Below are 90,588 nucleotides of genomic sequence, written 5' to 3'. Positions count from 1 at the left end.
CTCCCCAGGCCAGCCAAGAGGCCAGCACGCAACAGCGGCCCCATACACCCGTTCACGAACACGGCACAGAGCCCTCGTCAGGCACCACGGCTCAACGCGCGCGCGGGCGACGACCGGCCAGCCCTCAGGCCGGGCGGCGCGCCCGCAGCGCCGCGGCGAGGGTCCCGTCGTCGAGCACGTCCAGCGCCCCGCCCATGGGCACGCCCTGGGCGAGCCGGGTGACGGGCACCTCCAGCGGGCGCAGCCGGTCGGCGAGGTAGTGGCCGGTGGTCGCGCCCTCCACGGTGGCGGGGAGAGCCAGGATCACCTCCTGCACCTCGCCCGAGGCCACGCGCTCGACCAGCGGGGCGATGGAGAGATCCTCCGGCCCGACGCCGCCGAGGGCGGAGAGCGTGCCGCCGAGCACATGGTAGAGGCCGCGATGCGCGCCCCCGCGCTCCAGCGCCCAGAGATCCGACACCCCCTCCACCACGCAGACGAGCCCGCGCTCCCGCCGGGGGTCGCGGCAGACATGGCAGGGGTCCGTGGCGTCGAGATTGCCGCAGACGCGGCAGGGGCCCACCGCCTCGGCGGCGGCGTCCAGCGCGCGGGACAGCGGCAGCATCAGGCGCTGCGGCTCTTGCAGCATCTTCAGCGCGGCGCGGCGCGCGGAGCGGCGGCCAAGGCCGGGGATGCGCGCCAGCAGCACCACGAGCTGCTCCACCGGATCGTTCGGCGGGACGGGATCGCGGCGCGCGCCCGGCAGGTCGGAAGGGTCGAAGGGCATGCCTCTCATATAGGAAGGACGCCCTTCGGCCGCATCAGAAAGGCAGCTTGAAGCCGCCGAGGCCCCCGCCGCCCATGCCCGGGATGTTCAGGCCGGAGGTGGCCTTGGACATCTCCTCGGACATCATCGCCTCCACCTTCGCCTTGGCGTCGGCATGGGCGGCCACGATCAGGTCCTCCAGCACCTCGCGCTCATCGGCGACCATGAGGGAGGGGTCGATGACGAGGCCCTTGAGGTCGCCCTTGCCGCTCAGCGTCACGCGGACCATGCCGGCGCCGGCCTGGCCTTCCATGGTGGCGGCCTCCAGCTTCGCCTGCATCTCCTGCATCTTGGACTGCATCTGCTGCGCCTGCTTCAGCATGTTGCCCAGGTTCTTCATCGGCGTTCCTTGCGTCTGCTCAGGGGTGCGGGGGATGGCCCAGGCGCTACGGCCTGTCCATCCCCGCGGGCTCGGCGTCCAGCGGCGCGAAGCCGGGACCGTCGTCGTCGAGGGGGGTGAAGCCGTCGCCCTCCACCGGCTCACCGTCAATCATCGCCTCGGGGGGCATCGCCTCGGGCGGGGGCAGGCCGTAGGCGTCGAGCGAGGCGTCGCGCACCTCGCGGATCTGGGCGCCGGGGAAGGCCTCCATCACCGCGAGCACGAGGGGGTGGCTGCGCGCCACCTCCAGCCGCGCGACGGCCGCCGTGCGCCCCTGCTCGGCGAGCGTCGGCTCGCCCCCGGCATTGGAGAGGGAGACGGTCCAGCGCGCGCCCGTCACCTCCTGCAGCAGGGCGGTGAGCTGCCCGGCGAGGTCGCGCGGGGCGTCGGGCCGCGTCCGCAGCTCGATCCGCCCGCCCTCGGGGCGCGCCTCGAAGCGCACGAGATGGACGCTGTGGACGAGATGCGCGTGCAGGAAGGGCTTCCGGCCGGAGGCGAGGGCAACCACCTCGCGGAAGGTCGCGGGCATCGGGGCGGGCGCGACCTCGGCCTCGGTCACGGTCTCAGGCGCGACGGCCGCCGCCGGGGCGGCCACCGCCCGCATCGGGGCACCGCCCGCCACCGCGCGCAGCCCGCCGCCCGGGGCGGTGGGACCGCCCGAGGCGGTGGGACCGCCCGGGGCGCCAGGGCCGCCCGAGAGCGAGGCGCCGCCCACCGCATCGGCCATCGCGCCAGCCGGCACGCCCGCGCCGCCACCGGATGCGCCACCACCGGGCCCGCCATTCGGCACGCCACCGCCCCGGCCCGCCGGGGCAGGAGCGCCGGAGAGGCGCCGCACGATCTCGCCCGGGGTGGGCATGTCGGCGAGATGGGCGAGGCGGATGAGCACCATCTCCGCCGCCGCGCGCCGGTCCGGGCTCTCCGCCACCTCGTTGATGCCGCGCAGCAGCACCTGCCAGGCGCGGCCGAGAACGGGGATGGTCAGCGTCTCGGCAAGGGCGCCGCCGCGGGTCCGCTCGGCCTCGGGGATGGAGGGGTCGTGCCGCAGCGCGGGCACGGCGCGGAAGCGGGTGAGGGTGTGGGTCAGCTCCGCCATGTCGGCCAGCACCACGCCGGGATCGGCGCCGCGCTCATGCGCCCGGTCCATCGCCGCCAGCACGGCGGGCAGGTCGCCGCGCATCGCCGCCTCCATGAGGTCGAGCACGAGGGCGCGGTCGGCGAGGCCGAGCATGTCCCGCACCTGCTCCGCCGAGACGCCCCCACTCTCGCCGGGCATGGCGATGGCCTGGTCGAGGAGCGAGAGCCCGTCGCGCACGGAGCCGTCGGCGGCGCGGGCGATCATCGCCAGCGCCTCCGGCTCGATGAGGGCGCCCTCCTTATCCGCGATGCCCGCGAAATGGGCGCGGAGCGTCTCCTGCGGCACGCGCTTGAGGTCGAAGCGCTGGCAGCGGGAGAGGATGGTGGCCGGGACCTTCCGGATCTCGGTGGTGGCGAAGAGGAACTTCACCTGGGGCGGCGGCTCCTCCAGCGTCTTCAGCAGGGCGTTGAAGGCCGCCCCCGAGAGCATGTGGACCTCGTCCAGGATATAGACCTTGAAGCGCCCCTGGCTCGGCCGGAAGCGCACGGCCTCCCGGATCTCGCGGACATTGTCCACGCTGTTGTTCGAGGCGGCGTCCAGCTCCATCACGTCGGGGTGCCGGTCGGCCAGGATGGCGCGGCATTCCGGGCAGACGCCGCAGGGATCGGCGGTCGGCCCGCCCGTGCCGTCCGGCCCGATGCAGTTCAGCGCGCGGGCGATGATGCGGGCGGTGGTCGTCTTCCCCACGCCGCGCACGCCCGTCAGCATGAAGGCGTGGGCCACGCGGTTCTGGGCGAAGGCGTTCCGCAGGGTGCGGACCAGCGCCTCCTGCCCGATCAGGTCGTTGAAATCCTGCGGCCGGTACTTCCGCGCCAGCACGCGATAGGGATGCGCGGGCGCCGCCTCCGCCGGGGTGGCGGGCCGCGCGGGGCCCGGCACGGTGGAGACGGGCGCGGCCGCCGGCGGCGGCGCAGCCGCCGGAGGGGGCGAGGGGTCGCCGAACAGGCCCGGCCCCTCCATCGGGGGCTCGGGCAGGTCGTCCTGCGTGTCGGGCGAGAGGTCGGTGTCGCTGGTCATCCGGGCCGCATGATACGCGGCCTCTGCCGCGACCCGCGGCATGGGCCGTCGGGCATCAATGGAAGAGGGGTGGAAGACCGGACCGCGACCCGGGCGGAAACCCGCCTCGGCTGCTTCCTTCCGGACCTGACCGGGTCGACAGGGCGCCCGTCCGCGACCGGCCTTCCGCGGCGGAATATGGGGGGTGGCGGGCCCAGAGTCCACGGGGTGTTCCACGGGGGTGTCCCCGGGAGTGTCCCCGGGCGGGTGGCCATGCGGGGTGCCCACCGGCTGCCCCGCCCCGGGCGGGGGGTTGCCCCGCCACGGGCGGGCGGTTGCCCCGCCCCCACCCGCATGCGAGTTTCCGCCCACCCATGCTCTCCATCCCAGCCAGCCGCCCCAACGCCTATACAGGCAGCCCGCTAGACCGCGTCTCGGACCGGCGGGACGACGAGGCCTTCGTCGCCACCGCCCTCGCCGCGCCGGACAGCCTCGTCGTCCCGGTCTGGCGGTCGAGAAGCCTCCTGCGCGGGGTCGAATCCGGCGCCCCGGAAGCGGTGATGCTGACGCGGGAGGCGGCCGAATCCGTCCTCATGGCCGGCGGCCCCTGGGCGCTGCTCGGGCTGCGGGAGGGTACGCCGGTCTTCGCCGTGGACCTCAGCGCCGCCGAGGACCCCCTCCCCCTGCTGCCCCAGGGCTTCGGCGAGTTCCACGACCTCCGCGCCGTGGCCGGGCTGCTGCCGCCAGGGGAAGCCTCGCTCCTCGCCCATGCCCGCGGCCTCATGCACTGGCGCGTCCGGCACCGCTTCTGCGGCGTCTGCGGCGGCGCCTGCGAGCCGCGCTCGGCCGGCAACGCGATGGCCTGCACGGCCTGCGGCGCCCAGCACTTCCCGCGCACCGACCCCGCCGTGATCATGCTGGTGGTGGACGGGGACCGCTGCCTCCTCGGCCACTCCACCCGCTTCCCGAACTCGACGATGTACTCGACGCTCGCGGGCTTCGTGGAGCCGGGCGAGAGCCTGGAGGAGGCCGTGCGGCGCGAGGTGCTGGAGGAGACGGGCGTGCGCGTCGGCGCCGCCTACTACCACTCCTCCCAGCCCTGGCCCTTCCCCGCCTCCATCATGCTCGGCTTCCATGCCGAGGCGCTGAGCCGGGAGATCACGGTGGACCCGGCCGAGCTGCGCGACGCCCGCTGGTTCACCCGCGACGAGATCCGCCACCCCGAGAGCGCCGGCTTCTCCCTGCCGCGGGTCGATTCCATCGCCCGCCGCCTGATCGAGGACTGGCTGGAAGCGACCCCATGATCCGCGCCCTGCCCGCCCTGCTCCTCCTCGCCGCCTGCGCCGCGAACGACCCCCTGCCCCGCGCTGACAACCCCGCCGAGGCCGAGTGCCGCCGCGAGGCCCAGAACGCCCCCGGCGCGAAGGACGCCTTCCAGCGCCTGCAGATCCAGAATCCTACCGCCCGCGAGCGCGTGCTGGCCGAGGCCGCCGCCGCCGAGCGCGGGGCCTATCTCCGCTGCATGCGCGCCAAGGGCTTGGCCGCGCCGGGCGGGGTGGAGCCGGTGCGCCGGCCGCAGTAGCGGCCGGGCAAGAGGAGCATCGTCAGGGTGCGCCAGTCTCGGCTGCGGCCGGCGCATGCCCCTGCCGCCCCAGCCGGGAGGAGAGCCGGCGCGTCGGCTCCTCAACGAACCGGTGGAGGAGGAGCGCAGCCCCGAAAGACCAAGCCACCGCAGCGGTGAAGAGAGCGAGCGGTGACAGCCCGTAGCGCGACAGCACGATCATGATCGCGTAGCCCGAGACGCCGTGAACGACGTAGAGCGAGTAGGAGATGGAGGCGAGCCGCGTGGGCCATGTCCAGGCCGGAATCCGGGCGCGGAGCAGGAAGGCGGCGGTGAAGAGGGCGGCCATGATCAGATAGGACGGCACCTGCGCCGCCATGCTGCCCCGCGGCCACCAGACCAGCAGGATACTGAAGGCCAGGAGCAGGACGGGCACCAGCAGCAGCGCGGGGCGACGCCAGCGCACATCCTGCTCGGCAAGGTGCAGCACGGTGCCGACGCTCATGAACAGGATCATGGGTGCGGCGATGGCAAGGCCGGTGAAGAGACCGAAAAAGGGCGATACGGGTTGCGTGGTCCAGCCCGGAAAAAGGGTGAGTACCGCGCCAGCCAGCCCCATGACGGCCGGGATGGCCAGCACGCCGGCGGAGCGTGCGAGCAGTGCCGGTGCTGCGAGAGCCGCGAGCAGGTAGAAAGCCATTTCGATGTCGAGCGTCCAGAGAATGCCGTCGAGGCTGGGTGACCAGACGAGCAGGTGCAGGCCCGGCATCAGATTGAAGGCCACCTCGACGGCGGAGCGCGGAAAATGGCCGCCCATCAATGACTGAGCGGCGACCAGCACGGAGAGCTGTATGGAGAAGCCCACCCAGTACGTCGGGAGCAGGCGCAGCAGGCGCGCCAGCGCAAAGGAGCCCCGGGTCCGCCCTCGCAGGCTGTAAGGGATGACGTAGCCGCTGATGAGGAAGAACAGGGCGACGCCTGCAGACCCAAACTGGAAGGTGCCGCTGACGAGTGGGACGAGAAAACCGGTACTCTCGGGCGGCACGGAGAAGGCAGGCGGCAGCCCCGTTATCTCGGCCACCACGGGATGAGCATGCCAGAAGATGCCGGCATGGTGGGAGAGCAGAACGAGCAGCGCCGCAATGCCGCGCAGCTGGTCGGCGAAGGCGACCCGGTGCCCGCGTTCCGCCACGGCGATCAGCGCGTCGGCCTCGGCGTCTCGCCGGCGTAGTCGTAGAAGCCGCGCCCGGTCTTGCGCCCGAGCCAGCCAGCCTCGACATGCTTCACCAGCAGCGGGCAGGGGCGGTACTTGCTGTCGCCCATCCCCTCGTGCAGCACGCGCATGATGGCGAGGCAGGTGTCCAGACCGATGAAGTCCGCCAGTTCCAGCGGCCCCATCGGCTGGTTCGTGCCGAGCTTCATCCCGAGGTCGATCGAGGCCACGTCGCCCACGCCCTCGTGCAGCGCGTAGACGGCCTCGTTGATCATCGGCATCAGGATGCGGTTCACGATGAAGCCGGGGAAGTCCTCGCTCGTCGCCGTGGTCTTGCCCATGCGCCGCGCCAGCGCCTCGGTCGCCTGATAGGTCGGCTCGTCCGTCGCGATGCCGCGGATCACCTCCACGAGCTTCATCACCGGCACGGGGTTCATGAAGTGCATGCCGATGACCTGCGCGGGCCGGTCGGTGGCCGCGGCCAGCCGCGTGATGGGGATCGACGAGGTGTTGCTCGCGAGGATCGCCGAGGGCTTCAGATGCGGGCAGAGCGCGCGGAAGATGGAGGTCTTGAGGTCCTCCCGCTCGGTCGCCGCCTCGATGACGATGTCGGCCTCGCCGAGCATCGCCATCTCGGTGCCGGTGGCGATGCGCGCCAGCGCCGCGTCGCGGTCCCCGGCCGTGAGCGCGCCCTTGGAGACCTGGCGCTCCATGTTCCTCGCGATCGTGGCGCGCGCCTTGTCCAGCGCGCCCGCGTTCACGTCGATCATGGTGACGGGCAGGCCGGCCGCGGCCGCGACATGCGCGATGCCGTTGCCCATCTGCCCCGCGCCGATGACGCCGACGGACTGAATGGCCGGCGCCAAGGCCACCGTTCCCGCGCCCTCGGGCGCGAGGCTCACTTGTTCAGCTCCGCCTCGATCTCCGGGATGATCTTGAAGATGTCGCCGACCAGGCCGTAGTCGGCCACCTGGAAGATCGGCGCCTCCTCGTCCTTGTTGACGGCCACGATCACCTTGCTGTCCTTCATGCCCGCGAGGTGCTGGATGGCACCCGAGATGCCGAAGGCGATGTAGAGCTCGGGCGCCACGATCTTGCCGGTCTGCCCGACCTGCTGGTCGTTCGGCGCGTAGCCCGCATCCACCGCGGCGCGCGAGGCGCCGACGGCCGCGCCGAGCTTGTCGGCGATCCCCTCCAGCAGGTGGAAATTCTCGGCCGAGCCCATGGCGCGCCCGCCGGAGACGACGATGCGCGCCGCCGTCAGCTCCGGCCGCTCGCTCTTGACCAGCTCCGCGCCGACGAAGGTGGAGACGCCGGGATCGGCCGCCGCCTGCGCGGCCTCCACCGCCGCCGAGCCGCCCTCGGCCGCCACGGGGTCGAAGGAAGCGGCGCGCACCGTGATCACCTTCACCGCGTCCGAGGACTGCACGGTGGCCAGCGCGTTGCCCGCATAGATCGGGCGCACGAAGGTGTCGGCGTCCACCACGCCCGAGATGTCGCTGATCGGCTGCACGTCGAGCAGCGCGGCGACCCGCGGCATCACGTTCTTGCCCAGCGCCGAGCCCGGGGCGAGCAGGTGGGTGTAGTTGCCGGCGAGCGACTGGATGAGGGCGGCGGCGGGCTCGGCCAGCAGGTGCTCGGCCGGGGCGTGCAGCACCTTGGCCACGCCCCCGAGCTTCGCGCCGGACGCCGCGACGGCCTCCGGCCCGATCACCAGCAGGTGCACCTCGCCGAGCTTCCCGGCGGCGGCCACCGCCGAGCGGGTGGGCTGGTTGATGGCGGCGCCGTCATGGTCGGCGAGGACGAGGACGGTCATCTCAGATCACCTTCGCTTCGGTGCGCAGCTTCGAAACCAGCTCGGCGGCCGAGCCCACCTTCACCCCGGCCTGGCGCTTGGGCGGCTCCTCGACCTTGATGACCTTCAGCCGCGGCGTCGTGTCCACGCCGAGATCGGCGGGCTTGACCGTCTCGATCGGCTTCTTGCGGGCCTTCATGATGTTCGGGAGGCTGGCATAGCGCGGCTCGTTCAGGCGGAGGTCGGTGGTCACCACCGCCGGCAGCACCAGCCGCACGGTCTCCACGCCGCCATCCACCTCGCGCGTGACGTTCGCCGCGCCGTCCGCGATCTCCACCTTGTTGGCGAAGGTGCCCTGGCCCCAGCCGAGGAGGGCTGCGAGCATCTGACCGGTGGCGTTCATGTCGTCGTCGATGGCCTGCTTGCCCATGATGACGAGCTGCGGCCCTTCCTTGGCCACGATCGCCTTCAGGATCTTGGCCACCGCGATCGGCTCGACCACCCCCTCGGCCTCGACCAGGATGCCGCGGTCGGCGCCCATGGCGAGCGCGGTGCGGATCTGCTCCTGCGCCTGGGACGGGCCGATGGAGACGGCGACCACCTCGGTGGCCACCCCCTTCTCCTTCAGCCGCACGGCCTCCTCGACGGCGATCTCGTCGAAGGGGTTCATGGACATCTTCACGTTCGCGGTCTCAACGCCCGTGCCGTCCGGGCGAACCCGGACCTTCACGTTGTAGTCCACCACGCGCTTGACGGGGACGAGGAGCTTCATGCCGGACGACAGTCCTCTGCGGGTCCGGCACCCCCGGGGGCGGGGGCCGGAGCGTTGCGGGACCGATGAGGCCCCGTAGAGACGGGCGCGCGGCCTGCACCGGGCCTCGCATCCGCGGAATCAAGCGGGGTCTATACGTCTCGCCCCCGGGCGCGGCAAGCCGCGGTAGGGGCGGCTTTCGGCCCCGGGAAACGCCGCAATCGGGCGGCACAACGAGAGGCGGTGCGCGCTCATCACAGGCTCGTGACAGGCTACTCCGCCGGCGCGGGCCACGCAGCCCCGGACGGATGCTGCGCGGCCCTCGGCCGGTCGCGGACGCGGAGCGCGGGTCCTGGCCGCGTGTGACGCAGCGACTTTCAGCCGAACGGATCGCGCAGCCTTCAACTGGACACGTCGCGCAGGTCTCAGCCGAACGCGCCGCGCGGCCTTCAGCCGACCGCGTCGCGCGGCTAACCGCGCGAGACGTAGAGCAGCAGCGCGAAGAGGACGAGGGTGACGCCCTGGATCGTCACGCGCCAGCGCATCAGCGCGTTGGCGCGGTGCGTGTCCTCGCTGCCCCGCACCATCCCCGCCATGCCGACGAAGAGCGTGGCCAGGGTGGCGAACATGCCGATGACGACGAGGATGGTGAGGAGGGTGACCATGGCCGGCTCCGTCTGGGGTGGGCTGCATCTGGGGTGCGGTCCACGGGGCGCAACGCCCCGGCACCGGCCCGGTTGGTGAAACGCGTCTAGCCCCCGCGGCGGCGCCCCTTGGCGGGCACCTCCGGCACCGGCTCGGGCGCGGACATCTTCCGCACCACCGTCAGCAGCGCCGCCTTGGTCGGGAAGTCGAGGGCGCGGTAGGCGCGCAGCAGGGCCTCCTCGTCGCCCGCCAGCAGGCCGAGGCTGCCCTGCTCCTCCTCCAGCACCTCCTGGGGCGGGGCGACATCCGGGTCCAGCCCGACGAGCCAGGAGACGGAGGTGCCGAGCACCTCGGCCAGCCGCACGAGGCGGGCGCCGCGCGGCACGGGGGCCGTGCCCTCGCGCAGGCGCGGCAGCAGGTCGGGCGGCAGGCCGGCCTGCTTGAAGGCCTCCTCGGGCGAGAGGTCGAGCCGCTCCAGCCTGGACTCGATCAGCTCCACCATCGGCGGGGGGTCGTTATCCGTCACGCGCTCACCCGGCGGGCAGGGCCCGCGCCGTGGCCGCGGCCTGGCCGAGATCCTCGACGAAGCGGTCGTACTCCCGCGCCTTCGCCGCGGGGTCGGGCAGGCGCAGGAGGTAGGAGGGGTGGACGGTGGGATAGAAGGGATGCCCCTCGGGGTCCCGCAGCAGCGATCCCCGCAGCTTCGTCACCGGCATGGCGCGGCCGGAGACGGCGCGGAGCGCGGTGGCCCCCAGCGTCACGATCAGCCGCGGCTGCACGAGCCCGATCTCGCGCCCCAGGAAGGGGCGGTAGAAGGCGATGTCCCCCGCATCCGGCGACTGGTGCAGCCGCCGCTTGCCCGTGGGGGTGAACTTGAAGTGCTTCACCGCATTGGTGACGTAGGCCTCCTCCCGCGCCACCCCCGCCTCCTCCAGCGCCCGGTTCCACAGCCGCCCGGCGGGGCCGACGAAGGGGCGGCCCGCGATGTCCTCCTCGTCCCCCGGCTGCTCGCCGATGAACATCAGCAGCGGCTCGCGGGGCCCCTCGCCCATCACGGGCTGGGTGGCGTTGGCCACCCAGGGCGGCAGGTCGTTGCGCGCCAGCAGGTCGCGCCGCAGCGCGGCCTGGCCTTCGGCGAAATCCGCGGCGTCGGGGGCGAAGAGGTCGGCGGGCATGCCCTCCTGAACGCCCGGGGCCACGGGCGGATGCGCGGGACCGTGGAGGGACCCGTGGAAGGGCAGGTGGACGGGCCGCTGGCGGCGCGGCGCGGCGGGCGTCGCCCCGCGCGCCACCATCTCCGCCACCCGCGCCGGCGCCTCGGCCATCAGCCGCGGGATGTCCCGGGCCTCCGGCAGGTTGCGCCAGAACTTCTTCGGCATCTCCGCCCGCATCGCCTCGGGCTTCAGCCGGGCAGGGTTGAAGATGGAGGCGAAATAGGCCCGCCACAGGGTCTCCGCCGCGTCCTCGGCCGGCGCATCGGTGCGGCGCCCGCCGGGGCCGAAGCGCAGCGCCGCCCCGTCCCAATGGGCGGAGAGGCCGGGGGTGAGGATGGACCAGCGCAGGCTCGCGAAGCGGCGGACGAAGAAGTCGGCCTCCGCGCGCAGGATGTGGTGGTCCGGCTCGTACCAGGCGACGAAGCGGGAGGCGGGCGGGGGCGGCACAGGGGTTCCCGCCCCGGCCTCCACGGCCACGGCCCCGTCCGGCACCAGGGGACCGGGCGGCGGCACGGGATCGCCCGGCAATCCGGGATCGCGTGGCGATCCGGGATCGCGTGGCGATCCGGGATCGCGTGGCGATCCGGGATCGCCCAGCGAGCCGTCACCGTCCAGCACCCCGAGGTCGCGCAGCGGGGCGGCCCCTGCCACCCCTGCCCGGCGCGACACTTCCGGCAGCGGCGCGGCGAGGGCCCCGCCCTCCACCGGAACCTCCCGGAAGCGGACGAAGGCGTGCATCTTGTGCGCGTCCCGCCGCACCGCCCGGGCCATGGCGAGCGCCCGCGCCACCTCGGGATCCGCCGCGTCCTCCAGCAGCCCGCGCTCCGATTGCAGCCGGTGCAGCAGGCGGTGCAGGAGGGCGAAGCGCTCGGGATCGCGGTGCTGCGCCACGCGCGCCGCGAGGGCGGGGAAGTCGCGCGGCGCGCGCGGGGGCGGCGCGTCCCCGGGCGGGACCGGCGGCGGCCCGCCGCCGAAGAGGGGAGCGGGATCGCCCAGGACGCGCCAGGAGACCCCCTCCGGGGCCACCCCGGCCATCACCAGCGCCCGGGCGGCGTCGCGCCAGCCCTCGAAGTCGTCCGGCGCGGCGAGGACCACCTCGCAGCCCGTCATGCTCCCTCCCCCGGCGCGGGGCGAGGGCCCCTCCCCAAGGGGTCTTGATGAGGATCGCGGCAAGGCCGGGTTGCGGTCCCCCGCGCCCTGCGCCGACAACACGGGCGCCCCCGGGCCGGGGCGGTGCGCCGCCAGGGCCCGGGGCCGGTCAGGGGAGACATCAGACCCATGCGAAACATCCACGGCGCCGCCCTCGCGGCCCTGCCCATCGTCGCGCTTCTCGCCGCGGCGCCGGGCGCCCGAGCCCAGGTGACGCCCAGTCAGACGACGCCCAGTCAGACGACGCCAAGCCAGGCCTCGCCAGGCCAGGCGGCGCCCACTGCCGTGTCCACCACAGCGGACCTCGCGGCGATCTGCCTGCCCGGCACCACCGGCGTGCAGCGGCTGGAAGCCATCGCCTACTGCCAGGGCTACGTGACGGCCATCGGCCACTACCACGCGATGCTGCATCCCGCGGGCGGGCGCGTGCCGCCGCTCTTCTGCCCGCCCAGCCCGGCGCCGAGCGTGGCGCAATCGGCCATCGCCTTCGCGAACTGGGCGAAGGGGAACCCGCAATACGGGAGTGAGCCCGCGGCCGACGGCCTGCTCCGCTGGGCCCAGGCCACCTATCCCTGCCCCGCCCAGCCCGCGGCGCGCGGCGCCCGCACTTCCCGCTGAGATGAGGACGACCATGACCCTTCGCGCCGCCCGCCTCTCCCTTCCCCTGCTCGCCGCCCTGTCCCTCGGCGCCTGCGCCGACGCGACCCGCAGCGAGCGCAACCTCGGCGTCGGCGCCCTCGGCGGCGCGGCGCTCGGCGGCCTCGCCGGCTCCTTCTCCGGCAATGCCGGATGGGGCGCGCTGCTCGGCGGCGGCGTCGGCGCGGGCGCGGGCTATCTCTACGAGCAGTCCCAGCGGGCGCAGGACCGCGCCTACCTCCAGGGCCGCGAGGACGGCCGGCGCGTCCGCCGCCGCTACTAGAGCAAACCCCGAACGGGCCGCGTCACCGGAAGGGGAGATTTGCTCGCTCGACAGAGGTCTGGAGCGTTTTCCGTGAGCCAAGGCGAACGGAAAACGCTCCAGCCCCGGCGGAACGGGGCGCGGGCCCGGCGGCCCGTGCCCCCCTCTCGCGGCACCGCCCCTCACGCGGCGCCGAAGAGCGGCAGTTGCACCGGGCGGGAGGGCAGGCCGAGGGGCAGCAGCCCCGCCCGCTCCGCCAGCCCTCCTTCCGGCAGCAGCAGCCCGCGCAGGTCGGCGCGGTCGAGCAGCCCGGCGCGGGGGCGGTGGTCGGCGGCCGTGATGAAGGGCGCGACCTTCCTCAGATTCACCCGGAGGCGGGCGAGGTCGGCCATGCGGAACGACCGCACGCGACGGGCCGACAGGATCTTCTCCACCGTCTTCGCGCCGAGGCCGGGTACGCGCAGCAGCGCCTCGCGATCCACCCGGTTCACGTCCAGCGGGAAGATCCAGCGGTTCTTCAGCGCCCAGGCGAGCTTGGGGTCCAGCTCCAGGTCGAGCATCCCGCCCTCCCCGCCCGAGATCACCTCGGCGGCGCTGAAGCCGTAGAAGCGCAGCAGCCAGTCCGCCTGGTAGAGCCGGTGCTCCCGCACCAGCGGCGGGGCCACGGGCGGCAGGATGGCGGCGGCGTCGGGGATGGGCGAGTAGGCGGAGAAGTAGACGCGCCTGAGGCGGTAGGAGCCGTAGAGCGTCGCGCTCGTGTTCAGCACGGTCTCGTCGGTCGAGGCATCGGCGCCGACGATCATCTGGGTGGACTGCCCGGCGGGCGCGAAGCGGGGGGCCGCGGCGCGCGGGCCGCCCGACATCGCCACCCTCACCTTCGCCGCCTCCGCCCGCGCCTCCTTCGCCTCCTCGATGCGCGAGCGCAGCCCGGCCATGGCGACCCGGATGCGCGCCCCGTCCTTCTCCGGCGCGAGCGCCTTCAGGCTCTCGGCCGCCGGCAGCTCCACGTTGATCGAGAGGCGGTCGGCGTGGCGCCCGGCCTCGGCCAGCAGGGCGGGGTCGGCGTCGGGGATGGTCTTGAGGTGGATGTAGCCGCGGAAGCCGTGCGTCTCCCGCAGCTCCCGCGCCACGCGGACGAGCTGCTCCATCGTGTAGTCGGGGGAGCGGATGATGCCGGAGGAGAGGAACAGCCCCTCGATGTAGTTCCGGCGGTAGAAGTCGAGCGTGAGGTTCACGATCTCCCGCACGGAGAAGCGCGCCCGCCGCACGTTGGAGGAGGCGCGGTTGATGCAGTAGGCGCAGTCGAAGACGCAGGCATTCGTCAGCAGCACCTTCAGCAGCGAGATGCAGCGGCCGTCCGGCGCGTAGGCGTGGCAGATCCCCATGCCCTCGGTGCTGCCGAGCCCGCCCTCCCGGCTGTCCCGCTTCTCCGTGCCGGAGGAGGCGCAGGAGGCGTCGTACTTCGCCGCATCGGCCAGGATCTCGAGCTTCTCGCGCAGCTCCACGTCACGCCTCCGGATGGTTCCGGGATATGGGGTCATCCCGGCCCGCGGGCAAGCACGAAAGGGGAACGAACGGGGCCGCGGAACCCGCCCCGGGCTTGGGGAATCACCCCCGCGGCGCTATGTGCTGCGACGCATCACCAGCCGAGCCGAGGTCCATGCCCGACAACACCTATCCCCAGCTCCACTTCATCTGGGGCGGCATCTTCACCGACGCCTCCTTCTCCGAGCTGGAGCCCGGCACGGAGGAGAGCTACGGCCCCTATCACGACGTGAAGACGGCCGACCGCGTGTGGAACGAGAAGGCGCGCCGCAACATCGACATCGCGAACCACCGCCTCTTCGTCCTCTCCGTCCCGCGCCCGGGCGGCCGGCTGGGCTGAGGGAACAGGCGGGGGCCTCAGGCGCCGAGCAGGCGCTCGATCTCCCCCGCCAGCTTCTCCGGCGCGGTGGCCGGCGCGTAGCGCGCCACCACCCGCCCCTCGCGGTCCACGAGGAACTTGGTGAAGTTCCACTTCACCGCCTCCGTCCCGAGCGCGCCCGGCGCCGCCTTCTTCAGCAGCCGGAACACCGGCTCCGCCCCGGCCCCGTTCACCTCCACCTTGGCGAAGACGGGGAAGGTGACGTCGTATTTCGTGGTGCAGAAGTTGGCGATCTCCGCCGCGTCGCCCGGCTCCTGCTTGCCGAACTGGTTGCAGGGAAAGGCCAGCACCTCGAAGCCGCGCGGCCCGAAGCGCCGCCGCAGGGCCTCCAGCCCCTCGTATTGCGGGGTGAAGCCGCAGCGGCTGGCCGTGTTGACGACCAGCAGCACCTTGCCACGGTAATCCGAGAGCGGCTGCGCCCCGCCCCCGGGGAGCGGCGCCGAGAGGTCCAGCAGCCCGCTCATTCCGCCGGCTCCAGCCGCAGCACCCGGCCGCGATCCTCGTCCGTCAGGACGTAGAGCAGCCCGTCCGGCCCGCCGAGCACCTGCCGGAAGCGCGTGCGCCCCCAGAGAAGCCGTTCCTCCCCCAGGATGCGGTCCCCCTCCATCGTCAGCCGCACCAGCCCGGGGGGCCGAAGCGCCGCGAGGAAGAGGTTCCCCTTCCAGCCGGGAAAGGCATCGCCGGTGAGGAAGTTCCCGCCCGACGGACTCACCGCCGGGGTCCAGTGGCGCAGCGGCTCCTCGATCCCCGGCGCGCTCGCCTTGCCCGTGCCGATCGCGCTGCCGTCGTAATCCGTGCCGTAGGAGACGAGGGGCCAGCCGTAATTCGCGCCGGCGCGCAGGAGGTTCACCTCGTCGCCGCCGCGCGCGCCGAACTCGATCTCGATCAGCGAGCCCGTGGCGGGGTTCACCGCCAGCCCCTGGGGGTTGCGATGGCCATAGGAGAAGATTTCCGGCCGCGCGCCCGTGCGCCCGAGGAAGGGGTTGCCCTCCGCCGGCCGTCCGTCCCGCTCCAGCCGCAGCACCTTGCCCGCGAGGTCGCCCAGGCGCTGCGCCCGCTCCTTGTCGTTGTAGCGGTCGCCGGTGGAGAGAAAGAGCTTGCCGTCCCGCCCGAAGGCGATGCGGCAGCCGAAGTGGTTCCGTCCGGAGGACTGGGCCGGCGCCGCGTCCAGCAGCGCCCGCGTGCCCTCCAGCCGGGTGGCATCGGCCGAGAGGGTCGCGCGCGACAGCCGCGTCAACGCCCCGCCGCCGGCGGGGGCGGAGTGGCAGAGATAGACCTCGCGCGTGGCGGCGAAGTCAGGGGCCAGCGCCACGTCCAGCAGCCCGCCCTGGCCGGCGGCCACAACCTCCGGCACGCCGGGCAGCGGGGGCGAGACCGCCCCGTCCCGCCCGACGATCCGCAGCCGCCCGGGCCGCTCCGTCACCAGCAGCCGCCCGTCCGGCAGGAAGGCGGCGCCCCAGGGACGGTCGAGCCCGGTGGCGAAGTCCCGCACGCGGAAGGCGGCGCGCTCGCTCCGCACCACCTCCTGCGAGGCGACGGGAGCGGCACAGGCGGCCAGCCCCCACCCCAGGAGGAGGGCGAGGGAGCGCGCGCCGGCCAAGCGGCTCAGGCCCCGAGCGCCTGGTCCACCCAGGCCCGGAGCTGGCCGCGGGGCATGGCGCCCACCTTCATGTCCACGGGCTTGCCGTCCTTGAACAGGATCATGGTGGGGATGCCGCGCACGGCGTACTGGTTCGGCGTCATCGGGTTCTCGTCGATGTTCACCTTCGCGACCGTCAGCTTGCCCGCATAATCCTTGCCGATCTCGTCGAGGATCGGGCCCACCATGCGGCAGGGGCCGCACCACTCCGCCCAGAAGTCCACCAGCACGGGGCCGGGGGCCTGGAGCACGTCCGTCTGGAAGGTCTCGTCGCTGACGGCCTTGGTGTTCTCGCTCATCTCGTCCTGCGTCCCGTGAATGGGGGTGTCGCGGGGGAAGGTCGGCATGCTCGGGGCCGCGGTCAAGGCGGGGCCATCGCGGAGCACGGGGCGGGCAGGGCACGCAGGGAGGGTGTCTCAATTACATGACTGGAGATCGAGTTTTCTGAATTCTTATATAATGTTAACATCACAACCTATTCACCAATCGCGTCTCCAAATTGGGAAATAATGGCGGCATTAGCCTGGGAAGAAGAAAGACCGGGCTTGTTCATATCGAGCGGGTTGTAGGTCCGGAGGAGTTGGGATGGTCGGGACACAACCGGACGGCACGATGGAGAGGCTGCGCGGCCTCTTCGACGCGCTCGAGAGCCATGGGGACGCCCTCGCCGTCATCGACGAGACCGGCCGCCCCTGGTCCCATGCCGAATTCGCCGCCCTGGCCGATGCGGAATGCGCGGCCCTGCCCCGGCAGCGCTGCCTCGTCGCCCTTCGGGCGGCGAACGGGCTGGGGGCGCTGGCCGCCTATGTCGGCGCGCTGCGCGGGGGCCATGCCGTGCTCCTCCTCGGCGAGGCCGAGGAGAACTCCCCCCTGCTCGCGCGCTTCCGGCCGGACTTCCTGCATGCGGGAGAGGGCTGGCGCGCCCTGGCCGGCGGCGTCCCGGCGGGCGGGCTGCATCCCGACCTCTCCGTCCTGCTCGCCACCTCCGGCTCCACGGGCGAGCCGAAGCTCGTCCGCCTCTCCGTGGAGAATGTCCGCTCCAACGCGCTCGCCATCGCGGAATACCTGGAGCTCGCCCCGGGCGAGCGGGCCATCACCACCCTGCCCTTCCACTATTCCTACGGCATGTCCGTCATCAACTCGCACCTCGCGACGGGGCACGCGCTGATCCTGAACGAGGATTCCGTCGCCGAGCCCGCCTTCTGGGCCTGCTTCGAGGCGCATGGGGCGACGAGCTTCGCCGGCGTGCCCCACAGCTTTGCCCTGCTGGAGCGCTCGGGCTTCCTCTCCCGCCCCGCGCCGCCCTCGCTGCGCTACTTCACCCAGGCCGGCGGGCGGCTGCCGGAGGAGCGGGTGCTGCGCTTCGCCGATTTCGCCGAAGGCGAGGGGCGCCGCTTCTACGTCATGTACGGCCAGACCGAGGCCGCCCCGCGCATCGCCTATGTCCCGCCCGCCCTGCTCCGCCAGCATCCCGGCGCGATCGGCCTGCCCGTGCCGGGCGGGCGGATCACCCTGCTGGACGAGCGCGGCCGGCGCATCGAGGCGCCGGGGGTGGAGGGGGAACTCGTCTATTCCGGCCCGAACGTGATGATGGGCTACGCCACCCAGCGGGAGGACCTCGCCCGCGGCGCGGAGCTGACGGAGCTGCGCACGGGGGACCTCGCCGTGCTCGGCACGGAGGGGCTCTTCACCATCACCGGGCGCAAGAGCCGCTTCATCAAGCCCTTCGGCCTCCGCATCGGGCTGGACGATGTCGAGGCCCTGCTGCGCGCGGCCGGGATCGAGGCCGCGGCCACGGGCAATGACGACGGGCTGCAGATCGCCGTCGTCGCCCCCGCACGGACGGAGGCGGTGCTGGAGGCCGTGCTCGGCCGCTATCCCGTCTCCCCCGCGAGCGTGCGGGTGCTCCAGCTCTCCGAGCTGCCGCGCCTCGCCTCGGGCAAGATCGACTATGCCGGGCTGCGCGGCAGCTTCGCCGCCACCGATACCGGCCTGCCCGCCGGCCACCTCTCCCTGCAGGACGCCTTCGCCGAGCTGCTCGGCCAGCCCGGCCTCAAGGCGGAGGATTCCTTCTCCTCGGCGGGCGGCGACTCCCTCAACTTCATCAACGCCTCCCTCCTGGTGGAGGAGCGGCTGGGCTTCGTGCCCGAGGGATGGGAGCGGATGAGCCTGGGCGAGCTCTCCGCCATCCCGCCCCGCATGCCCGAGGCGAGGCCGGCCGGCCAGTCCCGCCTGTTCTTCCTCGACCAGGCGCGGACGGGGCTGATGCTGCTCGGCATCCCCTACCATGCCGCCCTGGCCTATATGGACTACCCCTGGATCGTGAAGGCGGGCCCGGTCTCCACCCCCCTCACCCTCTTCGCGGAGGTCCTCAACACCTTCCGCATGCCCGGCTTCTTCGTGCTGGCCGGCTTCTTCGCGATGATGTTCATCGACCGCGAGAGGCCGGGGCCGTGGTGGCGCAACCGCGCGATCCAGCTCGGCATCCCGCTGGCCGCCACGATGCTGCTGCTCAACCCCCTCATCATGCTGGCCCACGCGCTCAACATGGGCGCCGACGACCAGGTGATGGCGAACTGGCTGGCCCAGCTAGCCCGGCCGGGCGAGCACTGGATCGTGCATGTCTGGTTCCTCGTCTTCCTCATCGCCTATTACGGCGCCTTCGCCTGGGCCTGCAGCCTGTGGCGGCGGCGGTCGATCATGCGGGACGCGGCCTCGGCGGCCGACATCATCCTGTCGAGCGGGGCGAGCTTCACCCTCACCACCATGGCGGCCGGCCTCGTCACCGTGCTCGGCGTGGCGGTTCTGAAGGCCCTCGGCCTCACCTTCATCCTCTGGGACTCACTCTATCTCAGCGAGATGGTCTCCCTCTTTCCCGCCTTCGCAATGGGCTGCCTCCTGGCCGCGCGGCGGGACCTGATCGGGCGCTTCGCCTCGGCGGACCTGTGGACCGTGGCGGTGGCCCTGGCCTCCACGGCGGTGCTGGTGGCGATCCGCTACCGGGAGGAGACGCTCTTCCGCGCGCTGAGCTTCTTCCTCTCCCCCATGGCGGGCCTCTTCTGGGCGCGGATCGTGCTCTACGTGGCGCTGCGCTGGTTCGACCGCTCGACGCGCTGGGGCCGCCGGCTCGTGGACGCCTCGATGACGATCTACCTCGTCCACCTCGTCTTCGTGGTGTTCCTCGGCGCGGGCTTCGCCCGGCTGGACCTGCCCGTCCTGCTCGAATTCGCGATCATCGTCCCCGCCACCCTCGCCCTGTCGCTCGGCTTCCACGCGGTCGTCTCCCGCAACCCGGTGACGATGCTGCTCTTCACCGGCGTCGCGCGGGGCCGCCGCGGCCCGGCCGCCCCGGTGCGGGACGGGGCAGGTTCCCTCCCCGTCCTCAAGGCCTGAGGACGGGCGGAAAGGCCGAGAGGCAGAGGGCCGTCCCGTCGGGGGCGGCCCTTTTCTTTCGCCGCCACGCCGGGTGGGTGCCGCCACCGGGCACCCGCCCCCTTCCGCGGAACCGGGATGGCGCAGCCGCCTGACCTCTCGTGGCGAACTCGTGGGCCGCGGGCGTGGCAGGGGCAGGGAGGGGCCCGCCCCGCGCCGCCAGGAATCGGCGCGCCTTCCTCGCCAACCCCCTCCCGGCGTCCCGGCACCGGGCGGACCTTCACCCTCCCGCGCCGGGGGCCCGCGCCGGGGGCGCTCAACGAAAAAGGGCCGCCCCGAACGGGACGGCCCTCTCTCTCTTTCTCCTGGCCCTTGCGGGCCGGGAGGATCACTCGTCCGAGGACAGGTTCCGGCGGCGGATGGCCGCGCCGAGGATGTCGCCCAGCGAGGCGCCGCTGTCGGAGGTGCCGAACTCCTTCACCGCCTCGCGCTCCTCCTCGATCTCCTTGCCCTTGATCGTCAGGGCCAGGCGGCGGGCGGCGCGGTCCACGGCCGTCACCTTCGCATCGACCTTCTCGCCGATCGCGAACTTCTCGGGCCGCTGGTCGTTGCGGTCGCGGGCCAGCTCGGCGCGGCGGATGAAGCCGGTGAGGACCTCATCGACCTTCACCTCGATGCCGTTGGCCTCGACCTTCGTCACGACGCAGGTCACGACCTCGCCCTTGCGGACGCGATCCAGCACCTCGGCGGCCGGGTCGGCCTCGAGCTGCTTGATGCCGAGGGAGATGCGCTCCTTCTCGATATCGATGTCGAGCACCTTGGCCTTGACGGTGTCGCCCTTGTTGTAGTTCGCCATCGCCTGCTCCGGCGACAGGTCCCACGACAGGTCGGACATGTGGACCATGCCGTCGATCTCCGGGGCCAGGCCCACGAAGAGACCGAACTCGGTGATGTTGCGGATCTCGCCCTCGACGATCGTGCCGGGCGGGTTCTGCTCCATGAAGACCTCCCAGGGATTGCCCTGGGCCTGCTTCAGGCCGAGCGAGATGCGGCGCTTCGGCTCGTCCACGTCGAGGATCACCACCTCCACTTCCTGCGAAGTGGCGACGATCTTGCCAGGATGGACGTTCTTCTTCGTCCAGGACATCTCGCTCACATGGACGAGGCCCTCGACGCCCGGCTCCAGCTCCACGAAGGCGCCGTAGTCGGTGATGTTCGTCACGCGGCCGGAGAACTTGCCCTGCACGGGGTACTTGGCGGCCACGCCCTCCCACGGATCGGCCATCAGCTGCTTCATGCCGAGGCTGATGCGCTGGGTCTCCGGGTTGAAGCGGATCACCTGCACCTTCACGGGCTGGCCGATGGTCAGGGCCTCGCTCGGGTGGTTGATGCGGCGCCAGGCGATGTCGGTCACGTGCAGCAGGCCATCGACGCCGCCGAGGTCCACGAAGGCGCCGTAGTCGGTGATGTTCTTCACCACGCCGTCGAGCACCATGCCTTCCTTGAGGCCCTGGATCAGCTCGGAGCGCTGCTCGGCGCGCGTCTCCTCGAGAACGGCGCGGCGCGACACCACGATGTTCCCGCGGGCGCGGTCCATCTTCAGGATCTGGAAGGGCTGGGGCGAGCCCATCAGCGGCCCGACATCGCGCACGGGGCGGATATCGACCTGGGAGCCGGGAAGGAAGGCCACCGCGCCGCCGAGGTCGACGGTGAAGCCGCCCTTCACGCGGCCGAAGATCACGCCGTTGACGCGGACGCCGGCCTGGAACTGCTTCTCCAGGTTGGTCCAGGCCTCCTCGCGGCGGGCCTTCTCGCGCGAGAGCACGATGGAGCCGTCACGGTCCTCGTAGCGCTCGACGAAGAGCTCGATCAGGTCGCCCGGCTTCACCTCGGGCTTCTGGCCCTGGGGAGCGAACTCGCGAAGCGGCACGCGCCCCTCGCTCTTGAGGCCGACATCGACGACCGCGACGTCGTCGTCGATGCGGATCACCTTGCCCGTGACGACCGAGCCGGCGAAGCCGGTGTCGGCGCCCAGCGTGGCGTCGAGGAGGGAGGCGAAGTCCTCGCCGGCGGCAGCGCCGCGGTCGAGGGTGGTGGCAGAAGCCATGTAGCGATGTGTTCCTGAGAGGCGGCGCGAAGGGCACCGCCGGGGGTCTGCGCCCCATCCGCCGGGCCGCCCCCTCTTCCGAGGTGTCCTGGCTGGCCGGGATGGCACGTCTTGCCCGGGATGCCCGGGCCCATGGGGGATGCACCCCTGATACGGGTGCGCGGCCGGGAGCAGAACCCCCGGCCGCGAGGGTGCTTTTATCCCGGGGAGGCGGGAAATCGCAAGGGCCGCGTGGGCCCGGGGGCGCCAGGGCCGCGGCGCGCCCCGGCGGCCACGATCGCCCGCGCGCCCGCCCGCGCGCCCGACGGAACCTGGGATGCTGAGGCCGGGGAGGCCCCCGGGCTCACTCCGCCGGGGCTCGATGGAGCATGCGGGACAGACCGGGCGACCTGTCCAGGGCACGGCGGGTCGCGACCTGGGCGACGGCGAGCAGGGCGATGGAGGAGAGGAAGACGGCTTCGAACATGGGTTGGATCCTCACTGTTGATCCTCCCCAATCCCGTCCGGACAGGTTGTGCTGCACTGCAGCATGACAAGGCACGAAAGCGCGACCGGGCGCGGCTCCCCGCTCCATGCCCGGCGCCTCATGCCGGTAACGTGCGTCCAACATGCGCCCGCGCTGGCCCGGCGCGTGCTAGGTTGATCGATGTTCCAGACGTCACAGGCCGCCATACCGATCCTCCACTGGCTGCGCGCCGCGAAGCGTGCCTTCGCCGTGAACACGCTGCCGGTGCTCGGCCTGCTGGGCGGTGCGCTCGCGGTGCTCATCCTCGCTGGCCTGATGACGCCGTGACCGAGGCAGGCAAGATCATCCTCGCCGCGCCGCGCTCGGGCCAGGGCTGCGTGCTGTTCGAGGTCGAGAACCAGGGCGAGGCCGTCGCGTGCTCGGTCTCCCGGGCGGCCATCCAGGATGCGAGCGGGTGCCGGACGGGTCTCCCCGGCGCGCTGCTGGCACAGTTCGTCCATATGCAGGACCGGATCATGCTCGCCGCCCTCCAGAAGCTCCGCTCCCGCTCGGCCGTGACCGGGGTGCTCCACATCTGGTCCAGCGACCTGGAGGAGGAGCCGATGGCGCCCGTCCAGGCCGCGGCCCCAGGGGTTCCGTCCTGAACCATGGCGCATGACGCAGCGAGCCGGGCGGCGGACGCCATCCTCGACGTGCTCTCCGGGCCGCTCGACGAGTGCCGCCACGCCCTGCACGAGGGGAATCCCGAGCGGGCCAACCTCGCCCTGAGCCTCGTGGCGGACCAGCTCCGGCGCATCCGCAGGGACCTGCGGGAGGAAGGCCACCCGGCCGAGGAAAGCCCCGGGGACCTGCCGGGCTAGAGGGGGCGGGCAGGCCCTAGAGCCGATCCCGTTCCGGTGGGATCACCGGGATGGGTGAATCGGCTTTTCAGACAACATGCTAGAGCGGTTGCCGTGAGCCACGGCGAACGGAAACCGCTCTAGACCCCCAGCTTCGCCTGCACGAGCGTCATCGCCTCCCCGAAGGCCGCCTCCGCGTCCAGCGCCGTCGTGTCCAGCAGGGCCGCGTCCTCGGCCGGGCGCATGGGGGCCACGTCGCGGGCGGCGTCGCGGGCGTCGCGCACGGCCATCTCGGCCGCCACCTCCTCCAGCGGGATCGCCTCGCCGCGCGCCTGCCGCTCCAGCCAGCGGCGGCGGGCGCGGGCCTCGGGCGAGGCGGTGACGAAGAGCTTCACCCGGGCATCGGGGCAGACCACCGTGCCGATGTCGCGCCCGTCCATCACTCCGCCGTGGCGGGCGGCGAAGCCGCGCTGGAAGTCGAGCAGCGCCGCGCGCACGGCGGGCTGGGCGGCCACCTGGCTCGCGCCCTGGTCCACATCGGGGCCGCGGAGGTCGGTGCGCTCCAGGTCGGCGGGGGTGAGGGCGCGGGCGGCGGCCTCGGCGGCGGCGGGGTCGGTCGGCAGGCCGCCCTCCAGCAGCACGCGGCGGGCGACGGCGCGGTAGAGCAGGCCGGTGTCGAGATAGGGCAGGCCCAGCTCGGCCGCGAGGCGCCGGGCCAGCGTGCCCTTGCCCGCGGCCGCCGGCCCGTCCACCGCGATGACGACGGGCTCGGTCAGCCCCTCGGGTGGGGTGGCTCCGGGGGCGCTCTCGCTCATGCCCTACTCCCTCAACCCTGACGGCGGCGCGGCGATGGCCGGCCCGCCGGCCAGCCCGTTCATCAGGCCGGTGAAGCCGGGGAAGGAGGTGTCGATGAAGCCGGTGTCGTCAACTGCCACCGGCCGCGTCGAGGCCAGCCCCATCACCAGGGCCGACATGGCGATGCGGTGGTCCATATGGGTCTCCACCGTCCCGCCGCCGGGGGCGGGGGCGCCGTCGCGCGCGATGATGAGGTCGTCGCCCTCCACCTCCGCCCGCACGCCGTTCGCGGCGAGCAGGGCGACGGTCGCGGCCAGCCGGTCGCTCTCCTTCACCCGCAACTCCGCCAGGCCCCGGAAGCGGCTGGTCCCGCGCGCGAAGGCGGCGGCCACCGCCAGCACGGGATACTCGTCGATCATGGAGGGCGCGCGTGAGGCCGGCACGTCCACCCCTCGCAGGGCGGAGAAGCTGGCCGTGAGGTCCCCCACGGGCTCCCCGCCCTCCACCCGCGCATTCGTGACGGAGAGGCCGCCCCCCATCTCGCGCAGCGTGTCGAACAGCCCGGTGCGGAGGGGGTTCAGCCCGACGCCCGCCACCGTCACCTCCGATCCCGGCACGAGGAGGGCGGCCACGAGCGGGAAGGCGGCCGAGGACGGGTCGGCGGGCACGGCCACGGGGGCGGCGCGCAGCTCCGGCTGCCCCTCCAGCTCGATCACCCGGCGGTTGCCCTCTGCCGCCACGCGCACGGTCGCGCCGAAATGGCGCAGCATGTTCTCCGTGTGGTCGCGGGTCGCCTCGCGCTCGGTCACCCGCGTGGTGCCGCGGGCGCAGAGCCCGGCCAGCAGCAGGGCCGACTTCACCTGGGCGGAGGGCACGGGAACCTCGTAGTCGAGCGGCATGGGCTCGGCCGCCCCCTCCACCGCCAGCGGCAGGCGCCCGCCCGCGCGGCCGGTGAAGCGCGCGCCGGTCGCCAGCAGCGGCTCCGTCACCCGCCGCATCGGGCGGCGCCGGAGGGAGGCGTCGCCCGTCAGCACGGCGAAGAGGGGGTGCCCGGCCAGGAGGCCGCAGATCAGCCGCGCGGCGGTGCCGGAATTGCCCATGTCCAGCACGTCGGCCGGCTCGACCAGCCCGCCCACGCCGCGGCCCGCGACGCGCCAGTGGCCCTCCCCCAGCCGCTCCACCTCGGCGCCGAGCGCCCGCATGGCGGCGGCGGTGCGGAGCACGTCCTCCCCCTCCAGCAGCCCCGTGATCTCGGTGGTGCCGACCGCGAGCGCCCCGAACATCAGCGCGCGGTGGGAGACGGACTTGTCGCCGGGAACGCCGATCCGCCCCTTCAGGCCCCGGCCCGGCGCGGCGGAGCGCATGGGGGCCGGCGCGGGCGCCGCGCCCGGATGGGGCGCCGTCGGCGCGGGGAGATGGGGCATCGGCAGCCCTTGCGTCAGGAAAGAGGTGCCGCGGCGTTTGACACGCCCCGCCCCCCATGGCAATCGGCGCCGCCCTTTCGCACACCCCCGGTCCGCGGCCCGCCCGGACCCCTTCGAGGCTTCCCTGATGGCCCTTGCCGAACTCGGCCTCAAGCGGACCTGCGTCGCCTGCGGTGCCCGCTTCTACGACCTGACCAAGAACCCTGCCGTCTGCCCGAAATGCGGCACCGAGCAGCCCGCCGAGCAGCCCCGCGCCCGCCGCGCGGCCGCCCCGCTGCCGGAGGAGAAGGTCCGCAAGCGCCCCGCCGCGGTGGAGGGCGCCGACACGGATGAGGTTGAGGTGGACGACGCCGACGCCGACGTGGCGGAGGACACGGACGACCTGGACGAGGACGAGGATCTCGGCGAGGAGATCGGCGTCGAGACCGGGGAAGACGAGGAGAGCTGAGGCCCTCTCCCGCGCCACGCGCGGCGCGGGTTGCCCCGGGGGAGGCGACGCCTCCCCCTGCCCCTCCACCGGGGAGCCTGGAGGCTCCCCGGACCCCACCATCTGTTCGGCGGTTACGCTGGCAGCGCGCCTGAGGTCCGTGATCTCAGGCGACTGTCACCGCAGCCCGTGCTGCCCAGAGTCTACCCTTCGATCATCGTATCCGCGGCAGCCCCGACGCGGGGTCCGGGGAGCCCGCTGGCTCCCCGGTGTAGGGGGGTCAGGGGGAGGCAACGCCTCACCCCTGGGGCCGCCGCCGCCCCCGCGCCCGGTGCCACAGGGCGAGCGCCGCGTCATAGGGCAGCGCGGGCATCTCCCGCAGCCGCCAGCGCCACTCGGCGAAGCCGGGCCCGGCATGGGCCGCGCGCCCGCGCCCGAGCCGCAGCCCCATGAGCCGCAGCAGCAGCCCGCAGCGCGGCAGGTGGTAGCCCGAGGAGACCGGGTGGACCCGCCCCTCCCATCCCCGCAGCAGCGCGGCCACGGCGCGGGCGGAGGAGAGGGTGTCGGTGCCCGTCGGCTCCTCCAGGATGCGGTCGGGATCGATCCCCCAGTCCCGCAGCAGCTTCGCCATCACGGCCGATTCCGCCGGCCCGTGCCTTCCCTCCCCGCCCGTGGGCACGAAGAGCGCGTTCCCGCCCAGCATCTCCCCCAGCTCCACCGCGGCCGTCACGCGCCGGCGCATCGTCTCGCTCGGGCGGCTGTCCGGGCGCACGGCGGCGCCGAAGATGACGATGGCCGGGCGGGACGGGGGGCGGGAGGCGCCGCTCATCGGGCGCGGGGAGCGGAGAGGAGGAGGCGGTTCACCGGCTCCATCGCCGCGCGCAGCGCCGCCATGTCCCGCGCCACGGCGGCGGGGGCGGCCCCGCCCTCCTCCACCGCCCGCGCGATCTCGGCGAGCGTCCGCACCCCGTCGATGCGGGTGAGGATGGCGGCGGCGAGCGGCGGCACGGGCACCGCGATCCTCAGCCCGTCATAGGTGATCGGCAGGCTGCCGCCCCGGATGCCCTTCGCCCAGGTCGCGCCGTCGCCCCCGCGCAGCACGGGCACGGCGTCCGGGTCCTCCCAGTCGGCGCGCGGGGCGGGCTCCTCCGCGCGGGAGAGATAGGCGATGTGGATGCCCATGTTCCCCGCCAGCGCCTCGGCCAGGGCGGCGCGCTCGACCATGCCCATGGCGGCCGTGCGCGCGCGCAGCCGGGGGTCGGGCAGCAGGGGGTCGGGGTCGTAGCGCACGGGCTCGACGAGAAGGGTGATCCGCATCCCGGCATCCCGCACCAGCGCGTCGAGCTGCGGCACGGTGAAGGAGACGTCGCGCGGGTTCAGCAGGAGGTCGTAGAGGCCGGGATCGCCGCCCCCCTGCGGCAGGGGAAGGTGGTCGGTGATCCAGGGGTTCTTCCGCAGCCAGGCGGTCTCGGGCAGGTGGCGCATCACGCGCTTGGCCAGGTCCACCCGCGCGGCCGGCGGCTCCTCCACCGGGGCGATCAGCCGCAGCGCGTCCTGCAGCATGTAGACGCCCGTCCGCCCGTGCGGGGCATAGACCATGATCCCCATGCCGCCCCCCGGCGCCAGCACGGAGGAGAGGCTCCGCAGCCCGGCCAGCGGGTCCGGCAGGTGGTGCAGCACGCCGCAGCAATCGACGTAGTCGAACTTCCCGATCTCCGGGAGGTCGAGGATCGAGCCCTCGACGAAGCGGATGTTCCCCAGTCCCCGCGCCGCCGCCCGCGCCTCGGCCACGCGGCGCGCGGCGCCGGAGCGGTCCAGCCAGACCACCTCGCCCGGCCGCCCGGCCCACGCCAACTGCTGGGCGAGCATGATCGCCCCGTCCCCCGTGCCGCCCCCGGCCACCAGCGCGCGCAGCGGCTCCGAGGCCGGGCGCCTCGCCCCGAAGACCCAGTGGTCCACCTCCAGCAGGTGCGAGGGGCTGCCCACCACCAGCCGCTTCGCCTCGTCCCGCGGGTCGCGGGCGGGATAGGGAAGCGCCTCGTACTGGGCGGCGAGCTGGGCGTCGGTCGCGTCGGACATGGGCGGGGGAATAGGGGGAGCGGGCGGTGAGCGGAAGCGGGCATCGCCGCCTTCCCCGCGCGCCGCGTGCCGCGCCCGGCGCGCGGCCCCCTCATAGGCTGGTGCGGGCAACGCCGCGGCGTGACAGACGCTCAGCCCTTCGCGGCCCGGCAGCGCCGGCCGGGGCGCAGCAGGGGAAGCCCATGACCCTTTTCAGCTACCACGTCTCGCACGAGCAGTTCTCCCCGCGCGACCTCCTCTCCCTCGTCCGGGAGGCCGAGGCCGCCGGCTTCGACGCCGCCTTCTCCTCCGACCACCTCCAGCCCTGGTCCCCCTCCCAGGGGCAGTCCGGCTTCGCCTGGGCCTGGCTCGGCGCCGCCATGGCGAGCGCGGCGCGGCTGCGCTTCGGCGCCATCAGCGTGCCCGGCGGCTGGCGCTACAGCCCGGCGGTGCTGGCGCAGGCCGTCGCCACGCTTGGGCAGATGTTCCCGGGCCGCCTGCCCTGGATCGCCCTCGGCAGCGGCCAGGCGATGAACGAGGCCGTGACGGGCGGGCCCTGGCCCGAGAAGGAGGAGCGCAACGCCCGGCTGCGCGAGGGGGCCGAGATCATGCGCGCCCTGCTGGCGGGGGAGACGGTCACGCATCATGGCCGGGTGAGCGTGGTGAACGCCCGCATCTGGTCGCGCCCGGAACAGCCCACCCGCCTCGTCGGCGCCGCGACGAGCGAGAGGACGGCGGAATGGCTCGGAAGCTGGGCGGACGGCTTGCTCACCGTCGGCACCGATCCCGGGACGCTCGCGCGCACGGTCGAGGCCTTCCGGCGCGGCGGCGGCGAGGGGAAGCCGATCTACCTCAAGGCCGACCTGTGCCTCGCGCGCACGGAGGAGGAGGCGCTGCGTCAGGCCCATGAGGGCTGGCGCTTCAACCTTCTCGGCGGCGACGTGAACTGGGAACTGCGCACCCCCGCGCAGTTCGAGGCCGCCGCCCGCTTCGTCAGGCCGGAGGACATGCGCGGGGCCGTGCTCGTCTCGGCCGACCCGGCGGAGGTGGCGGACCGGATTGCCGCCCTCGCCGCGCTCGGCTTCGAGAGCATCGACCTGCATCAGGTCGGCGGCGACCAGCGCGCCTTCATCGCGGCCTGCGGGGAGCGCGTCCTGCCGCAACTCCGGGGTTGAGGCGCCCGCCGGCGGGGCGGGCAGCGGCCCCGCCCCGAACCGACGGCACCGGTCCGGGGAGAAGCCGCCCGGCGATGGCCGGGCCAGCCCCCACTCCGCCCCGCGCTCCCCGCCTCAGCCCCCGTCCTTGCCCGGCGCGATCGGCAGGCAGATGCGGCATTCCAGGCCCTCGGGGCGAAAGTCGAGCTTCACCGTGCCGCCGAAGTCATGCGTCAGCCCCCGCTCCAGCAGCCGCGAGCCGAAGCCCCGGCTCGCGGGCGGCGCCACGGGCGGCCCGCCGCTCTCGCGCCAGCCGATCTCCACGAGCCGGGTGCCGCTCCTGCCCCGCCGCAGGCTCCACTCGACCTCCACCCGTCCCTCCGCCACGGAGAGGGCGCCGTACTTGGCGGCGTTGGTGGCCAGCTCGTGGAAGGCGAGGCCGAGGATCTCCACCGCATGCGCCGGCAGCCGCACGGGCGGGCCGCCCAGCCGCGCCCGGTCGCCATCGACATAGGGCGACAGCGCCCGCTCCACGACATCGGCCAGCGCCGCGCCTTCCCACCCGCCGCGCAGCAGCAGGTCGTGGGAGCGCGCGAGGCAGATCAGCCGGTCGGTGAAGGCCGCCTGGACGCCGGGCGGCACGCCGGCGCGGTGCAGCGTCTGGAGGGCGACCGCCTGGGCCGTGGCGAGGGTGTTCTTCACCCGGTGGCCCATCTCGGCCAGCAGCAACGCCCGGCGCTCCTCCTCGGCGCGGGCCTCGGTGTTGTCCCGCATGATGTTGAGGAAGCCCGCCGGCTGCCCCTCCTCGTCCAGCAGCGGCAGCATCGCCCCGCTGGCCCAGAAGCGGCTGCCGTCGCGCCGGAGGTGCCAGCGCTCGTTGGGCGCGCGGCCATTCTCCAGGGCGAGGCACAGCTCCTGCACGAACACGCCCCTGTCCCGGTCCTCGGCGGGGAAGAACACCTCGCCCGAGCGGCCCAGGATCTCGGCATCGCCGTAGCCGAGGATGGCGCGGGCGCCCTCGTTCCAGCCGGTGATCCTGCCCTCGAGGTTGAGGGGGATGATGGCGTGGTCCGTGGCGCTGTCCATCACGCGCCGGAGCCGCTCGGCCTCGGCCCGCAGCGCCCCGTTCTCCGCCTCCAGCTCCGCGATCCGCCGCTCCGCGCCGGTCGGACCGCAGCCCTCCGCCGCGCCGTCCGGCCGCGCCATGGGGGGTCCGGGGCGGTCCGGGAAGTCGGTGCTGTCGCCACCCTGTCCAGGGCGGCACCGGGCCTCGGATGACATGGCCGCTTCCTGACCTCTCGGTGAAAGCAGGCCTTCTGGCCGAGGCCGCCCGGCCATGCTGTCGGGTCCCGTACAGGCGGGTGGCGGCCGCGCGCCTCCCCGCATCACCGGCATGCACGATGTCGTGTTGTACGCGCGCTCGCGCGGCCCCAGATGATGCATATCGCCCGCCGCGGTTTTCGGCGCGGGCGGCTGAGAGATCCTTGTGCTCCCGCCGACATCATGTCCGGGAGCCTTCCTTGGCCTATCCGCAATCCGCCATCACGGCGCCGCGCAACCGCCTGCTCGCCGCCCTGCCGCCCGAGGACCTTGCCCACCTCCGGCCGCAGCTCGAGCCGTTCGACTTTCCGGTGCGCCAGATCCTCCAGGCGCCGGACGAGCCGATCACGGCCGTCTACTTCCCCGAGACCGGCTGGGTCTCGATGCTGGCCCTCCTCGCTGACGGACGATCGGCGGAGGTCGGGGTGGTCGGCAGCGAGGGCATGGTCGGCCTGCCGCTCCTGCTCGGCAGCGACACCAGCAGCGTGGAGGCCATGGTCCAGTGCCCCGGCACGGTGCTGAAGCTGGAGGCGGGCGCGTTCCGGCGTGCCCTGGACGAGATCCCGGCCCTCAGGACGCTCCTGCTCCGCTACACCCTGGCCTTCCAGCAGCAGGTGGCTCAGACGGCGGCCTGCAACGGCAATCACGCGCTGGACCAGCGCCTCGCGCGCTGGCTGCTGATCGCGCATGACCGGGCGGAGGGCGACGAGTTCCCGATGACCCAGGAATTCCTGGCCATGATGCTCTGCGTCCACCGCCCCGGAGTGACCCTCGCGGCGCGGCTGTTCCAGCAGGCCGGGCTCATCCGCTACGGCCAGGGCCAGATGAGGATCATGGACCGCGAGGGGCTCGAGGGGGCGGCCTGCGAGTGCTACGGCACCGTCCGCCACCAGTTCGAGAAGCTGCTCGGGGCCCCGCGGGGGTAGAAGGGCGCGCCCGGGCCGCGCCCGGGCGGGCTCACCCCGGGAACTTCACCCCGGGTGCTCACCCGGGGACTTCACCCCGGGGTGCTCACCCTGGCGGGGCGAGCTTGTCCTGCGTCCTCGTCTCGAAGTCGCCTGCCTCATGCCGCTCGTGGAGCTGGCTCGCGGGGTCGCCGGAGACGCGGTTGACCATGCGCCCGCGCTTCACCGCGGGCCGCGCGTATACCGCATCGGCCCAGCGCTGCACGTTCCTGTAATCCTGCACCGAGAGGAACTCGGCGGCGTCGTAGAGCCAGCCCTTGGCCAGCCCGCCGTACCAGGGCCAGATCGCCATGTCCGCGATCGTGTAGTCCGGCCCCGCCACGTACTCGCTCTCCCCCAGGCGCTTGTCGAGCACGTCGAGCAGGCGCTTCGTCTCCATGGCGAAGCGGTCGATCGCGTACTCGATCTTCGTCGGCGCGTAGGCGTAGAAATGGCCGAAGCCGCCGCCGAGATAGGGCGCGCTGCCCATCTGCCAGAACAGCCAGGACAGGCACTCGGCCCGCGCCGCGCCGCCGGCGGGCAGGAAGGCGCCGAACTTCTCCGCGAGATAGGTGAGGATCGCGCCGGATTCGAAGACGCGCACGGGCTCCGCCCCGCTGCGGTCCACCAGCGCGGGGATCTTCGAGTTCGGGTTCGCCGCGACGAAGCCGCTGCCGAACTGGTCCCCCTCGCCGATGCGGATGAGCCAGGCGTCGTACTCCGCCCCCGCATGGCCGAGGGCGAGCAGCTCCTCCAGCAGGATCGTCACCTTCTGCCCGTTGGGCGTGGCGAGGGAGTAGAGCTGGAGCGGGTGCCGCCCGACCGGCAGCTCCTTCTCATGCGTGGGGCCGGAGACCGGGCGGTTGATGCTGGCGAAGCGTCCGCCGCTCTCCTTGTTCGGGGTCCAGACCTTCGGCGGCGTGTAGGCGGGCGCGTCGGCCATTGCTGATCCTTCCGGGCTGCGGTCCGGTCCGCGGCGGGCGGCCCGGGATAAGGGGGCGGAGCCTAGAGGAGGCGGCCGGGGCTGGGGAGGGCGCCCCCCATCAGACCGGCGCGAGCCGCGCGGCCGCGCGTCACCCGCCGGCCATGGCGACCGGCGGCGCCCCATCGGGCGGAGGGGAAAGGGCGAGGCCGAGCCGCGCCGCCATGGCCTCGCGGCTGGGCGGGGCCAGCAGGTCGGCCAGGCTGCGGGCGTCGAGCACGGCCATGAAGGCGCCCAGCGCCTCGCCCAGCAGGGATTGCAGCCGGCAGGCATCGATCAGCGCGCAGCCCCCGCCCTCGCCCGGCGGCTGGAAGCAGGCGACGAGGGCCATGTCCTCTTCGGCGTAGCGCACGACATCGCCCACCCGGATCTCCTCGGGCGGCCGGGCGAGGCGGAGCCCGCCCCCCTTCCCGCGCGTCGTCTCCACGAAGCCGCCGCGGCCGAGATTGTGCACCACCTTCACCAGGTGGTTCTCCGAGATGCGGTGCGCCTCGGCGATCTCCCGGATGGAGACGCGGCGTTCCCGGCGCAGGCCGAGATAGATCAGGGCGCGCAGGGCGTAGTCGGTGTGGAGGGTGAGGCGCATGGAAAAGATGTAGATCGTTTACATCTTCGCGCCAGGGCTTCATAAGGTGTCTCGTTCGTACACCTACAGAGGCAAAGAATGCCCCGCCAGCTCAGCGACCACACGATCTCGGTGGTGAAGGCCACGGTCCCGGCCCTGGAGGCCCACGGCCTCGACATCACCCGCCGCATGTACGAGCGCATGTTCCGGAACGAGTCGATCCGGGACCTGTTCAACCAGTCCCATCACGGCGAGACCGGCTCCCAGCCCAAGGCCCTGGCCGGCGCCGTGCTCGCCTATGCCCGGAACATCGACAATCTCGGCGTGCTCTCCGCTGCGGTGGAGCGGATCGCGCAGAAGCATGTCGGGCTGAACATCCTGCCCGAGCACTACCCCTACGTGGCCGAGGCCCTGCTCGGCGCCATCGAGGACGTGCTGGGCGAGGCGGCGACGCCCGAGATCCTGGCGGCCTGGGGAGAGGCCTACTGGTTCCTCGCGGACGTGCTGATCGGGCGTGAACAGCAGATCTACGCCGAGCACGCCACCGCCCCCGGCGGCTGGAGCGGCTGGCGGGACTTCACCGTCACGGAGAAGAAGGCCGAGAGCGGGATCATCACCTCCTTCACCCTCGCCCCGGCCGATGGCGGCGCCGTGCTGCGGCACCGGCCCGGCCAGTACCTGACCTTCTGGCTGGAAATCCCGGGCCGCCCGCCGCTGAAGCGGAACTACAGCATCTCCTCCGCGCCGGATGACGCGCATTACCGGATCACCGTGAAGCGCGAGCCGCAGGGCATCGCCTCGAACTGGCTGCACGATGCCGTCGGGCCGGGCGCCCGGCTGAAGGTCGCCGCGCCGGCGGGCGAGTTCTTCCTGCCCGACCGCCCCGAGGGCCCGGTCGTGCTGCTCAGCGGCGGGGTGGGCCAGACGCCGCTGGTGAGCATGATGCACGCCATCGCCGCCCGCCCCGGCGCGACCGCGCAGTTCGTCCACGGCACCCTCTCCGGCGCCACCCACGCGCTGGGGGCGGAGGCGCGCGACCTGGCCGCGGCCTCGGGCGGCCGGATCACCACCACGACCTTCTACGAGGCCCCGGGCGCGGCGGACCGGCAGGGGCGCGACTACGACCTGGCCGGCCGGATCACCCCGGACTGGCTTCGCGCCAACACCCCGGTCGGGGAGGCGGAGTACTACCTCTGCGGCCCGCGCGAGTTCCTGCGGATCTTCGCGGGCGGCCTCGCGCGGCTCGGTGTGCCGGCCTCGCGCATCCACTACGAGTTCTTCGGGCCGGCGGACGAGCTGCTGGCGGCGTGATCCTGCCCTTCGCCGGCATCGACCTCCGGGCGGTGCCGGCGAAGGGCGGCTGCGCCGCGCGGCTCGCGGGCCTGCTCGTCGCTCTCCGCGGGACCGGGCGGATCGCCCGTCCGCCCATGGTGGCATGGCTGGCCGCCGTGGCGCGCGACAGCCGGGCGGGCCCTGCCCTATCGCTCCCCACCGCCTCGGGCATGCTCGCCCCGGGCGCCGCCCTCGATTCCCGCCTGTCGCCTCGAAGGAACCCAGCATGACCTGGACGGACCGCCGCATCCTGGACCTGTTCGGCATCGAGCTACCCATCGTCCAGGCCCCCATGTCCGGGCCCACGACGCCCGAGATGGCCGCGGCGGTGAGCGAGGCGGGCGGCCTCGGCTCGCTGGCCTGCGCCCAGTACACGCCGGAGGGGGCGCGCGAGGCCGTGCAGAGGGTCAGGGCCCGCACGTCGCGGCCGTTCAACATCAACTTCTTCTGCCACGCCTCGCCGGAGCCGGACCCGGCCCGCGCGGCGGCCTGGCACAAGGCGCTGGAGCGCTACTACCTCGAATTCGGCCTGGACCCCGACGCGCCGCCGCCCGCCAGCGGCCGCGCGCCCTTCGACGAGGCGTTCTGCGCCGTCGTGGAGGAGGTCCGCCCGGCGGTGTGCAGCTTCCACTTCGGGCTGCCGGAGCCCTCCCTGCTGGAGCGCGTGCGGCGCACCGGCGCCCGCGTCATCTCCTCCGCGACCACGGTGGCCGAGGCGCGCTGGCTGGAGGAGCGGGGCTGCGACGCCGTGATCGCCATGGGGCTGGAGGCGGGCGGCCATCGCGGCAACTTCCTGACGGAGAGCATGACGTCGCAGCTCGGCACCTTCGCCCTGGTGCCGCAGGTGGCCGACGCCGTGCGCGTGCCGGTGATCGCGGCGGGCGGCATCGGCGACGCGCGGGGCATCCGCGCCGCCCTGGCCCTCGGGGCCTCGGCCGTGCAGATCGGCACCGCCTACCTGTTCACGCCGGAGGCCAAGGTGCCGCCCGTCCACCGCGAGGCGCTGCGCCGGGCGGGGGAGCACGAGACGGCCCTGACCAACATCTTCACCGGCCGCCCGGCCCGCGGCATCCTGAACCGCGCCATGCGGGAGCTCGGCCCGATCTCGCCCCTCGCCCCGGCCTTCCCGGGCGCTGGTGGCTCGATGGCCCCGCTGCGGAGCCACACGGAGGCGCTCGGGCTGGGCGACTTCATGAGCCTCTGGGCGGGCCAGACGGCGGCGCTGGGGCGGGAGATGCCCGCGGGCGAACTGACCCGCAGGCTGGCGGCGGAGACACTGGGACTCTCACCGGCCGGACAGGCCTGAGGCGCCGCCCGTGCCGGCTCCCCTGGCCCTCGCGTCCGCCGCCCTCCTGTCCGGCCTCTTCGGAAGGGCGGGCGGCTAGAGCAGCCCCTCCTTCGTCGCGTTGACCGGCTTGTCCTCGCGCAGCGCGCGCTTCTGCCGGCGGAGCTGCTTCGCCACCCGCTCCAGCGCCATGGAGAAGGCGGTGTAGGCGTTGCGGGGGTCCTCCCCATGGCCGTCGAAGAACAGGTTGCGCCCGGCATGAACCCGGACATTGCAGCCGAAGCCCGCCCCCTTGCTGTTGGGGGAGAAGGTGATGGTGATGTCCTCCGCCCCGTTGAAGTACTTCGCGGAGAGCCTCGTCGCCTGCTCCGTCGCGTGGGAGCGCAGGGCCTCGCCCACATCCGTCTGGTGACCCGAGACGATGATGCGGCCCTCGCGTTCCGTGGCGTCGATGTCCGGAGCTGCCATAGCGTCCTCCTCCTCGTTGCAGGCGATAGAGGGGATCAACGCGGCGAGGCGCGGTGCGTTTTCGCCCGGCTTCCGGAATGATGCCCCTGCCTTCCGGCGAATGGGGGCCGGGCATGCGGCAAGAACGGTTGAAGCGGGGGCGGGGTGAGGACTATCTGCGGGCCATGATCCGCCATGCCCTCGTCCCCGCAGCGCTGTGCGCTGCCGTAGCGCTCAGCGCCGCCGCGGCGTCCCTCGCCGCCGCCCCGGCACTCGCGCAGCAGCGCGCCCAGCCCGCCCAGAACCAGGCCGCCCAGAACCAGCCGGCCCAGGCCCAGAACCAGGGCGCGGCGGCCTCGAACGGCCCGCAGCGCCTGGGCAGCTTCGGGGAATGGACGGCCGCGACGCATCAGGAGAGCGGCGGCAAGGTCTGCTACGCCTTCACCCGGATCGAGGGGCGCAACAACGCCCTGCTCACCGTCACCCACCGCCCGCAGGGGCGGGACCAGGTGGCGCTGAAGATCGGCCGCCCCTTCCCGCGCAACGCGGAGGTGAAGGTCGATGTCGGCAACCGCGAGCTCGACTTCTACACCGCCGGGGACAACGCCTTCGCCCGCGACGGCCGCGCCGCCGTTGCCGCCTTCCGCGGCGGCCGCGAGGCCGAGGCGAAGAGCCCGGCCGCCAACAACCGCAGCACGACCGAGACCTTCCCCCTCGCCGGCTTCACCGCCGCCTACGAGGCGATCTCCCGCGAGTGCCCCGCCGGCGCCGCGCCGCGCCGCTGAACGGAACCCCGTGAACGCCATCCTCCCCAGCGCGGCCCCCATTGCGGCCGAGACCCTCACCGAGGGCGAGCGCGCCCGCATCCTGGCCAAGTCCGCGATCTTCGCGCCCCCGGCGCAGGTGGACGAATCGGGCCGGCGCGACCTCGTCGGCCTCACGCGGGAGGAACTGACGGAGGCGGTCGTCGGGTTCGGGGAGAAGCCGTTCCGGGCGAAGCAGATCTGGCACTGGATCTACCACCAGGGCGCGCGCGACTTCGCGCAGATGTCGAGCATCGCCAGGCCGATGCAGGCGAAGCTGGCCGAGCGCTTCACCATCGGCCGCCCGGGCGTGACGACGGAGCAGACGAGCACGGACGGCACGCGGAAATGGCTCCTCCGCATGCGGGACGGCCAGCAGGTGGAGACCGTCTACATCCCCGATGACGACCGCGGCGCGGTCTGCATCTCCACCCAGGTCGGCTGCACCCTCTCCTGCCGCTTCTGCCACACCGGCACGCAGCGCCTGGTGCGCAACCTCTCGGCCGGCGAGATCGTCGGGCAGTTCATGGCGGCGCGGGACAGCTACGGCGAGTGGCCGAGCCCGCAGTCGGAGACGCGGCTGCTCTCGAACATCGTCGTCATGGGCATGGGCGAGCCCCTCTACAACTACGAGGCCGTGGCCGCAGCGCTGAAGATCGCCATGGACGGGGAGGGCATCGGCCTCTCCCGCCGCCGCATCACCCTCTCCACCTCCGGCGTCGTGCCGATGATGGACCGGGCAGGGGCGGAACTCGGCGTGAACCTCGCCGTCTCGCTGCACGCCGTGACGAACGAGCTGCGCGACGAGATCGTGCCGCTGAACCGCAAGTACCCGATCGCGGAGCTAATCGCGGCCTGCCGCCGCTATCCCGGCGCGAGCAACGCGCGCCGCATCACCTTCGAGTACGTCATGCTCGACGGGGTGAACGATTCGGACGCCGAGGCGCGGGAACTCGTCCGCCTGCTCGACGGCCTGCCGGCGAAGGTGAACCTCATCCCCTTCAACCCCTGGCCCGGCAGCCCCTACGCCACCTCCAAGCGGGCCCGGATCGAGCGCTTCGCGGCCATCCTGAACGAGTCCGGCCTCTCCTCCCCCGTCCGCCGCCCGCGTGGCAAGGACATCATGGCCGCCTGCGGCCAGCTCAAGACCGAGAGCGAGCGCGCCCGGAAGACGGCAGCCCCGGCTGCCTGAAGCGGCCCGGCCGCCCGCTTCCCGCGAGAAAGGGCAGGGCCATACAATGTAGCCTTGTGTTCGCTACCAGCGCTCACGCCACAGTGGACGGGAATGGCGGGGCGCACGAAGCCAGAGAGCGAGATCGCGTAGAAAAAATGGTATAGTTCTCATTTTGAGACGATCTCCCTTCCCCGTCAGGTTACTGCAACACGCCGCTGCCGTTTGTTCTTAATTGTCGGGAACAGCTTTCGTTGCATTTCCCGGCATTGGTCCACTGACAATCGCGTGGCCTACCTCCCCCTCGCTGAAGGCGGGGACCCCGGCCGCGCTGCACCGGCCAAGGAGCCGGGACGGCCGGCCCCCGTCAGGTCCTGGCACCGGAGATAGGGGCCGGCGGGAGCCGCGGCCGGGACGGGGCCCTTAATCCAGCATTTACGGCACGGGATCATTCTTTTGCGGACGCAACGCCGAGTCCCCAACCATGTCCCTCCTCGCCAACCTGAAGATCGCCCACAAGCTCCTCATCGCCCTCTCCCTCACCTTCCTCGCCTGCCTCGGCACGGCCTGGTACGGCGGGCGAAGCCTCCTCGCGACCGATGCGCTTTATCGTGGCCTGCTCGATCGGGAGGCGGACGCGACGATCTGGCTCTCCCGCGCCAACACCGCCTACACGGACGCCCCGCGGCTCCTCGCCCTTATGGTGCTGGAGGACGACCCCGCCCGCATCGCCAAGGTCACCCAGGATCTCATGGGCGTGCGGCGCACGATGGACGAGCGCCTGGCGAAGGCCGAGAAGGCCATGCCGGAACTGACCGCGGAGCTGGTCCCCTTCCGCGCGGCCCTCGCCCGCGGCCGGGAGATCAGCGGGGAGGTGATCAAGGCCGCGACGGAGAACCGCGACGCGGAGGCGGCCAGCCTCGTCACCGAGCGCTACAACCCCGCCCAGGCCGAGGCCCGCGACTTCCTCATCGCGCAGCTTAACCGGCTGCAGGAGCGCATGGACTCGGTTGCGGAGGCGACCGGGGAGGCGAGCCAGGCGACCTATCGCAACCTGCTGATCGCCGCCGGCCTCGGCGCGCTGGTCTCGGCGGGCCTCGCCCTGCTCCTCATGCAGTCCGGCGTGTCGCGGCCGATCATCGCCCTCTCGGCGCGGATGCGCGAGCTCGAGGCGGGCGACAAGACCTCCCCCATCCCCGGCACCGGCCGGCATGACGAGGTGGGCGCGATGGCCGCCGCGGTCGAGATGTTCCGCGAGGGCCTGATCGCCGCCGACCGCCTCGCCGCCGAGAGCGCGGAGGCGCGGGCCGCGCGCGAGAAGCGGGCCGCCCAGGTGGACACGCTGGTGCGCGGCTTCGAGGAGCGGGTGAGCGGCATGGTCGGCATCCTCTCCTCCGCCTCGACCGAGCTGGAGGCGACCGCCCGCAGCATGTCGGGCATCGCCGAGCAGGGCAGCACCCGCGCCGGCGAGGTGCTGGCCGCCGCCGAGCAGGCGGGGGACGGCGTGCAGACCGTGGCCTCGGCGGCCGAGGAGCTGAGCGCCTCGATCACCGAGATCAGCCGCCAGGTGACCCAGGCCTCGGGCGTGGCCCAGCGCGCCGTGAGCAACGCGCGCCAGACCGACGCCACCGTGCGCGTGCTGGCCGAGGGCGCGAGCCGGATCGGCGAGGTCGTGCAGCTCATCACCAGCATCGCCGGCCAGACGAACCTGCTGGCGCTCAACGCCACGATCGAGGCCGCGCGGGCGGGCGATGCGGGCAAGGGCTTCGCGGTCGTCGCCTCGGAGGTGAAGAGCCTCGCCCAGCAGACCGCCAAGGCGACGGAGGAGATCGGCGCCCAGATCGCCGGCATCCAGGCCGCGACCCAGGAGGCGGTGAGCGCGATCGGGGGCATCGCGCTGACGATCGACGAGGTGAGCGCCATCACCGTCACCATCGCCGCGGCGGTGGAGGAGCAGAGCGCGGCCACCGCCGAGATCGCCCGCACCGTGCAGAACACCGCCCAGGCCACGGGCGCGGTGACGCAGAACATCGGCGCGGTGAGCGAGGGCGCGAACGAGACGGGCGCCGCCGCCGCCCAGGTCCTCTCCGCCGCCTCCGAGCTGTCCCGCCAGGCGGAGGGGCTCACGGGCGAGGTGAAGGGCTTCGTCGCGGAGGTCCGCGCCGCCTGATCCCGCGGCGGCCGCCCTCCCGCGCGGGGGCGGCCGCCGAGGATGATCTTGACAACAAGGAAAGTATTCCTCTAGGTTGCACCCCCTACCGCGGAGGTGCAGCCACCATGTCCCGCCTCACCCCGCCCCGGCCCTGGTCGCCGCTCACCGACCTCCAGTGGCACGCCCTCGCCCCCTACGTCCTGCCCCGCGCGCCCCAGGGCCGGCGCATCGCCGATCTCCGCCACCGCATGGACGCGATCTTCCACCTCGCCTCCACCCCGGGCGATCCCTGGCGCCTCCTCCCCGAAGCCTACGGCCGGCCCGGGACGGTGGCCCGCTTCTTCCGGCGCCTGACGCATGCCGGCCTCTGGCACCGCCTCCTCGAAGCCCTTGCCGAGTGCGGCCCGAACCATCCCCTGCGCGGGATCGAGTACGCCATCTGTCGCGCCACGCGCCGGGCCGCGCGCCTCGGCGGGATGCCTCTCCTGCTCCTCATCCGGAAGCTCGGGCTGCGCACGGCGCTGAACGGGCCGCCCTGGCTGCTCCCCGACCCGCTTTTGTCCGAAACCCTCCGCCGGGCCCCCATGCCCCCCGCGCCGCGCACGAGGGCGGAGCTGGAGGCCGCCCGGCAGAGGCTCGGGAGCCTCTCCTGGCTCGCCCGGGCCGCGCTGGGCCGGCGCCGCATCCCGCGCCTCGTCCGCCTCGCATGGCCGTGACCACCTTGCCCCCGCCGCCCCGCTGCGGCACACCCGGCCCACAGCGGAACGCGCCAGCGCCCCCGCAAGGGCTCGCCCAGCCACGCCCTCGCGCCACGCGCCCCGGTCCGCGAAGAAATTCCGGAAGGTCCCTCCCGCGATGCGTGTGAAAGACGTGAAGAAGGTTGTCCTCGCCTATTCCGGCGGCCTCGACACCTCCGTCATCCTCAAATGGCTCCAGACGGCCTATGGCGCGGAGGTCGTCACCTTCACCGCCGATCTCGGCCAGGGCGAGGAGCTCGGCCCGGCCCGGGACAAGGCCCGCCTCCTCGGCATCAAGGAGGAGAACATCTTCATGGACGACCTGCGTGAGGAGTTCACGCGGGACTTCGTCTTCCCGATGTTCCGGATGAACGCGCTCTACGAGGGCTGCTACCTGCTCGGCACCTCCATCGCGCGGCCGCTGATCGCCAAGCGCCAGATCGAGATCGCGGAACAGGTGGGGGCGGACGCCGTCTCCCACGGCGCCACGGGCAAGGGCAACGACCAGGTCCGGTTCGAGATCGCCTACTACGCCCTCAAGCCCGAGGTGAAGGTCATCGCCCCCTGGCGCGAATGGGACCTGACGTCCCGCACGCGGCTCATCGCCTTCGCCGAGGAGCACCAGATCCCCATCGCGAAGGACAAGCGCGGCGAGAGCCCCTTCAGCGTGGACGCGAACCTCCTGCACAGCAGCAGCGAGGGCAAGGTCCTGGAGGAGCCCTGGGACGAGCCGCCCGAGATCGTCTGGCAGCGCACCGTCTCCCCGGTGGACGCTCCGGACAAGGTGACGGAGATCGTCATCGAGTTCGAGCGCGGCGACGCGGTGGGCATCAACGGCGAGCGCCTGTCGCCCGCGGCCCTGCTCACCCGCCTGAACGCGCTGGGCAAGGAGAACGGCATCGGCCGGCTGGACCTCGTCGAGAACCGCTTCGTCGGCATGAAGTCCCGCGGCGCCTATGAGACGCCGGGCGGCACCATCCTCTATGTCGCCCACCGCGCGATCGAGTCCATCACGCTCGACCGCGAGGCCGCGCATCTGAAGGACAGCCTGATGCCGCGCTATGCCGAGCTGATCTACAACGGCTTCTGGTTCAGCCCGGAGCGCCGGATGCTGCAGGCCATGGCCGATGCCAGCCAGGCGAGCGTGACGGGCGAGGTGCGGCTGAAGCTCTACAAGGGCAACACCATCGTCACCGGCCGCCGCAGCCCCAACTCCCTCTACTCGATGAAGCACGTGACCTTCGAGGAGGACCAGGGCGCCTACGACCAGTTCGACGCCCAAGGGTTCATCAAGCTCAACGCGCTCCGGCTGCGCCTCGGCGCCATGGCCGGGCGCAAGGGCGGGGCGCTCTGATCCCCGCGCGCCTCTCCGGCGGGCGCGCCCCGCGCGCGGCCGCCGCGCGCGGGGGGGCGCTTGCTTCCCTGCCCGGCCGGGTGGGCGGGTTCGGAGGCGCGGCGTGATCCCCCGCCCGGGCCGGGCCGGCATCATCGCCGCGCTCGATACAGGGGCGGTGGAGAGGGCGGAGGCCTGGGCCGCGGCCCTCGCCCCGCATGTCGGCTGCCTGAAGCTCGGGCTGGAGTTCTTCGTGGCGCACGGCCCCGCCGCCGTCGCCCGCATCGCCCGGCACGCGCCGCTCTTCCTCGACCTGAAGTTCCACGACATCCCGAACACGGTGGCCGGGGCCGTGCGCTCCGCCTGCGCCCTGCGCCCGGCCATGCTGACGGTCCACGCCTCCGGCGGCGCGCCGATGATCGAGGCGGCGCGGCGGGCGGCCGAGGCGGAGGGCGGTGCGGGGCGGCCGGCCATCCTCGCCGTCACCGTTCTCACCAGCACGGACGCCGCCACCCTGGCCGCGACGGGGGTGCCGGCCGATCCCGCCGCGCAGGTCCTCCACCTCGCGCGCCTCGCCCTCGATGCCGGGGCGGACGGGCTGGTCTGCGCCCCGCCGGAGGTCGCGCCGCTGCGCGCGGCGCACGGGCCGGGGCCGCTGCTCGTCGTGCCCGGGGTGCGCCCGGCCGGCAGCGCGCGGGACGACCAGTCGCGCGTCGCGACGCCCGCCGAGGCCGCGGCGGCCGGGGCGAGCTGGCTCGTCATCGGGCGGCCGATCACCACCGCCCCCGATCCGGCGGCAGCGGCGGCGGCCATCGCGGCGGAGATCGCGGCGTGACCGCGGTGAAGTTCTGCGGGCTGAACGACACGGCGGGGCTGGAGGCCGCGGTGGCGGCGGGGGCGGCGATGATCGGCCTCGTCTTCTTCCCGCCCTCCCCGCGCCATGTCACCCCGGCGCAGGCGGCGGCTCTTCTCTCCCGCGTGCCTGGGGAGGGAGGGCCACGCCGCGTCGGCCTCTTCGTCGACGCGACGGACGACGAGATCGCGGGCGTGCTCGCCAGGGCTCCGCTCGACATCCTCCAGCTCCACGGGGAGGAGAGCCCCGCGCGCAGCGCCGCGATCCGCGCGCGCTTCGGCCTGCCCGTGATGAAGGCGCTCGGCATCGCCTCGGCGGAGGACCTGGCGCTGCTGCCGGCCTATGCCGGGGCGGTGGACCGCTTTCTGCTGGACGCCAAGCCGCCGCCGGGGGCCAGCCTTCCCGGCGGCAATGCCCTGTCCTTCGACTGGTCGCTCCTCGCCGGCCGCGCCGTGCCGCGCCCCTGGCTGCTGGCGGGCGGGCTGACGCCGGGGAACGTGGCCGCCGCCATCCGCGCGACGCGGCCAGAGGGGGTGGACGTGTCCTCCGGGGTGGAGGCGGCACGGGGCCGCAAGGACCCCGCCCTGATCGCCGCCTTCGCCGAGGCGGTCCGGGCGGCCGAGGAAGATGCGGCCGGCTAGCCCGGCGTTATCTATAACGATCGCGAAGCACCGGCCGGCACTCCTCCGAAAGGACGAGTGCTGCCCGACGTTCACGACTTTCACGCGAACGTGTCCGGGTTAACGCCCCGAAACGCTGTTCATTCCAGGGATAACGAATCATTCTTGGGAACAGAGCACGTTAATTCCAAACTTTGAGGATGAGGCCGAGTCCCATCCCAGGCCGGGACGGATATCCTGCCGGCCATGAGTTGTAGATCGCCCGATCGCGCGGCCCGACCCGGGCCAAGGCGCGAGAGGGCCCCGAGAGCGGGCGGTGCCCGCTTCCACGCCGGGGGGACACACTTCCCCCTCCCCCTCGTCCCCCCGGCGTGGACGCTTCCCCCGGCCTGGGCTAGGCGGTGGGGGTGACTGGCCCCCTTCCCCCGGCCGCCGAACCGCCCCGGGGCGGCCGGTGAGCCCCGCCCATCTCGCCCTCGCGCTGCTGACGACGATGCTGTGGGGCTTCAACTTCGTCATGATCCGAATCGGGCTGGAGAGCGGGCTGCCGCCCCTGCTGATGGCCGCGCTGCGCTTCGTCGTGGCCGCGCTTCCCGCGCTCTGGCTGCCCCGCCCGAAGATCGCGTCGCGCCGACTCGTCGCGATCGGGCTCTTCCTCTTCGTCGGGCAGTTCGCCCTGCTCTTCACCGGCATGCAGGCGGGGATGCCGCCCGGGCTCACCTCGGTGGTGCAGCAGTCCCAGGCCTTCATCACCGGCCTCTTCGCCGCGCTGCTGCTGCGCGAGCGGCTGCGGGGCCGCGCCCTCGCCGGCATGGCGGTGGCCTTCGCCGGCCTCCTCCTCATCGCCACCACCGCGGGCGGGGGCGGGGTGACGGGGACGGGGCTCGCCCTCTGCCTCGGCAGCGCGGCCTGCTGGGCGATGGGCAACGTGCTGCTGCGCGGGGCCGGCTCCTCGCCGGGCGGGGCGCTCGCCTTCATGTCCTGGCTCAGCCTCGTGCCCATCCTGCCGCTCTTCGCCCTGTCCCTGGCGATCGAGGGCCCCTCCGCGGTCGCGCATGCCCTGGCCCATCCCCGGCCGGGGGGAATCGCGGCGGTGCTCTACGTCGCGGTGGCCGCTACCTCCATCGGCTACGGCATCTGGGGGTTCCTCATGGCCCGCTATCCCGCCACCACGGTCGCGCCCTTCGCCATGCTGGTGCCGATCACCGGCGCCGCCTCCGCCGCCCTCGTGCTGGGGGAGGGGTTCGGGGCGGTGCGGCTGGCGGGCATGGCGCTGGTGCTGGCGGGGCTGGCCGTCACGGCCCTGCCCTGGGGGACTCGCAAACGCCCGAAACCGTCATAACTGCCGCAGGCGGCGTTGCCGCCCCAGGCGGCCGTCACCGCCGGGCCGGTAGCAACCGCCCGGGGCCGGTAACACCGTCCGGGGGCGGTCGTAACCGCCCGGGGCGGTAATGACCGCCCGGGGCGGAGGTGGCGTGACCGCGCCCCCGCCGCGCGCTAAGACACGCCCGCCCGCCTCCGCCATGGGCCAACCAGACACGGGAAACCCCCGCCGTGAACAAGCCGCTTCCCAACTCCCTCCGCATGGGTCCCGACAACCGGGGCCGCTTCGGCGACTTCGGCGGCCGCTTCGTGGCCGAGACGCTGATGCCCAACATCACCGAGGTGCAGGAGGCCTATGAGGCCGCCCGCAAGGACCCGGAGTTCGAGCGGGAGTGGCGGCGGCTGCTGAAGGACTATGTCGGCCGCCCCTCCCCGCTCTGGTTCGCGGAGCGGCTGACGAACCATCTCGGCGGCGCGAAGGTCTATCTCAAGCGCGAGGAGCTGAACCACACCGGCGCGCACAAGATCAACGCGGTGCTCGCGCAGATCATGCTGGCCAAGCGCATGGGCAAGACGCGCATCATCGCCGAGACCGGCGCCGGCCAGCACGGCGTGGCCACGGCCACCGCCTGCGCGCTGTTCGACCTCCCCTGCACCGTCTTCATGGGCGCGACCGACGTGGAGCGGCAGCAGCCGAACGTGTTCCGCATGAAGCTGCTCGGCGCCGAGGTGAACGCCGTCACCTCGGGCGCGGCCACGCTGAAGGACGCGATGAACGAGGCCCTGCGCTACTGGGTCGCGAACGTGCACGACACCTACTACTGCATCGGCACCGTCGCCGGCCCCGCGCCCTACCCGCAGATGGTGCGCGATTTCCAGTGCGTGATCGGCGAGGAGACGAGGGAGCAGTGCCTCGCGATGGAGGGCCGGCTGCCCGACGTGATCGTCTGCGCCGTCGGCGGCGGCTCCTCGGCCATGGGCATCTTCCACCCCTTCCTCGACGACGCGGAGGTGAAGCTGGTGGGCGTGGAAGCGGCGGGCCACGGCATCGAGAGCGGGGCCCATGCGGCCGCCATCAACGGCGGCTCGCCGGGCGTGCTGCACGGGAACAAGACCTACCTGCTGCAGGACCGCCACGGGCAGATCACCGAGGCGCACTCCATCTCCGCAGGCCTCGACTATCCCGGCATCGGGCCGGAGCACTCCTGGCTGCACGAGATCGGGCGCGTGGAGTACACGGCGGCGACCGATGACGAGGCGCTGGACGCCTTCCAGCTCCTCTCCAAGCTGGAGGGGATCATCCCCGCGCTCGAATCCGCCCACGGCCTGGCCGAGGTGATCAAGCGCGCGCCCACCATGCCGAAGGAGAGCATCATCGTGCTCAACCTCTCCGGCCGCGGCGACAAGGACATCTTCACCGTCGCCCACCACATGGGGGCGTCGCTGTGAGCGAGACGGCCGAGCCGGCGGCCAAGGGCTGCGTGGAGCCGGTGCCGGGCGGGCGCATCGCCCGGCGCTTCGCCGATCTCAGGGCCGAGGGCCGCGGGGCGCTGATGCCCTTCCTCATGGCCTACGACCCCGATCCCGCGACCAGCCTCGCCATCCTGCGCGGCATGCCGGGGGCGGGGGCGGACCTGATCGAGATCGGCGTTCCCTTCACCGACCCCGCGGCCGACGGGCCCACGGTGCAGAAGGCGGGGCAGCGGGCGCTGAAGGCGGGCGGCTCGCTCGCCGGCGCGCTCGCCATGGTCAGGGACTTCCGGCGCGACGACGAGGACACGCCCCTCATCCTGATGGGCTATCTCAACCCCATCCTCGCCTACGGCCCCGAGCGCTTCTGCGAGGACTGCCGCTGCTCCGGCGTGGACGGGCTGATCGTCGTGGACATGCCGCCGGAGGAGGCGGAGGAGCTGCAGCCCTACGCGCAGGGGCTGGACATGGTCCGGCTGGTGGCGCCCACCACCCTCGAATCCCGCCTGCCCACCGTGCTCGATGGCGCGAGCGGCTTCATCTACTACGTCGCCATCACCGGCATCACCGGCACGCGCTCGGCCGAGGCCGCCGACCTCGCCGCCGCCATCCCGCGCGTGCGGGCGGCGACCGATCTCCCCGTGGCCATCGGCTTCGGCGTGCGCACGCCGCAGCAGGCGGCGGAGGCGGTACGCGCGGCGGACGGCGCCGTCGTCGCCTCCTCCCTCATCGAGATCCTGGTGGGGACGCTGGATGACCAGGGGCGCGCGACGAAGGGCACGGTGCGCGCGGTGCTCGACGGCGTGCGGGCGCTCGCCGAGGGCGTGCGCGGCGCGCGGGAGTAGGGGCCAGAGCATTTTCAAGCCGGGTGGAAACACCCGGCGGCTCGGAAAATGCGACAAAGCAAGAGGCTAGAGCGGTTGCCGTGAGCCAGGGCGAACGGAAAACGCTCTAGCCCGACAGCAGGCTCGCCGCCACCCGCGCCGCGACCTCGATGGAGAGGAGGATCGGGCAGCGGAGGTGGCGGGCCATGACCGCCTTGTCCTCCCGCCGGTAGGACATGCAGTCCAGCACCACGAGGTCGGGGCCGCGGGCCGCCATGTCCCGCGCCGCCGCCTCGACCGCCTCCTCTTCCGAGAGCGGGGTGAGGGGCAGGGCCACCACCTCCAGCCCCGGCCGGGCGCGCCCGGCCGTCAGCACGGGCACCTGCTCCTCCACCGGCACGAAGAGGCCGAGGCGCCCCGCGGGCAGCAACACGGCGGAGAGGGCGTTCAGCACCTCCGAGGGCAGGACGAGGCCGGCCCGCCGCGGCAGGCCGGGGAAGGCGCCGGTGCAGAGGAGCAGCGCGGGGCCGCCATCCCCCAGCCTCCCGGCCAGGCGCTCGGTGACGGCGGCCTTGGAGATCTTCGCCGTCTCGCCCGAGGGGAGCACGGTGAAGAGCGTGTCGGCATCGCCCCGCGGCGCGGCGTCCCGCGCGATCGCGTCCCGCGTCATGCCGTCCAGCGCGCCCTCCAGGCGGATGGGCAGGCCCGGCACGGCGAGCGCGATCTGCCGCTCCACCTCCGGCCGCGGCGCCTGGCCGACGACGAGGACGCGCAGGGGCTGGGGCATGGGCGGGCACCTCGTGGCGGCCGGGGAGTGATCGCCGGGGCGCCGGCCCCGCAGCGCCGACCATGGCGGGCGGCGGCCGGGCCTCGCAAGCCCTCTCCCTCACGGGCTGGACGGCCGCCCGCGGGGCCCGCTTAATCCCGCGACGCGCGCCGAGGATGCGGCGTGCCCGGGAAGGAAAGCGCCATGTCCAGCCTCAGCACCGCCGTCGCCGCCCCCATCAAGGCTCTGCGCGGGCTCGCCCTCGCCGCCGCGTTCGCTCTGGGCGGCACCAGTGCCCAGGCCCAGTCGCAAGCCCCGTCGCAAGCCCAATCGCCCCGCCCCGCCGTGACGGCGCTGGAGGAGCGCCCGGCGACGGCGATCTTCATCGGCAACAGCTTCTTCTACTACAACAACTCCATGCACGGTCACCTGCGCAGCCTCATCACGGGCGCGGGCGACACGCGGCCCTTCTCGGGCGTCTCCGTCACCATCAGCGGCTCGGGCTTCGACTGGCACGACGTCGAGTCCTATTTCCGCCCGAACGCGGTGGGCGGCTACAGCTTCGACGAGAGCAACAACATCGTCTTCAACAACCGCGCCCGGCTGTTCGACATCGCTGTGATGATGGATTGCAGCCAGTGCCCGATCCATCCGCGCCTGTCCTCGGTCTTCACCGACTACGCGAAGCGCCACAGCGACACCGTGCGGCGCCACGGCGCGAAGCCGGTGCTGTTCATGTCCTGGGCCTATGCCGACAAGCCGGAGATGACCGAGCAGCTCGCCGAGGCCTATACCCGCGCGGGCAACGACAACAACGCGCTCGTCATCCCCGCCGGCCTCGCCTTCGCCCGCAGCGTGAAGGAGCGGCCCGAGCTGAACCTCTACGTCTCGGACAAGCGGCATCCGAGCCTTGCCGGCACCTATCTCGCGGCGGCCACCACCTATGCGGCGATCTTCGCCGCCTCGCCCGAGGGCAACCGCTACACCGCCGGGCTGGAGCCGGAGACGGCGCGCTTCCTCCAGTCCGTCGCCTGGGCGACGGTGCGCGACTATCTCGGCACGCGGCGCGCGGCGAACTAGCGGCTCGCTTCACCCGGCAAACGGCGGGGCGAGCGGCAGGGCGATCCGGCAGGACAGGCCGTCGGGACGGAGCTCGATGCCCGTCTCCCCGCCCAGGGCGAAGGCGAGCGTCCTCTCGATCACGTCCCAGCCGAAGCCCTGCCACTCGCCCGGCGCCTCCGGGCGCGGCGCCCCTCTCTCCTGCCAGTCGATCAGCAGGCGGCGCTCCGCCCCCTGCCCCTCCACGGCCCAGGCCACGCGGAGCCGCCCGGCGGGGGAGGCGAGGGCGCCCCGGCGCGCGGCATTCGCGGCCAGCTCGTGCAGCGCCAGGGCGAGCGGCTCGGCCATCCCTGGCGGCAGGAGGACGGGCGGCCCCTCCAGCACGGTTCCCTCCCCGGCGCCGCCGAGCGAGGCGATCTCCTCCAGCAGCAGGGTCTCCAGCCCGATTCCCGCCCCGGCGGGAAGGCTGCGGGCGCGGCCGAGGGCGGCCAGCCGGTCCTCCACCGCGCGCCCCTCCTCGGGCGAGGCGAGGCCGCGCGCGGCGATGGCGCGCAGCGTGCCGAGCAGGGCGCGGGTGCTCTCGCGCAGCGCCTCGGCGCGCGGGTGGGGGCCGCCTCCCCTCGTCGCGTCGCGCTGGATGGAGAGCCAGTGCGTCACCGCCCCATCGGGCCCGAGGACCGGCAGCACGATCCACTCGTTGAGATAGGCCGTGCCGTCCCGCCGGTAGTTCATCGTGGCGCCGATGAAGCTCCGCCGCTCGTCCAGCTCCCGCCGCAGCCGGTCCAGCTCGGCCCTGTCGGTCCGCTCCCCCTGGAGGATGCGGGGCGTGCGGCCGAGAAGCTCGGCCGCCGGATAGCCCGTGACCCCCTCGAACTGCGCGTTGACGTAGCGGATGACCGGCCCCGGCGGGTCGAGCGGCGCGTCGGTGATGACGACGGCGAGGCCCGCGACGTCGAGGGCCGTGCCCAGCACCGCGGCGCTCAGCGCGCCGACGCTGCCGGACAGGTCCGGCAGGCCCGCCGCTTCAGCCCCCGCCGCTTCAGCCCCCCCCGCTTCAGCCCCCCCCGCTTCAGCCATTGCCGGCGGGGCCGGGGGCGCCACCCCCACGCTCCAGCGCCTCGGCCAGGCGGCGGAGTTGCCGGCGGGTCTGGTGAAGCTGGTCGAGCAGGCCGAGCACCACGGGCATGGCCGATTCGCCCACCTCCATCTCCTCCTCCAGCTCCAGGATCAGGCGGCAGCGCGCCACGTCGATCTCCTGGAACAGGAGGCGCCCGGCCCGCCGGTCCGGCCGCACCCAGCCCTCGCCGACCCAGGCCTCCAGCCGCGCGGCGTCCAGGCCCGAGACGCGCGCCAGCACCGCCTCGAAGCTGATCATGCCTCCCTCCGCATGGATGCGCGGGGGTCGAAGGGCCGCTCGGGCTCCCAGCCCCGCAGGAACTCCTCCAGCCGCCCGTCCACGGGGCCGAGGACGAGGCGGAGCGTCACGGTCAGGTCGCCCGCCGGCGTCCCGCCCGCTTCGGCAACGCCCCGCCCGCGCAGGCGAAGCTGCGTGCCGGCATCGGAGCGGGGCGGGACGGTGAGCATCACCTCGCCCCGAGGCGTCGGCACGGGAACCCTTGCGCCCAGCACCGCCTCGCGGAGCGTGACGGGCAGCCTCATCCGGAGGTCGCGGCCGTCCCGCTCGAAGAAGGGGTGGGGGCCGACCGCCACCTCGATCAGCGCGTCCCCGTCCGGCCCGCCGCCGCTGCCGGGGGAGCCCCGGCCGCGCAGGCGCAGCACCTGCCCGTCCTCCAGCCCCGGGGGAATGCGGACATCGAGGTCCCGCCCGTCCGGCAGGTTGAGGCGGCGGGTGGCGCCGTTCACGGCGTCGAGGAAGTCCACCGCCAGCCGGTAGTGCGCGTCCCGCCCCCGGCGCGGGCCCGCCCCGGTGCCGCCGGTGCGGAACATGCCGAGGATCTCCTCCAGCTCGTCGGGGTCGAGGCCGCCCGCCTCGCCGGACCAGCCGCCCCCGCCGAAGGGCCCGGCACCCGCGCCGGCCCCCGCACCCGCCCCCGCACGGTAGCGGGCGCCCTGCGCGCCCTCGGCATAGTCGCGGTAGTAGCCGCGCGGGGGCACCTCCTGCCCGCTCGCATCGATCTCGCCGCGGTCGTAGCGCGCGCGCTTCTCCGGGTCCGAGAGGAGGTCGTGCGCGGCGTTGGCCGCCTTGAACCGCGCCTCGGCCGCGGCGTCGCCGGGATTGAGGTCGGGGTGGTTCCTCTTCGCGATCGCGCGGAAGGCGCGGCGGATCTCCTCCGCGCTCGCGGTCCGGCTCACGCCGAGGGTCTGGTAGGGATCGTCCGACGCCATGGCGGGAAGATAACGCCCAACACCCCGCCCCGGTCCATGGGGGGCCGGGCCTCAGCCGCCGGCGAGCGGGGACTCGTCGAGGCGGGCCAGCAGGTCGGCGGGGTCCTTGTAGATCGCCACGCAGCCGGCCGCGCGCAGATCCGCTTCGGGGAAACCGCCGCAGAGCACGCCGATGCTGCGAAGCCCCGCCTTGCCCGCCGCCTCCGCGTCATAGGGCGTGTCGCCGATGACGACCGCCTCGGAGGCCTCGATCCCCTCCAGCCGCGACAGGGCGGCCTGGAAAATATCGGGGAAGGGCTTCGAGCGCTCGGCATCGTCGGAGGAGGTCTCGATGTCCACGAGGTCCGTGATGCCGGCCCGCTCCTTGTAGGTCTGCAGCTCCTCGGCCTTGGCGGAGGAGGCGAGGGCGATGCGGATGCCCCTCTCCCGCAGGCGGAGGAACAGTTCCCGCACGCCGGGGAAGCCGCGGACCTCGGGGAGGTAGCGGGTCTTCATCACCTCCGAGCGGTGCTTCTCCAGATCCTTCCCCCTGGCCTCCAGCTCTTCCGGCCCGAGGAAGACGGGCATGAGCTGGTCCCCGCCCTTGCCGATCTGGCCGCGGACCTCGTCGAAGCCGACGTCGTGGCCGAAGTCGCGGAAGGCGTCCTGCCAGGCATGGGCGTGGAGGTCGACGGAATCGACCAGGGTTCCATCGACGTCGAAAATGGCGGCACGGACCATGGCCCTGAACTCCCGTTGCATCCGGCGTAACGCGACGGCGCGCAGGGAGGCGCCTCACCTCTGCGTGGCCGCCCAGAGGGCGGGTGCGTGGCCGCCCGGAGGACGGGTGCGTGGCGGTCGGGAGGACGGGTGCATGGCCCGCCCGGGGACAGGGCGCGACCGCCCGAAGGGCCGCTGCATGGCTGCCGGGAGGCCTGCCATGCCGCCTGCCTCTTGCGCGCCGCGGCCGGACGCGACTACCTCCGCCCGCCGGCACCCCGACGGGCCGGCGGATAGGGCTTGGGATGAACTGGATCTCCGACTGGGCGCTGCCCAAGATACAGACGCTGTTCGGCGCCAAGCGCGACGTGCCGGAGAACCTCTGGATCAAGTGCCCCCATTGCGGGGAGATGATCTTCCACCAGGATCTCGAGCGGAACCTGCATGTCTGCCCGAAATGCGGGCACCACATGCGGATCGAGGCCGCGCGCCGCCTGGACTACACCTTCGATCCCGGCTGGCAGCGCATCGAGCTTCCCCGCGCGCCCGCCGACCCCCTCCGCTTCCGCGACCAGCGCCGCTACGGCGACCGGTTGCGGGAGGCGCAGCAGAAATCCGGCATGGACGACGCGATCGCCGTCGCCCACGGCATGATCGAGGGCCACCCCGCCGTCGCCGCCGCCTTCGAGTTCTCCTTCATGGGCGGCTCCATGGGCGCGGGCGTGGGCGAGGGCATCGTCACCGCCGCGCGGCTGGCCGTGCTGCAGGACGCGCCGCTGATCGTCTTCACCGCCTCCGGCGGGGCGCGGATGCAGGAGGGCGCGGTCTCCCTCATGCAGATGCCGCGCACGGTGATCGCGACGCGCATGGTGAAGGAGGCCGGGCTGCCCTTCATCGTGGTGCTCTGCGACCCCACGACGGGCGGCGTGACCGCGAGCTTCGCCATGCTGGGCGACATCCAGATCGCCGAGCCCGGCGCGCTGATCGGCTTCGCCGGCGCCCGCGTGATCGAGCAGACCGTGCGCGAGAAGCTGCCCGAGGGCTTCCAGCGCGCGGAGTACCTGCTGGAGCACGGCATCCTCGACATGGTGGTGCGCCGCCAGGAGATGCGCGCCACCCTCGCCCGGCTGATCGGCTTCCTCCGCCCGCCCGCCCCCGCGCCGCTGGCCGAGGAGGTCGCCCCGCCCCCGCCGCCCGTCCCGGCGGCGGAGTAGCGAGCCCCGCCCCCGCCCCGGGGGCGGCCCCGGCCGGGGCGCGCCGGCCCCTCTGACCCGGACACCCGTCCATGGCCGATGCCTCCGCTACCTCCCAGGACACCAGCCCGGGCATCTCTGGCGGCACCCCGGGCGACACTCCCTGGGGCGCCCCCGCCGGGCTCCGCGCCGCGCCCGGTGCCGGCCGGTCCGAGGCGATCATCGACCGGCTGCACGCGCTCCACCCCAGGCTGATCGACCTCAGCCTCGACCGGCTGCGGCGCCTGCTGGACGCCATGGGCAATCCCGAGCGGCGCCTGCCGCCCGTGGTCCATGTCGCCGGCACCAACGGCAAGGGCAGCACCTGCGCCTTCCTCCGCGCGGTGGCCGAGGCCGCGGGGCAGCGCGTGCACGCCTACACCTCCCCCCATCTCGTGCGCTTCCACGAGCGCATCCGCCTCGCCGGACGGCTGGTGGAGGAGGATGTCCTGGCCGCCGCGCTGGAGGAGGTGGAGGCGGCCAATGCCGGCCAGCCGATCACCGTCTTCGAGATCACCACCGCCGTCGCCCTGCTACTTTTCAGCCGGGTGCCCGCCGACCTGCTGGTGCTGGAGGTCGGGCTCGGCGGACGTTTCGACGCGACGAATGTGGTGGACCGCCCGGCGGCCTGCTGCATCGCCTCCATCTCCATGGACCACACGGATTTCCTCGGCGACCGGCTGGAGGCGATCGCGGGGGAGAAGGCGGGCATCATCAAGCCCGGCATCCCCGTGGCAACCGGCGACCAGCGCCCCGAGGCGATGGCGGTGCTCGAGGCCGAGGCGGCCGCCCGCGGCGCCCCCCTGCTGGCCCGCGGCCGCGACTGGTGGGCGGAGTGGGAGGGCGAGGGCCTTCTCTTCCGCGACGCCCGCGGCACCCTCCGCCTGCCCCGCCCCTCCCTGCCCGGCCCGCACCAGGCCGACAACGCCGGCATCGCCCTCGCCGCCCTGCGCGCCTGGAACCCGCCCTGGCTGACCGATGAGGCCCTGGCGCGGGGAATCGCCTCGGCAAGCTGGCCCGCCCGGCTGCAGCGGCTGCACGGCGCCCTGGCGGCCCGCCTGCCCGAGGGCTGGGAGTTGTGGCTGGATGGCGGCCACAATGCCGGGGCGGGCGAGGCCCTGGCCGGGCAGCTCCGTGCCTGGGGGGACCGGCCGCTGCACCTGATCGTCGGGATGAAGAAGTCGAAGGCGGTGGCGGACTTCCTCGCCCCGCTGCTGCCCCATGCCGCGGCGCTCTGGGCCGTGGCCGAGCCCGGCCAGCACCTCGCCGTCCCGCCGGAGGAGATCGTCGCGGCCTCCGGCGGTGTGGCGCGGGTAGGGCCGCGCGTGGCGGAGGCGCTGGCCGCGCTTCCGGGGCCGCCGGGGCGCGCACTGATCTGCGGCAGCCTCTATCTCGCGGGCGAGGTGCTGAAGGCGGACGGGAGCCTGCCGGAGTAGGGGAACGCGGCCGCTCCGGAAGGGCAGACCCCGGCCCCGGCCCGAGCGGGTTCCGCTCTCCCCCGGCGATTTATCGCCTCAGGCGATCAGCTCGCGTTGATGACCCGCACGGCCCGGCTGCCCGTGCCGGAATACATGGCCTGATCGCGGGCGACCGTCTCCGCCTCCACCCGCTTCGCCTCGCGGGCGCGGAGCGTCTGCAGCTCCGCCTGCGCGGCTTCGCCGACGCGGATGCGCGCCCGCGCGCGGCGGCGACCCGGCCCGCCGGCCGCCCAGGAGATGAAGGCGCCGAGCAGGAAGGCGAGCGCCGAGACGAGCAGCACGGCCAGCGCCAGCGGCGTCTGCCAGGTCAGGTCGAAGGGCCAGAACCCGACCGAGACGGGCTGCATGTTCGACACGGCGAAGAGCACGAGCACGAGCATCAGCGGGAGGATCAGCAACCAGCGCCACATGGGGCGGAACTCCTGTGGTGTCAGCCGTTGGAGGCGGTGCTTCCGCCCCGGGACTGCTGCAGCGGGCCGCCATTCACCCGCTCGCGCAGCTCCTTGCCCGGCTTGAAATAGGGAACGGCCTTGCCGGACACCGCAACGGACTCGCCGGTGCGGGGGTTGCGGCCCGTGCGCGGGTCGCGCTTCTTCGCGGAGAAGGCGCCGAAGCCGCGCAGCTCCACCCGGTCCCCGCGCGAGAGCGCGGCGGTGATCTCCTCGAAGATCGTCGCCACGATCAGCTCGACGTCGGGCTGCCGCAGATGCGGGTTGGCCGCCGCCAGGGCCGCGATGAGTTCCGACTTGGTCATCCGGCGCGCGTCATCCCCAACCCTCGCTACTGCCGCGCAGGCTGCCAAAGCGCCCAGGCGCCGTCAACGCGAAGTCCTTCTGAAAGAAGGCTTTTCAGCGATTCGGCCAGGGTGGCCCCGAGGGTGGCCCCGAGGGCGGTCCCGAGACTCTCCCCCACCAGGTCGCCCAGGCCGCGATCGGTCAGGTCCCGCGCCCGGAGGTCCCGCACGGGCAGGTCCTCCTCGATTCCGTGGGCTGAGGCGAGATGGGCGCGCGCCTCCGGCTCGCCCCCGATCGCGTCCACCAGCCCGGCGGCGAGGGCCTGGCGGCCAGTCATGATGCGGCCGTCCGCGATGGCGCGCACCCGCTCCTCCGGCATCCGGCGGCCCTCGGCCACCATGCGCACGAACCCCGCGTGCAGGTCCTCCACCACGGCGCGCAGCGCGGCGCGGCCCTCGTCGGTCAGCGGGCGGAAGGGGCTGGGCTGATCCTTCAGCGGGCCGGAGGTGATCGCCTCCGCCCGCACCCCGAGCGAGCGCAGCGCCTCCTGCCCGTCGAAGGACTGGAGGAGCACGCCGATGGAGCCGGTCACGCTGCCCTCGCGGGCGAAGATGCGCTCGGCCGGCATGGCGATCATGTAGCCGGCCGAGGCGGCGGTGCCGCCGAAGACGGCGACGAGCGGCTTGGCCCGGCGGAAGCGGGTGAGCGCGGCGTGCAGCCCTTCCCCGCCGGCCACCGTGCCGCCGGGGCTGTCCACCGCCAGCACCATGCCGCGGACGTTCGAGGCCTTGGCGGCGCGGTCGATCGCCTCCACCAGACGGCGATCGTCGGTGATGGTGCCGGAGACGGTGAGGCGCAGCAGGTGCGGGCCGCGCAGGGCAACGAAGCCGCCCGCCTCCCCGCCCCTGCTGCCGAAGGCGAGGGCCAGCCCGCCGAGGAGGGCGAGCACGGCGAGCGCCCGCCAGAGGCCCCGGCTGCGCTTCAGACGGCGGCGGTCGAGCAGCAGGTCCGCCTCCAGCCCGCCGGTTCCGGGCCGCGGGGTCACGTCCGGCCGCGGGGCGTTCCCGGGGGGCGCCGCATCCCAGGGCCGTGCCGCAGGGGCGGAAGGAGCGGCGGGCTGCGCGGCGGCGCCGGGCGGGATCGGGGAGGCGGGGGGTGGCTCGGGGCTTGCCATGCCCGCTCTATGCGCGAGGCCGCCCGTCCGCGCCAGGGGCGGCCATGACCGGCGGCCAGGGCGGGCGATCAGGGCCGCTCATCACGGCCTACGTGACACGGCGCCGCGCCGCCCGGTATGACGTCGCCCGCCGCGGCCGGGGCGGGCGGGCGATCCGCTCCTCCCCGCCGCGCCGGACACCCTCGTCGGGAAAAGCCCATGCGCCCCCTGCTGCTGGCCCTGCCGGCCCTTCTCCCCCTCCTCGCGCCCGCCGCCCTCGCGCAGGAGGAGGTGCAGTCCCGCGCGGTCGCCAGGGGTGTCACGCCGCGCTCGACCGGGGATGCGGGCTGCGACGAGGCCGCCTCCGCTTGGCGCGCCTGCATCGCCGCCTCGCCCAAGCCGGCGCCGGACAAGGTCCAGGCGAATACCGAGGTGGACAAGTTCGTGCGCGACGTGTTCGACGCCCGCGGCGCGCATCGCGACAACCTTCTCCGCGCCTGCGGCCGCACCGCCTCGGGCTACCGGCAGATGGTGGGGAACGGCACCTGCGCGGCCAACATCACCGGCGCGCGGGACGACCAGGCCACGCGTGCGGAGGCGCCGCCCGGGTCGCTCGCGGCGCAGCGGCGGCAGCGCTAGGTCACTCTCAATGCCGGGTGGAGTCACCCGGCGCCTCGGAAAATGCGACAAAGCAAGAGGCGGGAGCGGTTGCCGTGAGCCACGGCGAACGGAAACCGCTCTAGGGCGGCACCCGCCGGCGCGGCCCGGCGGCGGGCAGGCCCGCCGCCGGAGCCCCCGCGATCAGGTCACACCTCCATCCCCGCGGTCTGCAGCAGCGTCGCGAAGGCGAGCTGCATGTCGTGCAGCGTGCGCTCGGGCTCCACATCCACCCACTCGTCCAGCGAGTGCGCCCCCGCCCCGGCGCCCGCGCTGAGGGCGATGCCGGGGATGCCCAGCGAGATGGGGATGCTCGCATCGGTGGAGCTGGCGACGGTCTTGGGCGTGAAACCGAGGGCGCGGGCGGCGGCGGCGGCGTTGGCGACCAGCTCGCTCGCCCGGTCGATCGCGCCGGCAGGGCGGTCGCCGATCTTCTTCCACTCCGCGGTGACGGCGCCCTTGGCGGTGCTGCGCGCCGCGTTCTCCGCCTCCACCGCGCGCGCCACGATGCCCTTGAAGGCGTGGTCGATGCGGGCGAGTTCCTGCGCGGAATCCGAGCGCAGGTCCACCTCCAGCCACACCTCGTTCGGGATGGAGTTCACCGAGGTGCCGCCGCCGATCACGCTCGCGCTGAAGGTCGTGCGGGGCTCGCGCGGCACCTCCATGCGGGAGAGGCCGGCGATCGCCTCGGCGAGGGCGAAGGAGGGGCTGACGAGGCCGAAATCCATGAAGCTGTGCCCGCCGGGGCCCCGGAAGGTCACGCGGTAGCGAAGCGAGCCCGTGGCGCCGGAGACGATGGTGCCCATCCCCATCGGCCCCTCGACCGAGATGAAGGCGCCGATCCGCCCGGCATAGCGCCCCTTGGTGAACAGGAAGCGGATGCCGCGCAGGTCGCCCAGCCCTTCCTCGCCCACATTGCCGACGAAGAGGATGTCGTGCCGCGTGCGGATCCCGGCCGCGTCCATGGCGCGGAGGAAGGCGAGGTTCATCGCGAGGGAGCGCGTGTCGTCCCCGATGCCCGGCGCGTAGAGCCGCGTGCCCTCCCGCCGCACCTTCAGGTCGGTGCCGGGCGGGAAGACGGTGTCGAGATGCGCGGCGAGGACGATGAGGGAGCCGTTGCCCGTGCCGCGGCGGAGGCCCATGACGTTGCCCTCCGCATCCATCTCGCACTCCTCCAGCCCGGCCTCGCGCAGCATCTCCAGATAGGCCCGGCCGCGCTCCTCCTCGCAGAAGAAGGGGGCGGGGATCTCCGTCAGGCGGATGGTCTCCTCCACGAAGCGCTCGTGGCCGGCGGCGAGGTGGCGCAGCGCCTCCCCATAGGCCGCGCTCTTCATCACCGTCTCGACCATGCCGGGCCCCCTCCGCAGAAGGCTTCCGGGATGCGACGGACGGCGCGCGATGTCCAGCCACCCGGCCCCGCGAGCCCGGTTGCGACCCTCCACGCAGGAATGCCCGGCCCTCCACAAAGCGCTTGCAACCCCACCTCCCCAGGGCCTGTTATGAGGGCTTCGGGCGGAGGGTAGCGTTGGACGCGGCGCGGCTTCTCATCGAGCTGGCGGGGGAGGCGGCGCTCCTCCTCTTCGGGCTGCATCTCGTGCAGCGGGGCGTCGAGCGCGCCTTCGGGGCGGGGCTCCGCCGCGTGGTGCGGGTGGCGCTGGGGTCGCGGCTGCGCGCCTTCCTCGCCGGGCTCGGCCTCACCGCCGCGCTCCAGAGCAGCACCGCCGCCGCGCTGATGATGGGCGGGCTGGCCGCCCAGGGCGCGCTGGCGCTGGGGCCGGCGCTGGCCGCCATGCTCGGCGCCAATGTCGGCACCGCGCTCATCATCCAGCTCCTCTCCTTCGACGTGCGGGCGGTCTTCCCGGCGCTGCTGCTGCTCGGCTGGATGGCCTTCCGCCGCCCGGCCGTGCGGCAGAGGGAGGCGGGGCGGGCCGTGATGGGGCTCGGCCTCATGCTCGCCGCGCTGCACCTGATGCTGGACAGCATGGCACCCCTCGCCGCCTCCCCCACCTTCCGCGAGGCGCTGCACCTGCTGGAGGGATCGCCCTTCCCGAGCCTCCTGGCCGCCGCGCTGCTCGCCTGGGCCATGCACTCCTCGGTGGCGGCGGTGCTGCTGGTGGGCTCGCTCGCCGGCACGGGGGCGATCGGGCCGCAGGCGGCGCTGGCCATGGTGGTGGGCGCGAATCTCGGCAGCGCTGTCACCCCCGTGCTGGCCGCGCGAGGGGAGGCGCGGGACCCCTCGCGACTGCGCCTGCCGCTCGGCAACCTGCTCAACCGCCTCGCCGGGGCGCTGCTGGCGCTCGCGCTTCTCGGCCCGCTGGCCGAGGCGCTGCGGGCGCTGGACCCCTCCCCCGCGCGGCTGGTGGCCAACGCGCATCTCGGCTTCAACCTCGTCCTCGCCCTCGCGACCCTGCCCCTGCTCGGGCCGCTCGCCCGCGGGCTGGAGCGGCTGCTGCCCCCGCCGCCCGCGGCCGCCGATGCCGCGGCGCCGCGCTACCTCGACCCCGGGGCCGTCTCCACCCCGGCGGTCGCCCTCTCCAACGCCGCGCGGGAGGTGCTGCGGATCGCGGACGAGGTGGAGGCCATGCTGCGGGACGCCTCGGCCGCCCTCCGCCGCGCCGATATCGACCGCGCCCGCGCGACCGCCCGGCGGGACGACGTGGTGGACGGGCTGCACCGCGCCGTCCACGCCTATCTCGCCGGCCTCCCGCGCGAGGACCTCTCCCCCGCCGAGGTTGCGCGGCTGGAGGAGATCCGCGACGTCGCCATCCTGCTGGAGCATGTGGGCGACATGGTGGAGCGCGGCCTTGCCCGCCACGCGACCCGCGCCGCCCGGCGCGGCACCGCCCTGCCCCCCGGTCTCGCCGAGGAGCTGGTCGGGCTGCACGGCCGGGCCATCGCCCAGCTCCGCCTCGCCGTCGCGGTCTTCATGGGCGGGGACGCGGCCGCGGCGCGGGGGCTGGTGGAGGAGAAGGAGAGCTGGCGCCTAGCCGAGCGCGCCGCCGCGGCCCGCCTCGGCGCCTGCACCGACGACGCCTCCGCCGCCACGGCCCGGCTGGCGCTGGATGTGACGCGCGACCTCAAGGGCATCGCCGGGCATCTGGCGGCGGTCGGCCACCCCGTGCTGGAACGGGAGGGAATGCTGCGCGTCAGCCGGCTGCGCGCGGCGCCGGCGGCTTAGCGGGAACCGGTGTGGCGGTGGAAACCCGTCATCCGAAAATCCGGCCCTCCCCGAGCGCGGACGGGAATGCACGGCCTCGGGACGGTGGCCTGTCCCGGCCCCGCGCGGACAGGCTCAGGGCCGGTTCAGGCGCTGCACGGTGGCCCGGATCTCGGCCGCTCCACCGACCGATGGATCATCAGCCCTTCGATGAGGGCATCCAGCACCAGCCGCATGTTCCCGGCGGTCCTCCCGCCGAGATGGACGCTTGTACGCATCCGGGGAACACTCCGGCGAGCGGGGAAGGAGAAGGACGGCCATGCGCACCGAACGCGAGAAGATGCTGGCCGGAGAGCTCTACGATGCCCTCGACCCCGGCCTCGTCGCGGACAGGGCCAGGGTCCGGGACCTCTGCCAGCGGCTCAACGCCTCCCGCGAGGCGGAGGAGGAGCTGCGCCGGGACCTCTGCCGGAGGATCTTCGGCCAGGGCGGGGACACGGTCTGGATGCAGCCGCCCTTCTACTGCGACTACGGCACCAACATCGAACTGGGCGAGCGCGTCTTCTTCAACTTCAACTGCGTGGTCCTCGATGTCTGCCGCGTCCGAATCGGCGCCTACACCTTCTTCGGCCCCGCCGTTCAGATCCTCACGCCGATGCACCCGATGGATGCGGCCCTCCGCCGCCAGCAGGAATACGGCAAGCCGGTCGAGATCGGGTCGGACGTGTGGGTCGGGGCGGGGGCGCTCATCCTGCCCGGCGTGACGGTCGGATCGGGCAGCGTGATCGGGGCGGGCAGCGTCGTGACGCGCGACATCCCGGCCGGGGTCTTCGCGGCGGGCAATCCCTGCCGCGTCATCCGGACCATCACCGCGGACGAGCGCGCCTCGCACGGCTGATGCCCAGGGCGGGCCGGTGGCCGGTCGGGGCGCCGCGCCGGGGCTCCACGGCACGGTTGCCCACGCGAAATCTATCCCGCCCGCCGCCTTCCCGTGGCACCCTGGGCGCATGAGTCCGCGCGCACTCTCCAACGATGCCTTGCAGGAGGCGATCCGGGACGCTTTCGAGGCCCTCGACGCCGCGTCGGAACGGGCGCTGGAGGCCCAGAACATTGCGCTCCTCCACTCGCGGCGGGACGTTCTGATGGAGGAGGCCCGGCGGCGCGGGATCCGGGTGCCGCTGCATCCCCGGCCGATCTGCATCGAGCCCTGGTGGGTGTCCTACACCCCCGAATACGACGACCCCATCCGCGCCGCCCTCGACGCCTACAAGGCGGCCTCGCGCGCCGGGGCGGAGCCGGCAGAGCTGGACCGCCTCTGGGCCGTGCTGCGGCGCGCGCAGGCGGCCAAGCTGGCGGTGATCTACCCCTCCCAGCCCGGACCCTACCGCCCGCTTCCCTTCACCCCGGCGGCGCCGCGCTTCATGGCGCGCGTGCAGCGGCGCGCCTGACCCCGCCTATTCCAGGCGCTGCGTTCCCTCCCGCATCGCCCGCTCGGCCAGCACGCCCTCCAGCAGGGCGAAGAAGTGGCGGCCGTCATTCACGAGGTAGCGGTGCGCCGATTCGGGGTGGTGCTGCAGGTTCAGCGTCATCCCCGGGGAGGCCAGCCACACCTCCATGAAGCGGCGCAGCGCGTCCACGTCCATCGGGTGCCGCCCGTGCAGCCAGGCGATGGAGCAGGACCGCGCGCCGTAGACCCCCTCGTCCAGGTTCACGCGCCGGGGGATACGGAGGATGTTCGCGCGCAGCTCCGGCCAGCCCAGCGCCGCCGCGGCGTCCAGGTTCACCTGCGGGTTGCTCACCAGCGCGTTCGCGTTCCAGCGGAGCGCCCAGCGCAGCGCGGCATAGCCCGCCATGGAGGAGCCGAAGAACACCACCTTCTCTGGCGCGTAGCCCGCGAGCACGCCCTCCACCACCGCGTCGTATCCCGCCCCCGCGTCCTCGCCGAGGTAGAAGCTGTTGGCGGGGTCGCGCAGCGCCAGCAGGTCGCCCTTCCAGGACCGCTCCGCCGTCTCCAGCGCGGCGTAGCGCTCGCCGTTCTTGTGGGTGGCCATCGTCACGAGCAGGCGCGGCGCGCCCTCATCCCCCTCGCGCGCCAGATGCACGTAGGGGATCGCGCCGAGGCGGCGCTCGTGCCGGGAGAGAATGGCGTCGTATGCCTCAGCGTCCCTCACGCCCGCCTCTCTCCAGCACCGCCCGCATCTCCGTCACCGCCTCGGGCGGCAGCGCCCGGATCGAATCGGCCAGCCGGTTGGCCAGCTCCGTCACCTCCGGCGGGAGGCCCGCCGTGTCCAGCACCACCCGGGGGCGGGAGAGCCGGGCCAGCCGCGTCAGCTCGTCCGCATCGTCCCAGATGAGGCCGAGATACTCGCAGACCTGGTGCACCAGCCCCACCGAGGGCGCGCCGCGCCGCCCGTGCTCCAGCGCCGAGAGATAGGCGGCCGAAACCTGCATGGCCGCGGCCATCTGGGCGAGGGTGACGCCGCGCTCCGCCCGCCAGCGCCGCAGCCGCGCACCGAAGGGCGTCACCGCCGCCGGCGCAGCAGGAGATGGACGGCCCCCGTATTCGCCCGGTGCGGATGCGCCGCCCCGAGGATGAGCGGGCGCAGCGAGGGCAGGTTCAGCCAGTGCGGCAGCTCCCGCCTGAGAATGCCGCCCTCCCCGCCGCCCTTGCCCGTGACGATGGCGACGCAGCGCACGCCGTCCGCATGGGCGTTGCGGAGGAAGGCGAGGGTGGCGCCATGCGCTTCCTCGGCCCGGCGGCCGTGCAGGTCCAGCGTGCGCTCCGGCCGGGTCTTGCCGCGCCGGAGGTCGCGCCAGCGGCGCTCGTCCATCCCCGCGCCGGGCTGGCCCACGGCGAGGGCCGGCACCGGGGCGGCGAGGCGGGCGCGCGGGGCCGGCGCGGCCTCCGCCGGGGCGGGCGGCGCGGGGGAGGCATCGGGCGGCGGGGGCGCGGGCGGCGGCGGCGCGTCGCGCCCGGGCAGCGCCTCCACCGCGTTCAGCGAGAGATAGGCGTGCCAGAGCGCCCGCTCCGAGGCCGTGACGTTGCGGGGGCGGCGCGCCATCAGTCCGCCGGGTTGGCGATCTCGCCCGGCCGCGCCACGGGCTCCCGCGCCGCCTCCGGGCGGGGGTCCGCGATCTCGGAAAGGATCGTGCGGGCGGCGGGTTCGTCCTCCACCAGCACGACATGCAGGCGGCGCGGGCCGTGGGCGCCGAGCTCCAGCGTCTGCTCGATATCGGCCGAGCGGGAGGGGCCGGTGACGAACATGATGTTGCGCGGCATGAAGCCGCCCGAGGGTTCCGCCCCCGCGCGCTCCGCCCGCAGCCGGTCCCAGGCCTCCTCATAGGCGCCGACGATGGCCGAGGCGCGGATCACCGCGATCTCCGTCTCGGGCAGCAGGTTCAGCGTCGTCGGGCGGGTGGGGTCGGAGGGGAAGAGCAGCGTCCCCGTCTCGGCCACCGCCGCCCAGGCGTGCTGGACGGAGACGGCGTCGTCCGCCCGGGCGCGGCGCGTCTCGAAGGCGAGCATCGGGCGCTCGGACCAGGGCAGCTCCGTCAGCTCCGGATGCGGCGCCATGACGAAGCGCGGCTCCAGGTTCTGGGCGGCGAGGTAGTCGGCGACGGCGGCGGGGACGGAGGCGGCGTCCGGCACGCGCTCGATCGTGCCGAACTCCTTCTCCACGTTGCGCACGAAGAGCGCGATCTGCTCGGCCCGCGGGACGCGGGAGCGGGCGGGGATGAGGTGGCGCGGATGGGTGGCGAGCCGCCCGTCCAGCATGGCCCTCTGGTCCGCCGGCAGCGGCCCGCGCTTCAGCCCGCGCCGGATGGCGCCGAGGATGCCCTCGCGGCTGCTCATCGGTGCCTCTGCTGCGCGGCGTAGCGTGCCATGAAGGTGCCGCCGGGCTCCGGCGCCGGCAGGTCCCGCCCGCGGGTCCAGCCCCCGGCCAGCGGCAGGCTGCGGAAGCGCCCGCGGCCCCGGCCGAGCAGGGCGAGCGCCCCCATGCCGAGGCGCGAGGCCGCGCGGTACAGAGACGGGCGCTTGGCGAAGAAGGCCCAGACGCCCAGCCCGTTGCGGATGGTCGAGGGCGTCAGGTGCCGCTCGAACTCCCTCTCCCGCCAGTGGCGCATCATCTTGGGCAGCGGGATCTTCACGGGGCAGACGCTCTCGCAGCGGCCGCAGAAGGTGGAGGCGTTGGGCAGGTGCCCCGCCTTGTCCACCCCGACGAGGGAGGGCGTCAGCACCGACCCCATCGGCCCCGGATAGACCCAGCCATAGGCGTGCCCGCCCGTGACGCCGTAGACGGGGCAGTGGTTCATGCAGGCGGCGCAGCGGATGCAGCGGAGCATCTCGCCGAACTCCGTGCCCACCATGTTCGAGCGACCGTTGTCGATGAGCACGACGTGGTAGGCCTCGGGCCCGTCGAGGTCGCCCGCGCGGCGCACGCCGGTGGAGAAGGTGGTGTAGACGGAGAAGTCCTGGCCCGTGGCGCTGCGCGCGAGCAGCCGCAGCAGGGAGGTGCAGTCCTCCAGCGTCGGCACGACCTTCTCGATGCTGGCCAGCGCGATGTGGACGCGCGGCAGCGTCTGCGTCAGGTCCCCGTTGCCCTCGTTCGTCACGATGACGGAGGTGCCGGTCTCGGCGATGAGGAAGTTGGCGCCGGTGATGCCGACATCGGCGGCCAGGAAGCGCTGCCGCAGCTTCGCCCGCGCCTCGGCCATGATGTCCCGCCGCTCGTTGAAGACGCGGTCCTTCGGCAGGTCGGTATGCGCGGCGCGGAAGCGCTTCTCCCAGTCCTCCCGGTTCAGGTGGAAGGCGGGGGCGATGATGTGGGAGGGCGGCTCGTCCACGAGCTGGAGGATGTACTCGCCGAGATCGGTCTCGACGGGGGTGATCCCGTTCCTCTCCAGGTGCTCGTTGATCCCGATCTCCTCGGAGATCATGGACTTGCCCTTGGTGACGGTGCGCGCATCCGCCTCCCGGCAGATTCGCAGCACGGTCGCCCGCGCCTCCTCGGCGTCCCGGCACCAGTGGACCTGGCCGCCATTGGCGATCACGTTCCGCTCGAAGGTCTCGAGGTAGTGGTCGAGATGGGCGAGGGCGTGGTTCTTGATGTCGCGCCCGATCTCGCGCAGCCGCTCGAACTCGGGCAGGGCCGCGACCGCCTGGGCGCGCTTGGAATGGAAGCCCGACCCGCCCCGCTTCAGGGCTTTCTGAAGCTGCGGGTCGGCCAGGGCGCGGGCGGCGCGACGCTTGAAATCGGGGGAGGTGAGCGCGACCATCCCCCCTATCTAGCGCGCCGCCCCGCCTTTCGGAATGGCTGCCCTGAGGGAGCCGTCAGGAGCCCTCAGGAAAGCATCGTGCCGCCGGGCGCCCCGCCCTGGGACCCGCCGGCGCCCTGGCCGCGGCGGGACTGCCACAGCGCCACGAAGTCGATCGGCGTCAGCGCCACGGGCATGAAGCCGCCGTCCCGCGTGACGTCGGAGAGGATGTTGCGCGCGAAGGGGAAGAGCAGGCGCGGGCACTCCACCAGCAGCACGGGCTCCAGCACGTCCGGCTGGACGTTGATGGTGAACAGGCCGGCATAGGCCAGCTCCGCGATGAAGGCGGTGGCGCCGTCGCCCGTCTTGGCGTCAGCCCGGATCTGCAGCGTCACCTCGAAGAGGTTGCCGCCCTCCTGCAGGGCGCGGGCCTGCACGTCGAGCGCCACGTCGATCCGCGGCTGCTCGCGCATCGTGGTGTAGATCTCCGGCGCGCCGGGCACCTCGAAGGAGAGGTCCTTCACATATTGCAGGTTCACCACCAGCGGCGCCTGGGGCTGGCCCGGGTCGCCGTTGGGAAGGTTGGCGGGCGGCGGCAGGTCGGACATGGGATCGGGCCTTGCTGGTCTGGCGTGGGCGGGTGGTGGCGTGGCGCGGCGGGGTAGCACGCGCGGCACGCGCTGTCAGGCGGGGACCGCCCCCCCCCGGAGGGTGGCGCGGCCCCCGATAGGGCCCGCGCCGGCCCGCTCAGGCCCGCAGCCGTGCCGCGAGGCTCCCGACGGCGTCGCGCAGGGCCTCGCCCTGGCGGGAGACCTCCTCGGCGGCCCCGTGCAGCTCGGAGGCGGCGGCGGTGGTCTTCTCCGCGCCCTGGCCGAGCTGGACCACCGCATCCGAGACCTCGCTCGTGCCGCGGGCGGCCTGGGCCACGTTGCGGGCGATCTCCTGCGTCGTCGCGCCCTGCTGCTCCACCGCGCCGGCAATGGCGGCCGCGATCTCGCTGGACCGGTCCACCGTGGCGCCGATGCCCCGGATGGCCTCCACCGCGGAACCCGTGACGGTCTGCATCTCGGCGATCTGGCGGCTGATCTCCTCGGTGGCCTTGGCGGTCTGGCTGGCGAGGGACTTCACCTCGCTCGCCACCACGGCGAAGCCCTTGCCGGCCTCGCCCGCCCGCGCCGCCTCGATCGTGGCGTTGAGCGCCAGCAGGTTCGTCTGACCCGCGATGTCCCCGATCAGCCGCACCACGTCGCCGATGCGCTGGGCGGCCTCGCTGAGCCCGCGGATGGTGGCGTCGCTGGCGCTGGCCTCGGCGGCGGCGCGCTGGGCGACGCTCGCGGCCTCGCCCACCTGCCGGGTGATCTCGCCGACGCTGGCGGCCATCTCCTCGGCCGCGGCGGCCACGGCGCCGACATTGCCGCTGGCCTCGCCCGCGCCGATGGCGGCGGCGCCGGCCTGGGCGGCGGTGTGCTGCGCGTTCTCGGAGACCGTGCCGGAGGAGCGCCGCATGACGGCGGCGGAGGCGACGAGGGAGGCCGCGACCCCGCCGAGCGAGCGCTCCACCTCCTCGGCCAGGGCGAGCTGGGCCTGGCGGCGCTCCCCCTCTCCCCGGGCGCGAAGGGCCGCGGCCTCCTGCTCCAGCGCGCGCGCCTGGCGCGAGGCGTCCCGCAGGACAAGAAGGGCGGAGGCGAGGCGGCCGACCTCGTCGGCGCGGCCCGTGGCGGGAAGCTCGGTTTCCAGCTCCCCGGCGGCGAGGCGGTCGGTCGCGTCGGCCAGGGCCGAGAGCGGGCCGGTGACGCGGCGGAGCACGATCCAGCCGGTGCCCGCGGCAACCGCCAGGGCAAGGGCGAGAAGCGCAAGGGCGAGGGAGACGCGGCCCCTCTCCTCGGCGACGATCGCGGTGGCCCGGGCCTCGCTCGCGCGCCCCGCCGCGTGCATCACCTGGAGCAGCGTGCCGAGCTGGGCGGTGGTGGTCTCCACGAAGCGGGCAGGCTCCATGGGATAGCTGCCCATGACGGCGCCGGCGCGGACCATCTCGTCGGCCAGGTTGCGGAAGCCGGTGAAGTACTCCCTCTTCGCGGTGGCGACCGCCTCGACGAGGGCCGCGTGGGTGGCGGGATCCGTCTCGTTGGCGAGGTTGCCGAGCATGTTCCAGAGCAGGTCCACCCGGGCGCGGATGGTGGCGTTCTGGGCGACCCTGTCGGGCGCCACGGGCTGCCCCGCGCTCATCGCCGACGAAACATTGGAGCGCTCGGCGCCAGCGACGTCCCGCAGGCGCCAGCCGATCTCCTTCACCACGGCGAGGCGGGCGAGGACCGGGTCGCTCGCCGCGACGGCGTGGGAGGCGGGGAACCAGACGGCCAGCGCCGCCTCCACCGAGGCGGAGATCGTGGGGATGAAGTCACGGCGCAGCGCCTCGTCGCGCTGCTCGCGGGGAAGGCGGAGGGCGGCGTCGGCGCGGCGGCGGAAGTCATCTGCGCGGTCCAGCGCGGCGCGCAGCTTGCCGAGCAGGGCGTCGCGGTTAGGGAAGTCCTGGGCGGCGAGGGTTTCGAGGCCGGGGGCGAAGTTGGCGGCCACGGCGGCGCGGCGGGCCTCGATCTCGCGCAGCACCTCCGGGCCGGCGGGTGCCGGGGCCTGGAGGGCGTTGTTGGTGGCCAGGCGCTCCATCAGCACCTCGAACAGCCCGGCGGCGAAGCGGTTCGCGCCCTGGTCGGCCTCCCGCGCGGCCTCGGCCTCATGGAGAGCGGCCGTGTCCCGCGCGACGAGCCAGCCGAAGGCGCCGGCGGCCAGGACGGAGAGCGCCGTGACCGCCCCGAGCAGGGAGGCGCGGATCGACAGCCCGCGCCGGCCCGGCATGGAAGAGGTTGCAGTGGACATGAGGACTCCCGCCTGGGTGATCGAACCGGGCGGGGGCTTACGGAGCCATCCGTTTCACAGTCGTAAACGGGAAGAGCGGTCGGCCCCTATCCGTGGTGCCAGTTCACGCTCTCCGGCCCCTCCTCCATCGGGTCCACCCGCACCCACTGCCCGTTCATCAGCGACTGGCCCGTCATCGCCAGGATGAAGCCCCAGTGGCAGACGACGACGGTGTGGGCCCAGTCCGGCCTCTCCCGCATCTCCTGGCGGAAGAGCCTCGCGCGGGAGATGATGGAGTCCGCGCTCTCCTCCCTCTCCGGCCACCACACGGCTTCCAGATGGGCGAAGTCGTGCTCGGGCCAGGCCTCGGCGAGGGCGTCCCGGTGGGAGCCGATGTCGCAGGCGAAGGCGAAGCGCTCCCGCACCAGCGGCTGCACATGCACGGGAACCCCCAGGCGGCGGGCCAGCGGGGCGGCGGTCTGCAGCGCGCGGGTGTAGGGGCTGGCCATGATGTGCTTCACCCCCTCCTCGGCCAGCGCCTCGGCGGCGGCCTCGGCCTGCTGGTGGCCGAGGGGGGTCAGGCGCGGGTCCTCGATGCCGGGGTCGCGGCGCGTGGCGCTGAAATGCAGGTTGAACTCGCTCTGGCCGTGCCGAAGCAGGATCATCAACGCCTCCGGGATCTCCCGCCTGAGGTAGAGGCAAGGTGCGCTACCCGCAATGAGGGGCGCCCCGGCTGTTGCGGTCCCGCCCTGCCGCGCCTAACTGTCCTGTCATGAGGAGATCATGATGCAGGGCGGCGGCTTCCCGATTGACCTGATCCTGTTCGGGATGGTTGCGGCCTTCCTGGTGCTGCGCCTGCGCGGCGTGCTGGGGCGCCGGACAGGCTATGAACGCCCGCCGGGCGACCGCGCGGGGCTTCCCGTGCCGCCCGTGGCCGGGCCGGTCCCCGCCGCGCCCGCCACCCCGCAGCGGGGCGTGCCGGACGCGCGCGGCCCCGTGGGCCAGGCGCTGGCGCGGATTCGCGGGGCGGACCCGAACTTCGACCCCATGGGCTTCCTCGGCGGGGCCGAGGGCGCCTTCCGCATGGTGGTGGAGGGCTTCGCCGCCGGAAATCGCCAGCTGCTGCACGACCTCCTCTCGGACGAGACCTATGCCGGCTTCGAGCGGGCGATCACCGAGCGCGAATCGCGCGGCGAGGTGCAGCGGACCGAGCTTCGCGAGATCCGCGAGGCGGCGATCGAGGCGGCGGACCTTCGCGGCACGATCGCCGAGGTGACCGTGCGCTTCGTCTCGGACCAGGTGAACATGACCACCGACTCCGCCGGCAAGCCGGTCGCCGGCACCGATGCCGTGACGGAGCTGACCGACATCTGGACCTTCCAGCGCGACGTGCGGAGCCCCGACCCCGCCTGGAAGCTCGTGGGGACCCGCTCCGCCTGATCCCCCGCGGGCTCAACGCCGCCCCCGGCCTCGCCCTCCTGCTGCTGCTCACCGGCTGCGGCGGGCTGCCGGGCTGGGAGCGCGACCGCGTCTCCGAGGCGCTGCCCGCCTTCCGCGCGGGCTGCGTCGCCATGGCCGATCCCGGCCCGCTGGCCGCCGCCTGCGCCGAGGCCGCGAGGCTGCCGGATGGCGACGAGCGCGCCGCCCGCGCCTTCCTCGCCCGGCATTTCGAGCCGGCGCCCGCCGGCGAGGGGCTGATCACCGGCTATTACGAGCCGGTCCTGGCCGTCTCCCCCATCCCAGCGCCCGGCTTCACGGCCCCCCTTCTCGCCCCCTCTCCCGGCGCCCCGGATCTCGAACGCGCGGGGATCGAGGCGGCGGTGGCGGGCGGCGCCTGGCCCGGCGAGGTGCTCGCCTGGGCCGATCCGGTGGACGCCTTCTTCCTCCAGATCCAGGGTTCCGGCCGCGCGGTCTTCCCCGACGGCACGGTGCGGCGCCTGGGCTACGGGGGGAAGAACGCCCACCCCTACGTCCCCGTGGGGCGGCTGCTGATCGAGCGCGGGGCGATGGCGCGGGAGGAGGTCTCCATGCAGTCCATCCGCGCCTGGCTCCGCGAGGCCCCGCCCGGCGAGGCGCGGTCATTGATGGAGGCGAACCCCTCCTGGGTCTTCTTCCGCTGGCGAGATGACTTGCCCGCCGTGGGCGGCCCCGCCGGCACGCTCGGCGCGCCGCTCGTGCCCGGCCGCTCGGTGGCGGTGGACCGGGCGCACACGCCCCTCGGCACGCCCCTCTGGATCGCGACGCGCGACCCCGTGACGGGGCGGCGGCTGGAGCGGCTGGTGGTCGCCATGGACACGGGCGGCGCCATCCGCGGCCCGGCGCGGGCCGACCTCTTCTGGGGCTGGGGCGACGAGGCCGGGGCAGCCGCCGGGCGGATGCGCGAGACCGGCCGCGTCTGGGTCATGCGGCCCCGCGCGCCCTAGGAACCCTTTTTCCGCGCCTCCCCCCTGGGCGCCGCGCCGCGCCCGGTGCTAGACGCCCGCCCTCCCGGCCCCTCCCGGCCGGGGAGGGCAGACGGCCGCGTTCGCGCCGGTGCAGCACAGGGGAAGGGCCGCGCATGGCAGGGCAGAACGGGTTCCGTCGGGGGAACCGCAAGCCGAAGGGTCGGCCGCTGGACGGCTGGCTCATCGTGGACAAGCCCACCGGCATGGGCTCCACCGACGTGGTCACGAAGCTCAAGCGCGCCTTCGAGGCCCAGAAGGTCGGCCATGGCGGCACGCTGGACCCGCTGGCCACAGGCATCCTGCCCATCGCCTTCGGTGCCGCCACCAAGGCCGTGCCCTATGTCATGGACAGCACGAAGGTCTACCGCTTCACCCTGAGGATGGGCGACGAGCGCGACTCGGACGACGCGGACGGCAAGACGATCGCCACCTCCGACCACCGCCCGACGAACGAGCAGATCGAGGCGGCGCTGCCCGCCTTTCGCGGGGACATCATGCAGGTCCCGCCCATCTACTCCGCCATCAAGGTGAACGGTGAGCGCGCCTACGACCTCGCGCGCGAGGGGCAGGTGGTGGAGCTCCAGCCCCGCCCGGCGCGGGTGGACCGTTTCGAGCTGGTGGAGCGGGTGGACGACGACACCGCGGTCTTCCACGTGCAGAGCGGCAAGGGGGTGTACATGCGCTCCCTCGCGCGCGACCTCGCACGGGCCTGCGGCACGGTGGGCCATATCGCCGCCCTGCGCCGGCTGCGGGTCGGACCCTTCAACGAGTCCCACGCGATTCCGCTGGACAGGCTGGTCGTTACGGAGGATACCCCGCCCCCTTCCCCGGCGCTTCTGCTGCCGGTGACGACCGCGCTGGACGACATCCCGGCCCTGGCCGTCACCGAAGCCGAGGCCGCCCGGCTCTCCTTCGGCCAGGATCTCTCCCTGGTCGAGTTCATGGGCCGGGTTCCGCAGGCGGCCAACCCCGATGGGGGCCTGGTCCGCGTGCTGTCGGGGGAGCGCCTGATGGGACTGTGCCGCCTGGGGGAGGGGCTTCTCCGCCCCGAACGCTGGCTCGCCCGCAGCGACCGCTGAACCCCATTCCTTAGGACATCCCGATGTCGATGATCACTCCTGAGCGCCGCGCCGCGCTCATCCAGGAATACGCCACCGCCCCGGGCGACACCGGCTCGCCGGAGGTGCAGGTCGCCCTTCTCTCCGAGCGCATCTCATCGCTCACCGAGCACATGAAGGTCCATCCGAAGGACTTCCACTCCCGGCGCGGCCTCCTCGTCCTCGTCGGCCAGCGCCGCGGCCTGCTGGACTATGTGAAGCGCAAGAACCAGCAGCGCTACGAGAGCCTCATCGGCCGCCTCGGCCTGCGTCGCTGAGAACGGGTCGCTGAGGACGGGCCTCCGGGCCATCGCCTCGAAAGGGCCTCCGGCGCGAGCCGGGGGCCCTTTTCCGTTCAGCGCTCCCGTCAGCGCCCCTGCCAGACGGGCTTGCGCTTCTCCAGGAAGGCCGCGACCCCCTCCTTAAAGTCCGCGCTGGTGAAGGTCAGCGCCACCATGTCGTCCGCATTCGCCCCCTTCACCGCGTTCTCCCGCAGGCGCTTGAGCGTCGTCTTCGCGGCCTGAAGGGTGAGGGGCGCGTGGCCGCCGATCGTGCGGGCCAGGGCCTCGGCGCGGGCGAGCAGCGCCGTCTGGTCCGGCAGCACCTCGGTGACGAGGCCCAGCGACCTGGCCTCCTCCGCCTCCACCAGCCGCGCGGTGAAGATCAGCTCCAGCAGCCTCCCGGGGCCGAGCAGGGCGGAGAAGCGCGCGTAGTTACCGAGCGAGAGGGTGTTCCCCAGCGTGCGCGCGATGGGCACGCCGAAGCGCATGGAAGCGGAGGCGATGCGGATGTCGCACACCCCCGCCACCCCCGCCCCGCCGCCGGTGCAGGCGCCGTTGATGGCGGCGATGGTGGGCTTGGGGCAGTCCTCGATGGCCGAGAGCACGCGCCCGATGCGCTCCTCGTAGTCCAGCGCGTGCTGGGCGGTGGTGAAGCTGGTGAACTGCCCGATATCCGTGCCCGCCGCGAAGGCCTTCTCGCCGCCGCCGGTGATGATCCAGGCGCGGATGGAGCGGTCCTCCCCGATCTCGGCGGCCTTGGCGGCCAGGCCCTCATACATGGCGAAGGTGAAGGCGTTCATCGCCTGCGGGCGGTTGAGGGTGGTGAGCAGGATGCCGCCCTCGCGCAGTTCGTGGATCAGTTCGTTCTCGGCCATGGCGGCGCCCCTCGTTTCCCGGCGCCAGCCTGCCCCCGCGCCCCGCTTCGCGAAAGGGGGCGGCGGCGCGTTGCCCGCGCGCGGCGCGCCCGGCATCCTCCCGCCATGCCGGACGGTGCCGCCACCCCTCCCGACCCCAGCGCCCTGATCGCGGCGGTCGCTGCGCGCTATGCCGGGGCCTCGCGCTTCACCCGGGGCTATGTCGGCTCGAAGCTGCGGCGGGACCCCTCGACGGCGGCGATCCTGGCGCTGGCCGGGCGCGCGGGGGGACTCGGCCATGTGGCGGATCTCGGCTGCGGGCGGGGGCAGCTCGCCCTGGCGCTGCTGCTCTCCGGCGCCGCCTCCCGTGTCACCGGGCTGGATTACGAAGGCGCGAAGGTCGCGGAGGCACGGGCCGCCGGAGCCGGCCTTGCCGCGGATTTCGCCCGCGCCGACCTCACCGCGGCGGAGGTGCCGGATTGCGACACGGTGCTGATGGTGGACGTGCTCTACCAGCTTCCCGAAGCCGCCCAGGCGCCGCTGCTGGCCTGCATCGCCGGCGCCGCCCGCCGCCGCGCCGTGCTCCGCCTCTTCGACCCCGAGCGGGGCTGGCGCAGCCGGTTCGGTATGGCGATGGAGCACGCCGGGCGCGCCATCCGGGGCGACGGGGCCGCGGTGCGGCCGATGCGGGTGGCCGAGGTGGCCGCGCCGCTGGAGGCCGCCGGGTTCCGCTGCACCGTCTCCCCCTGCTGGGCGGGGACGCCGCTGCCCAACGTGCTGCTGGTGGCGGAGCGCGGGGCGTGAGGCGGCCGGTTCTCCTCTGGCCCTTCCTGGCCGGGCTCGCCGCGCTTCTGGCCCTGCCCGCCCGGACGGCCGTGGCCCAGGGGGCGGCCCAGGGAATGGCGCAGGCCGCACCGGCGGCGCCCGAGGTCCGGCTGCCGGAGTTCGAGGCCGGGCTGGCGGGCGGCGGCGGCTGGCTGCCCGACTATCCCGCCGCCGGGCAGAACCACTTCCGCGGCATCGCCGTGCCCTATCTCATCTATCGCGGCGAGGTGCTGCGGGCCGACGACCAGGGCGTGCGCGGCCGCGTCCTCCGGGGGGAGCGGCTGGGGCTGGACCTGTCCTTCTCCGGCGCCTTCCCCTCATCCTCGGACGACAACCGCGCCCGCCGCGGCATGCCGGACCTGGACTGGCAGGGGGAGGTCGGGCCGGCCCTGCGCCTTACCCTCTGGCGGGACCGGGCGCATCCGCGGCGGGTGAACCTGGAGCTTCCCGTCCGGGCCGTCTTCTCCAGCGACCTCTCCTCGGTCAGCTATCGCGGCCTCGTCCTCTCGCCCGAGCTGGCCTTCGAGGACAGGGAGATCGGCTTCCCCGGCGCGCGGCTCCGCATCGGGCTCGGCCCGATCTTCGCCACCGCCCGGCTGCACCGCTACTTCTACGATGTGGCCCCGCAATACGCCCTGCCGGACCGCCCGGCCTATCGCTCGGAGGGCGGCTATCTCGGGACGCGGCTGCAATTCTCGTATCGCGTGCCGATCACGGAGCGGATCTCCTTCGTCGGCGGCGGGCGGGTGGAGAACTTCGCGGGCGCGGCCAATGACCGCAGCCCCCTGCACCGGCAGGACTGGAACGGCACGGTGGCCCTCGGCTTCGCCTGGTCCCTCTACCGCTCCGAGAGGCTGGTCGCCTCCTCGGCGGACCCGTTCGACTGAACCTCGCCCAGCCTCTCTCCGAGCGGCACCGAGACGCGCCCGCGCAGCATCGCGCGCAGCCGCCGCAGCGTCGCGCCGCGGTTCATCAGGAGGAAGAGGCTGCTCACCGCCCCGACCTCCCGGGAGAGGCGCAGCGGCTCCGCCGCGTCGATGTCGTAGGGGTGGCAATAGGTCCAGGCCAGCGGCCCCTCCAGCCGGGCGAGCATCCGGCGCAGGTCCCAGCCCGGGATGTAGCGGAGATACATGCCCCCGAGCGCGGGCAGGTGCATCGGGCCGAGGCGCGCGACGGGGGCGGGAAGCTCGACCAGCCCGCCGGGCCAGGCGAAGGGCCGCCGCGGCGCGCCGGGATGGCCGTGCATGAAGCCGCGCGCGGGCAGGACGGAGGAGGAATAGGCGTGCCCGGCCTCCCGCAGGACCTCCGCCGCCCATTCCGTGCGCGGGGTGAGGGAGAAGTAGGGCGCGCGGAAGCCCGCCACCGCCTGCCCCGAGAGGTCCTGCAGCAGGGCGCGAGCGCGGCGAGCCTCGGCGAGCAGCCCGGCCGGGCCGAGGGCCTCCAGCGCGCGGTGGCTGTGGTTGTGGGAGGCGATCTCGTGCCCCCGCGCCGCGATGCCCCGCACCAACGCCGGCGCGGCCTCGGCCGTCTCGCCCAGGACGAAGAAGGTGCCCCGCGCCCCTGTCTCGTCCAGCAGGTCCAGCAGGGCCTCCGTCGCGGCGAGATGGCGGTTGCCGGTGGGGTCGGTCGGGCTCGGCTCGATATCGGCGGTGAAGGTCAGCCGCTCCGGTGCGGACTCGAAGACGCAGCGCCCGGGGGCGGACGGGGGGATGTGGCCTTCCGGCCAGCCCCTGTTGCCAAGCCGCACGCTCATGGCAGATTCTTGCGGCGCTTCACCATGCCGTGTGCTTTATCGGTATGTGGCTTTCGGGACCAGGGTGAGGACAGCAGGCGTGAGTTCGACGACCGCGATGACGGCCCTCGAGGCGGAGCTGGCGGCGCTGATCGTCGGCGCCCTCCAGCTTGAGGTAACCCCCGAGGAGATCGACCCGGAGGCGCCGCTCTTCGGCGAGGGGCTGGGGCTCGACAGCATCGACGCGCTGGAGATGGCGCTGGCCATCTCGCGCAAGTACGGCTTCCAGCTCCGATCGGACGACGAGCGCAACGGGCGCATCTTCGCCTCCCTGCGCAGCCTCGCCGCGCATGTCGAGAAGAACCGGGTGGGGTGAGCGTGCCCGTGGCGGGCGGCGCGGCGCGGCGGAGGGCTTTGTTGCGGCTGGCGGCCTCCGCCCCGCTCCTGCTGCTCTGGGCGGTGCCCGGCGATGCGTGGCCGGGCGGGATGGGCGCGGCGGTGGATCTCTTCTGGGCGGTGCTGCCGGGGCTGGCCTATGCCGGCATGGCCCTGGGCTTCGCCCGCTCCCTCCTCCCGGGGCACGAGCCGGTGATCGCGCGCTACAACCGCTTCGACGAGACGAAGGACCCGGCGGAATGCGCGGGCCACGCGCGGAGGCTGACGCTGTTCTGGGCCGTGGCCCTCGCCCTGGCGGCGGCGGCGGACCTGCTGGCCGTGGCGCGCGGGGTGGATCTCGGCTGGGGGCCGGACGCGGTGCTGCTCGCCCTCTTCCTCGGGGAGCACGCGTTGCGCAGCCTGCTCTTCCCCGCCGGCGGGATCGCTTGGCCCAGCCAGACGCTGCGGGCCATCATGCGGGCGGAGAGGGCGCGCCATGGCTGACATCCCCTTCCTGAACCGCGCGCCCGGCGAGATCCTGGCCCGGCGCGGCGCGCGGCCCGTGACGGCCGGGGAATACCTCGCCGACGTGGCGGCTCTGGCCGCGCGGCTGCCCGGGGCCCCTTACGCCCTGAACCTCTGCGAGGACCGCTACCTCGCCCTCGTCGCCTTCGGCGCGGCCCTCGCCCGGGGCGTGGTCACGCTGCTCTCCGCCGACCGCTCGCCCCACCGGCAGCGGGAGCTCCTCGCCCGCTATCCCGGCACCATCGCCCTCGCCGACGGGGTGGAGACGGTCATTCCCGCCGTGACGGCCGGCGCCTGGGGCCGGGGAGGCGGCGAGAACTTCGACCTGCCCGAAGAGAGGGTGGCCGCCATCGGCTTCACCTCCGGCAGCACGGGGGAGCCGGCGGCCCATGCGAAGCCCTGGGGCGCGCTGGTGGCCGCCGCGCGCTCGGCCGCCGCGCGCTTCGGGCTGGACGACCCCGAGGACGGGGCGACTGTCATCGGCACCGTCCCCGCCCAGCACATGTACGGCTTCGAGACGACGGTGATGCTGCCGCTACGCGCCCCCGTCGCCGTGCATTCCGGCCCGCATTTCTACCCCGTGGAGGTGGCCGAGGCCCTCGCCGCCGCCCCCGGCCGCCGCGTGCTGGTGACCACCCCGCTGCAGCTCCGCGCCCTCGTCGCGGGCGGCGTCTCCGGCGCCTCGGCGGTCATCTCCGCCACCGCCCCCCTCTCCCCCGCCCTGGCCGCGGAGGCCGAGGCGCGGCTGGGGGCGCCGGTGCTGGAAATCTACGGCGCGACCGAGATGGGCTCCATCGCCAGCCGGCGCACGATCAAGGGCGAGGGCTGGACCCTCTACGACGGCGTGGCGCTGCGGGCGGAGGGGGGCGAGGAGGCCGCCGCCCTCGTCCCCGGCCTGCCCGGCCCCGTCCCCCTCTCGGACCTCGTGGAGATCGGGGCGGACGGCCGCTTCCGGCTGATCGGGCGGCGCGGGGACATGGTGAAGCGCGGCGGCAAGCGCGCCTCGCTCGCCGGGCTGAACCGGGTGCTCACGGAGATCGAGGGGGTGCAGGACGGCGTCTTCATCGCGCCCGAGGACCTGGAGGCCAACCCCGCCGCGAGGCTGGCCGCCCTTGTCGTCGCCCCCGGGCGGACACCCGCCGAGATCGTCGCCGCGCTGCGCGAGCGGGTGGAGGCGGTGTTCCTGCCCCGCCCCGTGGTGCTGGTGGAGCGGCTGCCGCGCAACGCCGTGGGCAAGATCACGCGCCGCAGCCTGGAGGCGCTGCGCGATACTCTCGCCGATGGGCGGGACGGATGAGCGACCTGACCGCCCGCTTCCGCATCCCCGCGGACCATCCCTGCCTGCCCGGCCATTTCCCCGGGCGCCCGGTGGTGCCCGGCGTGGTGCTGCTGGACCGCGTGATCGCGGCGGCACGGGACGCCGGGCTGGAGGCCGGGTCGCGCTTTCCCTCGGCCAAGTTCCTGCGCCCGGTGGGCCCGGAGGAGGAGGTGGAGGTCGCGCTCCGCCGCACCCCCGCCGGCCGCCTCGCCTTCACGGGCCATGTCGGCGGCAAGCTGGCCTTCCAGGGCGAGCTGGCATGACCCCCCCGGCCTTCCCCCTCCCATGAGCTGGCTGAAGGAGCGCGAGCGCGGCGGCGCCGCCCTGCGGCTGATGGCCTGGATCGCGCGGGCGGCCGGGTGGCACCTCTCCTACGCCCTGCTCTTCCCCGTGACGGCCTATTTCCTCCTCACCGCCTCCGCGCGGCAGAAGGAGGCGGTGCGGCGCTTCGGGCGCCGCGCCCTCGGGCGGGAGCCGGGCTGGCGCGACCTCTGGCGCCCCTATTTCGCCTTCGCCGCGACGATGCTCGACCGCGTCTACCTCCTGCGCGGGAAGACGCGGGGCTTCCGCATCACCGTCACCGGGCTGGAGGCGCTGGACGCGCATATCGCGGGGGGCCGGGGCTGCGTGCTGCTGGGCGCGCATCTCGGCAGCTTCACCGCCATGCGCGCCCTGGCGGACGGCGCCTCCGCGGGCTGCGGGAGCTGCCCCGTGGAGGTGATGGCCTTCATGTACGAATCGAACGCGAAGCTCGCCAACGCGGTCTTCGCCGCCCTCTCGCCGGAGAAGGCGGACATGGTCGTGCCGCTCGGGCGGGCGGATTCCATGCTGCGGGCGAAGGAGTGCCTCGAGCGCGGGGGGCTGGTGGGCATCCTCGCGGACCGCCGCCCGGCAGTGGGGGAGGACCGGGTGATCCCCCTGCCCTTCCTCGGCGCCCCCGCGCCCTTTCCGGCCGGACCGCACATCCTGGCGGCGGTGCTCGGCGCCCCCGTGATGCTCGCCTTCGGCGTCTGGCGCGGGCCGCGCCGCTACGAGATCCGCTTCGAGCCCTTCGCGGATCGCGTGGTGCTGAACCGGGCGAGCCGGGAGGCGGACCTGCGCGCCGTGACCGCGCGCTACGTCGCGCGGCTGGAGGAGGTGGCGCGGGCCCATCCGGACAACTGGTTCAACTTCTACGACTTCTGGGAGGAGATGGAGGAGCCCGCCGCCGAGGCCGCCACCGAGGCCGCCCTGGGCGCCGATGACTGCCCCCCCGAGGCCGCCGCCGTCGCGCGGCGCGCGGTGCTCGGCCTGCCCCTTCTCGCCCTGCCGGCGCGGGCGCAGCCGGGCGGGCTGGAGGCGGTGATGGCCGCCCTGGCCGCCGTGCGGCGGAGCGAGGCGGATTTCGAGGAGAGCAAGTCCATCGCCGGCCTCGCCGACACCCTGCCGAGCCGCGGCACCCTTCTCTGGCAGGCCCCCTCCACCCTGGAGAAGCGGGTGGAGGAGCCCTTCCGGGAGCGGGTGACGGTCTCGGGCGGCCGCCTCGTCTACGAGCGCGAGGGGCGGGAGAGGCAGGAGGTCAACCTCGACCAGGCGCCGGAAGTGCGGGCGCTGGTGGAGGCCATCCGCTCCACCCTGGCCGGGGACCTCGCCACGCTGCGGCAGCACTACGAGATCGGCTTCGAGGGATCGGTCGAGAGCTGGACCCTCCGCCTCTCCCCCCTCTCCCACCGGGTGCGCGCGGTGGTGCAGCGGGTGGAGATCCGGGGCGCGGGCGGCGCCATCCGGCGCTTCGAGACGGTGGGGAACGAGTCCTCCGTCATGCAGGTCACGCCGCGCCCGTGAGGCTCTCCATGCTGCCCCGTGGGGCCGGCATCGCGGCGCGGCCGCTCCTCGCGCTGCTCGCGCTCGCCCTGCTCGGGCTGCTCCTCTTCCGGCTGATCGAGATCCGCACGGACATGGCGGATTTCCTCCCCCCCGCCGAGACGCCCGAGGCCGCCTTCCTCCTGGGCGAGCTGCGCGAGGGTGCGGCCACCACCCTGCTGCTGGCCGGCATCGAGGGAGCGGAGGAGGCGGAGCTGGCCCGCCTCTCCCGCGCCACGGGGGAGGCGATGCGCGCCACCGGCCGCTTCGCCTTCGTCGGCAACGGCACGGCGGACCTGACGGAGGCGGAGGGGGAGATGCTCTTCCGCTACCGCTACCTCCTCGCGCCGTCCGAGGGCGCCTTCGAGGTGCCGGCCCTGCGCCGGGGGCTGGAAGCGCTGCTGGACGGGCTGCGCTCCTCCCTCTCCGGCGTGCTCTCCCGCCTCGGCTTCGCCGATCCCACGGGGATCTTCATGGGGACGGTGAAGGGCTGGCTCGGCGCCAGCACGGTGGAGGTGCGGCGCGGGGTCTGGTTCGCGGGCGGGGACGGGCCGCCGCGGGCGCTGATGGTCGCGCGCAGCCGGGCGCTCGGCACGGATACGGAGGCGCAGCGGGAGGCGGCGGAGGCCGTGCGCGCCGCCTTCGCCGGGGCGGAACCGGGGCGCGCGCGCCTGCTTCTCGCCGGCCCCGGCGTCTTCGCGGCCAGCGCGGCGGCTTCCGTGAGGGCGGATGTGGAGCGGGTCTCGCTCCTCGCGGGCGCACTGCTCCTCGCCTTCCTCCTCTGGCGCTATCGCTCGCCGGCGATGCTTCTGGTCGCGGGCGTGCCGCTGCTGGCGGGGACGCTCGCGGGGGCGCTGGCCGTCGCCCTCGTCTTCGGCCGGGTGCAGGGGGCGGCGCTCGGCTTCGGGGTGACGATGCTCGGCGTGGCCGTGGACTACCCCATCCTGCTGCTGACGGGCCGCGAGCCCGGGGAGGCGCTGGGCGCCGCCGCCCGCCGCATCTGGCCCACCCTCCGCCTCGCCGCCGCCGCCGCCGCGCTCGGGCTGGTGGCGATGATGGCCTCGGGCTTCCCGGGGCTGGCGCAGCTCGGCCTGTTCGGCGCGGCGGGGCTGCTGGCGGGGGTGGCGGTGACGCGCTGGGGCCTGCCCCTTCTCGTGCCCGGCGAGGGGGTGACGGCCCGCCCCCTGCCCCTGCCGGTGATGCGCGCCCTCGGCGCCGCGGCGGGACGGCCCGCCCTGGCGGCGGGGGCCGTGGCGCTGGCGCTGGGCTGGATGGCCATCGCCGGCCCGCCGCGCTGGGAGGATGACATCGCCCGCCTCAGCCCCGTGCCGGAGGCCGACCGGAACCTCGACACCGCGCTGCGCGCCCAGCTCGGCGCGCCCGACGTGCGGCACCTCATCGCCATCCGGGGCGGGACGGAGGAGGCGGTGCTGCGCGCCTCGGAGCGCGTGGCGGGGGCGCTGGCGCCCCTGCTGGCCGATGGACGCCTCGCCGGGCTGGACCTGCCCGGCCGCTACCTGCCGAGCCGGGAGACCCAGGCCGCGCGCCAGGCGGCCCTGCCCGGCCGCGCGGCGCTGGAGGACCGGCTGGCGGAGGCGATGCGCGGCCTGCCCTTCCGCCCCGGCGCCTTCGCGCCCTTCCTGGACGGCGTGGAGGCGAGCCGATCCCTGCCCTTCCTTGATTCCGCCTCCCTGGGTGCCGCCCCGCTGATCTCCACCCGCCTCTCCCCCCTGCTGTCGCATCGCGGGGAGGGCTGGCACGGGTTGGGGCTGCTGGCCGGGGCGCGCGATCCGGCGGCGGTGCGGGCGGCCGTGGCGGGGCTCCGCGACCCCGCCGTGCTCTTCGTGGACGTGAAGGGCGAGACGGAGGGGATGATCGCCGCCACCACCCGCGGCGCCCTCCTCTGGTGCGGGGTGGGGGCGGCGGCGGTGCTCGGCCTGCTCGCCCTCGGCCTGGGCGGGATCCGGGCGGCGCTGCTGCGCGTGGCGCCGATCGCGGGGGCGGTGCTCGTGACGCTCGCCGCCCTCTCGGCCCTGGGCGAGCGGCTGACGCCCTTCCACCTCGCCGCGCTGCTCCTCATGGCGGGGGTGGGGCTGGACTACGCCCTCTTCCTCGGCCGGCGCGAGGCCGATCCCGAGGCCTCGGCCCGCACCCTCTCCGCCGTGCTGACCTGCACCGTGACGACGCTGCTCACCTTCGGGATGCTCGCCCTCTGCGAGACGCCGGTGCTGCGCGGGATCGGGCTGACGGTCTCGGTGGGGGTGGCGGCGGCGTTTGGCCTGGCGCTGCTGCTGGTGCCCAAGGGGCGATAGGCGCCCGGGGGACGGCTTCCGGACTCCCTGGCCGGTTTCACGGGAAACAGTGGCCGGCCGCCGCGCCTCCAACAGGGCTGCACAGGGGACCTCCCCGGTGCGATACAAGGCCGGGATGACGCCGCCACTTGCACCCCTCGCCATGCCCGCCTTCACGGCCACCAGCGCCATGGGCACGGGCCTCGCCGCCACGCGGGAGGCGCTGCACGCGCGGCGCGGCGGGCTGGCGCCCTGCGACCTGCCCGGCATGCCGGAGGGCATCTGGGTCGGGCGCGTGCCGGGGCTGGAGGAGGTGGCGCTGCCGGAGAGCCTCGCGCGCTACGACTGCCGCAACCACCGGTTGGCGGAGCTGGCCCTGCGGCAGGACGGCTTCGCGGAGGCCGTGGCGGAAGCGGCCGCGCGCTTCGGGGCGCATCGCGTGGCCGTGGTGATGGGGACCAGCACCTCCGGCATCGCGGAGACCGAGGCCGCCTATGCCCGGCGCGACGGGGACGGCGCCCTGCCGCCCGAATTCGACTTCACCCACACCCACGACCTCTATGCCCTGCCCCGCTACCTCCGCGCGCGGCTGGGGCTGCGCGGGCCGGCGGTGGCGGTCTCCACCGCCTGCACCTCTGGCGCGCGCACCTTCCTGGAGGCGCAGTCGATGATCGCGGCGGGGCTCTGCGATGCCGCCGTGGTGGGCGGGGTGGACACGCTCTGCCGGATGACGCTGCACGGCTTCAACTCGCTCGAACTTCTCTCCCGCGGCGCCTGCCGGCCCTGCGCGGCGGACCGGGACGGGATCTCGATCGGCGAGGCGGCGGGCCTCGCGCTGCTGGTGCGGGCGGAGGACGCGCCGGAGGGCACGGTCGCGCTGCTCGGCGCCGGGGCGAGCGCGGACGGGCACCACATGTCCTCCCCGCATCCCGAGGGCCTCGGCGCCATCGCCGCCATGCGCGCGGCGCTGGAGGCGGCCGGGGAGGCTCCGGGGGAGCACGGCGTGGACTACATCAACCTCCACGGCACAGGCACGCGCGCGAACGACGCGATGGAAGGCAATGCCGTGCGCGCCCTGTTCGGGGACCGCGTGCCCTGCTCCTCCACCAAGGGCTGGACCGGCCACACCCTCGGCGCCTCGGGCGCGCTGGAGGCGGTGATCGCGGCGCTCTGCGTGGCCGACGGGCTGGTGCCGGGCTGCCTCGGCGTCGAGACGCCCGATCCCGGCTTCGGCGTGGACGTGGCGGTGGCGAACCGCGCGGCGCCGGTGCGGCGGGTGCTGAGCAACTCCTTCGGCTTCGGCGGCAGCAACCTCGCCCTCGTCATCGGCCGGACCTGAGTTCGGAGGGCGCGCTGTCGTGAGGTGCGGGATCATCGGGGTGGGCCTGCTCGGCCCCGGCCTGCCGGGCTGGGCGGCGAGCCGCGCCGTCCTGGCCGGGGAGGCCCCCTGGGAGCTGGGGGAGGTGCCCCTGCTGCCGCCCGCCGCCCTGCCGCCCACCGAGCGGCGGCGGACGAGCGCGGCGGTGCGCCTGGCCCTGGCCGTGGCCGCCGAGGCCGCCTCCGCCTCCGGCCTCCCCCCGGACGGGATGGAGACGGTCTTCGCCTCCTCGAATGGGGACGGCGCGGTGGTGGGCTCCATCCTGGAGGCGCTGCACACGCCCGGCGGCGCCATCTCGCCCACCCAGTTCCACAACTCCGTCCACAACGCGGCGGCGGGATACTGGGGCATCGCCACTGGCTCCCACCGCGCCTCGGTCAGCCTCGGCGGTCATGACGACAGCTTCGCCACGGGGCTGGTGCAGGCCGCGGCCGCCGTGGTGGCGCGGCGGGTGCCCGTGCTGTTCTGCTGCTCCGACGCCCCCCTCACCCCGCCGCTGGACGGGCGCCGCCCCACCGGCGCCATCTTCGGCGCGGCCCTCGTGCTCGTGCCGGGCGATGCGGGCACGGTGCTCTCCGTGGAGATGGCGGACCGCGCGGAGCCCGCCTCGGCCGGGGCGCTGGGGCCGCTGATGGCCGCCAACCCCGCGGCCCGTGCCCTGCCCCTGCTGCAGGCCCTCGCGGCGGGCCGCGTTGCGCGGATCGGGCTGCCCCTGCTGGACGGCGGCGCGGTGGTGCTGGGCGTGGAGCCCGGCGCCGCGTGACGCCGCGGGTTCCGCATGCCGGGGCGATGCGCCTGCTGGACCGCGTGCTCTCGCACGACGCGGAGGGTATCCTCTGCTCGGCCGTGTCGCATCGCGACCCCGCCAACCCGCTGCGGCGGGACGGGGTGCTGCCCGCCATCTGCGGGGTGGAGTACGCGTTGCAGGCAATGGCCGCGCATGGCGCGCTGACGGGAGGCGGCGAGGCGCAGCCGCCCGGCTACCTCGCCAGCCTTCGCGGCGTCGCCCTGCACGTCCCCCGGCTGGACGACGTCGCCGGGGAGCTTTGCGTGGAGGCGCGGGCGCTGTCGCGCGCGGCACGCGGCTTCGTCTACGAGTTCCGCGTGATGGCGGGGGATGAGACGCTGCTCTCGGGCCAGGCCGCCATCATCATCCCGGGCGATGCTTCGCCTCCGGGCGATCTTTCGCCTCCGGGCGATGCTTCGCCCCCGGGCGAAACATCGCCCGCGCAGGAGACGCCATGATCCGCGCCATCGTCAGCGGGGGCGCGAGCCCGATCGGCGCCGCCATCTCCCGCGCCCTCGCGCGGGACGGGCACCACGTGATCGTCCATGGCAGCGGCAATCCCGACCGCGCGCGGGCCGTGGCCGAGGAGATCGTCGCGGCGGGCGGCAGCGCCGAGGCCGTGGCCTTCGACCTCACCGACGCCGCCGCCTGCGAGGCCGCGCTGGCGCGCTTGCTGGAGGGCGGCCCCGTGCAGGCGGTGGTGCACAATGCCGGCACGCATGACGACGCGCCGATGGCCGGCATGTCGGCGCATCAGTGGCACTCGGTGATCGACGTCTCGCTGAACGGCTTCTTCCACCTCGTCCAGCCGCTGCTGCTGCCCATGATCGGCACGCGCTTCGGGCGCATCCTCGCCATCTCCTCCGTCTCCGGCGTGATGGGGAACCGGGGGCAGGCGAACTACGCCGCGGCCAAGGCGGGGCTGCACGGGGCGGTGAAGTCGCTCTCCATGGAATGCGCCCCGCGCGGGGTGACGGTGAACGCCGTCGCGCCCGGCATCATCGAGAGCCCGGCGACGGAGGGCTTCACCAAGGAGGCGATCCGCGCCGCCGTGCCCGCGCGCCGCGCCGGCCGGCCGGAGGAGGTGGCGGATCTCGTGGCCTTCCTCGCCTCCGGGCGCGCGGGCTACATCACGGGGCAGGTAGTCTCCATCAACGGGGGAATGGCGTGACGATCGAGACCCTTTCCACGCGCGTCGCCTACGAGAATCCCTGGACCCGCGTGCGCGAGGACATCATCCGCCGCCCGGACGGGTCGGAGGGTCTGTACGGCGTCGTCGAGCGCTCGGACTTCGTGGTGGTGGTTCCCGTGCAGGACGGGCGCGTGACGCTAGTGGAGCAGTTCCGCTACCCCGTGGGGGAACGCCTCTGGGAGTTCGTCATGGGCATGTGGGAGACGCGCCCGGGCACGGACCCCGCCGCCATCGCCGCCGGCGAGTTGCGCGAGGAGACGGGGCTGGTCGCCGGGCGCATGACCTATGCCGGGGAGATGTTCCAGGGCGCGGGCTACTGCAACCAGCGCGGCCACGTCTTCCTCGCCACCGAGCTGGCCCGCGGCGAGACGGCGCGCGAGACGACCGAGCAGGACCTCGTCTGCCGCGACTTCGCCCTCGCCGAGGTCGAGTCGATGCTGCGGGACGGCGTGATCCGCGACGCGATGAGCATGGCCGCCTTCGGGCTGCTCCGGCTGAAGGGCCTCGTATAACTTAGGTTAGTTCTCTTCACTCTTTCTTGGTTTGATGGCGCGACACTCGCCCCATGTCCGCCCAGACCGAACGGCATCTCTCCCGCTACGCCGTGGAAGATGCCCGCCCGGTGACCTTCCTCGAGCGGGGGGTCACCGTACCCTTCACCACCCCCATCCTCCTCGGCAGCCGCGTGCGGCCGGGGCAGAGGAGAGGGCTTGAGCTTTCCGTGCCAAGCCCCGGGGGCGTGCGCGGCTTCTACGTCATGCCGCTCCGCGCGCTGGACGCGATCTGCAACCCCACGCTGCACGACCGCCTCGTCACCGAGATGATCGAGGAGCTTCCCGTCATCACGCCGGACGACATCCTCCGCATCGCGCGCGCGGTCGCGCATGAGGGGCTGGTCGGCCGCGCGGCGGCGGCGGCGGCCGGGGCGGCGGAGAAGGCCCTGGCCAACCAGCGGCTGCTGACGAACTACCGCCTGCTGATGCTCCTCATCCGCCAGACCGAGGCGCCGGGCGAGCACGCCGTGCCGCCCGAGGGCGATGCCCCGGCGAGCGTCAAGCGGCGCGGCGAGCGGGCCGTGATGCGGGTCTCGCAGCGGACGGGGCTTCCCCTCGCCGACGTCATCTCCGCCCTGGACGGGCTGACGGAGGCCTTCATCTCGGTCGGCCTCCGCGGCAATCCGACCGCGGCGCGCCACCAGAACGAGCTGGACGAGCTGGAGCGGCTCGCGGCCGATGTCTCCGGCTGGGCCGAATCGGTGATGGACGCGCAGCAGGCCGGCTCGGCGGGCCTCATCGCGCGCTGCGCGCGCCTCACCCTGGACGCCGGCCGCATCGTGACCGACCGGCTTTTCCCCCTTACCGATGATCTCAGCGCGTTGATGCAGCGCTGGAGCGCCAACAGCCAGGCGATTCGCGAGGAAGCGGCCCGGCTCGCCTGGCTGCTGGACGGCTGGTCGGTGATCCTCTCGATCTGGAAGCACGCGGAGGTGGTCGGGCGCGCGGCGGCGATCCGCGAGATGGCCGTCATCGTCCCGACCATGCCCATCGAGATCAGCCGCTGGACCGGAAGCACGGCGGAGGAGGAGATCCACGCCAGCACGCACCGGATGCGGAGCCGCTTCGTCTTCCGGCTGGAGGACTGGCGCACGGGCCGCACGCTGGAGGTGATCGCGCGGAACGAAATGCTCGTGAGGGAATTCATATGAGCCCGCGCAGCAGCCTTGCCGCGCCGGCGGAGCTTCGCCTGCTGGGCGGCGCGGTGGCGGGCGCCACCCAGGCCCAGCTCGAGCGCGTGGTCGCCCTGATCGACGAGCTGGCGGACCGCGCGGAGGCCGACCGCATCCTCGAGCGCGTGCGCCCGCGCCTGCGCGAGCTGCGCCTGCCCCGCCGCATGGGCTTCTCCCGCGTGCTGTTCCTTCCGCTGGACGGGGTGATCGTCTCTCCCGCCAAGTGGCAGCCCGGCCTGCCCCTGCTGCCCCGCACCGCCCTCACCCCCCTGGCGGCGGCGGTCCGCACCGCGCTCGGCCCCTCGGCGGAGGCGATCACCGCCCGCTGCGCCGGGCGAAGGGGGGAGGGCAAGGCCGGGCTCGGCGCGATCGGGGCGGATCTCTGGTCCGCGGCCGCTCGGCTTCTCCCGGAAGCCGTGCCCGCGGGCTGGCGGAACACGGGCCTCGCCGATCGCGACTACCCGCCCCTCCGCGCCCTCTGCATCGCTACCTGGCGCCATGCCGGGACGAGCTGGCCCGCCCTGGAAGCCGCCGCGGAGGGTCCGCCGGAGGAGCTGATCCGCGAGGCGCTGGAGCCGGCCGCGGCCGAGGGCGGCGTGGCCTTCGAGGTGGTGCTCCGAACCCTCATGGCCGCGGCGGCGCGGCCGGCCAGCGTCGCGGCCATCGCCGCGCGGCTCGCCCCCCCGGTTCCGCGGCGGCCCTGGGCGTCGCGCAGCGCGCCGTGGACGATCTCCTCCAGGCGAAGGACACCGCCGCGCTATTCCCGGAGGCGGACGGGGACGCCGCGAGCGTCGCCGCCGCCGCCCTGGCGGTCTGCACCCTGGTGGAGGACTTCGAGACCTCCAGCTTCCTCAACCTGCCGGCGCGGCGGGAGCGGGTGCGGACGATCCGCAAGGCGGCGGACGAGGCGTGCCGGAGCAGCTTCAACCGGCTGCTCAACACCAACCTGCTGGAAGCGCCGCAGGGGCTCGCGGCGGCGACGCCGGGGGAGGCCGACGCGATCGTCGCCGGCATGGAGGGTGCGGCGCGCGCCCTGCGCCGGATCGAGGCGAGCGGGCGCCGGCTCGGCGGGGCGGAGAGATACGACGCCGCGCTGCGCGCCGCGGCGGCCGCCATCGTGAAGGGGGGCGCGGAGGGCAACGGGCTGACCCGCCCCGACATGCTGCGGCTGGTGGAGATCCTGCTCGGGCCGCAGGCGGCGCTGGAGATGGTCAACCAGCCGCGGCGGCCGGGCAGCACCCCCGCACCGGCACGCGGAACGCCGGTCTTGCAAAGGGCGTGAGGCGGGGCCCCCACGCGCCCGGACACATAGAAAAGGGGGCCGGAACCCGGCCCCCTTCCCCGTTCGGTGCGAGCGGCTCCGCCCTCAGCCGGTCTGCTGGATGGCGGAGAGCAGCCAGGGCTCGCGCGGGCGGCGCACGAAGGTCCAGACCTCGGTCGTGGTCTGACGGGCATTCGGATCGCCCTCGACCACCTGCCCGCGGGCGTCGCGCGTCACGTCGACCAGGCTGAAGCGCATGGCGACGGTGGCGTATTCCAGCCCGCCCTCGGCCCAGGCCTCGGAGAGGTCGCCGGCCTCGAGCCGCACGTCGCGCGTCTCGTTCTGCCAGCCCCGCGCCTCCAGGTCGCGCAGGTCGCCTTGGAAGTAGCGGGCCATCTCCGGCGTGGTCAGGCGCCCGAGCGCGGCCATGTCACGGCGCGACCAGGCCTCGTTGATGCGGACGAGGCTTTGCTCGAAGGCCGAGAAGTCAGCCTGGCCGACCTGGATCGGCTGCGCGGCCACGCGGCCCGCGCCACCACCACCGGCAGTGCCGTCCATCTCACGCGCGAAACGGCCACTCGCCGGGCCGCCCATGGGGCCACCTGCGCCCGCGCCCGCCATGGCCGGCTGGCCCACCGGCGCCGCGCGGCGGTTCCGCAGGACCCGCAGCACGAGCCAGATCAGGCCGGCGATGATGCCGAGCTGCAGCAGGAAGCCGAGGAAGCCGGCGCCGCCCGACATGCCGCCGAAGGCGCCGCTGCCGAACAGCATGCCCACGAGGCCGGCGCCGAGCAGGCCGCCCATCAGCCCGGACATGAAGCCGCCGCCGAACATCCCGCCCCGGTTGGGCGTGGTGTAGGAGGGCGCCGGGCGCGGCTGGGCGTAGCCGGGCGCGGTGGTGCCAGGGGCCTGGCGGGGCGCCTCGCTGCGGTTGAACGGCGTGGCGGTGCCCGGCGCCGCCCGCGTGGAGGGCGGGGCGCTGTAGGTGCGGCTCCCCCGGCTGCCCGAGGAGAAGCCGCCGCCCGGGCGGGCCTCCGCGATGGCGGGGCCGAGCGCGAGCGCCAGGGTGGCGAAGGCGGCCAGGAGACGGGCGCGGCGGCGCATGGGGGTGGTCCTCCCGAAGGTATTTCTCACAGGGATGTAATATAGGAGGCGCGCGGGCGGTTTCACGGGGGGTTCAGGCGGGTTCCGCAACATCGACGGGCGCCGCGATGATCTCCCCGGCCGCGAGCAGCACGTCCTCCCGGTAGCGGCCGCCGACGAGCTGCACGCCGAGCGGCGCGGGGCCGGAGAGGTCGGTGGTCACGGTCAGGCCGGGCAGGCTCATCAGCGGCAGGCCGAGTTGCGGCAGCAGAGCCTCCACCACGCGGTCGAAGGCCTCGGGGGATTCGAGGTCCAGCAGGTCGGGGAAGGGCGGCTCGGCCGAGACGGGCATGAGCGCCACGGGATAGCGCTCGAGGAAGAGGTTCCACTCCCGGGCATAGCCCATGCGGGCCTGGAGCGCGTCGGTGAAGGCGTCCAGGTCCGGGGCGGGGCAGAGGCGCTCCATCTGGGCGAAGACGAAGTTGGCGTCCGCGTCGTTCTCGGCGGCCAGGGCGCGGTTGAGGCCCCGCCGGCTCTCGGCCAGCCAGAGCATCGCCTGCAGCCGCGCGGGCTCGCGCAAGGGAGGGATGGGGGTCTCGGCCACCGTCCAGCCGGCATCCTGCAGGCGGCGGGCGGCGGCGCGGAGCGCGGCCTCGACCTCGGGCAGGGTGTTCATCCCCTCCGGCCGGACGCAGAGGGCGGCGCGCCGGGGGAAGGCCGGCCCTTCCAGCGGGGCGGGGGTCCACCAGGGATCGCGCGCGTCCGGCGCGGCCATGGCGTGCAGGGCGAGGCGGAGATCGGCCACGCTGCGCGCGAGCGGCCCGGAGACGGCCATGAGCTGCGCGCCGATTGCCCGGTCCGGCAGGGAGGGGTTCCAGGCGGGGATGCGCCCGATGGTGGGCCGCAGCCCGTGGATGCCGCAGGCATAGGCGGGGTATCGGACGGAGCCGCCGATATCCGTCCCGTGCCCGATCGCCCCGATCCCCGCCGCGACCGCCGCCGCCGCCCCGCCGGAGGAGCCGCCCGGGGTGAGGGCGGGGTTGCGCGGGTTGCGCGTGTGGCCGTGCAGCGAGTTGCGCGTGAACCAGTGGAGAGAGAAGGCCGGGGTGTTGGTGCGGCCGATGATCACCGCGCCAGCCTTGCGGAGGTTGGACACCACGGGATTGTCCGCCTCGGCGACGAGGTCCTTCTGGATCCGCAGCCCGTTGGTGGTGGCGTGGCCGCGCTGGTCCACGTTCACCTTCGTCGTCACGGGCACGCCGGCCAGCGGGCCGGGA

Annotated in this window: 96 protein-coding genes and 1 other RNA gene (1 of these 97 only partly in view); 51 read left to right on the top strand and 46 right to left on the bottom strand. The window is 74.0% G+C overall.

Translation table 11 applies throughout. From position 1 onward, the window contains the following. Positions 1-124: 124 nt before the first annotated feature. The 4 genes from recR to ffs form a co-directional block, all read right to left on the bottom strand. Complete coding sequence (recR, locus tag FHS87_RS11825) at positions 125-766, bottom strand: recombination mediator RecR (RefSeq protein ID WP_184518246.1); 642 nt, start codon at positions 764-766, stop codon at positions 125-127. A gap of 34 nt (positions 767-800) precedes the next feature. Next, entirely contained in the window at positions 801-1,145 is a 345-nt protein-coding gene (locus FHS87_RS11820; RefSeq protein WP_184518243.1) for a YbaB/EbfC family nucleoid-associated protein, read from the bottom strand. 46 nt (positions 1,146-1,191) lie between these two features. Continuing rightward, positions 1,192-3,339, bottom strand: a complete 2,148-nt coding sequence (locus FHS87_RS11815) for a DNA polymerase III subunit gamma/tau (RefSeq protein ID WP_184518239.1) — start codon at positions 3,337-3,339, stop codon at positions 1,192-1,194. 69 nt (positions 3,340-3,408) lie between these two features. After that, positions 3,409-3,505: signal recognition particle sRNA small type (gene ffs, locus FHS87_RS11810), an RNA gene on the bottom strand. Between the two features lie 187 nt (positions 3,506-3,692). Here ffs and nudC point away from each other — a divergent pair. Next, positions 3,693-4,622, top strand: coding sequence for an NAD(+) diphosphatase (nudC, locus tag FHS87_RS11805; protein ID WP_184518238.1), 930 nt, complete (start codon positions 3,693-3,695; stop codon positions 4,620-4,622). Further along, positions 4,619-4,900, top strand: a complete 282-nt coding sequence (locus FHS87_RS11800; RefSeq protein ID WP_184518237.1) for a phosphoribosylamine--glycine ligase — start codon at positions 4,619-4,621, stop codon at positions 4,898-4,900. Before nudC ends, FHS87_RS11800 begins: the two co-directional genes overlap by 4 nt. Positions 4,901-4,922: 22 nt before the next feature. Here the strand turns inward: FHS87_RS11800 and FHS87_RS11795 are convergent, their stop codons facing one another. The 7 genes from FHS87_RS11795 to FHS87_RS11765 all read right to left on the bottom strand — a co-directional run bounded on the left by FHS87_RS11795 (position 4,923) and on the right by FHS87_RS11765 (position 11,607). Then, complete coding sequence (locus FHS87_RS11795; RefSeq protein WP_184518236.1) at positions 4,923-6,071, bottom strand: acyltransferase family protein; 1,149 nt, start codon at positions 6,069-6,071, stop codon at positions 4,923-4,925. Between the two features lie 5 nt (positions 6,072-6,076). Beyond that, entirely contained in the window at positions 6,077-6,994 is a 918-nt protein-coding gene (locus FHS87_RS11790; protein ID WP_312861972.1) for a 3-hydroxybutyryl-CoA dehydrogenase, read from the bottom strand. Continuing rightward, positions 6,991-7,908 carry an electron transfer flavoprotein subunit alpha/FixB family protein gene (locus FHS87_RS11785; RefSeq protein ID WP_184518233.1) on the bottom strand — a complete coding sequence of 306 codons (918 nt, stop codon included), beginning with the start codon at positions 7,906-7,908 and terminating at the stop codon, positions 6,991-6,993. The genes FHS87_RS11790 and FHS87_RS11785 overlap by 4 nt, the downstream gene beginning before the upstream one ends. A 1-nt stretch (position 7,909) precedes the next feature. Beyond that, entirely contained in the window at positions 7,910-8,659 is a 750-nt protein-coding gene (locus tag FHS87_RS11780) for an electron transfer flavoprotein subunit beta/FixA family protein (protein ID WP_184518231.1), read from the bottom strand. Positions 8,660-9,108: 449 nt separating this feature from the next. Then, on the bottom strand, positions 9,109-9,303 hold the full coding sequence (locus FHS87_RS11775; protein WP_184518228.1) for a twin transmembrane helix small protein: 195 nt from the start codon (positions 9,301-9,303) through the stop codon (positions 9,109-9,111). Positions 9,304-9,389: 86 nt separating this feature from the next. Further along, the gene (locus tag FHS87_RS11770) at positions 9,390-9,809 is read right to left on the bottom strand and encodes a hypothetical protein (protein WP_312861971.1); all 420 of its coding nucleotides are present in this window, start codon (positions 9,807-9,809) and stop codon (positions 9,390-9,392) included. Positions 9,810-9,813: 4 nt separating this feature from the next. Beyond that, the gene (locus tag FHS87_RS11765) at positions 9,814-11,607 is read right to left on the bottom strand and encodes a UdgX family uracil-DNA binding protein (protein WP_246418332.1); all 1,794 of its coding nucleotides are present in this window, start codon (positions 11,605-11,607) and stop codon (positions 9,814-9,816) included. Between the two features lie 168 nt (positions 11,608-11,775). Between FHS87_RS11765 and FHS87_RS11760 the strand changes: the two genes are divergently transcribed. Both FHS87_RS11760 and FHS87_RS11755 read left to right on the top strand, forming a co-directional pair. Beyond that, positions 11,776-12,264, top strand: a complete 489-nt coding sequence (locus tag FHS87_RS11760) for a Rap1a/Tai family immunity protein (protein ID WP_184518227.1) — start codon at positions 11,776-11,778, stop codon at positions 12,262-12,264. A 13-nt stretch (positions 12,265-12,277) separates the two neighbouring features. Next, positions 12,278-12,565, top strand: a complete 288-nt coding sequence (locus tag FHS87_RS11755; protein ID WP_184518225.1) for a glycine zipper domain-containing protein — start codon at positions 12,278-12,280, stop codon at positions 12,563-12,565. A gap of 161 nt (positions 12,566-12,726) precedes the next feature. Here FHS87_RS11755 and FHS87_RS11750 read toward each other — a convergent pair whose 3' ends face one another. Beyond that, positions 12,727-14,085 (bottom strand): putative DNA modification/repair radical SAM protein, encoded by a 1,359-nt coding sequence (locus FHS87_RS11750; protein ID WP_221299817.1) that lies wholly within the window; start codon positions 14,083-14,085, stop codon positions 12,727-12,729. 119 nt (positions 14,086-14,204) lie between these two features. Here FHS87_RS11750 and FHS87_RS11745 point away from each other — a divergent pair, with 119 nt between their 5' ends. After that, positions 14,205-14,429 (top strand): DUF4170 domain-containing protein, encoded by a 225-nt coding sequence (locus tag FHS87_RS11745; RefSeq protein WP_184518222.1) that lies wholly within the window; start codon positions 14,205-14,207, stop codon positions 14,427-14,429. 17 nt (positions 14,430-14,446) lie between these two features. On the opposite strand, the gene FHS87_RS11740 is transcribed toward FHS87_RS11745, so the two are convergent. From FHS87_RS11740 to trxA, 3 genes are read right to left on the bottom strand one after another with little or no spacing between them, the layout of a single operon-like run. Further along, positions 14,447-14,932, bottom strand: a complete 486-nt coding sequence (locus tag FHS87_RS11740) for a glutathione peroxidase (protein ID WP_184518220.1) — start codon at positions 14,930-14,932, stop codon at positions 14,447-14,449. Continuing rightward, positions 14,929-16,068: a PQQ-dependent sugar dehydrogenase gene (locus FHS87_RS11735; RefSeq protein WP_184518217.1), complete on the bottom strand. Its 1,140-nt coding sequence runs from the start codon at positions 16,066-16,068 to the stop codon at positions 14,929-14,931. Before FHS87_RS11735 ends, FHS87_RS11740 begins: the two co-directional genes overlap by 4 nt. Positions 16,069-16,073: 5 nt before the next feature. Further along, entirely contained in the window at positions 16,074-16,406 is a 333-nt protein-coding gene (gene trxA, locus FHS87_RS11730; protein WP_184518297.1) for a thioredoxin TrxA, read from the bottom strand. A 286-nt stretch (positions 16,407-16,692) separates the two neighbouring features. On the opposite strand from trxA, the gene FHS87_RS11725 reads away from it, so the two are divergent. Then, positions 16,693-19,500, top strand: coding sequence for an AMP-binding protein (locus FHS87_RS11725; RefSeq protein WP_184518215.1), 2,808 nt, complete (start codon positions 16,693-16,695; stop codon positions 19,498-19,500). A gap of 367 nt (positions 19,501-19,867) precedes the next feature. Here FHS87_RS11725 and rpsA read toward each other — a convergent pair whose 3' ends face one another. Continuing rightward, positions 19,868-21,586: a 30S ribosomal protein S1 gene (gene rpsA / locus FHS87_RS11720; protein WP_184518212.1), complete on the bottom strand. Its 1,719-nt coding sequence runs from the start codon at positions 21,584-21,586 to the stop codon at positions 19,868-19,870. A 343-nt stretch (positions 21,587-21,929) separates the two neighbouring features. Then, positions 21,930-22,052, bottom strand: a complete 123-nt coding sequence (locus tag FHS87_RS24225; RefSeq protein ID WP_281394351.1) for a hypothetical protein — start codon at positions 22,050-22,052, stop codon at positions 21,930-21,932. A 180-nt stretch (positions 22,053-22,232) separates the two neighbouring features. Between FHS87_RS24225 and FHS87_RS11715 the strand changes: the two genes are divergently transcribed. From FHS87_RS11715 to FHS87_RS11705, 3 genes are read left to right on the top strand one after another with little or no spacing between them, the layout of a single operon-like run. Beyond that, on the top strand, positions 22,233-22,379 hold the full coding sequence (locus tag FHS87_RS11715) for a hypothetical protein (protein WP_184518209.1): 147 nt from the start codon (positions 22,233-22,235) through the stop codon (positions 22,377-22,379). Next, positions 22,376-22,696 (top strand): DUF1488 family protein, encoded by a 321-nt coding sequence (locus FHS87_RS11710; RefSeq protein ID WP_184518206.1) that lies wholly within the window; start codon positions 22,376-22,378, stop codon positions 22,694-22,696. The genes FHS87_RS11715 and FHS87_RS11710 overlap by 4 nt, the downstream gene beginning before the upstream one ends. A gap of 3 nt (positions 22,697-22,699) precedes the next feature. Continuing rightward, positions 22,700-22,912, top strand: coding sequence for a hypothetical protein (locus FHS87_RS11705; RefSeq protein ID WP_184518203.1), 213 nt, complete (start codon positions 22,700-22,702; stop codon positions 22,910-22,912). A 119-nt stretch (positions 22,913-23,031) separates the two neighbouring features. Here FHS87_RS11705 and FHS87_RS11700 read toward each other — a convergent pair whose 3' ends face one another. Then, positions 23,032-23,706, bottom strand: a complete 675-nt coding sequence (locus tag FHS87_RS11700; protein WP_184518200.1) for a (d)CMP kinase — start codon at positions 23,704-23,706, stop codon at positions 23,032-23,034. A 3-nt stretch (positions 23,707-23,709) separates the two neighbouring features. Beyond that, the gene (aroA, locus tag FHS87_RS11695; RefSeq protein ID WP_184518295.1) at positions 23,710-25,050 is read right to left on the bottom strand and encodes a 3-phosphoshikimate 1-carboxyvinyltransferase; all 1,341 of its coding nucleotides are present in this window, start codon (positions 25,048-25,050) and stop codon (positions 23,710-23,712) included. Between the two features lie 187 nt (positions 25,051-25,237). Here aroA and FHS87_RS11690 point away from each other — a divergent pair, with 187 nt between their 5' ends. Then, positions 25,238-25,558 (top strand): TIGR02300 family protein, encoded by a 321-nt coding sequence (locus tag FHS87_RS11690; RefSeq protein ID WP_184518198.1) that lies wholly within the window; start codon positions 25,238-25,240, stop codon positions 25,556-25,558. Between the two features lie 277 nt (positions 25,559-25,835). On the opposite strand, the gene FHS87_RS11685 is transcribed toward FHS87_RS11690, so the two are convergent. Together FHS87_RS11685 and FHS87_RS11680 are read right to left on the bottom strand one after the other, a co-directional pair. Beyond that, the gene (locus FHS87_RS11685; protein ID WP_184518196.1) at positions 25,836-26,366 is read right to left on the bottom strand and encodes a YdcF family protein; all 531 of its coding nucleotides are present in this window, start codon (positions 26,364-26,366) and stop codon (positions 25,836-25,838) included. Next, entirely contained in the window at positions 26,363-27,616 is a 1,254-nt protein-coding gene (locus FHS87_RS11680) for a class I SAM-dependent methyltransferase (RefSeq protein ID WP_184518192.1), read from the bottom strand. The genes FHS87_RS11685 and FHS87_RS11680 overlap by 4 nt, the downstream gene beginning before the upstream one ends. 182 nt (positions 27,617-27,798) lie before the next feature. On the opposite strand from FHS87_RS11680, the gene FHS87_RS11675 reads away from it, so the two are divergent. Then, positions 27,799-28,770 carry a TIGR03885 family FMN-dependent LLM class oxidoreductase gene (locus FHS87_RS11675; protein ID WP_184518189.1) on the top strand — a complete coding sequence of 324 codons (972 nt, stop codon included), beginning with the start codon at positions 27,799-27,801 and terminating at the stop codon, positions 28,768-28,770. Positions 28,771-28,884: 114 nt separating this feature from the next. Here the strand turns inward: FHS87_RS11675 and FHS87_RS11670 are convergent, their stop codons facing one another. Next, a complete protein-coding gene (locus FHS87_RS11670) occupies positions 28,885-30,030 on the bottom strand; it encodes an HWE histidine kinase domain-containing protein (RefSeq protein ID WP_246418331.1) in 1,146 nt (381 codons plus the stop codon). Positions 30,031-30,269: 239 nt separating this feature from the next. Here FHS87_RS11670 and FHS87_RS11665 point away from each other — a divergent pair, with 239 nt between their 5' ends. After that, entirely contained in the window at positions 30,270-30,995 is a 726-nt protein-coding gene (locus tag FHS87_RS11665) for a Crp/Fnr family transcriptional regulator (RefSeq protein WP_246418330.1), read from the top strand. A gap of 85 nt (positions 30,996-31,080) precedes the next feature. Here FHS87_RS11665 and yghU read toward each other — a convergent pair whose 3' ends face one another. Beyond that, on the bottom strand, positions 31,081-31,956 hold the full coding sequence (yghU, locus tag FHS87_RS11660) for a glutathione-dependent disulfide-bond oxidoreductase (RefSeq protein ID WP_184518183.1): 876 nt from the start codon (positions 31,954-31,956) through the stop codon (positions 31,081-31,083). 130 nt (positions 31,957-32,086) lie between these two features. Beyond that, positions 32,087-32,581 carry an RrF2 family transcriptional regulator gene (locus FHS87_RS11655; RefSeq protein ID WP_184518180.1) on the bottom strand — a complete coding sequence of 165 codons (495 nt, stop codon included), beginning with the start codon at positions 32,579-32,581 and terminating at the stop codon, positions 32,087-32,089. A gap of 78 nt (positions 32,582-32,659) precedes the next feature. Here FHS87_RS11655 and hmpA point away from each other — a divergent pair, with 78 nt between their 5' ends. The 3 genes from hmpA to FHS87_RS11640 are packed head-to-tail and all read left to right on the top strand — an operon-like array spanning position 32,660 to position 35,198. Further along, entirely contained in the window at positions 32,660-33,871 is a 1,212-nt protein-coding gene (gene hmpA, locus FHS87_RS11650) for an NO-inducible flavohemoprotein (protein ID WP_184518177.1), read from the top strand. Next, a complete protein-coding gene (locus FHS87_RS11645; protein WP_184518174.1) occupies positions 33,868-34,122 on the top strand; it encodes a hypothetical protein in 255 nt (84 codons plus the stop codon). The genes hmpA and FHS87_RS11645 overlap by 4 nt, the downstream gene beginning before the upstream one ends. Beyond that, a complete protein-coding gene (locus FHS87_RS11640; RefSeq protein WP_184518171.1) occupies positions 34,119-35,198 on the top strand; it encodes an NAD(P)H-dependent flavin oxidoreductase in 1,080 nt (359 codons plus the stop codon). Before FHS87_RS11645 ends, FHS87_RS11640 begins: the two co-directional genes overlap by 4 nt. A gap of 75 nt (positions 35,199-35,273) precedes the next feature. Here FHS87_RS11640 and FHS87_RS11635 read toward each other — a convergent pair whose 3' ends face one another. Continuing rightward, on the bottom strand, positions 35,274-35,645 hold the full coding sequence (locus FHS87_RS11635; RefSeq protein WP_184518168.1) for an HPF/RaiA family ribosome-associated protein: 372 nt from the start codon (positions 35,643-35,645) through the stop codon (positions 35,274-35,276). A 164-nt stretch (positions 35,646-35,809) separates the two neighbouring features. On the opposite strand from FHS87_RS11635, the gene FHS87_RS11630 reads away from it, so the two are divergent. The 10 genes from FHS87_RS11630 (at position 35,810) to trpA (ending at position 46,931) form a co-directional block, all read left to right on the top strand. Next, entirely contained in the window at positions 35,810-36,409 is a 600-nt protein-coding gene (locus FHS87_RS11630) for an invasion associated locus B family protein (protein ID WP_184518165.1), read from the top strand. Positions 36,410-36,419: 10 nt separating this feature from the next. Further along, positions 36,420-37,619 (top strand): 23S rRNA (adenine(2503)-C(2))-methyltransferase RlmN, encoded by a 1,200-nt coding sequence (gene rlmN / locus FHS87_RS11625; RefSeq protein ID WP_184518162.1) that lies wholly within the window; start codon positions 36,420-36,422, stop codon positions 37,617-37,619. Between the two features lie 463 nt (positions 37,620-38,082). Beyond that, positions 38,083-39,768 (top strand): methyl-accepting chemotaxis protein, encoded by a 1,686-nt coding sequence (locus FHS87_RS11620; protein WP_246418329.1) that lies wholly within the window; start codon positions 38,083-38,085, stop codon positions 39,766-39,768. A gap of 107 nt (positions 39,769-39,875) precedes the next feature. Beyond that, a complete protein-coding gene (locus tag FHS87_RS11615; RefSeq protein WP_184518159.1) occupies positions 39,876-40,466 on the top strand; it encodes a transposase in 591 nt (196 codons plus the stop codon). Between the two features lie 139 nt (positions 40,467-40,605). Then, positions 40,606-41,841, top strand: coding sequence for an argininosuccinate synthase (locus FHS87_RS11610; protein ID WP_184518156.1), 1,236 nt, complete (start codon positions 40,606-40,608; stop codon positions 41,839-41,841). Positions 41,842-41,944: 103 nt separating this feature from the next. After that, positions 41,945-42,655: an orotidine-5'-phosphate decarboxylase gene (gene pyrF, locus FHS87_RS11605; protein WP_184518153.1), complete on the top strand. Its 711-nt coding sequence runs from the start codon at positions 41,945-41,947 to the stop codon at positions 42,653-42,655. Beyond that, on the top strand, positions 42,652-43,314 hold the full coding sequence (locus FHS87_RS11600; protein ID WP_184518150.1) for a phosphoribosylanthranilate isomerase: 663 nt from the start codon (positions 42,652-42,654) through the stop codon (positions 43,312-43,314). The genes pyrF and FHS87_RS11600 overlap by 4 nt, the downstream gene beginning before the upstream one ends. Before the next feature lie 433 nt (positions 43,315-43,747). Beyond that, on the top strand, positions 43,748-44,635 hold the full coding sequence (locus tag FHS87_RS11595) for an EamA family transporter (protein ID WP_184518131.1): 888 nt from the start codon (positions 43,748-43,750) through the stop codon (positions 44,633-44,635). 212 nt (positions 44,636-44,847) lie between these two features. Beyond that, a complete protein-coding gene (gene trpB / locus FHS87_RS11590) occupies positions 44,848-46,065 on the top strand; it encodes a tryptophan synthase subunit beta (RefSeq protein ID WP_456306614.1) in 1,218 nt (405 codons plus the stop codon). Continuing rightward, on the top strand, positions 46,062-46,931 hold the full coding sequence (gene trpA / locus FHS87_RS11585) for a tryptophan synthase subunit alpha (RefSeq protein WP_312861970.1): 870 nt from the start codon (positions 46,062-46,064) through the stop codon (positions 46,929-46,931). The genes trpB and trpA overlap by 4 nt, the downstream gene beginning before the upstream one ends. 106 nt (positions 46,932-47,037) lie before the next feature. Here the strand turns inward: trpA and FHS87_RS11580 are convergent, their stop codons facing one another. Beyond that, a complete protein-coding gene (locus tag FHS87_RS11580; protein WP_184518128.1) occupies positions 47,038-47,697 on the bottom strand; it encodes an AroM family protein in 660 nt (219 codons plus the stop codon). Positions 47,698-47,880: 183 nt separating this feature from the next. Here FHS87_RS11580 and FHS87_RS11575 point away from each other — a divergent pair, with 183 nt between their 5' ends. After that, entirely contained in the window at positions 47,881-48,756 is an 876-nt protein-coding gene (locus FHS87_RS11575; protein ID WP_184518125.1) for a hypothetical protein, read from the top strand. 9 nt (positions 48,757-48,765) lie between these two features. Here the strand turns inward: FHS87_RS11575 and FHS87_RS11570 are convergent, their stop codons facing one another. From FHS87_RS11570 to FHS87_RS11555, 4 genes are read right to left on the bottom strand one after another with little or no spacing between them, the layout of a single operon-like run. Continuing rightward, on the bottom strand, positions 48,766-49,812 hold the full coding sequence (locus FHS87_RS11570) for a PAS domain-containing protein (protein WP_184518122.1): 1,047 nt from the start codon (positions 49,810-49,812) through the stop codon (positions 48,766-48,768). After that, complete coding sequence (locus FHS87_RS11565; RefSeq protein ID WP_184518119.1) at positions 49,805-50,110, bottom strand: chaperone modulator CbpM; 306 nt, start codon at positions 50,108-50,110, stop codon at positions 49,805-49,807. The genes FHS87_RS11570 and FHS87_RS11565 overlap by 8 nt, the downstream gene beginning before the upstream one ends. Continuing rightward, entirely contained in the window at positions 50,107-51,081 is a 975-nt protein-coding gene (locus tag FHS87_RS11560) for a DnaJ C-terminal domain-containing protein (protein WP_184518117.1), read from the bottom strand. Before FHS87_RS11560 ends, FHS87_RS11565 begins: the two co-directional genes overlap by 4 nt. Positions 51,082-51,132: 51 nt before the next feature. After that, positions 51,133-51,801 carry an HAD family hydrolase gene (locus FHS87_RS11555; protein ID WP_184518114.1) on the bottom strand — a complete coding sequence of 223 codons (669 nt, stop codon included), beginning with the start codon at positions 51,799-51,801 and terminating at the stop codon, positions 51,133-51,135. Between the two features lie 284 nt (positions 51,802-52,085). Here FHS87_RS11555 and accD point away from each other — a divergent pair, with 284 nt between their 5' ends. After that, positions 52,086-52,994, top strand: a complete 909-nt coding sequence (accD, locus tag FHS87_RS11550) for an acetyl-CoA carboxylase, carboxyltransferase subunit beta (protein WP_184518111.1) — start codon at positions 52,086-52,088, stop codon at positions 52,992-52,994. Positions 52,995-53,065: 71 nt separating this feature from the next. Next, a complete protein-coding gene (locus tag FHS87_RS11545; protein ID WP_184518109.1) occupies positions 53,066-54,448 on the top strand; it encodes a bifunctional folylpolyglutamate synthase/dihydrofolate synthase in 1,383 nt (460 codons plus the stop codon). Positions 54,449-54,534: 86 nt separating this feature from the next. Here FHS87_RS11545 and FHS87_RS11540 read toward each other — a convergent pair whose 3' ends face one another. The 3 genes from FHS87_RS11540 to sppA are packed head-to-tail and all read right to left on the bottom strand — an operon-like array spanning position 54,535 to position 56,398. Then, positions 54,535-54,900, bottom strand: coding sequence for a LapA family protein (locus tag FHS87_RS11540; RefSeq protein WP_184518106.1), 366 nt, complete (start codon positions 54,898-54,900; stop codon positions 54,535-54,537). Between the two features lie 20 nt (positions 54,901-54,920). Next, the gene (gene ihfB / locus FHS87_RS11535) at positions 54,921-55,244 is read right to left on the bottom strand and encodes an integration host factor subunit beta (RefSeq protein ID WP_184518103.1); all 324 of its coding nucleotides are present in this window, start codon (positions 55,242-55,244) and stop codon (positions 54,921-54,923) included. 26 nt (positions 55,245-55,270) lie between these two features. Then, on the bottom strand, positions 55,271-56,398 hold the full coding sequence (sppA, locus tag FHS87_RS11530) for a signal peptide peptidase SppA (protein ID WP_184518101.1): 1,128 nt from the start codon (positions 56,396-56,398) through the stop codon (positions 55,271-55,273). A gap of 198 nt (positions 56,399-56,596) precedes the next feature. Between sppA and FHS87_RS11525 the strand changes: the two genes are divergently transcribed. Further along, entirely contained in the window at positions 56,597-57,016 is a 420-nt protein-coding gene (locus FHS87_RS11525) for a hypothetical protein (protein WP_184518098.1), read from the top strand. Positions 57,017-57,183: 167 nt separating this feature from the next. Here the strand turns inward: FHS87_RS11525 and FHS87_RS11520 are convergent, their stop codons facing one another. Next, complete coding sequence (locus FHS87_RS11520; protein WP_184518095.1) at positions 57,184-58,383, bottom strand: M20/M25/M40 family metallo-hydrolase; 1,200 nt, start codon at positions 58,381-58,383, stop codon at positions 57,184-57,186. Between the two features lie 176 nt (positions 58,384-58,559). Here FHS87_RS11520 and FHS87_RS11515 point away from each other — a divergent pair, with 176 nt between their 5' ends. From FHS87_RS11515 to FHS87_RS11505, 3 genes are all read left to right on the top strand, one after another. Then, positions 58,560-60,212, top strand: a complete 1,653-nt coding sequence (locus FHS87_RS11515) for a Na/Pi cotransporter family protein (protein WP_184518065.1) — start codon at positions 58,560-58,562, stop codon at positions 60,210-60,212. 298 nt (positions 60,213-60,510) lie between these two features. Further along, positions 60,511-61,089 carry a sugar O-acetyltransferase gene (locus FHS87_RS11510; RefSeq protein WP_184518061.1) on the top strand — a complete coding sequence of 193 codons (579 nt, stop codon included), beginning with the start codon at positions 60,511-60,513 and terminating at the stop codon, positions 61,087-61,089. A 109-nt stretch (positions 61,090-61,198) separates the two neighbouring features. After that, complete coding sequence (locus tag FHS87_RS11505) at positions 61,199-61,639, top strand: hypothetical protein (protein WP_184518058.1); 441 nt, start codon at positions 61,199-61,201, stop codon at positions 61,637-61,639. Positions 61,640-61,645: 6 nt separating this feature from the next. On the opposite strand, the gene FHS87_RS11500 is transcribed toward FHS87_RS11505, so the two are convergent. The 8 genes from FHS87_RS11500 to FHS87_RS11465 form a co-directional block, all read right to left on the bottom strand. After that, complete coding sequence (locus FHS87_RS11500) at positions 61,646-62,362, bottom strand: hypothetical protein (protein WP_184518055.1); 717 nt, start codon at positions 62,360-62,362, stop codon at positions 61,646-61,648. Beyond that, on the bottom strand, positions 62,349-62,717 hold the full coding sequence (locus tag FHS87_RS11495) for a helix-turn-helix domain-containing protein (protein WP_184518052.1): 369 nt from the start codon (positions 62,715-62,717) through the stop codon (positions 62,349-62,351). The genes FHS87_RS11500 and FHS87_RS11495 overlap by 14 nt, the downstream gene beginning before the upstream one ends. Beyond that, complete coding sequence (locus tag FHS87_RS11490) at positions 62,714-63,253, bottom strand: Smr/MutS family protein (RefSeq protein WP_184518049.1); 540 nt, start codon at positions 63,251-63,253, stop codon at positions 62,714-62,716. The genes FHS87_RS11495 and FHS87_RS11490 overlap by 4 nt, the downstream gene beginning before the upstream one ends. Then, positions 63,253-64,044 carry a LutC/YkgG family protein gene (locus FHS87_RS11485; RefSeq protein ID WP_184518046.1) on the bottom strand — a complete coding sequence of 264 codons (792 nt, stop codon included), beginning with the start codon at positions 64,042-64,044 and terminating at the stop codon, positions 63,253-63,255. The genes FHS87_RS11490 and FHS87_RS11485 overlap by 1 nt, the downstream gene beginning before the upstream one ends. After that, positions 64,041-65,468: a LutB/LldF family L-lactate oxidation iron-sulfur protein gene (locus tag FHS87_RS11480; protein ID WP_184518044.1), complete on the bottom strand. Its 1,428-nt coding sequence runs from the start codon at positions 65,466-65,468 to the stop codon at positions 64,041-64,043. Before FHS87_RS11480 ends, FHS87_RS11485 begins: the two co-directional genes overlap by 4 nt. A 65-nt stretch (positions 65,469-65,533) precedes the next feature. After that, positions 65,534-66,055, bottom strand: a complete 522-nt coding sequence (gene secB / locus FHS87_RS11475; RefSeq protein WP_184518041.1) for a protein-export chaperone SecB — start codon at positions 66,053-66,055, stop codon at positions 65,534-65,536. A 139-nt stretch (positions 66,056-66,194) separates the two neighbouring features. Further along, on the bottom strand, positions 66,195-68,321 hold the full coding sequence (locus FHS87_RS11470; protein ID WP_184518038.1) for a methyl-accepting chemotaxis protein: 2,127 nt from the start codon (positions 68,319-68,321) through the stop codon (positions 66,195-66,197). 86 nt (positions 68,322-68,407) lie between these two features. Further along, positions 68,408-68,965: a histidine phosphatase family protein gene (locus FHS87_RS11465; RefSeq protein WP_184518035.1), complete on the bottom strand. Its 558-nt coding sequence runs from the start codon at positions 68,963-68,965 to the stop codon at positions 68,408-68,410. A gap of 118 nt (positions 68,966-69,083) precedes the next feature. On the opposite strand from FHS87_RS11465, the gene FHS87_RS11460 reads away from it, so the two are divergent. The 4 genes from FHS87_RS11460 to rpsO all read left to right on the top strand — a co-directional run bounded on the left by FHS87_RS11460 (position 69,084) and on the right by rpsO (position 72,119). Beyond that, positions 69,084-69,740: a Tim44/TimA family putative adaptor protein gene (locus tag FHS87_RS11460; protein WP_246418328.1), complete on the top strand. Its 657-nt coding sequence runs from the start codon at positions 69,084-69,086 to the stop codon at positions 69,738-69,740. 131 nt (positions 69,741-69,871) lie between these two features. Next, complete coding sequence (locus FHS87_RS11455; RefSeq protein WP_184518031.1) at positions 69,872-70,723, top strand: MltA domain-containing protein; 852 nt, start codon at positions 69,872-69,874, stop codon at positions 70,721-70,723. A gap of 134 nt (positions 70,724-70,857) precedes the next feature. Beyond that, positions 70,858-71,823, top strand: coding sequence for a tRNA pseudouridine(55) synthase TruB (gene truB / locus FHS87_RS11450; protein ID WP_184518029.1), 966 nt, complete (start codon positions 70,858-70,860; stop codon positions 71,821-71,823). A gap of 29 nt (positions 71,824-71,852) precedes the next feature. Then, a complete protein-coding gene (gene rpsO, locus FHS87_RS11445) occupies positions 71,853-72,119 on the top strand; it encodes a 30S ribosomal protein S15 (RefSeq protein ID WP_456306615.1) in 267 nt (88 codons plus the stop codon). An 89-nt stretch (positions 72,120-72,208) separates the two neighbouring features. Here the strand turns inward: rpsO and FHS87_RS11440 are convergent, their stop codons facing one another. Next, on the bottom strand, positions 72,209-72,997 hold the full coding sequence (locus tag FHS87_RS11440; RefSeq protein WP_184518023.1) for an enoyl-CoA hydratase: 789 nt from the start codon (positions 72,995-72,997) through the stop codon (positions 72,209-72,211). Positions 72,998-73,102: 105 nt separating this feature from the next. Between FHS87_RS11440 and FHS87_RS11435 the strand changes: the two genes are divergently transcribed. Then, on the top strand, positions 73,103-73,780 hold the full coding sequence (locus tag FHS87_RS11435) for a methyltransferase domain-containing protein (RefSeq protein WP_184518020.1): 678 nt from the start codon (positions 73,103-73,105) through the stop codon (positions 73,778-73,780). Beyond that, complete coding sequence (locus FHS87_RS11430) at positions 73,777-74,688, top strand: MipA/OmpV family protein (RefSeq protein ID WP_184518017.1); 912 nt, start codon at positions 73,777-73,779, stop codon at positions 74,686-74,688. Before FHS87_RS11435 ends, FHS87_RS11430 begins: the two co-directional genes overlap by 4 nt. On the opposite strand, the gene FHS87_RS11425 is transcribed toward FHS87_RS11430, so the two are convergent. After that, the gene (locus tag FHS87_RS11425; protein WP_184518014.1) at positions 74,640-75,554 is read right to left on the bottom strand and encodes a polysaccharide deacetylase family protein; all 915 of its coding nucleotides are present in this window, start codon (positions 75,552-75,554) and stop codon (positions 74,640-74,642) included. The genes FHS87_RS11430 and FHS87_RS11425 overlap by 49 nt on opposite strands. 79 nt (positions 75,555-75,633) lie before the next feature. Between FHS87_RS11425 and FHS87_RS11420 the strand changes: the two genes are divergently transcribed. The 13 genes from FHS87_RS11420 (at position 75,634) to FHS87_RS11360 (ending at position 88,249) form a co-directional block, all read left to right on the top strand. Next, positions 75,634-75,909 (top strand): phosphopantetheine-binding protein, encoded by a 276-nt coding sequence (locus FHS87_RS11420; RefSeq protein ID WP_312861969.1) that lies wholly within the window; start codon positions 75,634-75,636, stop codon positions 75,907-75,909. Next, positions 75,906-76,412, top strand: a complete 507-nt coding sequence (locus FHS87_RS11415; protein WP_184518012.1) for a hypothetical protein — start codon at positions 75,906-75,908, stop codon at positions 76,410-76,412. The genes FHS87_RS11420 and FHS87_RS11415 overlap by 4 nt, the downstream gene beginning before the upstream one ends. Next, entirely contained in the window at positions 76,405-77,730 is a 1,326-nt protein-coding gene (locus tag FHS87_RS11410) for an AMP-binding protein (RefSeq protein ID WP_184518009.1), read from the top strand. Before FHS87_RS11415 ends, FHS87_RS11410 begins: the two co-directional genes overlap by 8 nt. Continuing rightward, positions 77,727-78,014 (top strand): 3-hydroxyacyl-ACP dehydratase FabZ family protein, encoded by a 288-nt coding sequence (locus tag FHS87_RS11405; RefSeq protein WP_184518006.1) that lies wholly within the window; start codon positions 77,727-77,729, stop codon positions 78,012-78,014. The genes FHS87_RS11410 and FHS87_RS11405 overlap by 4 nt, the downstream gene beginning before the upstream one ends. Positions 78,015-78,036: 22 nt before the next feature. Continuing rightward, positions 78,037-79,575, top strand: coding sequence for an LpxL/LpxP family acyltransferase (locus FHS87_RS11400; RefSeq protein ID WP_184518003.1), 1,539 nt, complete (start codon positions 78,037-78,039; stop codon positions 79,573-79,575). An 8-nt stretch (positions 79,576-79,583) separates the two neighbouring features. Next, positions 79,584-81,905, top strand: coding sequence for an MMPL family transporter (locus FHS87_RS11395; protein WP_184518001.1), 2,322 nt, complete (start codon positions 79,584-79,586; stop codon positions 81,903-81,905). Between the two features lie 115 nt (positions 81,906-82,020). Beyond that, positions 82,021-83,223 (top strand): beta-ketoacyl-[acyl-carrier-protein] synthase family protein, encoded by a 1,203-nt coding sequence (locus FHS87_RS11390; RefSeq protein WP_184517999.1) that lies wholly within the window; start codon positions 82,021-82,023, stop codon positions 83,221-83,223. Between the two features lie 19 nt (positions 83,224-83,242). Beyond that, positions 83,243-84,025 (top strand): beta-ketoacyl synthase chain length factor, encoded by a 783-nt coding sequence (locus FHS87_RS11385; RefSeq protein ID WP_184517996.1) that lies wholly within the window; start codon positions 83,243-83,245, stop codon positions 84,023-84,025. Then, positions 84,022-84,507 carry a phosphotransferase gene (locus FHS87_RS11380; protein ID WP_221299815.1) on the top strand — a complete coding sequence of 162 codons (486 nt, stop codon included), beginning with the start codon at positions 84,022-84,024 and terminating at the stop codon, positions 84,505-84,507. The genes FHS87_RS11385 and FHS87_RS11380 overlap by 4 nt, the downstream gene beginning before the upstream one ends. Next, positions 84,504-85,220, top strand: coding sequence for a 3-oxoacyl-ACP reductase FabG (gene fabG / locus FHS87_RS11375; protein WP_221299813.1), 717 nt, complete (start codon positions 84,504-84,506; stop codon positions 85,218-85,220). The genes FHS87_RS11380 and fabG overlap by 4 nt, the downstream gene beginning before the upstream one ends. Next, complete coding sequence (locus FHS87_RS11370) at positions 85,217-85,753, top strand: NUDIX domain-containing protein (protein WP_184517993.1); 537 nt, start codon at positions 85,217-85,219, stop codon at positions 85,751-85,753. Before fabG ends, FHS87_RS11370 begins: the two co-directional genes overlap by 4 nt. 53 nt (positions 85,754-85,806) lie before the next feature. Further along, positions 85,807-86,946 (top strand): hypothetical protein, encoded by a 1,140-nt coding sequence (locus tag FHS87_RS11365; protein WP_184517990.1) that lies wholly within the window; start codon positions 85,807-85,809, stop codon positions 86,944-86,946. 742 nt (positions 86,947-87,688) lie between these two features. Next, positions 87,689-88,249 (top strand): hypothetical protein, encoded by a 561-nt coding sequence (locus FHS87_RS11360; RefSeq protein WP_184517987.1) that lies wholly within the window; start codon positions 87,689-87,691, stop codon positions 88,247-88,249. Positions 88,250-88,333: 84 nt separating this feature from the next. Here the strand turns inward: FHS87_RS11360 and FHS87_RS11355 are convergent, their stop codons facing one another. Then, positions 88,334-89,332: a Tim44 domain-containing protein gene (locus tag FHS87_RS11355; RefSeq protein ID WP_184517983.1), complete on the bottom strand. Its 999-nt coding sequence runs from the start codon at positions 89,330-89,332 to the stop codon at positions 88,334-88,336. A gap of 73 nt (positions 89,333-89,405) precedes the next feature. After that, on the bottom strand, positions 89,406-90,588 hold the 3' portion of the coding sequence (locus FHS87_RS11350) for an amidase family protein (RefSeq protein ID WP_184517980.1). Its footprint extends 203 nt past the window's final position; 1,183 of the gene's 1,386 nt are visible here — the last part of the coding sequence; its start codon lies off the right edge, out of view; the stop codon is at positions 89,406-89,408.

Source organism: Muricoccus pecuniae (assembly GCF_014199205.1).
GTDB classification, from domain to species: domain Bacteria; phylum Pseudomonadota; class Alphaproteobacteria; order Acetobacterales; family Acetobacteraceae; genus Roseomonas; species Roseomonas pecuniae.
This window is presented reverse-complemented; position numbering and strand designations above follow the sequence as displayed.

Excerpts from the sequence above, each read along its gene's own strand:
- FHS87_RS11480 (WP_184518044.1), bottom strand. The coding sequence starts at position 65,468 with ATGGTCGCGCTCACCTCCCCCGATTTCAAGCGTCGCGCCGCCCGCGCC.
- secB (WP_184518041.1), bottom strand. The coding sequence starts at position 66,055 with ATGTCCGACCTGCCGCCGCCCGCCAACCTTCCCAACGGCGACCCGGGC.
- FHS87_RS11565 (WP_184518119.1), bottom strand. The coding sequence starts at position 50,110 with ATGATCAGCTTCGAGGCGGTGCTGGCGCGCGTCTCGGGCCTGGACGCC.
- FHS87_RS11630 (WP_184518165.1), top strand. The coding sequence starts at position 35,810 with ATGATCCGCCATGCCCTCGTCCCCGCAGCGCTGTGCGCTGCCGTAGCG.
- FHS87_RS11510 (WP_184518061.1), top strand. The coding sequence starts at position 60,511 with ATGCGCACCGAACGCGAGAAGATGCTGGCCGGAGAGCTCTACGATGCC.
- FHS87_RS11715 (WP_184518209.1), top strand. The coding sequence starts at position 22,233 with ATGTTCCAGACGTCACAGGCCGCCATACCGATCCTCCACTGGCTGCGC.
- FHS87_RS11610 (WP_184518156.1), top strand. The coding sequence starts at position 40,606 with ATGCGTGTGAAAGACGTGAAGAAGGTTGTCCTCGCCTATTCCGGCGGC.
- FHS87_RS11675 (WP_184518189.1), top strand. The coding sequence starts at position 27,799 with ATGACCCTTTTCAGCTACCACGTCTCGCACGAGCAGTTCTCCCCGCGC.
- FHS87_RS11690 (WP_184518198.1), top strand. The coding sequence starts at position 25,238 with ATGGCCCTTGCCGAACTCGGCCTCAAGCGGACCTGCGTCGCCTGCGGT.
- FHS87_RS11545 (WP_184518109.1), top strand. The coding sequence starts at position 53,066 with ATGGCCGATGCCTCCGCTACCTCCCAGGACACCAGCCCGGGCATCTCT.
- truB (WP_184518029.1), top strand. The coding sequence starts at position 70,858 with ATGGCAGGGCAGAACGGGTTCCGTCGGGGGAACCGCAAGCCGAAGGGT.
- FHS87_RS11520 (WP_184518095.1), bottom strand. The coding sequence starts at position 58,383 with ATGGTCGAGACGGTGATGAAGAGCGCGGCCTATGGGGAGGCGCTGCGC.
- trxA (WP_184518297.1), bottom strand. The coding sequence starts at position 16,406 with ATGAGCGAGAACACCAAGGCCGTCAGCGACGAGACCTTCCAGACGGAC.
- FHS87_RS11425 (WP_184518014.1), bottom strand. The coding sequence starts at position 75,554 with ATGAGCGTGCGGCTTGGCAACAGGGGCTGGCCGGAAGGCCACATCCCC.
- FHS87_RS11615 (WP_184518159.1), top strand. The coding sequence starts at position 39,876 with ATGTCCCGCCTCACCCCGCCCCGGCCCTGGTCGCCGCTCACCGACCTC.
- FHS87_RS11560 (WP_184518117.1), bottom strand. The coding sequence starts at position 51,081 with ATGGCGTCGGACGATCCCTACCAGACCCTCGGCGTGAGCCGGACCGCG.
- FHS87_RS11750 (WP_221299817.1), bottom strand. The coding sequence starts at position 14,085 with ATGACCCCATATCCCGGAACCATCCGGAGGCGTGACGTGGAGCTGCGC.
- yghU (WP_184518183.1), bottom strand. The coding sequence starts at position 31,956 with ATGGCCGACGCGCCCGCCTACACGCCGCCGAAGGTCTGGACCCCGAAC.
- FHS87_RS11455 (WP_184518031.1), top strand. The coding sequence starts at position 69,872 with ATGGCCGATCCCGGCCCGCTGGCCGCCGCCTGCGCCGAGGCCGCGAGG.
- rpsA (WP_184518212.1), bottom strand. The coding sequence starts at position 21,586 with ATGGCTTCTGCCACCACCCTCGACCGCGGCGCTGCCGCCGGCGAGGAC.
- FHS87_RS11575 (WP_184518125.1), top strand. The coding sequence starts at position 47,881 with ATGTCCAGCCTCAGCACCGCCGTCGCCGCCCCCATCAAGGCTCTGCGC.
- recR (WP_184518246.1), bottom strand. The coding sequence starts at position 766 with ATGCCCTTCGACCCTTCCGACCTGCCGGGCGCGCGCCGCGATCCCGTC.
- FHS87_RS11460 (WP_246418328.1), top strand. The coding sequence starts at position 69,084 with ATGATGCAGGGCGGCGGCTTCCCGATTGACCTGATCCTGTTCGGGATG.
- FHS87_RS11800 (WP_184518237.1), top strand. The coding sequence starts at position 4,619 with ATGATCCGCGCCCTGCCCGCCCTGCTCCTCCTCGCCGCCTGCGCCGCG.
- FHS87_RS11635 (WP_184518168.1), bottom strand. The coding sequence starts at position 35,645 with ATGGCAGCTCCGGACATCGACGCCACGGAACGCGAGGGCCGCATCATC.
- sppA (WP_184518101.1), bottom strand. The coding sequence starts at position 56,398 with ATGGCAAGCCCCGAGCCACCCCCCGCCTCCCCGATCCCGCCCGGCGCC.
- FHS87_RS11410 (WP_184518009.1), top strand. The coding sequence starts at position 76,405 with ATGGCTGACATCCCCTTCCTGAACCGCGCGCCCGGCGAGATCCTGGCC.
- FHS87_RS11435 (WP_184518020.1), top strand. The coding sequence starts at position 73,103 with ATGCCGGACGGTGCCGCCACCCCTCCCGACCCCAGCGCCCTGATCGCG.
- FHS87_RS11745 (WP_184518222.1), top strand. The coding sequence starts at position 14,205 with ATGCCCGACAACACCTATCCCCAGCTCCACTTCATCTGGGGCGGCATC.
- FHS87_RS11670 (WP_246418331.1), bottom strand. The coding sequence starts at position 30,030 with ATGTCATCCGAGGCCCGGTGCCGCCCTGGACAGGGTGGCGACAGCACC.
- FHS87_RS11395 (WP_184518001.1), top strand. The coding sequence starts at position 79,584 with ATGCTGCCCCGTGGGGCCGGCATCGCGGCGCGGCCGCTCCTCGCGCTG.
- fabG (WP_221299813.1), top strand. The coding sequence starts at position 84,504 with ATGATCCGCGCCATCGTCAGCGGGGGCGCGAGCCCGATCGGCGCCGCC.
- FHS87_RS11755 (WP_184518225.1), top strand. The coding sequence starts at position 12,278 with ATGACCCTTCGCGCCGCCCGCCTCTCCCTTCCCCTGCTCGCCGCCCTG.
- FHS87_RS11405 (WP_184518006.1), top strand. The coding sequence starts at position 77,727 with ATGAGCGACCTGACCGCCCGCTTCCGCATCCCCGCGGACCATCCCTGC.
- FHS87_RS11780 (WP_184518231.1), bottom strand. The coding sequence starts at position 8,659 with ATGAAGCTCCTCGTCCCCGTCAAGCGCGTGGTGGACTACAACGTGAAG.
- FHS87_RS24225 (WP_281394351.1), bottom strand. The coding sequence starts at position 22,052 with ATGTTCGAAGCCGTCTTCCTCTCCTCCATCGCCCTGCTCGCCGTCGCC.
- FHS87_RS11470 (WP_184518038.1), bottom strand. The coding sequence starts at position 68,321 with ATGTCCACTGCAACCTCTTCCATGCCGGGCCGGCGCGGGCTGTCGATC.
- FHS87_RS11390 (WP_184517999.1), top strand. The coding sequence starts at position 82,021 with ATGACGCCGCCACTTGCACCCCTCGCCATGCCCGCCTTCACGGCCACC.
- FHS87_RS11570 (WP_184518122.1), bottom strand. The coding sequence starts at position 49,812 with ATGGCTGAAGCGGGGGGGGCTGAAGCGGGGGGGGCTGAAGCGGCGGGG.
- FHS87_RS11765 (WP_246418332.1), bottom strand. The coding sequence starts at position 11,607 with ATGACGGGCTGCGAGGTGGTCCTCGCCGCGCCGGACGACTTCGAGGGC.
- rpsO (WP_456306615.1), top strand. The coding sequence starts at position 71,853 with ATGATCACTCCTGAGCGCCGCGCCGCGCTCATCCAGGAATACGCCACC.
- FHS87_RS11685 (WP_184518196.1), bottom strand. The coding sequence starts at position 26,366 with ATGAGCGGCGCCTCCCGCCCCCCGTCCCGCCCGGCCATCGTCATCTTC.
- FHS87_RS11785 (WP_184518233.1), bottom strand. The coding sequence starts at position 7,908 with ATGACCGTCCTCGTCCTCGCCGACCATGACGGCGCCGCCATCAACCAG.
- ihfB (WP_184518103.1), bottom strand. The coding sequence starts at position 55,244 with ATGACCAAGTCGGAACTCATCGCGGCCCTGGCGGCGGCCAACCCGCAT.
- FHS87_RS11725 (WP_184518215.1), top strand. The coding sequence starts at position 16,693 with ATGGTCGGGACACAACCGGACGGCACGATGGAGAGGCTGCGCGGCCTC.
- nudC (WP_184518238.1), top strand. The coding sequence starts at position 3,693 with ATGCTCTCCATCCCAGCCAGCCGCCCCAACGCCTATACAGGCAGCCCG.
- FHS87_RS11740 (WP_184518220.1), bottom strand. The coding sequence starts at position 14,932 with ATGAGCGGGCTGCTGGACCTCTCGGCGCCGCTCCCCGGGGGCGGGGCG.
- FHS87_RS11705 (WP_184518203.1), top strand. The coding sequence starts at position 22,700 with ATGGCGCATGACGCAGCGAGCCGGGCGGCGGACGCCATCCTCGACGTG.
- FHS87_RS11815 (WP_184518239.1), bottom strand. The coding sequence starts at position 3,339 with ATGACCAGCGACACCGACCTCTCGCCCGACACGCAGGACGACCTGCCC.
- FHS87_RS11505 (WP_184518058.1), top strand. The coding sequence starts at position 61,199 with ATGAGTCCGCGCGCACTCTCCAACGATGCCTTGCAGGAGGCGATCCGG.
- FHS87_RS11465 (WP_184518035.1), bottom strand. The coding sequence starts at position 68,965 with ATGATCCTGCTTCGGCACGGCCAGAGCGAGTTCAACCTGCATTTCAGC.
- FHS87_RS11440 (WP_184518023.1), bottom strand. The coding sequence starts at position 72,997 with ATGGCCGAGAACGAACTGATCCACGAACTGCGCGAGGGCGGCATCCTG.
- FHS87_RS11580 (WP_184518128.1), bottom strand. The coding sequence starts at position 47,697 with ATGCCCCAGCCCCTGCGCGTCCTCGTCGTCGGCCAGGCGCCGCGGCCG.
- FHS87_RS11700 (WP_184518200.1), bottom strand. The coding sequence starts at position 23,706 with ATGAGCGAGAGCGCCCCCGGAGCCACCCCACCCGAGGGGCTGACCGAG.
- FHS87_RS11640 (WP_184518171.1), top strand. The coding sequence starts at position 34,119 with ATGACCTGGACGGACCGCCGCATCCTGGACCTGTTCGGCATCGAGCTA.
- FHS87_RS11760 (WP_184518227.1), top strand. The coding sequence starts at position 11,776 with ATGCGAAACATCCACGGCGCCGCCCTCGCGGCCCTGCCCATCGTCGCG.
- FHS87_RS11490 (WP_184518049.1), bottom strand. The coding sequence starts at position 63,253 with ATGGCGCGCCGCCCCCGCAACGTCACGGCCTCGGAGCGGGCGCTCTGG.
- aroA (WP_184518295.1), bottom strand. The coding sequence starts at position 25,050 with ATGCGCTCCGCCGCGCCGGGCCGGGGCCTGAAGGGGCGGATCGGCGTT.
- FHS87_RS11775 (WP_184518228.1), bottom strand. The coding sequence starts at position 9,303 with ATGGTCACCCTCCTCACCATCCTCGTCGTCATCGGCATGTTCGCCACC.
- FHS87_RS11620 (WP_246418329.1), top strand. The coding sequence starts at position 38,083 with ATGTCCCTCCTCGCCAACCTGAAGATCGCCCACAAGCTCCTCATCGCC.
- FHS87_RS11820 (WP_184518243.1), bottom strand. The coding sequence starts at position 1,145 with ATGAAGAACCTGGGCAACATGCTGAAGCAGGCGCAGCAGATGCAGTCC.
- FHS87_RS11400 (WP_184518003.1), top strand. The coding sequence starts at position 78,037 with ATGAGCTGGCTGAAGGAGCGCGAGCGCGGCGGCGCCGCCCTGCGGCTG.
- FHS87_RS11485 (WP_184518046.1), bottom strand. The coding sequence starts at position 64,044 with ATGAGCAGCCGCGAGGGCATCCTCGGCGCCATCCGGCGCGGGCTGAAG.
- FHS87_RS11365 (WP_184517990.1), top strand. The coding sequence starts at position 85,807 with ATGTCCGCCCAGACCGAACGGCATCTCTCCCGCTACGCCGTGGAAGAT.
- FHS87_RS11540 (WP_184518106.1), bottom strand. The coding sequence starts at position 54,900 with ATGTGGCGCTGGTTGCTGATCCTCCCGCTGATGCTCGTGCTCGTGCTC.
- FHS87_RS11525 (WP_184518098.1), top strand. The coding sequence starts at position 56,597 with ATGCGCCCCCTGCTGCTGGCCCTGCCGGCCCTTCTCCCCCTCCTCGCG.
- FHS87_RS11680 (WP_184518192.1), bottom strand. The coding sequence starts at position 27,616 with ATGTCCGACGCGACCGACGCCCAGCTCGCCGCCCAGTACGAGGCGCTT.
- hmpA (WP_184518177.1), top strand. The coding sequence starts at position 32,660 with ATGCCCCGCCAGCTCAGCGACCACACGATCTCGGTGGTGAAGGCCACG.
- FHS87_RS11555 (WP_184518114.1), bottom strand. The coding sequence starts at position 51,801 with ATGGTCCGTGCCGCCATTTTCGACGTCGATGGAACCCTGGTCGATTCC.
- FHS87_RS11655 (WP_184518180.1), bottom strand. The coding sequence starts at position 32,581 with ATGCGCCTCACCCTCCACACCGACTACGCCCTGCGCGCCCTGATCTAT.
- FHS87_RS11355 (WP_184517983.1), bottom strand. The coding sequence starts at position 89,332 with ATGCGCCGCCGCGCCCGTCTCCTGGCCGCCTTCGCCACCCTGGCGCTC.
- accD (WP_184518111.1), top strand. The coding sequence starts at position 52,086 with ATGAACTGGATCTCCGACTGGGCGCTGCCCAAGATACAGACGCTGTTC.